The 114,268-nt window shown below is 61.5% G+C and carries 82 protein-coding genes; 51 read left to right on the top strand and 31 right to left on the bottom strand.

Going from position 1 to position 114,268, the window contains the following annotated elements:
- Nucleotides 1-136: 136 nt before the first annotated feature.
- Entirely contained in the window at nucleotides 137-1,666 is a 1,530-nt protein-coding gene (locus QO005_RS20855) for an FAD-binding domain-containing protein (protein ID WP_307159937.1), read from the bottom strand.
- Nucleotides 1,667-1,978: 312 nt separating this feature from the next.
- Here QO005_RS20855 and QO005_RS20850 point away from each other — a divergent pair, with 312 nt between their 5' ends.
- The 3 genes from QO005_RS20850 (at nucleotide 1,979) to QO005_RS20840 (ending at nucleotide 3,446) form a co-directional block, all read left to right on the top strand.
- On the top strand, nucleotides 1,979-2,140 hold the full coding sequence (locus QO005_RS20850; RefSeq protein WP_307159936.1) for a DUF2256 domain-containing protein: 162 nt from the start codon (nucleotides 1,979-1,981) through the stop codon (nucleotides 2,138-2,140).
- Nucleotides 2,140-2,562 (top strand): DUF3429 domain-containing protein, encoded by a 423-nt coding sequence (locus tag QO005_RS20845; RefSeq protein ID WP_307159935.1) that lies wholly within the window; start codon nucleotides 2,140-2,142, stop codon nucleotides 2,560-2,562. Before QO005_RS20850 ends, QO005_RS20845 begins: the two co-directional genes overlap by 1 nt.
- Nucleotides 2,563-2,747: 185 nt before the next feature.
- Complete coding sequence (locus tag QO005_RS20840; protein ID WP_307159934.1) at nucleotides 2,748-3,446, top strand: GntR family transcriptional regulator; 699 nt, start codon at nucleotides 2,748-2,750, stop codon at nucleotides 3,444-3,446.
- 161 nt (nucleotides 3,447-3,607) lie between these two features.
- On the opposite strand, the gene QO005_RS20835 is transcribed toward QO005_RS20840, so the two are convergent.
- The 5 genes from QO005_RS20835 to QO005_RS20815 form a co-directional block, all read right to left on the bottom strand.
- On the bottom strand, nucleotides 3,608-4,393 hold the full coding sequence (locus QO005_RS20835) for an SDR family oxidoreductase (RefSeq protein WP_307159933.1): 786 nt from the start codon (nucleotides 4,391-4,393) through the stop codon (nucleotides 3,608-3,610).
- Between the two features lie 22 nt (nucleotides 4,394-4,415).
- A complete protein-coding gene (locus tag QO005_RS20830) occupies nucleotides 4,416-5,369 on the bottom strand; it encodes a sugar-binding transcriptional regulator (protein WP_307159932.1) in 954 nt (317 codons plus the stop codon).
- Between the two features lie 20 nt (nucleotides 5,370-5,389).
- On the bottom strand, nucleotides 5,390-6,859 hold the full coding sequence (locus tag QO005_RS20825; protein ID WP_307159931.1) for an FGGY family carbohydrate kinase: 1,470 nt from the start codon (nucleotides 6,857-6,859) through the stop codon (nucleotides 5,390-5,392).
- A gap of 68 nt (nucleotides 6,860-6,927) precedes the next feature.
- Nucleotides 6,928-7,884 (bottom strand): transketolase family protein, encoded by a 957-nt coding sequence (locus tag QO005_RS20820; RefSeq protein WP_307159930.1) that lies wholly within the window; start codon nucleotides 7,882-7,884, stop codon nucleotides 6,928-6,930.
- Nucleotides 7,884-8,693, bottom strand: coding sequence for a transketolase (locus QO005_RS20815; RefSeq protein WP_307159929.1), 810 nt, complete (start codon nucleotides 8,691-8,693; stop codon nucleotides 7,884-7,886). The genes QO005_RS20820 and QO005_RS20815 overlap by 1 nt, the downstream gene beginning before the upstream one ends.
- Nucleotides 8,694-8,916: 223 nt before the next feature.
- Between QO005_RS20815 and QO005_RS20810 the strand changes: the two genes are divergently transcribed.
- From QO005_RS20810 to QO005_RS20795, 4 genes are all read left to right on the top strand, one after another.
- The gene (locus QO005_RS20810; RefSeq protein ID WP_307159927.1) at nucleotides 8,917-9,897 is read left to right on the top strand and encodes an ABC transporter permease; all 981 of its coding nucleotides are present in this window, start codon (nucleotides 8,917-8,919) and stop codon (nucleotides 9,895-9,897) included.
- Nucleotides 9,898-10,036: 139 nt separating this feature from the next.
- Nucleotides 10,037-10,966: a sugar ABC transporter substrate-binding protein gene (locus QO005_RS20805; protein ID WP_307159926.1), complete on the top strand. Its 930-nt coding sequence runs from the start codon at nucleotides 10,037-10,039 to the stop codon at nucleotides 10,964-10,966.
- A 90-nt stretch (nucleotides 10,967-11,056) separates the two neighbouring features.
- The gene (locus tag QO005_RS20800; RefSeq protein ID WP_307159925.1) at nucleotides 11,057-12,535 is read left to right on the top strand and encodes a sugar ABC transporter ATP-binding protein; all 1,479 of its coding nucleotides are present in this window, start codon (nucleotides 11,057-11,059) and stop codon (nucleotides 12,533-12,535) included.
- 21 nt (nucleotides 12,536-12,556) lie between these two features.
- Nucleotides 12,557-13,345, top strand: a complete 789-nt coding sequence (locus QO005_RS20795; protein WP_307159924.1) for an SDR family oxidoreductase — start codon at nucleotides 12,557-12,559, stop codon at nucleotides 13,343-13,345.
- A 132-nt stretch (nucleotides 13,346-13,477) separates the two neighbouring features.
- Here the strand turns inward: QO005_RS20795 and QO005_RS20790 are convergent, their stop codons facing one another.
- The 4 genes from QO005_RS20790 to QO005_RS20775 all read right to left on the bottom strand — a co-directional run bounded on the left by QO005_RS20790 (nucleotide 13,478) and on the right by QO005_RS20775 (nucleotide 18,016).
- Entirely contained in the window at nucleotides 13,478-14,983 is a 1,506-nt protein-coding gene (locus tag QO005_RS20790) for an AMP-binding protein (RefSeq protein WP_307159923.1), read from the bottom strand.
- A 176-nt stretch (nucleotides 14,984-15,159) separates the two neighbouring features.
- Nucleotides 15,160-15,990, bottom strand: coding sequence for a p-hydroxycinnamoyl CoA hydratase/lyase (locus QO005_RS20785; RefSeq protein WP_307159922.1), 831 nt, complete (start codon nucleotides 15,988-15,990; stop codon nucleotides 15,160-15,162).
- Nucleotides 15,991-16,025: 35 nt separating this feature from the next.
- Nucleotides 16,026-16,550: a DUF3237 domain-containing protein gene (locus tag QO005_RS20780; RefSeq protein WP_307159921.1), complete on the bottom strand. Its 525-nt coding sequence runs from the start codon at nucleotides 16,548-16,550 to the stop codon at nucleotides 16,026-16,028.
- Between the two features lie 14 nt (nucleotides 16,551-16,564).
- Nucleotides 16,565-18,016, bottom strand: coding sequence for an aldehyde dehydrogenase (locus QO005_RS20775; protein ID WP_307159920.1), 1,452 nt, complete (start codon nucleotides 18,014-18,016; stop codon nucleotides 16,565-16,567).
- Nucleotides 18,017-18,147: 131 nt separating this feature from the next.
- Between QO005_RS20775 and QO005_RS20770 the strand changes: the two genes are divergently transcribed.
- Both QO005_RS20770 and mhpT read left to right on the top strand, forming a co-directional pair.
- Entirely contained in the window at nucleotides 18,148-18,639 is a 492-nt protein-coding gene (locus QO005_RS20770; protein WP_307159919.1) for a MarR family winged helix-turn-helix transcriptional regulator, read from the top strand.
- A gap of 141 nt (nucleotides 18,640-18,780) precedes the next feature.
- Nucleotides 18,781-19,989: a 3-(3-hydroxy-phenyl)propionate transporter MhpT gene (mhpT, locus tag QO005_RS20765; protein ID WP_307159918.1), complete on the top strand. Its 1,209-nt coding sequence runs from the start codon at nucleotides 18,781-18,783 to the stop codon at nucleotides 19,987-19,989.
- A 67-nt stretch (nucleotides 19,990-20,056) separates the two neighbouring features.
- Here mhpT and pobA read toward each other — a convergent pair whose 3' ends face one another.
- Nucleotides 20,057-21,229, bottom strand: a complete 1,173-nt coding sequence (gene pobA, locus QO005_RS20760; protein ID WP_307159917.1) for a 4-hydroxybenzoate 3-monooxygenase — start codon at nucleotides 21,227-21,229, stop codon at nucleotides 20,057-20,059.
- A gap of 149 nt (nucleotides 21,230-21,378) precedes the next feature.
- On the opposite strand from pobA, the gene QO005_RS20755 reads away from it, so the two are divergent.
- Nucleotides 21,379-22,296, top strand: coding sequence for a helix-turn-helix domain-containing protein (locus QO005_RS20755; RefSeq protein WP_307159916.1), 918 nt, complete (start codon nucleotides 21,379-21,381; stop codon nucleotides 22,294-22,296).
- Here QO005_RS20755 and QO005_RS20750 read toward each other — a convergent pair whose 3' ends face one another.
- On the bottom strand, nucleotides 22,297-23,037 hold the full coding sequence (locus QO005_RS20750; protein WP_370878126.1) for an IclR family transcriptional regulator domain-containing protein: 741 nt from the start codon (nucleotides 23,035-23,037) through the stop codon (nucleotides 22,297-22,299). It abuts the gene before it with no gap.
- A 405-nt stretch (nucleotides 23,038-23,442) separates the two neighbouring features.
- On the opposite strand from QO005_RS20750, the gene QO005_RS20745 reads away from it, so the two are divergent.
- The 4 genes from QO005_RS20745 (at nucleotide 23,443) to QO005_RS20730 (ending at nucleotide 28,229) form a co-directional block, all read left to right on the top strand.
- Nucleotides 23,443-24,150, top strand: a complete 708-nt coding sequence (locus QO005_RS20745; protein WP_307159915.1) for a 3-oxoacid CoA-transferase subunit A — start codon at nucleotides 23,443-23,445, stop codon at nucleotides 24,148-24,150.
- A complete protein-coding gene (locus tag QO005_RS20740) occupies nucleotides 24,147-24,836 on the top strand; it encodes a CoA transferase subunit B (RefSeq protein ID WP_307159914.1) in 690 nt (229 codons plus the stop codon). Before QO005_RS20745 ends, QO005_RS20740 begins: the two co-directional genes overlap by 4 nt.
- Nucleotides 24,837-24,845: 9 nt before the next feature.
- Entirely contained in the window at nucleotides 24,846-26,051 is a 1,206-nt protein-coding gene (pcaF, locus tag QO005_RS20735; RefSeq protein WP_307159913.1) for a 3-oxoadipyl-CoA thiolase, read from the top strand.
- A 405-nt stretch (nucleotides 26,052-26,456) separates the two neighbouring features.
- Nucleotides 26,457-28,229, top strand: a complete 1,773-nt coding sequence (locus tag QO005_RS20730; protein ID WP_307159912.1) for a sensor domain-containing phosphodiesterase — start codon at nucleotides 26,457-26,459, stop codon at nucleotides 28,227-28,229.
- Between the two features lie 67 nt (nucleotides 28,230-28,296).
- Here the strand turns inward: QO005_RS20730 and pcaQ are convergent, their stop codons facing one another.
- Complete coding sequence (pcaQ, locus tag QO005_RS20725) at nucleotides 28,297-29,229, bottom strand: pca operon transcription factor PcaQ (protein ID WP_307159911.1); 933 nt, start codon at nucleotides 29,227-29,229, stop codon at nucleotides 28,297-28,299.
- Between the two features lie 90 nt (nucleotides 29,230-29,319).
- Between pcaQ and pcaD the strand changes: the two genes are divergently transcribed.
- From pcaD to QO005_RS20700, 5 genes are all read left to right on the top strand, one after another.
- Nucleotides 29,320-30,117 carry a 3-oxoadipate enol-lactonase gene (pcaD, locus tag QO005_RS20720; protein WP_307159910.1) on the top strand — a complete coding sequence of 266 codons (798 nt, stop codon included), beginning with the start codon at nucleotides 29,320-29,322 and terminating at the stop codon, nucleotides 30,115-30,117.
- Nucleotide 30,118: 1 nt separating this feature from the next.
- Complete coding sequence (pcaC, locus tag QO005_RS20715; protein WP_307159909.1) at nucleotides 30,119-30,517, top strand: 4-carboxymuconolactone decarboxylase; 399 nt, start codon at nucleotides 30,119-30,121, stop codon at nucleotides 30,515-30,517.
- Nucleotides 30,518-30,586: 69 nt separating this feature from the next.
- Complete coding sequence (pcaH, locus tag QO005_RS20710) at nucleotides 30,587-31,327, top strand: protocatechuate 3,4-dioxygenase subunit beta (RefSeq protein WP_370878123.1); 741 nt, start codon at nucleotides 30,587-30,589, stop codon at nucleotides 31,325-31,327.
- 1 nt (nucleotide 31,328) lies between these two features.
- The gene (pcaG, locus tag QO005_RS20705; protein WP_307159908.1) at nucleotides 31,329-31,946 is read left to right on the top strand and encodes a protocatechuate 3,4-dioxygenase subunit alpha; all 618 of its coding nucleotides are present in this window, start codon (nucleotides 31,329-31,331) and stop codon (nucleotides 31,944-31,946) included.
- 8 nt (nucleotides 31,947-31,954) lie between these two features.
- Nucleotides 31,955-33,013: a 3-carboxy-cis,cis-muconate cycloisomerase gene (locus QO005_RS20700; RefSeq protein ID WP_307159906.1), complete on the top strand. Its 1,059-nt coding sequence runs from the start codon at nucleotides 31,955-31,957 to the stop codon at nucleotides 33,011-33,013.
- A gap of 60 nt (nucleotides 33,014-33,073) precedes the next feature.
- Here the strand turns inward: QO005_RS20700 and QO005_RS20695 are convergent, their stop codons facing one another.
- From QO005_RS20695 to tauA, 3 genes are all read right to left on the bottom strand, one after another.
- Nucleotides 33,074-33,910, bottom strand: coding sequence for an ABC transporter permease subunit (locus QO005_RS20695; RefSeq protein ID WP_307159905.1), 837 nt, complete (start codon nucleotides 33,908-33,910; stop codon nucleotides 33,074-33,076).
- A complete protein-coding gene (gene tauB, locus QO005_RS20690) occupies nucleotides 33,907-34,698 on the bottom strand; it encodes a taurine ABC transporter ATP-binding subunit (protein ID WP_307159904.1) in 792 nt (263 codons plus the stop codon). Before tauB ends, QO005_RS20695 begins: the two co-directional genes overlap by 4 nt.
- A 135-nt stretch (nucleotides 34,699-34,833) precedes the next feature.
- A complete protein-coding gene (tauA, locus tag QO005_RS20685) occupies nucleotides 34,834-35,841 on the bottom strand; it encodes a taurine ABC transporter substrate-binding protein (protein ID WP_307159903.1) in 1,008 nt (335 codons plus the stop codon).
- 232 nt (nucleotides 35,842-36,073) lie between these two features.
- Here tauA and QO005_RS20680 point away from each other — a divergent pair, with 232 nt between their 5' ends.
- The 23 genes from QO005_RS20680 (at nucleotide 36,074) to QO005_RS20570 (ending at nucleotide 74,876) form a co-directional block, all read left to right on the top strand.
- Nucleotides 36,074-36,676 (top strand): amino acid synthesis family protein, encoded by a 603-nt coding sequence (locus QO005_RS20680; protein ID WP_307159902.1) that lies wholly within the window; start codon nucleotides 36,074-36,076, stop codon nucleotides 36,674-36,676.
- A gap of 9 nt (nucleotides 36,677-36,685) precedes the next feature.
- Entirely contained in the window at nucleotides 36,686-37,528 is an 843-nt protein-coding gene (locus tag QO005_RS20675) for an alpha/beta fold hydrolase (RefSeq protein ID WP_370878122.1), read from the top strand.
- A complete protein-coding gene (locus tag QO005_RS20670) occupies nucleotides 37,525-38,454 on the top strand; it encodes a flavin reductase (protein WP_307159900.1) in 930 nt (309 codons plus the stop codon). Before QO005_RS20675 ends, QO005_RS20670 begins: the two co-directional genes overlap by 4 nt.
- Nucleotides 38,455-38,457: 3 nt before the next feature.
- The gene (locus QO005_RS20665; RefSeq protein ID WP_307159899.1) at nucleotides 38,458-39,495 is read left to right on the top strand and encodes an LLM class flavin-dependent oxidoreductase; all 1,038 of its coding nucleotides are present in this window, start codon (nucleotides 38,458-38,460) and stop codon (nucleotides 39,493-39,495) included.
- 4 nt (nucleotides 39,496-39,499) lie between these two features.
- Nucleotides 39,500-40,963 (top strand): aldehyde dehydrogenase, encoded by a 1,464-nt coding sequence (locus QO005_RS20660; RefSeq protein WP_307159898.1) that lies wholly within the window; start codon nucleotides 39,500-39,502, stop codon nucleotides 40,961-40,963.
- Nucleotides 40,964-41,065: 102 nt separating this feature from the next.
- Entirely contained in the window at nucleotides 41,066-42,076 is a 1,011-nt protein-coding gene (locus QO005_RS20655) for an ABC transporter substrate-binding protein (protein WP_307159897.1), read from the top strand.
- Between the two features lie 84 nt (nucleotides 42,077-42,160).
- Complete coding sequence (locus QO005_RS20650) at nucleotides 42,161-43,018, top strand: ABC transporter permease (protein WP_370878125.1); 858 nt, start codon at nucleotides 42,161-42,163, stop codon at nucleotides 43,016-43,018.
- A 1-nt stretch (nucleotide 43,019) separates the two neighbouring features.
- A complete protein-coding gene (locus QO005_RS20645) occupies nucleotides 43,020-43,820 on the top strand; it encodes an ABC transporter permease (RefSeq protein WP_307159895.1) in 801 nt (266 codons plus the stop codon).
- A complete protein-coding gene (locus QO005_RS20640) occupies nucleotides 43,817-44,890 on the top strand; it encodes an ABC transporter ATP-binding protein (RefSeq protein WP_307159894.1) in 1,074 nt (357 codons plus the stop codon). Before QO005_RS20645 ends, QO005_RS20640 begins: the two co-directional genes overlap by 4 nt.
- Before the next feature lie 102 nt (nucleotides 44,891-44,992).
- Nucleotides 44,993-45,904: a LysR substrate-binding domain-containing protein gene (locus QO005_RS20635; RefSeq protein ID WP_307159893.1), complete on the top strand. Its 912-nt coding sequence runs from the start codon at nucleotides 44,993-44,995 to the stop codon at nucleotides 45,902-45,904.
- 332 nt (nucleotides 45,905-46,236) lie between these two features.
- Nucleotides 46,237-47,340 (top strand): ABC transporter substrate-binding protein, encoded by a 1,104-nt coding sequence (locus QO005_RS20630; protein WP_307159941.1) that lies wholly within the window; start codon nucleotides 46,237-46,239, stop codon nucleotides 47,338-47,340.
- Nucleotides 47,341-47,626: 286 nt separating this feature from the next.
- Nucleotides 47,627-48,628: an ABC transporter ATP-binding protein gene (locus QO005_RS20625; protein ID WP_307159892.1), complete on the top strand. Its 1,002-nt coding sequence runs from the start codon at nucleotides 47,627-47,629 to the stop codon at nucleotides 48,626-48,628.
- On the top strand, nucleotides 48,625-49,569 hold the full coding sequence (locus tag QO005_RS20620) for an ABC transporter permease (RefSeq protein ID WP_307159891.1): 945 nt from the start codon (nucleotides 48,625-48,627) through the stop codon (nucleotides 49,567-49,569). Before QO005_RS20625 ends, QO005_RS20620 begins: the two co-directional genes overlap by 4 nt.
- On the top strand, nucleotides 49,559-50,374 hold the full coding sequence (locus tag QO005_RS20615; RefSeq protein WP_307159890.1) for an ABC transporter permease: 816 nt from the start codon (nucleotides 49,559-49,561) through the stop codon (nucleotides 50,372-50,374). The genes QO005_RS20620 and QO005_RS20615 overlap by 11 nt, the downstream gene beginning before the upstream one ends.
- Before the next feature lie 92 nt (nucleotides 50,375-50,466).
- Nucleotides 50,467-51,894 carry a gamma-aminobutyraldehyde dehydrogenase gene (locus QO005_RS20610; RefSeq protein WP_307159889.1) on the top strand — a complete coding sequence of 476 codons (1,428 nt, stop codon included), beginning with the start codon at nucleotides 50,467-50,469 and terminating at the stop codon, nucleotides 51,892-51,894.
- A 200-nt stretch (nucleotides 51,895-52,094) separates the two neighbouring features.
- Nucleotides 52,095-53,981, top strand: coding sequence for a sigma-54-dependent Fis family transcriptional regulator (locus QO005_RS20605; RefSeq protein ID WP_307159888.1), 1,887 nt, complete (start codon nucleotides 52,095-52,097; stop codon nucleotides 53,979-53,981).
- Nucleotides 53,982-54,238: 257 nt separating this feature from the next.
- Complete coding sequence (locus tag QO005_RS20600; protein ID WP_307159887.1) at nucleotides 54,239-55,312, top strand: 2,3-butanediol dehydrogenase; 1,074 nt, start codon at nucleotides 54,239-54,241, stop codon at nucleotides 55,310-55,312.
- Between the two features lie 117 nt (nucleotides 55,313-55,429).
- Complete coding sequence (locus tag QO005_RS20595; RefSeq protein ID WP_307159886.1) at nucleotides 55,430-57,232, top strand: NAD(P)/FAD-dependent oxidoreductase; 1,803 nt, start codon at nucleotides 55,430-55,432, stop codon at nucleotides 57,230-57,232.
- Between the two features lie 671 nt (nucleotides 57,233-57,903).
- Nucleotides 57,904-59,478, top strand: a complete 1,575-nt coding sequence (locus QO005_RS20590; protein WP_307159885.1) for an amino acid adenylation domain-containing protein — start codon at nucleotides 57,904-57,906, stop codon at nucleotides 59,476-59,478.
- Nucleotides 59,479-59,557: 79 nt separating this feature from the next.
- Nucleotides 59,558-62,032, top strand: a complete 2,475-nt coding sequence (locus QO005_RS20585; protein ID WP_307159884.1) for a condensation domain-containing protein — start codon at nucleotides 59,558-59,560, stop codon at nucleotides 62,030-62,032.
- Nucleotides 62,029-63,393: a condensation domain-containing protein gene (locus QO005_RS20580; protein WP_307159883.1), complete on the top strand. Its 1,365-nt coding sequence runs from the start codon at nucleotides 62,029-62,031 to the stop codon at nucleotides 63,391-63,393. Before QO005_RS20585 ends, QO005_RS20580 begins: the two co-directional genes overlap by 4 nt.
- Nucleotides 63,394-63,396: 3 nt before the next feature.
- On the top strand, nucleotides 63,397-67,632 hold the full coding sequence (locus tag QO005_RS20575) for a non-ribosomal peptide synthetase (protein ID WP_307159882.1): 4,236 nt from the start codon (nucleotides 63,397-63,399) through the stop codon (nucleotides 67,630-67,632).
- Between the two features lie 119 nt (nucleotides 67,633-67,751).
- Complete coding sequence (locus QO005_RS20570) at nucleotides 67,752-74,876, top strand: non-ribosomal peptide synthetase (RefSeq protein WP_307159881.1); 7,125 nt, start codon at nucleotides 67,752-67,754, stop codon at nucleotides 74,874-74,876.
- Nucleotides 74,877-74,983: 107 nt separating this feature from the next.
- On the opposite strand, the gene QO005_RS20565 is transcribed toward QO005_RS20570, so the two are convergent.
- Nucleotides 74,984-75,643, bottom strand: coding sequence for a TetR/AcrR family transcriptional regulator (locus QO005_RS20565; RefSeq protein ID WP_307159880.1), 660 nt, complete (start codon nucleotides 75,641-75,643; stop codon nucleotides 74,984-74,986).
- 179 nt (nucleotides 75,644-75,822) lie between these two features.
- On the opposite strand from QO005_RS20565, the gene QO005_RS20560 reads away from it, so the two are divergent.
- The 3 genes from QO005_RS20560 to QO005_RS20550 all read left to right on the top strand — a co-directional run bounded on the left by QO005_RS20560 (nucleotide 75,823) and on the right by QO005_RS20550 (nucleotide 80,348).
- Nucleotides 75,823-77,943: a TonB-dependent siderophore receptor gene (locus tag QO005_RS20560; RefSeq protein WP_307159879.1), complete on the top strand. Its 2,121-nt coding sequence runs from the start codon at nucleotides 75,823-75,825 to the stop codon at nucleotides 77,941-77,943.
- Nucleotides 77,944-77,950: 7 nt separating this feature from the next.
- Nucleotides 77,951-79,069 carry an ABC transporter substrate-binding protein gene (locus tag QO005_RS20555; RefSeq protein WP_307159878.1) on the top strand — a complete coding sequence of 373 codons (1,119 nt, stop codon included), beginning with the start codon at nucleotides 77,951-77,953 and terminating at the stop codon, nucleotides 79,067-79,069.
- Nucleotides 79,070-79,220: 151 nt separating this feature from the next.
- Entirely contained in the window at nucleotides 79,221-80,348 is a 1,128-nt protein-coding gene (locus tag QO005_RS20550) for a siderophore-interacting protein (RefSeq protein ID WP_307159877.1), read from the top strand.
- 79 nt (nucleotides 80,349-80,427) lie between these two features.
- Here QO005_RS20550 and QO005_RS20545 read toward each other — a convergent pair whose 3' ends face one another.
- The 13 genes from QO005_RS20545 to QO005_RS20480 all read right to left on the bottom strand — a co-directional run bounded on the left by QO005_RS20545 (nucleotide 80,428) and on the right by QO005_RS20480 (nucleotide 97,214).
- Nucleotides 80,428-81,555, bottom strand: coding sequence for an isochorismate synthase (locus QO005_RS20545; RefSeq protein ID WP_307159876.1), 1,128 nt, complete (start codon nucleotides 81,553-81,555; stop codon nucleotides 80,428-80,430).
- A gap of 261 nt (nucleotides 81,556-81,816) precedes the next feature.
- Nucleotides 81,817-83,463: a (2,3-dihydroxybenzoyl)adenylate synthase gene (locus QO005_RS20540; protein WP_307159875.1), complete on the bottom strand. Its 1,647-nt coding sequence runs from the start codon at nucleotides 83,461-83,463 to the stop codon at nucleotides 81,817-81,819.
- A gap of 210 nt (nucleotides 83,464-83,673) precedes the next feature.
- On the bottom strand, nucleotides 83,674-84,537 hold the full coding sequence (locus QO005_RS20535; protein WP_307159874.1) for an alpha/beta fold hydrolase: 864 nt from the start codon (nucleotides 84,535-84,537) through the stop codon (nucleotides 83,674-83,676).
- Entirely contained in the window at nucleotides 84,534-85,892 is a 1,359-nt protein-coding gene (locus tag QO005_RS20530) for a salicylate synthase (protein WP_307159873.1), read from the bottom strand. The genes QO005_RS20535 and QO005_RS20530 overlap by 4 nt, the downstream gene beginning before the upstream one ends.
- 10 nt (nucleotides 85,893-85,902) lie before the next feature.
- The gene (locus QO005_RS20525) at nucleotides 85,903-86,148 is read right to left on the bottom strand and encodes an MbtH family protein (RefSeq protein WP_307159872.1); all 246 of its coding nucleotides are present in this window, start codon (nucleotides 86,146-86,148) and stop codon (nucleotides 85,903-85,905) included.
- 55 nt (nucleotides 86,149-86,203) lie between these two features.
- Complete coding sequence (locus QO005_RS20520; protein ID WP_307159870.1) at nucleotides 86,204-87,550, bottom strand: lysine N(6)-hydroxylase/L-ornithine N(5)-oxygenase family protein; 1,347 nt, start codon at nucleotides 87,548-87,550, stop codon at nucleotides 86,204-86,206.
- 542 nt (nucleotides 87,551-88,092) lie between these two features.
- Nucleotides 88,093-89,178: an ABC transporter ATP-binding protein gene (locus tag QO005_RS20510; protein WP_307159869.1), complete on the bottom strand. Its 1,086-nt coding sequence runs from the start codon at nucleotides 89,176-89,178 to the stop codon at nucleotides 88,093-88,095.
- A 9-nt stretch (nucleotides 89,179-89,187) separates the two neighbouring features.
- Entirely contained in the window at nucleotides 89,188-91,434 is a 2,247-nt protein-coding gene (locus QO005_RS20505; protein WP_307159868.1) for a glycoside hydrolase family 2 protein, read from the bottom strand.
- Nucleotides 91,435-91,444: 10 nt separating this feature from the next.
- A complete protein-coding gene (locus QO005_RS20500; protein ID WP_307159867.1) occupies nucleotides 91,445-92,269 on the bottom strand; it encodes a carbohydrate ABC transporter permease in 825 nt (274 codons plus the stop codon).
- Nucleotides 92,266-93,156 carry a carbohydrate ABC transporter permease gene (locus QO005_RS20495; RefSeq protein WP_307159940.1) on the bottom strand — a complete coding sequence of 297 codons (891 nt, stop codon included), beginning with the start codon at nucleotides 93,154-93,156 and terminating at the stop codon, nucleotides 92,266-92,268. Before QO005_RS20495 ends, QO005_RS20500 begins: the two co-directional genes overlap by 4 nt.
- Before the next feature lie 86 nt (nucleotides 93,157-93,242).
- Nucleotides 93,243-94,523: an ABC transporter substrate-binding protein gene (locus QO005_RS20490; RefSeq protein WP_370878124.1), complete on the bottom strand. Its 1,281-nt coding sequence runs from the start codon at nucleotides 94,521-94,523 to the stop codon at nucleotides 93,243-93,245.
- Between the two features lie 151 nt (nucleotides 94,524-94,674).
- Nucleotides 94,675-95,730, bottom strand: a complete 1,056-nt coding sequence (locus QO005_RS20485; protein WP_307159866.1) for a LacI family DNA-binding transcriptional regulator — start codon at nucleotides 95,728-95,730, stop codon at nucleotides 94,675-94,677.
- Nucleotides 95,731-95,846: 116 nt separating this feature from the next.
- Nucleotides 95,847-97,214, bottom strand: coding sequence for an alpha-glucosidase/alpha-galactosidase (locus tag QO005_RS20480; RefSeq protein ID WP_307159865.1), 1,368 nt, complete (start codon nucleotides 97,212-97,214; stop codon nucleotides 95,847-95,849).
- An 841-nt stretch (nucleotides 97,215-98,055) separates the two neighbouring features.
- Between QO005_RS20480 and QO005_RS20475 the strand changes: the two genes are divergently transcribed.
- From QO005_RS20475 to QO005_RS20455, 5 genes are read left to right on the top strand one after another with little or no spacing between them, the layout of a single operon-like run.
- Nucleotides 98,056-102,048, top strand: a complete 3,993-nt coding sequence (locus QO005_RS20475; protein ID WP_307159864.1) for a non-ribosomal peptide synthetase — start codon at nucleotides 98,056-98,058, stop codon at nucleotides 102,046-102,048.
- A gap of 16 nt (nucleotides 102,049-102,064) precedes the next feature.
- A complete protein-coding gene (locus QO005_RS20470) occupies nucleotides 102,065-103,390 on the top strand; it encodes a glycosyltransferase (protein WP_307159863.1) in 1,326 nt (441 codons plus the stop codon).
- A 3-nt stretch (nucleotides 103,391-103,393) separates the two neighbouring features.
- A complete protein-coding gene (locus QO005_RS20465; RefSeq protein WP_307159862.1) occupies nucleotides 103,394-104,536 on the top strand; it encodes an efflux RND transporter periplasmic adaptor subunit in 1,143 nt (380 codons plus the stop codon).
- Nucleotides 104,533-107,643 carry an efflux RND transporter permease subunit gene (locus QO005_RS20460; RefSeq protein ID WP_307159861.1) on the top strand — a complete coding sequence of 1,037 codons (3,111 nt, stop codon included), beginning with the start codon at nucleotides 104,533-104,535 and terminating at the stop codon, nucleotides 107,641-107,643. The genes QO005_RS20465 and QO005_RS20460 overlap by 4 nt, the downstream gene beginning before the upstream one ends.
- 50 nt (nucleotides 107,644-107,693) lie before the next feature.
- Nucleotides 107,694-110,774, top strand: coding sequence for an efflux RND transporter permease subunit (locus QO005_RS20455; protein ID WP_307159860.1), 3,081 nt, complete (start codon nucleotides 107,694-107,696; stop codon nucleotides 110,772-110,774).
- A gap of 123 nt (nucleotides 110,775-110,897) precedes the next feature.
- On the opposite strand, the gene QO005_RS20450 is transcribed toward QO005_RS20455, so the two are convergent.
- Nucleotides 110,898-112,331 (bottom strand): amino acid permease, encoded by a 1,434-nt coding sequence (locus QO005_RS20450; RefSeq protein ID WP_307159938.1) that lies wholly within the window; start codon nucleotides 112,329-112,331, stop codon nucleotides 110,898-110,900.
- A gap of 359 nt (nucleotides 112,332-112,690) precedes the next feature.
- Here QO005_RS20450 and QO005_RS20445 point away from each other — a divergent pair, with 359 nt between their 5' ends.
- On the top strand, nucleotides 112,691-114,097 hold the full coding sequence (locus QO005_RS20445) for an aspartate ammonia-lyase (RefSeq protein ID WP_307159859.1): 1,407 nt from the start codon (nucleotides 112,691-112,693) through the stop codon (nucleotides 114,095-114,097).
- The last annotated feature ends 171 nt before the right edge of the window (nucleotides 114,098-114,268 follow it).

Here is a 114,268-nt window from a genome sequence, read left to right as displayed (position 1 = left end):
CCTCACCATCCATCGCCAACCTCCAAAAGTTAGCGTTGAATCTGATTTGCGCCTCAAAGGGAATCCCAAACCATTAATTTGTCACTACAGCCTAGAGCGCTTTTCGATCCTCGTTTCACTCCGGTCGGATTATGCTCTAAAAATCAAAGCTGAGCTGGTTCTTGGACCCGCTCGCCTTAGGCTTCTTGCGCTCGCTGCTGGCCTTCAGGCCGCTGCCACGGCTGCCATGCTTTTTCTGAATGCCGTCGGCGGTCTTGCGAAAACTGTCATTGCCCCGGATGGCCCAGACTTTCTGGCGAGCCTCGCGGGCGGCCTGCACATGATCGACAATGGGCAGGGGATAGTGCCGGTCAAGAAGCGTCGATGCTTTTTCCCAGGTCCAGGGTTCATGCAGGAAGGCATCCGGCACGCTGGCCAGTTCCGGCAGCCAGCGGCGAATGAAACGGCCCTTCGCGTCATGTTCCAGCCCCTGCTTGACCGGATTATACATGCGGATGGTGTTGATGCCGGTGACGCCGGATTGCATCTGCACCTGCGACCAGTGAATGCCCGGCTCGTAATCTGTAAACATCCGCGCCAGATGCAGGCCGGGCGCACGCCAATCCAGCCAGAGATGATAGCTCGCCACCGCCATCAGCATGGCCCGCATGCGAAAATTCATCCAGCCGGTGGCATGGAGCGCCCGCATGCAGGCATCCACGAAGGGAAGGCCCGTCTCCCCCTTTTGCCAGGCGGCAAGCCGTGCGCAATCGCTGCCACGCAAACCATCATAGGCCGGATGCAGGTTGCGGAATTCGATGTTCGGCTGGTCCTCCAGCTTCTGCATGAAATGTGAACGCCAATAAAGCCTGCTGCGGAAGGACGACAGCGCCCCCTTCCAGCCGAGACTGCCTGCATCAAGCTGGTCACCCCGTTCATCGACGGATGCCATAACCTCCCTGACGGAGAGCGTGCCCAAAGCCAGATGCGGAGAAAGACGCGAGCAGGCGGCAAAGCTGCTATTGGGGCTGGACATGCCCTTGCGGTAGCCCTCGCCACGGTGGAGCAGAAAGCTTGAAAGACACTGCAAACCCGCCTGCCGCCCGCCCCTCTGCCGTTCCGGGCATGTGTCGGGCCGCAGCTCTAACGTGTCAGCGTCCGGTGCGGCACCGGGTTCGATGCCAGTCAGCGGAGAAAGTGCTGCCGGCGGCGCAATACGGGGATCCCGCAAGAAACCATCCATCCGTCCCGCCCAGCCCTGGCGCGAGGCCAGACGGCGGATGACGCCATCCTGCGGAAATTCCGTCCAGATCACACCATTTTCCCGGCACCAGCCGGCAACGGCAAGATCGCGCCGATAGGTCCAGTCATTGCCGGTTTCCTGATGCGACCAGAGACCGGCAAGGCCGAAGCGACGATGAATGGCGGCCAGCAGGGAGACGGCCTCTCCCGTGCGGATGACCAGCGGCTGCCCCAGGGCAGCGAGCGCCCTTTGCAGGTCGAGAAGACTTTCGCGCAGAAAAGCATAGTGCCGCGCCGAGACATCCTGCCCCCGCCAATAGCCCGGCTCCACCATGAAAATCGGCAGCACCGGCCCCTGGGCTGCGGCCTCCCGCAAGGGCCGGTGGTCATGGATGCGCAGGTCGCGCTTGAACCAGACGAGGTGAAGGTTAGGAATGCGGCTCATGCGCAGTTTACGAGGATCGGATGGAATTGGATCAGCCTTGTAAATCCGGAGGGCAAAAACCGGCGTATATCCGTGACTTAGAGCATGTCGCGCAAAAGTGTGCAGCGGTTTTGCGATAACGACATGCGTTAAAAGAAGAAGGTAAAGCACGTTGCATGAGGCTTGTAAGCCGCAACGGGCTTTACAGCGCCGTGCGTTTTATCAAACGCACAAAGGACGCTGTAAAACTTTAAATCTGCTGCATAATTTTATCCTTAAATCGGAATCGATTTAAGGATAAAATTATGCAGTAGCCGCCACAGATGTTGATTGATGAAGAAAAGCCATCTGCCCGCCAAGGTCTGCGTGACCTGCGACCGTCCCTTTGCCTGGCGAAAGAAATGGGCGCGGGATTGGGCAGAGGTGCGCTACTGCTCCGAGCGCTGCCGCCGCGAGAAGAATGGAAAAGACCCAGCAAAAGAGGTGAAACGTTGATGCCCATTCGCAAGCTCACCCAGGGCCTGACCTTTGCGGGTGCCCTGCCCTTTTATCTGGCGCTCTTGCCAGTGCTGGATCATGACGTTCGCCTCAAGGCCTTTTTGACTTACGGTGCTATCATTGCGGCCTTCATGGCCGGAACGCTGTGGGGTCTGGTTCAACAGATCAGCAGCGACGCTCTGAAACAGCGGCTGCTGCTGGTCAGCAATGGCGTGGCGCTTGCCATCTGGGGCAGCCTGTTGATCGAGAGCACCGGACTTGCCCTTGCCTTGCAATTGCTGGGGTTTCTGGTGCTTTTGGCGGAAGAGCGGGGCCTCGCCAGACAGGGGTCTGAGCCGCAATGGTACTGGATCATGCGGCGGCGGATCACCGCCCTGGTCTCTGCCGCCTATGTGCTGGCCTTCCTGTTTCTGGCTTAATCCTCTGGCGCTCTTGCCAGAGATGCGGGTTTTTGGCATACCATAATACCAGTGGGCAGACCGGTCCGCGCTAGAGCATTTCCAGGAAAAGTTGAATCCGGTTTTCCGTCCGGAAATGCGTAAAAACAATCAGTTAGAGCGTTTCTGTGTTTCTATGAAACATGGAAACGCTCTAAGGGGATGCCATGACAGAGACTTTGAGCGAAAACGCCATGCGGGTGGAGCGTCCTTCCAAGACCCTCAGGGAACTGGCGCTGGACAAGCTGCGGGACGCCATCCTGAGCGGCCATTTCCGCCCCGGTGACCGGCTGGTGGAGCGCGATCTTTGCACGCAGCTTGGCGTCAGCCGCACCATTGTGCGCGAAGTGCTGCGGCATCTGGAATCGGAAGGGCTGGTGACCAGCGCCGGCAGCCGTGGCCCGATGGTGGCGCGGCTGGATGCGGATGAAGCCCGGCAGATCTATGAGATCCGCGGCGCGCTGGAAGGCATGGCGGCAAGGCTGTGCGCCGAGCGCCGCGACGCACAGGATATTGCCGCACTGGAAGAGGCGCTCGCCGGTATTCGCAACGCCTATGACGGCCAGGATATGGCTGGCGTGCTGGCCAACACCACGGCGTTTTACCAGCGTCTCTTCAACAGCGTCGGCCGTCATGTGGCCTGGGGGGTCGTCAGCCTTCTCACTGTCCGCATCAACCACCTGCGGTCCATGACCATCAAGACCGAGCGGCGCAATGTCGATGGTCCGGCCCAGATGGAAAAGATCATCGATGCTATTCGCAAAGGCGACGGGGAAGCGGCGGAAAAGGCAGCCCGTGATCATGTCAAGGCCGCCTCCGCCATTGCCGAGGCGCTATTGCAAGAACCGCAGATTTCGACGTCCTGACCTGAAAGTATTTCTAAGAAAAGTAAAATACAGTCTTTGGTCTGGAAACACTAAATTCTAGAGCACGTCCGGTGAACACGGGTTCACCGGACGTGCTCTAAGCTTCTGTTTTTACGCATTTCCGGACGGAAAACCGTGACTACACTTTTCCTGAAAATGCTCTAAGACATGATCAGCCCGCCATCCACATTGATGGTCTGGCCGGTGATATAGGCGGCGTCGTCGGAGGCCAGGAACGTCACGAGACCGGCCACTTCCGCAGGCGTTCCGGCGCGGCGCATGGGTATGCCTTCCACCCATTCGGCCATCAGTTCGCCCGGGCCGTAATTGCCCAGCATGCTTCCCCAGACGCGGTCATTATAATCCCACATCTCGGTATGGATGATGCCGGGGCAGATGGCGTTGACGGTGATGCCTTCCGGCGCCAGTTCCTTGGCAAGGCTCTGGGTGAGGCCGACCACGCCGAATTTCGACGCGGCATAATGCGGCGTATAGATGAAGCCCTGACGGGCCTGACCGGAAGCGGTATTGATCATCCGGCCCTTCTTGCCGGAGGCGCGGAAGCGGTTGATCGCCTCCTGGCAGCAGAGAAATGCCCCCTTGGTGTTAACCTCGAGGTTGAAGTCCCATTCCTTCTCGGTCAGATCCTCCACGCGGGCAATGGTGATGACGCCTGCGTTCTGCACGGAAACGGAGAGCGCGCCGATGCGACCTTCAACTTCAGCATAGGCCGCCTTGACGGCTGCGGCATCGCGCACGTCAAGCGACAGGCCGAAAGTTTCCGCGCCTGTTTCCTCGGCGAGCCGCCTTGCGGCATCTGCCACATCCTTTTCAATGGCGGCAATGGCGACTTTGGCGCCTTCCTCGGCAAAACGTCTGGCGATGCCGTAGCCAATGCCCTTGTTGCCGCCAGTGATGAAGACGGATTGCCCTTCGAAACGCCGCATATGTTCCTCCCAGATATGAACGCTATGATCCCACCAACCGCTCGGCGGTAAATTTGTCCGTGACCAGCACGTCGATCACGCCGGTGCGCAGCGCCCCGGCAATGGCTTCAGTTTTCTTCGCGCCTCCTGCCAGTGCGATGACGCGATCGACATTGCCGAGATTTTCCAGCGGCAGGCCGATCACGCGCTCATCCAGCGGGGTCTTCACCGGCCTGCCCTCCTTGTCGAAGAAGCGCAGCGAAATATCGCCCACCGCCCCGGCCTGGGCGAGATCGGCCAGTTCCTTGGTAGAGAAGATATTGCCGGACCGGGCCAGCAGCTCCGAAGGCTCGACAGCGCCAATCCCCACCACGGCCAGCGTAATCGTGCCGAACAAATCCATGGTCTCGCGCACGAAGGGGTCTGCCTGCATCAGCAACCGTGCCTCGCGCGAGGTGGAAAGACCCGGCACCGCCAGCAATTTCGGCTCCGCCCCCGTGAGCCGTGCCAAGCGGGTGGTGATCTGGGTGGCGTGCGTCTGCACGGACGGATCGCCCATGCCGCCCAAAGTCTGGACGATATATTTCGCCTTGGCGCTCTTCTGCGGGTGGATGTTTTCCACCATCTTGAAAATCGTCTGGCTCCAGCTCGAGACGCCGATAATCTCGTTCTGCGCCAGCGTCACTTCCAGAAAATGCGCCGCCGCCTCGCCGATCCGCGCCATAATCGCCCCATCCCGGTCTTCCGAACAGTCCACGACAATGGCTTCCGGCAGATCGAAGCGCTCACGAAGCTGCGTTTCCAAGTCACCATAGGTGCCCGCTGGCGGGATGATGCTGGTGCGCACGATGCCCTCGGCCTCCGCCCGCTTCAGCATGCGCGATACAGTCGCCTGGGACAGGTGCAGATGTTCCGCGATCTCAGCCTGACGCTTGTGCTCGCTGAAATACATCTGCGCCACGCGGGCTATCAGTCGTAACTCGTTGATCCGGCCCATGACCACTCCATGATGAATTTTTATTCACCATTAACCGAGTTGATCTGGTACGTCGAGCGGGCCAGCGCGTCCTGCCAGACCGCAAGCTTGGCGGCGTTGTCGGTTCTGGCAGGCTCAATGCGGTTGCCGCCCGGATTAAGCCCGGCAATCGCCTGAAGATCGGGCCAGATGCCGAGCGCCAGTCCGGCCAGATAGCCAGCACCCAGCGCCGAGGCCTCCGGCGCATCCCGCTGGATGACCGGATGGGCCAGAAGATCGGCCACGCATTGCATGAGGAAACGGTTCTGGCTCGGGCCGCCATCGACGAAGAGCCGTCCAAAGCCTGCGGGTGACTGCGCCTGCATGGCGGAAAACACCGCATGAACCTGAAAGGCGATGGAATCGGTCACGGCGCGGGCCATCTGCGCCCGCGTGGTGGAAAAGTTGATCTGCGAAAACAGCGCCCGCGACTGCGTATCCCAATAGGGAGCGCCAAGGCCGACAAAGGCTGGTACAAAGCCCGGTCCGTTCGGCTCCGCCGTTGCGGCAAGCTCGACAAGGGCGGCGACATCGGGAAGGCCCAGAATCTCCGTCATCCACGGCAGGGAGGATGCCGACACCAGAATATTGCCCTCGAAGGCAAAGGTCGGCTTTCCAGCAATGCGCCAGGCGACTGTTGTGGTAATGCCGCGCTCCGGCGCGATAAAATCCGGCAGCGTCGTCATCACCGACGAGCCGGTGCCAAAGGTTACCTTGCCATCGCCGGGGTTGAAGGCACCATGGCCGAACAATGCGGCATGGCTATCGCCGATCGCTGCCATGATCGGCGTGCCGTCGGCAATGCCCGGCAGGCCAAGGGTGACGCCAAAGGAGCCGCTGCTATCGCGTACCTCCGGCAAGGCATGGATATCGATGCCGAACAGCGTGCAAAGCTCCTGGCTCCAGACCTGACGCTTGAGGTCGAAAGCCTGGCTGCGGGCGGCGTTGGCGGCGTCGCAGGCATGGGTCTTGCCGCCCGTCAGGCAATGGATCAGCCAGCTATCGATGGTGCCGAGCCGCAGCTTGCGGCCCTTGGGCGCCCGCTCCAGCAGCCACCGCATTTTCGACCCTGGAAACATCGGATCGATGGGAAGCCCGGTCAACGCCATGACCTCTGCCGAATGACCGGCGGCATTGAGCGCGGCGCAATCGGCAGCCGTGCGGCGGCATTGCCAGCTCAGCACCGGACCAAGCGCCTCACCCGTCTCGCCATCCCAGAGAGTGACCGATTCACGCTGGTTGGAAATGGCGATGCCTTCCACCTTCATCCCTTGAGGGGCGCTCTCAAGGCAGGCGGCAATGGCCTCCTTGACGGAGGCAAAGATGCGGTTCGGATCCTGCTCTACCCAGCCCGGCTCGGGAAAGGTGATCCCCACGGGGGAAGATCCTCTGGCAATGATCTCACCCTTTTCCGTGAGCAGAATGGCCTTGGAATTTGTGGTGCCCTGATCAATGGCCAGAATGGCGCGCATCTTGAAATCCTCGTCAAAAAAACGAAACGACGCAGTGTTGATACCTGCGCCGCTTCAAGAGTAAAGGCTTAACGGCGCTTGATCAGCGCTTCAGCCGCGTCGGCAATGCTGTGTGGGGCCATGCCGAATTCGTCAAGCAGCCATTCGGCGGAGCCGGTATGGGCAAAGACACCGGGAACGCCCAGGCGCTTCATCGGCACCGGCGCGTGATCCACCACCACTTCCGCCACGGCAGAGCCAAGACCGCCGAAGATGGAGTGCTCTTCCGCCGTCAGGATCGCGCCGGTTTCCTGTGCGGCCTTGATGATTGCCGCTTCATCGATGGGGCGAACCGTTGCCATATTCAGCACGCGGGCCTGAATGCCGCGCTCGGCCAGCAGTACGGCGGCCTTCATCAGGCGGTGCGTCAGCGTGCCATTGGCAATCAGCGTCACATCGCCGCCTTCGCGCAGCGTGTTGGCACGGCCAAGCTCGAAAACATGGCCCTGCGGCAGCAGATCCGGCACGCCAACGCGTGACAGGCGCAGGAAACACGGCCCCTGATACTCCGCAGCCCACTTCACCGCCGCCGCCGTCTCGATGCTGTCGCAAGGCGCAATCACCGGCAGGTTGGGCAGAACGCGGGTCCAGGCAAAATCCTCGATGGAGTGATGCGTCGGGCCGAGTTCACCATAGGCCATGCCCGAGGAAATGCCGATCAGCTTCACATTGGCGTTGGAATAGGCAAGATCCGCCTTGATCTGCTCCAGCGCCCGGCCCGTGAGGAAGCAGGATGCACCGCAGACGAAGGGAAGCTGTCCGCCATTGGCAAGACCGGCACCGACGCCAACCATGTTCTGCTCGGCAATGCCGACATTGACGAGGCGTTCGGGAAACTTCGACTTGAAGCCGCCGAGCTTGGAGGAACCGACCGAGTCATTGCAAACGGCAACGACGTTCGGATTGGCTGCCGCCAGCGCTTCCAGCGTTGCGGCAAAAGCGTCGCGGCAATCGTGGAGCTTTTCCACCGTTACATTGGCATTCATCACAGGGCCTCCGAAAGTTCGGCAACGGCGATCTCATACTGTTCCTTGCTCGGCACCTTGTGGTGCCAATCGACGCGGTCCTGCATGAAGGAAATGCCGTGGCCCTTGTTGGTATGGGCAACGATGCAATGCGGGCGGCCGCCGCGATGCTCCAGAGCGGGCACCACCTCGGCCATGGCATTGCCATTGATTTCGCTGACCTCCCAGCCGAAAGCCTCAAGCTTGGGCCGGAGCGGGGCAATGTCATTGGTATCCGAAAGCGCAGCGCCCTGTTGGAAACGATTGTGATCGATAATCAGCGTCAGATTATCGAGGCCGAACTGGGCGGCTGCCATGATGGCCTCCCAATTGGAGCCTTCCTGCATCTCGCCATCGCCGGTCACGACATAGGTGTGATAGGAGGCGCCGGAGAGCTTGGCCGCCTTGGCCATGCCCACCGCCACCGGCAGACCGTGACCGAGCGGGCCGGTATTGGTTTCCACACCCGGCACCTTGTTGCAGTTCGGGTGGCCGTTCAGGCGAGAATTGGCCTGCAGGAAGGTGGAAATCTCAGCCTCGGGAATGAAACCGCGCTTGGCCAGCGTGATGTAAAGGGCGCAGGCGGTATGGCCCTTGGACAACACGAAACGGTCGCGGCCCGGGGCCTTCGGCGCGGCCGGATCGATGTTCAGAACACGGAAATAGAGCGCGGTCAGGATATCGATCACCGACATCTCGCCGCCCACATGGCCCGCACCTGCTTCAAACACGGCTTGCACATCGCGCAAGCGGATCTGGCGCGCAAGGCGCTCAAGCTCATTGATCTGCATGGAATCCCCTTCGGATCAGGCAGTGAATATTTATACAATAGGCGATATAATTGCACATGCAGGGAAGCTGTCAAGCCTTTAAGGTAAAATCTACGGTGCTAAAAAAGAAACAGCCCCGACATGTTGAGGGGTGTTGACAAGGCTTGCAGCCGTAGCTTATGCATCTTTCACCGGCAATGAATATTTATTCTAATCGGTTTAGAATTGACGAATGGGAGGAGCTATGGTGGCGGTAGACGAGAACGGCGCAGCCCCGAAGGCACGCAATCCACTGGTTTTCCTGAGCGGCGCCACCGGGCCGCTGCTGGGCCTCATCCTCCTTTGCCTCTTCCTGACCTTTGCCAGCGATAATTTCCTGTCTCTGCGCAACGGCCTCAACATTCTCGACCAGATCACCGTGCTTGGCATCATGGCCGTGGGCATGACCTTCGTGATCCTGCTCGGCGGCATCGATCTTTCGGTCGGCTCGGTGCTGGCACTGTCGATGATGGTCATGGGCTGGACGGCCAATGTCGCGGGCCTGCCCATGGGGTTGGCAATCGCGCTGGCACTGGTGGTTTCGGCACTTTGCGGCCTGGTTGTCGGCATTCTCATCACCGGTTTCCGGGTTCCGGCCTTTATTGCCACGCTTGCCATGATGTCGGTGGCGCGCGGCCTTGCCAACATGATCACCGATGGCCAGCAGATCGTCGGTTTTCCTGACTGGTTCATGATGCTCGCCATCGATCGTCATTTCGGCGTGCTGACGGCCACCGTGCTGCTGATGCTGGTGGTGCTGTTCATCTCCTGGATTTTCCTGCGCTACCGCGCCGAAGGCCGCACGATTTATGCGGTCGGCGGCAATGCGGAAGTGGCACGGCTTGCCGGTATCAATGTTTCGCTGGTAACCATCGGCGTCTATGTAGCCTGCGCCGTTCTCGCCGGCCTGGCGGGGATCGTTCTGGCGGCCCGTCTCGACTCGGTGCAGCCCTCCAGCGGCCTCGGCTATGAACTGGATACGATTGCGGCTGTGGTCATCGGCGGAACGTCGCTCTCCGGCGGCGCGGGCGGCATTGGCGGCACCTTGATCGGCGTGCTGATCATCGGCGTGCTGCGCAACGGCCTCAACCTTCTCAATGTCTCACCCTTCCTGCAGCAGGTCATCATCGGCGTGGTCATCGTGCTCGCCGTGGGTGCCGAAACGCTCCGCCGCAAGAGGGCCTGACATCCTTACGCTTGCCGCGGGGGACTTGATCCGCGGCACCCGTGATACGCCGCCGTCCATCGGCGGCGTGAAGCAAAAGCCCGAGAGAGGGGGGAGGTCTTCCATTTCTCTGGCGCAACCAAAAACTGGAGGAAAGAACATGAAACTCGCTCGCCTTCTCATGACCTCGGCTGCCGTGCTGTCGATGACGCTCGGCTCCGTTCAGGCCGCTGAAGTCAAGAAAATCGGCCTTGCCGTTGCCAACCTGCAGGCCAACTTCTTCAACCAGATCAAGCAGGCCGTTGAAGCCGAAGCCAAGACGCGCGGCATTCAGGTCGTCACCGTCGACGCCAAGGGCGATGGCCCGACCCAGGTCAACCAGATCCAGGACCTGCTGACCCAGAATATCGACGCACTGATCTACATTCCGGCAGGTGCGGCTGCCGCCACCGTTCCGGTCAAGCTCGCCAAGGCTGCCAAGGTGCCGGTCATCAACGTTGACCGCAATGCCGACGGCGCGCCGGGCGATACTTTCCTTGCAACCGATTCCGTCGCCTCCGCCAAGGCTGTCTGCGATTACATCATCAAGCAGGCTGGCGGCTCCGGAAACATGGTCATCATCCACGGCCAGAAGGGCACGACGCCGGAAGTGGACCGCACCAAGGGCTGCATGGAATCCGTCAAGGCCAATCCGGGCGTGAAGGTGGTTGCCGAGCAGTGGTCCAACATGTGGAGCCAGGATGAAGGCTTCCAGATCATGCAGAACATGCTGCAGGCCAATCCCGACGTGAAGATCGTCTTTGCCCAGGCTGACGGCCTGGCACTGGGTGCTGCCCAGGCGATCAAGGTTGCCAATCCGTCGGGCAAGATCTTCGTCGGCGGCTTTGACGGCGACACCGCCGCTCTCGAAGCCTTGAAGAACGGCGTTTTTGACGTCACCGCCACCCAGCAGACCCAGAAGATGGGCCGCACTGCCGTGGAAATGGCCGTGAAGATCGTTGGCGGTGAAAAGGTTCCGCCGGTGCAGTTGATGGATGCAACGCTGACCACCAAGGACAATGTTGCAGGCTTCATCGCCAACCATCCCTGATGGCTCGGGCGTAAACGCGCCCCGTCTCGACCATAGCGAAAGCCGCCACCGCGGCTTTCGCTTCCACACATATGCGGGAGGTTGTCCGTCATGCGCGAACCCATTCTGTCCCTTCGCGGCATCAGCAAGAGCTACGGCCCGGTGCAGGTGCTGAAAAATGTCGATCTGGACATTCATGCCGGTGAGGTCGTGGCACTTCTGGGCGAAAACGGCGCTGGCAAATCGACCCTTTCCGGCATTATCGCCGGTTCCCGCACCCCGTCCGAAGGGTCCATGACCTGGATTGGCGCACCTTACACCCCCGCCTCCCCCCGCGAGGCCATCGACAAGGGTCTGGTGCTCATCCATCAGGAATTGAAGCTCCTGCCCGAGCTTTCCATTGCCGAAAACGTCTTCATCGGGCGCTGGCCGATGAAAAACGGCGTTGTCGACCGCCATGAGATGGTGCGCCGCGCCGAAGAGCAGTTGAAGCGGCTGAACCTGCATATTCCCGCAACGCGCAAGGTGGCGGGCCTTTCCACGGCCAATCAGCAGCTTATCGAAATTGCCAAGGCACTGGCGCTGAATGCCAAGCTGCTCATTCTCGATGAACCGACCGCAGCCCTTGGCGGTGCGGAAACCGAGGCGCTGTTCGAACAGGTGCGCAAGCTGCGCGCCGAGGGCGTGGGTATCATCTACATCTCTCACCGCATGGAAGAAATCCGCCAGATCACCGACCGCATCGTGGTGCTGCGCGATGGTGAGCGGGTCTGTGAATTTGCCGATAGCGCCACCCCGGTCCGCACCATTGTCGAGAGCATGGTAGGCCGCTCGCTGGAGCGCATGTTCCCCGCCCTGCCCGAACCGAAGGACAAGGTGGTGCTGGAGGTGGAAAACCTGACCGGCGCCAACAATGCCTTCCGCAAGGTCAGCTTCAAGGTCAATGCGGGCGAAATTCTCGGCATTGCCGGGCTGGTCGGCGCAGGCCGCACGGAGCTTGTCCGCGCCATTGCAGGCGCCGACGCCATTGCCGAGGGCCGCGTGCTCCTGGATGGCAAGCCGCTCCTTGCCAAAGGCCCGGCTGGTGCGATTGCCGAAGGCATCGTCATGGTGCCGGAAGACCGGAAATTGCAGGGTCTGGTCGTGGCCCATGAGATCGGGGAAAACCTGATCTATGCCAATCTCGACAAGCTCGGCAGCCGTTGGCTGACGCCCGGCGCCAAGCGCAAATTTGCCAAGGCCGCCATCCAGAAATTCGGCGTCAAGGGCAAGGCGGAACAACCGGCCTCCGACCTTTCCGGCGGCAATCAGCAGAAAGTGGTCATTGCCAAATGGCTGGCACGCAATCCGCGTGTCGTGGTGCTGGATGAACCGACGCGCGGCATCGATGTCGGCGCCCGTGCCGGGATCTACGATATCATTGTCGGCCTTGCCCGCGAAGGCGTGGCGGTGATCGTCGTCAGCTCCGATCTGGAGGAAGTGCTCGGCGTTTCCAACCGTATCCTGGTGCTGGCCCAGGGCAATCAGGCCGGCATCCTGTCCCGTGAGGAGGCCAATGATGTCTCCGTCATGGAACTTGCGACCATTTGATATTTTCACAGGAAGACGATCATGTCCGAAATCAAGCTCAATGCCCCGAAACTCTTCGATCTTTCCGGTCAGGTGGCCTTTGTCACGGGCGCTGGCAGCGGTATTGGCCAGCGCATCGCCATGGGTCTGGCCCAGGCCGGTGCTGACGTGGCCCTTCTCGACCGCCGCACCGATGACGGTCTGGCCCAGACGGCGGATTTCATCGCCAAGGCTGGCCGCAAGTCCATTCAGATCGCTGCGGACGTGACATCGAAGCAGTCACTGACTGAGGCCGTCGCCCGCACGGAAGCCGAACTGGGCGCGCTGTCGCTGGCCGTCAACGCCGCTGGCATCGCCAATGCCAACCCGGCTGAGGAGATGGAAGAAAGCCAGTTCCAGACGATGATGGACATCAACCTGAAGGGCGTGTTCCTCTCCTGCCAGGCGGAAGCGCAATCCATGCTGAAGCATGGGCGCGGCGCCATCGTCAACATCGCCTCCATGTCCGGCGTCATCGTCAATCGCGGGCTGATGCAGTGCCATTACAACGCCTCGAAGGCAGGCGTCATCCATATGTCGAAGTCCATGGCCATGGAATGGGTGGGCCGCGGCATTCGCGTCAACACCATTTCGCCGGGCTATACCGCAACGCCCATGAATACGCGCCCTGAAATGGTGCACCAGACCAAGCTGTTCGAAGAACAGACCCCGATGCAGCGCATGGCAAGCGTGGATGAAATGGTCGGCCCCGCCATCTTCCTGCTCTCGGACGCCGCAAGCTTCGTGACCGGCGTGGATCTGCTGGTCGATGGCGGCTTCTGCTGCTGGTAAGCTTCTTTTCCATTTGGTGAAATTGCCCCCTCCCTGCAATTTCACGAGAGCCCTTCTGCTTCTCCTTTAAAAGCAGAAGGGCTTTTTTTTGCTAACGTTTGCCGTCTGCCCGAGGGTGAGCGCCCAAAGACCTCAGGCCTTCTCCATCGCCTGCGCTTCCCGGGCCAGAATATGTTTCTGGATCTTGCCCGATGCCGTCCTCGGCAGTTTTTCCACCACACGAAATTCCTTCGGCACCTTGTATCGTGCAATCAGGGACTGGCAATGGCGGGTGAGATCGTCCGGATCGGCTGTCTGTCCAGATTTCGGAACGATGAAGGCGAGACCCACCTCGCCCCAGCGGGCATCCGCCACGCCGATGACAGCCACCTCACGCACCGCCGGATGCTGGATCAGGGCCGCCTCGATTTCCACCGGATAGACGTTTTCACCGCCGGAAATGAACATGTCCTTCAGCCGGTCGACGATGGTGATATAGCCATCTTCATCCCGCCGCCCGATATCACCCGTCTTGATCCAGCCATCGGCGGTGAAGGCGCGGCCGCGTTCTTCCGGGCGGTTCCAGTAGCCGGGCGTCACATTCTGCCCATAGACGAGGATCTGACCCGCCGTGCCATCCGGCACATCGCGCTCGTCCTCATCGACAATGCGGATCGAGGTCAGCGGACCCGGCAGACCGGCAGCGCCCGCCTTTTCATAAAGCACGTCCCGGGACAGCGGCATGCCCAGTGTCGTGCCGGTTTCGGTCATGCCATAGCCATCCACCATGCGCACACCCTGCTCCAGCCACCAGCGGATATTGCTGGCCGGGTTGGGCGCGCCGCCGGTAAACAGCGCCTTCAGCTTCGTCCATTTCTGCGGCTGGAAATTCGGAGCATAGCGCAGGGCATCGGCCATTTGCGGCACGCAGAAATAATGCGTCACGCCGAAATCCGCGCTGGCCAGACGGTCATTGGTCGCCTCCGGCTGGAAGCCGGACGAGACGATGAAAGTGCCGCCACGCAACATGGGCGGCCAGATCTGCGTGACGATGCCGATGACATGGAACATCGGGCTGTCGCACAGGAAAACGCAGCCCGTATCCACCTCACCGAGAATGTTGAAATTCACCGCTGTCGCCAGCAGGAATTGCGACGTGAGCAAAGCCCCCTTCGGCACGCCGGAGGTGCCGGAGGTATAGAGAATGATGCATGTATCATGCCCTGAATGCGGGGCACAGCGTGGCGCGGGCTCTGCCGCATGAACATCGGCCATCAAATCGGCCATCGTCTTCTGACGACATCCCGGCGGCAGTGGCGGCACGGCATCATCGGTGTAAAGCAGTGCCGGGCCGCAATCCTTCAAAAGCAGCGCCAGTTCCGACAGCGACAGACGCCAGTTGAGCGGCACGAAAATCGCGCCCAATCGCATGGCGGCCTGCTGCAGGATGATCTGATAGACCGAATTGCGGGCGAGCACGGCCACCCGCTCACCCTTGCCAATGCCTTCCGCCTGCAAGACGCTGACGGCGCGCTGGATATCGGTATCCAGTTCGCGATAGGTCCAGCGGCGGTCGGTTGCCAGATCGATACAGGCAAGGGCTGCCGGGCGAAGCCGCGCATGCAGGCCCACCGGATCGGGTGAAATAACATCCACCATGAACTTTCCTCCTCATGGCGCAACCGGGCAAAATCATCCGGCAAGGCGCAACATGTCCTTCGGACGCCGCAAAACCGGCTGGCCGCAGCGCACTCCAACTCCCAGTCCTGTCAGCCGGGAGAGCTCCCGGCTGAATTTTGAAGCGTCGGTTCCCGTGTGGGGAACACTCCAAGCGCTCAGCGCGCCTGGCGGCTCTTGTCGTAGGCCCCAAGGCCGGGCTTGTAGGATTTCTCGTCGATGAACTGACGGATACCTTCCTTGCGGCCTTCGTTATCGTAGGAATTGGCGGCTTCCTGCGCCCGGACCAGATAATCCTCCGCTTCGTCATAGGTCATGATCCCGACGCGGCGCACGGCGTCCTTGGTGGCCTTCAGCGCAACCGGATTCTTTTCCAGCAGGATCTTGGCAACCTGGGTAACGCGCTCCTTGAGGCTGGCCAGCGGCAGGGCTTCGTTTACCAGCCCCCACTCGGCAGCGGTCTTGCCGTCGATCGGCTCGCCCAGCATGGCGTGATACATGGCCTTGCGGAACGGCAGCAGTTCCACGGCAACCTTGGTGGCGCCGCCACCCGGCAGAATGCCCCAGTTGATTTCGGAGAGTCCGAATTTCGCTTCTTCTGCCGCAAAGGCCAGATCGCAGGCAAAGAGCGGACCGTAACCGCCACCGAAGCACCAGCCATTGACCATGGCGATGGTCGGCTTCTGGTACCAGCGCAGGCGGCGCCACCAGCCATAGCTCTCCCGCTGCGCCTTGCGGGTGCCCTTCAGCCCCTCCGCCTCGGTTTCGCGGAAATATTCCTTGAGGTCCATGCCCGCCGTCCAGGCCGGGCCTTCGCCCGTCAACACCAGAACGCCGACATCCTCGCGGAATTCCAGTTCGTCCAGCACCTCCATCATGGCGCGATTGAGCGTCGGGCTCATGGCATTGCGCTTGTCGGGGCGGTTGAACCGGACCCAGGCAATGCGGTCGATGATTTCATAGGCGACGGTATCGACGTCGTTGGCCATAATGCATTCCTTTCCCTGGCCGCCAGGCGGCCTGTCTATGTGACGGTATAAAAATCAACGATGACATGATCCGGCATGCGGATGGCGCGGGCGATGAACAGGCTGCGCGCCAGCCACCCATGCACCCCATCCTCCACCGTGAAGCGGGGCGTGGTGCGGAAGTAATAGTCATCCGGCCCCACGGCCTCGCCGCGATTGATGCGGTCGGTCACCACAGGAGAAGCCGACCGCACGCCTGTATTTTCAATCGAGATGACCGTGCCATCGTCAGCCTGCAACTGATAAAGCGCCCGCACCTCAGTCAACCCGTCCGGGCGGATCGACTGCCAGTCTCCGCCGCCGGGCAGAACCCGGCCGGAAAGCCTTGGGCCGTCAATGGTTCCTCCCCGGATGGGCACGAAGCGCAGCCGCAGCCCGTTCACCGTGCCCTGCTCCACCGGCTCCAGCAGTTCCACCCGCGCCGAAAACGCGAATTCCAGACCCGGCATGGGGGCGGAAGGCCCGCTGATCGTGGGCTCGACAGGTATTTGCCCCGTCGGCAGGCCTCCCGGTGTGGTCATCTCCAGCCCTCCGATCAGAGCGGGAAGTGACCGGGCTGGGTCTCCATGGTGATCCAGCGCAATTCGGTAAACTCGGCAATGCCCGCCTTGCCGCCGAAGCGGCCATAGCCGGAGGCCTTGGTGCCGCCGAAGGGCATCTGCGCCTCGTCATGCACGGTCGGACCGTTGATGTGGCAGATGCCGGAATGGATGCGGCGGGCAACAGCCAGACCCCGCGCCGTATCGCGGGTGAAGACGGCGGCGGAAAGACCATATTCGGAATCATTGGCCAGCCGCACGGCATCGTCCTCGTCGCTGGCGCGCAGGATCGCGACGACCGGCCCGAAGCTTTCCTCCGAATAGATGTGCATGTCGGAGGTAACCTTATCCACCACCTGCGCCGGCATCAGCACGCCTTCCGCAGCACCGGCGCTGGTGACGACTGCGCCCTTGGCCAGGGCATCGGCAATCAGGCCCTCGACCTTCTCCACCGTCCGGCGGTCCACCACAGCGCCGAGAGGCCCGGCGCCGCTTGCGGGATCGCCCGCCTTCAACGCCTTGGCGCGCTCGGTGAATTTCGCCACGAAGGCATCGGCTACTTCCGGGACCACGATGATCCGCTCGGTCGACATGCAGATCTGGCCCTGATTGAAGAAGGCCCCGAAGATGGCCGCCTTCACGGCCTCATCCACATCGGCATCCTTCAGCACCAAAAGCGGCGCCTTTCCGCCCAGTTCCAGCAGCACCGGCTTCAACTGCCGTGCCGCGCGCTCGGCAATCACCTTGCCGACCCGGGTCGAACCGGTGAAGTTGATCCGGCGGATCGCCGGATGATCGATCAGCGCACCAACGATATCACCGGCATCTTCCGGCGCATTGGTCACGAGGCTGAGAACACCCGCAGGCAGGCCGCCCTCGTCCAGCGCCTCGGCAATCAGCGCATGGGTGCGCGGGCAGATTTCGGAGGCCTTGAACACCACGCCATTGCCGCAGGCGAGCGGCGTTGCCAGCGCCCGCACGCCCAGAATGACCGGCGCATTCCACGGCGCAATGCCCAGAACGACGCCCGCCGGCTCGCGGATCGCCATGGACAGGCAGCCCGGCTTGTCGGAGGGAATGACTTCGCCCGCAACCTGCGTCGTCAGGGCCGCAGCCTCGCGCAGCATGGAGGAGGCCAGCATGACGTTGAAGCCCGCCCAGGCCCGCGTTGCACCGATTTCCGCCGCCATGGCGGCAATGAACTGATCCGCCTTGGCAGCCAGCGCATCGGCGGCCTTCAGCAGCACCGCACGGCGGCCATTCGGCCCCATGGCTGCCCAGGCCGGAAACGCCGCAGCACTGGCTTCGGCGGCAGCCACGGCATCGGCAACACTGGCCGCGGCAGCGGAGCTTGCAACCTCCCCCGTCACCGGATTGAGCCGCTGAAACGTCTTGCCACCCTCTGCGGCGCGCGCCTGACCGCCGATCCGCAATTGCACATCGCTCATGATGAACCTCCCATCCAAGAAGGGGACCGAACCCCTTTTTCAAAACGCTATCTCCCATAGCGATTGACTGCTATCATGCATAGCGGTATTGTGATTTCAAGAGCGGAGATGACGGGAGTAGACAAAAATCAATGCCGTTGAAGCCCAAGAGCACAGAGGACGTGCTGCAGGACAATACCTGTTCAGCGGTCGAGCCCCCGGAAAAACTTGAGGTATTGATCGGCTACCATCTGCGCCGCGCATCCATTCATGATCTCAACGGCGCCGTGGCGGCTTTGAACGATGTGAACACAAGACCGGTCCCGGCCAGTGTGTTGCTGACCATCGTGGAAAATCCGGGCGTGAGTTCGGCGGATATCTGCCGGATGCTGGGCATGCAGCGGGCGAATATCGTCTCGATCCTCAGCGAGCTGGAAGGTCGCGGCCTGTTCGTCCGTGAAACGGACCCGGCGGATCAGCGTATCCAGAAGCTCTATCCCACCCGCCACGGGCAGGAAGAAGCGAAAACCTTCATGGCCCTGCTGCAGGCGCATGAGGACACGATGCTGCAGAGACTGAGCGCTGCGGAGCGGCAGCAACTGCGAATGCTGCTGGCAAAAATCTGGCAGGACGACGGCGTGTAGCAAAAATCCTGACCGGGAATTGCGGGCGGCTGGAGGAAGAGCTGCACATTCCCTGGAAATTTTAATTGTTTTAAGCCCCCGTCGCGGGGGGCCGGATTTTCGAAACCGGGGCAGAGGTAGGGCCCCATTGGGAGGACATCAATGACAACGTCTACGGATCACCGCGCAAGCGGTGGCAAAGGGCTGAAGCTTGCCGTTCTGGCGGCAACGATTGAAGGTTTCGATCTTCAGGCGGCGGGTGTGGCCGCGCCCAAACTCATTCCCGCCTTCGCACTGAACCCCAACCAGGTCGGGCTGTTCTTTTCCTCGGCCACGGTGGGCCTCATCATCGGCGCGCTGCTCGGCGGGCGCGTGGCCGATGCCTTCGGACGGCGCACCGGCCTGGTGCTGTCGCTTCTAACCTTCGGCATCTTCTCCATCGCAACAGCCTTCGTTTCCAGCTTCGAGCAATTGCTGCTGTTCCGGCTGCTGACGGGCGTCGGTCTCGGCGGCGCGCTGCCCAATCTGGTCAACATTGCCGCCGAATCGGTGACGCCCGAGCGGCGGGGCCGGGCCGTGGCGATGATGTATGCCGGTGTGCCTGTCGGCGGCGGTATCGCCAGCATCGTGGCGATGATGGGTTTCCATGGCGGTGACTGGCAGTCCATCTTTGTCGTCGGCGGTATTCTGCCAATGCTGGTGGCGCCGATCGTGCACTGGATGCTGCCGCCCATGCGGGTGGAAAAGACCCAAGCGAAGTCGATCAATGCTGCCTTTTCCAGCATTTTTGCGCCGCAGACGCTGATGACCACCATGGCGCTGTGGATTTCTTTCTTCCTGGCGCTGCTGGTCTTCTATCTGCTGCTGAACTGGCTGCCACAGCTGTTGATCGGTCGTGGCTTCCTGCGCGATCAGGCCTCGCAGATCCAGATTGCCTTCAATGTCGGCGGCGCCATCGGCAGCCTGATCGGCGGCGGCATGCTTGACCGTGCGCGTCCGGCCTTTTCCACCTCCTTCGCCTATGCGGCAGGCGCCATCGCCCTGCTCAGCCTGTCGCTGCTCCCGGCAAACTTCATTCTCATGCTGCTGGCCGGCATGCTGCTCGGCGGCGCTTTCCTGTGCTTCCAGGGCATTCTCTACGGCGTTGCGCCGCAATGCTATGCCTATGAAGTGCGCGGCACCGGTGTCGGCCTTGCCGTGGCCGCAGGCCGCCTCGGCTCCATCGTCGGCCCTCTTCTGGCGGGCTTCCTGGTCTCGCAGGGCAAGACACCGGCGGATGTGATGCTGCTGCTGGTGCCGATCACACTCGTGGCTGGCCTGTTTACCGTGCTGCTGCTGTGGCGGCGCAGCCGTCAGGTCCAGACGGCTTGATACGAATGAATGAAAACGCCGGCCTGATTCAATTCAGGCCGGCGTTTTCATCTTCTATAATTCCTGATCAGTATGGCAGGCCGACATAATTTTCGGCAAGCGCGGTAGATGCGGCGCGCGAGGAGACCAGATAGTCCAGTTCAGCCTCCTGAATGCGCTGTCCGAAATCACCGGTGTCGGGGAAGCGATGCATCATCGTCGTCATCCACCAGGAGAAACGCACGGCTTTCCAGATGCGCGACAGCGCCCGTGCCGAATAGCCATCAAGACCCGCCTCGGATTTGTCACGGTAGAATTCGATCAGCGCCTCGCTGAGATAGTAGACGTCGCTGGCCGCGAGATTGAGGCCCTTCGCTCCCGTGGGGGGCACGATATGGGCCGCATCGCCCGCCAGGAACAGGCGGCCGAAGCGCATGGGCTCCGTGACGAACGAGCGCAGGGGCGCGATGGATTTTTCGAAGGACGGCCCCGTGACCATGGCGCTTGCCACCTCATCCGGCAGGCGGCGGCGGATTTCGTCCCAGAAGCGGTCATCGCTCCAGTCTTCCACCTTGTCGTCCAGCGGGCATTGCACATAATAGCGGCTGCGGGTGTTGGAACGCATGGAGCAGAGCGCAAAGCCGCGCGGATGGTTGGCGTAGATCAGTTCATGATCGACCGGCGGCACCTCCGCCAGAATGCCAAGCCAGCCGAAGGGATAGACACGCTCGAATTCCTTGCGCGCCCCTTCCGGCACGGATTTGCGCGAGACACCGTGGAAACCGTCGCAGCCGGCAATGAAATCGCAATCGATGCGATGGGTCACACCATCTTTTTCATAGGTCACATAGGGATTTGCCCCATCGAAATCATGGGGCTGCACATTGGCCGCTTCGTAAATGGTGGTGAGGCCCGCAGCCTCGCGGGTATCCATCAGGTCATGGGTCACCTCCGTCTGCCCATAGACCATCACCCGGCTGCCGCCGGTCAGGCCGAAGAGATCGATGCGATGCGCCCGCCCGTCGAAGGTCAGCGAAAAGCCGTCATGCGGCAGGCCTTCCCGGTGCAACCGATCTGCGGCCCCCACCTTTTCCAGAAGCTTGACCGTGCCCTCTTCCAGAACCCCGGCCCGCACGCGGCCCAGAATATAATCCTTGCTGACCCGGTCCAGAATGACCGTCTCCACCCCTGCCCCAGCCAGAAGCTGCCCCAAAAGCAGGCCGGAAGGCCCCGAACCGATAATAACGACCTGACTACGCATGGATCCTCCAATTCCTGTCCTGAAAGTGCTGCGAAAGCAGGGCCTCCACCACTTGCTTTCCGTCATCTCAGGCTGCCGTTCCAGAGCCTCTTCCTCAATGGACTTTTCGTGCAAAAAATTGGATTATCCGACCATGGCGAGGACTGGTCATGACAGGAAAATTGGTACCCACCTATGGGCTCTACGGCGAGGAAACCCCGAAACAGCCGCAATTCTGGCTGCATTGCGAGACGCTTTATGCCCGCAGCAGCGTCTACCGCTTTGAAATTGCCCTGCATCAACATGAGCAGTTTTTTCAGATCTTGTACATTTCAGACGGGTCAGGCGATGCGATCCTGGGCGAAGAAAGCCATATTTTGACGCCCCCTTCCGTGCTGATCCTGCCGCCGCAAACCAGCCACGGCTTTCGCTTTTCCCGGGATGTGCAGGGCTTGATCGTCACCGCCCTGCCTGCCGCGCTGCCCTCGGCCCTGCAACCCTTGCTGAAGCAGGTCCTGACCGCACCGCTGCTGGTGCCGCTGACAGGAGGGGCGGACCCGCTTTCCCCGCTGATGGAAGCGATTGCCCGCGAATATGACAGTGTGCGGACCGGTCGCATCCTGCTGGTGGAATCCCTGCTGACCGCCATTGTCGTGCACCTTGCCCGGCGCATCCAGCGCCCCGAAGCCCATGGGGTGGACGGGCACGAGCCACGGCTGGAGAAGCTGCAACAATTGATCGCCGCGCATTTTCGCGCCCATAAGCCTGCGGATTTCTACGCCCGGTCGCTCGGTATTTCCGCCACTCATCTCAACCGCCTGCTGCGCCAGCAGGCCGGGCTGACCTTGCAGCAGATGCTGACCCGCAAGCTGATCGACACCGCGCGGCAGGAGCTGATTTTCAGCCATGCCAGCGTCAGCGCCATTGCTGAAAGCCTCGGCTTTCAGGATGCCGCCTATTTCACCCGTTTCTTCACCCGCGAAGCAGGCGTCACCCCCCGGCAATGGCGGCAACAGGAGCGGGGCAGGCTGGAGCGCTTTCAGGAAAGCCGCGAGAATTTTACGTTCCCTGACGGCAAAACGAACTGATCATGGCAGCAGATCCCGAAGGGCCGCCTGCGCGGCGAGAAGATGCGGCAGATAACGCTCCGCCATCTCGGCAGCAGGGGCGTGGGCGGCGGGAGCGCCGATGTTGATGGCCGCCAGCACATGGCCCCGTCGATCCATCACTGGAACGGCGATGGAACAGAGGCCGAGTTCCAGTTCCTGATCGATGATTGCGTGCCCCTCGGCCCGCACCCTGGCAATCTCGCCCATCAATTCTTGCGGATCGGTCTTGGTGAAGGGTGTGTTCGCCTTGAGCGTCGAGGCGACGAGAACGGCACGGACCTCGGCATCAGACAGAGCTGCCAGCAAAACCCGGCCCATGGAGGCGCTATAGGCCGGCAGGCGCGATCCTGGCATCAAAGTGATCGACATGACCCGCCGTTGCGCGGCCCGCGCGATGTAGACGATTTCCGTTCCATCCAGCACCGAAGCGGAGGCGCTTTGCCCCACCTGCTCCGAGAGCCGGTCGAGATGCGGCTGGATCAGCACCGGCAGCGGGGCCGCTGACAACCAGCCATGGCCGAGCCGCAGGATTTTTGCCGTCAGCGAGAAGAATTTGCCGTCGTAATCGGCATAGCCCAGTTCGGACAGCGTCAGCAGGCAGCGCCGCGCCGTCGCACGGTCCAGCCCGGTCAGCGCGGAAGCCTCCGCGATGGACAGTCTGGGACGTTCGGCACTGAATGCCTCCAGCACGGAAATCCCCTTGGCGAAACCGCCCATCATATCTTTGTCGCTGATTGCCAAGCCCGCCTCCGAAAGTTCGATAATCGAACAAAAATCGTATATCGCACAAATAACTTGCCGTCCAGCGGCAAGAGGCCTAATCCTACTGCCGGAGGCGGCCTAGGGTGTGTGGACATTCGGCTTTGGGCGTGGCGAAAACGGGGATTTTCGAGAACTGGAGCGGAGTGTACTTGAGTACATGAGCCTAGGTAAGCGCAGGAAATTGCCGTTTGCAGCCCGCTCAAGGGCGAATGTCCACACACCCTAGAACGGCCAAAAGCATCGTCCGGAGAGAAGTGTCATCACGGTTTTCCGTCCGGAAATGCGTGAAAACAAAAGCTTGGAGCATGTCCGTGAACTCTGGTTCACCGGATGCAAGTCCAAGACAAGACGGGAGGTCCCGAGATGGACAAGACAATTGCGAGCGCGGCAGACGCCGTCTCGGAAATCGGTGACGGCGCCACCGTGATGATCGGTGGTTTCGGCGGCTCCGGCGCGCCGATCGAGCTCATTCACGCGCTGATCGACAAAGGCCCGAAAAACCTGACGGTGATCAACAACAATGCCGGCAATGGCCGTATTGGCATTGCCGCGATGATCGATGCCGGGCTGGTGAAGAAGATGATCTGCTCCTTCCCGCGCTCGTCTGATCCGCGCGCCTTTACCGACCGCTACCTGGCGGGTCAGATCGAGCTGGAACTGGTGCCGCAGGGCACGCTGGCCGAGCGCATCCGCGCCGGTGGCGCGGGCATTCCGGCCTTTTACACGCCCACCGGCTTTGGCACGGAGCTGGCGGAAGGCAAGGTGATTGCCGAATTCGATGGCCGCTCCTACGTGCAGGAGCGCTGGTTGAAGGCGGATTTCGCCATCGTCAAGGCGCATCTGGCCGACCGTCACGGCAACCTCACCTACCGCAAGGCGGGCCGCAACTTCAATCCGCTGATGTGCATGGCCGCAAGCCGCACCATCGTGCAGGCCTCCGAGATCGTCGAGCCCGGCGAGATCGATCCCGAACTGGTGGTGACCCCCGGCATTTTCGTGGACCGGGTGGTGAAGATCGCCAATCCGCAGCAGGAAGAAGAGCTCATTCGGGCCGGGGTGGTGTACGTATGACCGTCGATACTCGCGAAGACATCAAGCTTTCCAACGCCCAGATCGCCTGGCGCGCCGCACAGGACATTGCCGACGGCGCTTACGTCAATCTCGGCATCGGCTTTCCGGAAATGGTGGCGCGCTACCAGCCGCCGGGCCGTGAAGCGATCTTCCATACGGAAAACGGCATTCTGAACTTCGGCGAGGCACCGCCCGCCGGTGAGGAAGACTGGGACCTGATCAATGCCGGCAAGAAGGCCGTGACGCTGAAGCCCGGCGCCTCCTTCTTCCACCATGCCGACAGCTTCGCCATGGTGCGCGGCGGCCATCTGGATGTCGCCATTCTCGGCGCCTATCAGGTGGCGGAAACCGGCGATCTCGCCAATTGGCGCGTCGGCTCCAAGGGTGTCCCCGCCGTCGGCGGCGCCATGGACCTCGTGCATGGCGCAAAGCAGGTCTGCGTGATCACCGAACACGTCACCAAGACCGGCGAGCCGAAGCTGGTGGAACGCTGCACGTTCCCGCTGACCGGCGTGGGCTGCATCACCCGTGTTTATACCAGCCATGCCGTGGTGGACATCGTCAAGGGCCGCTTTGTGCTGCGGGAAAAGCTTGCCGCCATGACGCTCGAGGAATTGCAGGCCATGACCGGTGCGAAACTGCATGTCGAAGGCCCGGTGGCCGATCTCGTCGTTCCGGCACTGTGAGGATGTCCCATGACTGAAGCCTTTATCTGCGATTATATCCGCACGCCCATCGGCCGCTTCGGCGGTGCGCTGTCCTCGGTTCGCGCCGATGACCTTGGCGCCATTCCGCTCAAGGCGCTGATGGGCAAGCATGCCGGCCTCGACTGGCAGGCGGTGGATGATGTCATCTATGGCTGCGCCAACCAGGCCGGGGAAGACAACCGCAACGTTGCCCGCATGTCACTGCTGCTGGCGGGCCTGCCGGAAAGCGTTACCGGCACCACCATCAACCGGCTCTGCGGCTCCGGCATGGATGCGCTGATCACGGCGGCCCGCGCCATCAAGTCCGGCGAAGCCGAGCTGATGATTGCCGGTGGCGTGGAAAGCATGAGCCGCGCGCCCTTCGTAATGCCAAAGGCCGAAAGCGCCTTCTCGCGTGCGGCGGAAATTCACGACACCACCATAGGCTGGCGCTTCATCAACCCGTTGATGAAGAAGCAATATGGCGTGGATTCCATGCCGGAAACCGGCGAAAACGTTGCCGCCGATTTCAACATTTCCCGTGAGGACCAGGACGCCTTTGCCGTGCGCAGCCAAAACAAGGCGGCAGAGGCCCAGGCCAATGGCCGTCTGGCGAAGGAAATCACGCCCGTCACCATTCCCCAGCGCAAGGGCGATCCGGTCATCGTGGAGAAGGACGAGCATCCCCGCGCCACCACCATCGAGACTTTGGCCAAGCTTGCCACGCCCTTCAAAAAGGAAGGCGGCACCGTGACAGCAGGCAATGCCTCGGGCGTCAATGACGGCGCAGCCGCGCTGATCATCGCCTCCGAAGCGGCGGCCAGAAAGCATGGCCTCACCCCGATTGCCCGCATTCTTGGCGGCGCAACGGCGGGCGTGCCGCCGCGCATCATGGGCATTGGCCCGGCACCAGCCAGCCAGAAGTTGCTGGACCGGCTCGGCCTCACCCAGAGCCAGCTCGACGTGATCGAGTTGAACGAGGCCTTTGCCTCGCAGGGGCTTGCCACGCTGCGCCAACTCGGCATTGCCGATGACGATCCGCGCGTCAACCGCAATGGCGGCGCCATTGCCCTTGGCCATCCGCTGGGCATGTCCGGTGCACGCATTTCCGGCACGGCGGCACTGGAACTGCAACTGTCCGGCGGCCGCTATGCGCTGGCCACCATGTGCATCGGCGTCGGTCAGGGCATTGCAGTTGCGCTTGAACGGGTGTGACGGCTTCTCAACTTTAGACTATTTATGGCTGCCTGTTCCCTTCGGAACAGGCAGTTTTTTATTCCCGAAATCCAATAGGAATTCCTGGACCTCTACCTGGAAGAGCAGTTTCCGCCGTAATTTCATGAATTATTAGTTATGCCGAAATTGATTTACGGCAAATCATGGCACAGGGCTATCCAATATCGGATTTGCGACACATATCCTTCAATGACAGCGGATGTCACTCCGTCAGGCGTGACGCAAAGAGAGTAGAACGGGTTGCGGCAAGGCGTTTTGCCCCCCAATCAGCTCCTCTTTTGCGACATACCATCACAACGGCAGCGGGTCATTGCAATGGCTTCTGCCGCGCATGACATCCAGACACACAGTCTCTTGAAGCGGCACGATATAAGGATAAAAATCATGGGCGGACACAACGAGGTCGCAAGACTGGCATCCTTGAAAAATCTAAGGCTGCTCGACACACTTCCCAGCGAGAGCTTCGACCGCATCACCCGGCTGGTCGCACATTTCTTCGATCTGCCCATCGCCGCCGTTTCGCTGACCGATATAGACCGGCAGTGGTTCAAGTCGAGTGTCGGCGTCGAGCATAATCAGATCCCGCGTGAGAAGGCACCCTGCGCCCAGGTGGCGGAAAGCTGCAAGCCTTTAGTGATCCACGATTTCCAGGAGGATGAGTTCTACCGCGACAGCACGCTCGGCAATGCCGGCATTCGCTTTTACGCCGGTACGCCCCTGATAACCCCGGATGGACACGGGCTGGGCGCGTTGTGCGTTCTCGGCACCGAACCCCGCAGCATCACGGAAAGCGAACTGAAGACGCTGACCGATCTGGCAGCCATGGTGATGGACCAGATCGAGCTTCAACACGCGGTTGGCCGCATCGAAGCGTCCAGCGGCCTGCCGAACCGTTTCCAGTTGATCAACGATCTCTCCGACCTGCATCTGCAATCCGATGGCACACCCCGCCTGATGGGCCTGCTTGATCTGGCGCATACCGCCCAGTTTGATCGCCTCTCCCGCGCGCTGACGCCGGGCCACCTGGACGGCATTATCCAGAGCGTGGTGCGCATTCTGAACGAGCATGTCGGCGCAGCCACGACCCCCTATCACATCGGGCCCACTCAATTCGCCTTCTTCGCTCCGAATGAGGGGGCCGTCGAGGAATACAGCGCGGAAATTTCCCGCATTCTCCGCGAAATCGAACGCAGCCGCGAATTCCCGATGACCATTACGCCCTCGGTCGGAATCCTGAACTTCAACCCGGCGGAGATGGAGCCGGAAGACGTGTTTCGCTCTCTCCAGAGCGCCGTTCAGGATGCCCGCGACAGCCATACCGGGATCGCGCTGTTTTCCACCCTGACGGATCAGCGCCATCGCCGCAATTTCACGCTGCTGCAGGATTTTCCCCGCGCGCTCGAGGCCGACGACCAGCTCTATCTCGTCTTCCAGCCGCGCATGGATGTCACCTCCGGCGAGGTCAGGGCGGCAGAAGCCCTGCTGCGCTGGAAACATCCGACGCTGGGCAATATCTCGCCCGCCGAATTCATTCCTTTGGTGGAGGCCTCGACCTTTGCCCGCGAGTTGACGGATTGGGTGATCGATCAGTCGCTGAAGGTCATGGGCCAGTGGCGACGGCAGGGCCATGCTTTGCAGCTTTCCATCAACCTGTCCGCCGCCAATCTCGAAGAACCGGATTTTCTGGAACGCTTTCTGGCCGCCCTTGATCGCCATCATGCCAAGCCGGGCGATATCGAGCTTGAACTGACGGAAAGCGCGATGATGAAGGAAGCCGATCGCGCACTCGATCTTCTGGAGCGCCTTTCGGAGGCCGGCGCGAAGTTGGCGATCGACGATTTCGGCACCGGCTATAGCAGCCTGTCCTACATGCAGAAACTGCCCGCCGATGTGGTCAAGATCGACCGGTCCTTCATTGCCGATCTGGTGAACGGCAACCGCGAACGGGTTCTGGTCCGCTCCATGATCGACCTGTCCCACAGCCTTGGCTACCGTGTGGTGGCGGAAGGCGTGGAAACGCTGGAAATGAGCGACATGCTCGAAGCCATGGGCTGTGATGAGATCCAGGGCTTCTGGCTCTCACGCCCCCTGTCTGGCGACATGCTGATCGACTGGATCAGGTTCAAGGCATCGAGCCTGCGGCAGATGCGCGCCTAAAATGTTGTACTGAGAAAAGCGAGAACCGGTTTTCTATCCGGACGGGCGGCGGAAACGCCGCCCCTTGTTATCGACCAGGAATTGTCGAGGCCTGGGCGGCATTGCGGATCGCCTGCATCAACAGCGTCAGCGGCAGGGACGGCAGCACGTCGGCCCGCATGGTCAGCCCCACCGGGCCGCTTGTGCCGGACATGTCAAGCGGCAAGGTCGCCAACGCACCTTCCTGGATGTCACCGGCCACCACGCCCTCGGAAATTACCCAGACGGCGTCCGTTCCCCGAACAAACGCGCGGCCGAAACTGTCGGACACCGTTTCGATCTGCACCGGCAGGGACGCCACGCCATTGGCGATCAGATATTGCTCCACCACAGGACGAATGATCGACGTGCGGGTCGGCATCAGCACCGGGAAATGCGCCAGATGCTCGAAAATTGGCCCCGGACGCCCGAGGATCGGATGTCCTGCCCTGACGGCAAACACCACCCGCTCGGAATAAAGGTGCTCGAAGGAGAAGCCCACCATCTTTTCCGGCGCCGCCAGGCGCCCAACGACGAGATCGAGATCGCCGAGCCTGAGCTGCTCCAGCAAGACGGCATTGTCGCCGGTAACGATCTTGATCAGGCTGCCGGTCTCCTCCCTCAGAAACGTCTGCATGGCGGATGGCATGATCCGCGCCGACACGGTCGGCAAGGCGCCGATACGCAGAGGCGGCGCGGCATTGGCCACCTCCCGCGAAACCGAATCCACCGCCTGCCGGAGCGCCGTCACCGTTGCCCCGGCATGGCGCAAAAAAACCTCGCCATAGCGGGTCAGCCGGATACCGCGGCCATCGCGCTCGAAGAGATCGATGCCGAGCACCTCTTCCAGTTCGCGCACCGTCTTGGTCACCGCCGGCTGGCTGACATGCAGGTTTTCCGCCGCGCGGATCACGCTCTTCTGCCGGGCGACCTCCAGAAAGGTATGGAGATGACGAAACTTGATGCGCGGATCAATGGGCAATTCATAATCCTGTAGTTATCAAAAAGGCCATAAAAGTAATTTTACTTAACTTTCTGTCTGGTGCAAGATCGCTTTCAACAGGAGGACATCATGGATTTCGCGAGGATCAACGGCGTGACGCTGCACTATCGCAGTGTTGGAAACGACAGCCACCGTCCGCTCATCGTCTTCATCAATTCGCTGGGCACGGATTTCCGCATCTGGGATCCGGTCATTGCGGAACTGGGCGAGGACTATGCCTATCTTCTCCATGACAAGCGCGGCCATGGACTTTCGGATCTGGGAGAGGCGCCCTATTCCATCGACGACCATGTTGACGACCTGATCGGCCTTCTGGAAAAGGTCGCAACGCGGCCCGTCATCCTCTGGGGTCTTTCCGTGGGCGGATTGATCGCCCAGGGCCTCTATGCCAAGCGCCCCGATCTGGTGCGGGCCATCGTGCTCAGCAACACCGCCCACCGCATCGGCACAGCGGAGATGTGGAACACCCGCATCGCCAAGATCGAGGCGGACGGGCTCGCTTCGCTTCTGGAGCCGATCATGGAGCGCTGGTTCACGCCCGCCTTCCGGAGAGTGGACAACCCTGTCTATGCCGGCTGCTGCACGATGTTGCTGCGGCAATCGGCAGCCGGTTACAACGGCACCTGCGCGGCCATTCGTGACGCGGATTTCACAGAGGCCGCCCGGCGCATTGCCGTACCCGTTCTCTGCGTGGCAGGCGATGGCGACGGGTCAACGCCGGTGGAACTGGTGAAGAGCACAGCCGATCTCATCCCGGGGAGCCAGTTCGCCGTGATCGAGGCCTGCGCCCATATTCCCTGTATCGAACAGCCCGCCGCCTATGCCGCCCGGGTGCGAACCTTCCTCAAAACCCTGCCGGAGACCTGACATGGCCGACACGCCAGCATCCGACACCTTCACCACGGGCATGAAAACCCGCCGCTCCGTTCTGGGCAATGCGCATGTGGACCGCGCCGAGTCCAACAAGACACCGTTCGACGAGCCCTTCCAGACGCTGATCACCGAAGCGGCCTGGGGCCGGGTATGGACCGGCACGCACTGGACAAAGCGTGAGCGCAGCATGGTCACCATCGCTTTGCTGGCAGCCCTTGGCCATTATGACGAAGTGGCCATGCATATCCGCGCCACCGCCAATACCGGCGCCACCGCCGAGGATATCCGCGAGGCCCTCATGCATGTGGCCATTTATGCCGGTGTGCCGGCGGCCAACCACGCCTTCAAGATCGCCAAGGCTACCCTTGCCGAGATGGAAACCGCAAAACCCTGATTCACTGACACCGCGCCGGGACCGGGCTTCCCGTTCAGGAAGGCACCGGAGGCTTTACGGAGGAGAGCCATGACCAACAGACCACCCGAGACCGGGCCTTTCTTTGCCCGCGATCGCGATATGCACCCCCTGCCCTATGCGCCCTGGTACAAGACCTCGGTGCTGCGCGCCCCGCAGCGGGCGCTGATTTCGCTGGAGGGCACGAAAAGCGAAATCACCGGTCCCGTCTTCGGCCATAACATGCTGAACGAGCTGGATAACGACCTCATCGTCAACTATGCCCGCCCGGGTGAAATGGCCATCGGGCCACGCATCCTGGTGCATGGCCGGGTTCTGGATGAACGCGGCGTCGGTGTCGGCGGCGCCCTGGTGGAATTCTGGCAGGCCAATGCCGGTGGGCGTTATCGCCACAAAAAGGAAACCTATCTGGCGGCCATCGATCCGAATTTCGGTGGCTTTGGCCGTACGATCACCGATGAGAACGGCTATTACTGGTTCAAGACCATTCAGCCCGGCCCCTATCCCTGGCCGAACGGGGTGAATGACTGGCGGCCCGCCCATATTCACTTCTCGATCTTCGGCCACGGCTTTGCCCAGCGCCTGATCACCCAGATGTATTTCGAAGGCGATCCGCTGATCTGGAAATGTCCGATCGTCAAGACCATTCCCGATGAAGAGGCGATCAAGCGGCTGGTCGCACCGCTGGATCTCAGCGCCACCATTCCGATGGACATGCGCGCCTTCAAGTTCGACATCGTGCTGCGTGGACGCCGTTCGACATTGTTTGAAAACCGCAAGGAGGGCAACTGATATGGTTCAGCCTCTGGGATATCTGAAGGAAAGCCCCTCGCAGACCGCCGGACCTTACGTGCATATCGGCCTGACGCCGAATTTCTGCGGCATCGAAGGCGTGTTCGAAAAGGATCTCGGCGCAGGTCCGCTCTATAACGAGAAGACGAAGGGCGAGCGCATCACCGTGCGCGGCTTCGTCATCGATGGCGGCGGCAATACGCTGAAGGATGCGCTGGTGGAAATCTGGCAGGCCGATGCCGACGGGCTTTATAACAGCCCCTCGGAAACCCGCGGCAGCGCCGATCCGAATTTTCTCGGCTGGGGCCGCTGCCCCGGTGACATGGCGACCGGCGAATTCGTGTTCGAGACCATCAAGCCCGGCCCCGTGCCCTTTGCGGGCGGCAAGCTGATGGCGCCGCATATCACCTTCTGGGTGGTGGCGCGCGGCATCAATATCGGCCTGCAAACGCGCATGTATTTCCCGGAGGAAGAGGCCGCCAACGCTGCCGATCCGGTGCTGGCGCGCATCGAGCACAAGAACCGCATTCCCACCCTGATTGCGAAGAAGGAAGGCAGCACCTATACCTTCGACATTCGCCTCCAGGGGGAGGGTGAAACGGTGTTTTTCGATATCTGATGGATCCCATGCATTTTCTGGCCTTCGATCACGCCTTCCTCTCCGGCCTTCTGGGCGATGAGGATATTGCCGCCCTCTTCACCGCCGAGGCCGATATTGCGGCCATGCTCGCCTTCGAACGGGCGCTGGCACAAGCGGAAGCGGCCCATGGGGTGATTACGCCCGAGGATGCGGACGCCATTCTGGCGGGGCTGGCACAGGCCAGCCCCGACCTCGATGCCCTGAAACAGGGCACAGCTCAGGACGGGGTTGTGATCCCGGCCTTCGTCAAGCAGTTGCGTCAGGCCGTGGGCGGCAAGGCGGCGGAAAAGGTGCATTTCGGCGCAACCAGCCAGGATGTGATCGACACCAGCCTGATGCTGCGGCTCAAGCAATTGGTCACGCTTGTCGATCAACGGCTTGATACGATTTCCGAGAGGTTACAGGCGCTTTCCGACCGGCAGGGAGGCAAGCGGCTAATGGGCCATACCCGCATGCAGGCGGCCATTCCCATTACCGTGGCGGCCCGTATCGCCTCCTGGCGGCAACCGCTTGATCTTTACCGTCTTGAAGCCGCCGATCTTCTGGCCCACGGGTTTGCGCTGCAATTCGGAGGTGCCGCAGGCACGCTGGAAAAGCTGGGCGACAAGGCCGGGGCCGTTCGCGCCGATCTCGCCAGACGCCTCGAACTCGAAGATGTGCCGCAATGGCAGAGCCAGCGCAGCCGCCTCGTCAAGATCGGCGATCTTTTGGCTCGTATCAGCGGCAGCCTTGGCAAAATGGGTCAGGACGTGGCGCTGCTGGCCGAGATGGGCGGTGAGATCAAGCTCTCCGGCGGCGGCGGTTCCTCGGCCATGCCGCACAAGCAGAACCCGGTTGCGGCAGAAGTGCTGGTCTCGCTCGCCCGCTTCAACGCCCTTCAGATTGGCGGGCTTTATCAATCCCTCGTGCATGAGCAGGAACGCTCGGGCGCAGCCTGGACGCTGGAATGGCTGCTGCTGCCGCAAATGGCCGTGGCCACGGGCGCAGCACTGCGATTGGCAGCGGAGCTTGTGACCTCTATCCAGAGCCTTGGGCAAGAAAGCTAGAGCGCATTGTCCCGAGAAAAGTGGGAACCGGTTTTCCGCCCGGAAATGCGTAAAAACAATTTAGATTTTCCCTTTCCAGGGCACCAGTTTACGCTCCAGCCAGCGCATGCCCCATTCCATCAGCGCGGCAAAACCGCCGATGACGAAGATGCCCATAACGACCACGTCCGTGCGCAGGAAATTCGAGGCATTGAGCACCATCTGACCGATGCCGGTGGAGGCGGCCACCATTTCGGCGGCCACCAGCGTGGTCCAGCCAACCCCCATGCCGATCCGCAGGCCGACGAGAATATCCGGGAGCGCCGCAGGCAAAATGACCCGGTGCAGCAATTGCGAAGGGGTCGCGCCCAAGGCCCGAGCCGCATTGATCTGGTCCTGGCTTGCCGACCGCACCCCGGCCCGCGCCGAAAGCACCACCGGCGCAAGACAGGCGAGGAAGATCAGCAGGATTTTCGCCGTCTCGCCAATGCCGAACCAGATGACCACCAGCGGCAGATAGGAAAGAGGCGGCAGCGGGCGGTAGAATTCCAGCACCGGATCGCACACCGCCCTGATGGCCCGATGAAGACCCATGGCAAGGCCGAGCGGGACGCCAATCAACCCGGCCAGAAGAAAAGCCAGCACGACGCGGAACAGGCTCATGGCGACATGATCGGCAAGCGGCGCACCGTCGAGCCGACCGGCCACGGCATCGGCAAAGGCCGCAAATACCGCTTGCGGCGATGGCAGGAACAGCGGACTGACCAGCGCCAGCGACGAGGCAACTATCCAGATGAGCAGAAGCACCGCCACCGTTGCCAGCCCCAGCCAGCCATAACCCGGACGAAAGCGCCGCAAGACTGGTGCTTCTGCCTTGTTGCGATCTGCGGCAGTGAGGACGAGATCGATCTTGCTCATGCCACCCTCCGTCCAGAAACACCGCGTTTTCCGTGGATCTCCGCCAGCACCTCTTCCCGCACGGCGATGAAATCGGGCGAGGACTTGATGACGCGGCTGTCACGGCTTTCCCGATAGCGACGGCTGAAATCCAGCGAAAGACTGCGGGAAATCCGACCCGGACGCGGCGAGAGGATCAACAGCCGCGTGGCGAGAAATACCGCCTCCTCGACATCATGGGTGATGAAAAACACCGTCTTTTCCGTCTCGGCCCAGAGATCGAGAATGAGTTCCTGCATCTGCTCGCGGGTAAAGGCATCCAGCGCGCCGAAGGGCTCATCCATCAACAGCATGCGCGGATCGGCAGCCAGCGCCCGGGCAATGCCCACGCGCTGCTGCATGCCGCCCGACAGTTCATAGATCTTCTTTTCGCCCAATCCGGCGAGGCCGACCTTTTCCAGCAGGCTTTCAGCCCGCCGCAGACGCTCCGCCTTCGCCATGCCCCTTAGCGTCAGGCCAAAGGCGACATTCTCGGCCACGTTCAGCCAGGGCATCAGGGCATGGCGCTGAAATACCACGCCCCGGTCCGCGCCGGGCGCGGTGATGGGACTACCCTCCAGCCTGATTTCACCCTCGCTGATCGGCAGAAATCCGGCGATGGCGGAAAGCAGGCTGGTCTTGCCGCAACCGGATTCTCCGAGCGCCACCACGACTTCGCCCCTGCCAATCTCCAGATCCACATGCGACAGGGCCAGCACGGAGGCTGCCCCTTCACCGTAGCGCAGACTGACATTTTTCAGTGACAGCATGGAGGGATGATCCGATATCTTTTTGTTTTTACGTATTTCCGGACGGAAAACCGGCTTCCACTTTTCCTGGAAATACTTTTTCTCTTTACGTATTTCCGGACGGAAAATCGGCTTCCACTTTTCCTGGAAATACTTTTAATTGCTCAGGGCGGCCTTGACGTAATCCGCCGTGACGAAGCGGCTGTAATCCGGCGCCAGCGCCTGAACCCGGCCCTGATCCTTCAGAAATTCCGCCGTGGATTTCAGCGCCCCGGCAGCACCGCCGCCCAGCCAATCCTTCGAGGCCTGCTGGTTGAGATCGAGGAAGCGATAGGCGGCGATGCCAGCCGGCACATCCTCGGGCTTGGCGCCGGTCCACTTGGCCACCGCCTTCACCTCGGCAGAGTCGGGCGTCCATTTTGCGGCATTGCGGCGGTAATCGGCATCGGCTTCGGAGAGAAGCTTGACGAAGGTCACCAGAAAATCGCGGTTCTCTGCGGCAAAGCTATCCGTCACGACGATACCGTCAAAGGTCGCTTTGCCCTTGGCAGCGAAATCACCGGCACTGGCAATGACCTTGCCCGTCTTCTTGGCGATATCCAGCGTCGGCGCCCAGACAAATGTCGCGTCGATATCTCCCCGCTCCCAGGCAGCGGCAATTTCCTGCGGGCGCAGGTTGACGAGCTTCACATCCTGCGGCGAAAGCCCGGCTTCCTTCAGCGCGAACATCAGCTGGTAATGCGAGGTGGAGACGAAGGGTGTTGCCACCGTCTTGCCCTTCAGGTCGGCGATGCTGTTGATACCGCTGCCATTGCGGGCAACGAGCTGTTCGGCATTGGCAATATCGTCCAGAATCCAGAAGAGTTTGATCGGCAGGCCCTGCGATGCAGCGGCAGCAATGGGCGAAGACCCGGCCTCGCCCACATCGACGCCGCCAGACGCCAGCGCCCGGATCACATCGCCGCCGCCGCCGAATTTCACCCACTTGATCTCAGTATGCGTTTCCTGCTCCAGCTTGCCGCTTTCCATCAGCACCCGAATGGGGGTCATCATATCCTGATAGGCGAAAGTGACCGTCTTTTCCGCCGCGAATGCCTGATTTGCACCGCCAAGAATTGCTGCTACCGCCGCCAGCGAGGCAATAGTGGTTAAAAAGCCGCGCATATACTTCATCCTCAAATCCGTTTGACCACCGCCCGTCGGCCAGCCCCACACCAAGCATGAACAGACGCTGCCGGGATAACAAGCAAGCCTGTTCCGGGCCTGACGCCGAATACGGAACAAAATCACTCGAAAAACTCGGAAATAGAAAATGCAGATGAGGTGAAAAGGCGGATTGACTCCGAAATATTATGGCATACCATAATATCAATAATGAAAATGGAAGGGGTCCATCATGAGCCTGCACATCCGCAAAACGCTGCTGCAGATCGAAACCACGCTGATTGAGGGCGGCAAGCAGGCGCCCCGTCCGCTGAAGCTGTTTTCGGCCTTCGCCGTTATCAAGAACCCCTGGGCCGGTCGCGGTTTCGTGGAAGACCTGAAGCCGGAAATTCACGCCCACGCCCCCGTTCTCGGCGAATTGCTGACCGGCATAATCCTTGATGCCGTCGGCTCCGGCGAGGCGGTGGAGGGCTATGGCAAGACGGCGGTCGTGGGCCTTGATGGTGAAATCGAGCACGCCTCGGCCCTTATCCACACGCTGCGCTTCGGCAATCACTATCGCACGGCTGTGGGCGCCAAATCCTATCTTGCCTTCTGCAATACGCGCGGCCCGGCGAATGCGCCCATTATGATCCCGCTGATGGACAAGAATGACGAGGGTCGCCGGTCGCATTACCTCACCATCCAGACCTCGATTCCCGATGCGCCCGCCGCCGATGAAATCGTCATCGGTCTCGGCGCCTCCGTCGGTGGGCGGCCGCATCACCGCATCGGCGACCGCTACCAGGATCTGAAGGATCTCGGCCAGGACGTTCAAAACCCGGCTGGCGTCTGAGGCGGGACAATGGAGATGGCAGACCTTGATGTTTCCGCCGCTCCAGCCGCTCAACTTCACGAGTATCAGCGGCTGAACACCGCCTCCGGCACCGCTTATGTCGAGCGGGGCAGCGGCGAAGTTTTGATTTTGATCCACGGCGTCGGCATGCGGCTCGACGCCTGGAGACCGCAGATCGAGGCGCTCTCCTCCTCGCATCGGGTGATTGCCGTGGATATGCCGGGCCATGGCCAAAGCAGCCCATTGCCCAAGGGCAGCCTGCTGCCGGATTTCGTGGCCTGGCTGGCAGGCTTTCTCGATGACATGCAGCTGGAGCGCGTCAATCTGGCCGGCCATTCCATGGGTGCGCTGATTGCCGGCGGTGCAGCCGCAACCTTTCCGCAAAGGCTGCGCCGCGTGGCGCTGCTGAACGGCGTCTATCGCCGCGACGAGGCGGCCAAGGCTGCCGTTCTCGCCCGTGCCCGGTCCATCGCCACTGAGGGCATTGATGTGGAAGGCCCGGTCAGCCGCTGGTTCGGCACGGATGAAGGGGGTGAAATCGCCCGCCGCCTCACCCGCGACTGGCTGACCCGCATGGACAAGGACGCCTACGAAACGGCCTATGCCGCCTTTGCCGAAGGGGACAGCACCTATGCGGATGCCTGGCCCGCCTGCCCCTGTCCCGCGCTGTTCCTGACGGGCGCGGATGATCCGAACTCCACCGCCGCCATGGCCGAGACCATGGCATCTCTTGCCCCCCACGGCCTTGCACGGGTGATTGCCGCGCATCGCCACATGGTCAATCTCACCGCCCCGGAAGAGGTGAACCGCCTGCTTCTGGAATGGCTGAACCTGCCGGAGACTGAAGCATGACGGCTGCCATCGACCCCCGCGCCCTGCGCGATGCCTTCGGCGCCTTTGCAACAGGCGTAACCGTGGTTACGGCCACCGGCCCGGATGGCAAGCCGATCGGCTTCACCGCCAATTCCTTCACCTCCGTCTCGCTCGATCCGCCGCTTCTTCTGATCTGCCTTGCCAAAACCTCGCGCAATTTCGCGGTGATGACCGAGGCGAAAGGCTTTGCCGTCAACATTCTGGCGGATGACCAGCGGGAAATATCCAACACCTTCGCCCGCCCGGTGGAAGACCGTTTCGCCTCCGTCGACTGGCGGCCCGGCGAACAGGGCGGCGCTCTTCTGGACAATGTCGCGGCCTGGTTTGATTGCGCCATGGAACAGGTGATCGAGGCGGGCGATCACGTCATCCTTCTCGGGCGCGTTCATGCCTTCGGCAATAGCGGCAGAAACGGCCTTGGCTATGCGCGGGGCGGCTATTTCGTTCCCGCGCTGGAAGCCAGGGCCGTTTCCACCGCCGCGGAAGGCGAACTCTCCTTGAGCGCCCTGGTGGAGCGCGGCGACGATGTGCTTTTGGTGGAAGCCCAGGGCAAATGGGCGCTGCCCGGCTGCACGCCTGAAGGCGGCGAACCGCTGGAGGCGCTGAAGCAGGCCATCGAGACCGAAACCGGACTTTCCGTGACGCTCGGCTTTCTCTATTCCGTCTATGAAACTGCGGACGGCAAGCACCAGCATCTTGTTTACCGCGCCTTTGCCGAGGGTGACACACCGAAAAAGGGCCGCTTCGTCAAGATCGAGACGCTCCCGGCCCTGGACAACATCGATGGCGCGCCGACGCGCGACATTCTCACCCGTTTTGCCAATGAACATCCGCTCGGCAATTTCTCGCTCTATGTGGGCGGAGAAAAGGCCGGCCGCGTCCACCCGATTGCCAGGAAGGCATGAGCCATGAAGTTCTCCCTTTTCGTTCACATGGAAAGGCTGGATGCCAGCCAGACACACCAAAGCCTCTATGAGGAATTCATCCAGCTCTGCGAGATTGCCGACCGGGGCGGCATGCATGCCATCTGGACCGGCGAGCATCACGGCATGGATTTCACCATTGCCCCCAATCCCTTCGTGTCCATTGCCGATCTTGCCAATCGCACGAAGACTGTGCGGCTCGGCACCGGCACGGTGATCGCGCCCTTCTGGCACCCGATCAAGCTGGCCGGTGAAGCGGCCATGACCGATATCATCACCGGCGGGCGGCTGGATCTCGGCATTGCACGCGGCGCCTATTCCTTCGAATATGAACGCATTCTGCCCGGTCTCGACGCCTGGGGGGCAGGCCAGCGCATGCGCGAGCTGATCCCCGCCGTCAAGGGCATCTGGGCGGGCGACTATGCGCATCAGGGGGAATTCTGGTCCTTCCCCTCCACCACTTCGGCACCGAAGCCGCTTCAATCTCCCGTGCCGATCTGGGTTGCGGCGCGTGATCCCAATTCCCATGAATTCGCCGTGGCCAATGGCTGCAATGTACAGGTGACGCCGCTCTGGAATGGCGATAGCGAAATCGAAGCCCTGATGGGCCGCTTCAACGCCGCCTGCGAAAAGGCCCCCAATGTGGCGCGTCCGAAAATCATGCTGCTGCAGCACGCCTATGTCGGTTCGGACGCGGAGGATGTGGCGCAAGCGGCCCACGAACTCAGCGTCTACTACAATTACTTCTTCGCCTGGTTCAAGAATGAGCGTCCTATTCAGCAGGGACTGATCGAGCGGCTGAGCGAGGAAGACATCGCCGCCAATGCCAACCTCTCAGCCGAGGTCATGCAGACCAATCTGCCCGTGGGCACCGCCGACACCGTCATCCAGCGGCTTAAACGTTTCGAAGCGCTGGGCTATGACGAATATTCCTTCTGGGTGGATAGCGGCATGAGTTTCGAGCGCAAGAAAGCGTCTCTGGAACGCTTCATCCGCGATGTCATGCCAGCCTTTGCGGAGTGAGGTCATGCGCTCTTTCCAGCTCTATATCGACGGCGTTTTCCAGGACGGGTCCGCCCGCTTCGAAAGCCTCGATCCGGCCACCGGCAAGCCCTGGGCGCTGATGCCGGAAGCCCGGGAAGACGAGGTGGACCGCGCCGTCAATGCCGCGGAACGCGCCCTTCATGACGGCCCCTGGGCGAAGATGACCGCCACGCAACGTGGGCAGCTGCTCTCCAAACTGGCGGATCTGGTGGCAGCCAAGGCCGCCGAACTGGCAGAACTTGAAACCCGCGACACCGGCAAGATCATCCGCGAAACCTCCTCGCAGATCGCCTATGTGGCGAATTACTATCGCTATTATGCGGGGCTTGCCGACAAGATCGAAGGCTCGGTGCTCCCGATCGACAAGCCGGACATGGAGGTGTGGCTGAGGCGCGAGCCGGTCGGCGTGGTGGCCATGGTCGTGCCGTGGAACAGCCAGCTTTTCCTCTCTGCCGTCAAGATCGGCCCGGCACTGGCCGCTGGCTGCACGCTGGTGTTGAAGGCGTCTGAAGACGGCCCTGCACCGCTTCTGGAATTTGCGAAACTCGTGCACGAGGCAGGGTTTCCGCCCGGTGTCGTCAATATCATCACCGGCTTCGGCCCCGCCTGCGGTGCGGCCCTCACCCGCCATCCCAAGGTGGCGCATGTGGCCTTTACCGGCGGACCGGAGGCCGCCCGGCATGTGGTGCGTAATTCGGCGGAAAACCTCGCCTCCACCTCGCTGGAACTGGGGGGCAAATCTCCCTTCGTGGTCTTTGCCGATGCCAATCTGGAAAGTGCCGCGAATGCGCAGGTGGCAGGCATTTTTGCCGCCACCGGCCAGAGCTGTGTCGCCGGTTCGCGCCTGATCGTCGAAGCCTCCGTCAAGGACATGTTTCTCGCGCGCCTCACGGAAAAGGCAGAGGCCATTCGCATCGGTTCGCCGCTCGACATGGCCACCGAAGTCGGGCCGCTCGCCACAAGGCGGCAGCAGGACCATGTGGATCGGCTGGTCCAGGCGTCTGTCGCGGCTGGCGCGCGGCTCGTCACCGGCGGGGTGCGACCGGAAGGAGACGGCAATTACTATCCGCCCACCATTCTCGATTGCGACGGCGTGAATTCACCCTCGATGGAACAGGAATTTTTTGGTCCTGTCCTCTCCGTCCGTTCCTTCCGCACGGAAGACGAGGCGGTACAGCTGGCCAATGAGACGCGCTATGGCCTGGCCTCCGGCGTCTTCACGCAAAATCTAGGCCGCGCCCATCGCATGGTGAAGGCAATCCGGGCGGGCGTGGTGTGGATCAATACCTACCGCGCCGTCTCGCCGATTGCGCCCTTTGGCGGCTTTGGCCTTTCCGGCCACGGGCGCGAAGGCGGCATGGCGGCTGTCATGGATTATACGCGCACAAAAACCGTTTGGCTCAAGACATCGGACGATCCCTTCCCGGACCCGTTTGTGATGCGCTGAGCAGGACTACGGCGGGAAGGACCCCGCCATGGCCGACCGTCAAAGGGCTCGAAGAAGCACCGGGATCGGCAGCATGAAGCCAACAAGAAGGAACTGGGAACAATGAAGATTACCACTGCAATCGCATCGCTGACCGTCCTTGCAGGACTGACAGGCCAGCTTCACGCCGCCGACATGGTGTTTACCAGTTGGGGCGGCACCACACAGGACGTGCAGAAATCCGCCTGGGCGGACAAGTTCACCGCCAAGGAAAAGATCAACGTCCTTCAGGACGGTCCAACCGATTACGGCAAGCTGAAAGCCATGGTGGAGGCCAAGGGCGTGACCTGGGATGTCGTGGACGTGGAAGGCGATTATGCCATCCAGGCCGGTCAGAAGGGCTTGCTGGAGAAGCTTGATTTCAGCGTGATCGACAAGGCGTCGCTCGATCCGCGCTTCGTCACCGATTACTCGGTCGGCAGCTTCTATTATTCCTTCGTCATCGGCTGCAACAAGGATGCGGTGAAAGCCTGCCCGAAAACCTGGGCAGACCTGTTCGACACCAAAAAATTCCCCGGCAAGCGCACCTTCTATAAATGGTCGGCGCCGGGCGTGATCGAGGCCGCCCTTTTGGCCGATGGCGTGAAGCCGGACAAGCTCTACCCGCTCGATCTCGACCGCGCCTTCAAGAAGCTCGACACGATCAAGGCGGACATCGTCTGGTGGTCGGGCGGCGCGCAGTCGCAGCAATTGCTGGCGTCTGCCGAAGCGCCCTTCGGCTCGTTCTGGAATGGCCGCCTGACGGCGCTGGCCGCCACCGGCGTTACGGTTGAAACCTCCTGGGACCAGAACATCACCGCCGCCGATGCGCTCGTCGTGCCGAAGGGCACGAAGAACAAGGAGGCCGCGATGAAGTTCATCGCCTTTGCGACCTCACCGGAAGCCCAGGCCGAAATGGCTGCCGGCACCGGCTATGCGCCGATCAACACCAAGTCTCCGGCGCTGATGGATGCCGCCATTGCCAAGACCCTGCCGGACAAGCAGACTGGCTCGCAGATCAATGCCGATATGGGCTATTGGGCCAGCCACCGCGATGAAATCGCCGATCGCTGGTATGCCTGGCAGTCGAAATAAGCATCGTGCTCGCCGGGTAGCCCCCTACCCGGCCATTTTGACAGAAGGATAGCCAGGGTGTCGGTCATGGCAAATTACGGCGAAGTGGCATCTCAGGCTGAAAAGCCTGCAAGGCCCGCTTCGATCACGGGAAATTTTTCCGCGACGCTTCCCGCGCTCGTGTTGATCCTGATCTTCTTCGTCCTGCCGGTGGCGGCGCTTCTGACGCGCAGCGTCACCGAGCCGGCGTTGGGACTTGGCAATTATGCGGAGCTTCTGGGCAGCAGCACCTATCTCAGGATCTTCACCAATACCTTTCTGGTCTCCGGCCTCGTCACGGTGATTTCGCTGATCATCGGCTTTCCCGTGGCCTGGGCGCTGGCGATCATGCCGGAGCGGCTGGCGAAATTCATCTTCGCCATCGTGCTTTTGTCGATGTGGACCAACCTGCTCGCCCGTACCTATGCCTGGATGGTGCTGTTGCAGCGCACCGGCGTCATCAACAAGACGCTGATGGGGCTCGGGCTGATCGACCAGCCGCTGACCATGGTCAACAATCTCGTCGGTGTCACCATCGGCATGACCTATATCATGCTGCCCTTTATCATCATTCCGCTTTACGGCGTCATCCGCAAGATCGATCCGGCCATTCTGCAGGCGGCGGCGCTGTGTGGCGCCACGCGCTTTCAATCCCTCATCCATGTGCTGCTGCCGCTGGCAATGCCGGGCATGATGTCCGGCGGGCTGATGGTCTTCGTCATGTCGCTCGGCTATTTCGTCACACCCTCGCTCCTGGGTGGCACGGCCAATATGATGCTGGCGGAACTGATCGCGCAATTCGTGCAATCGCTGGTCAACTGGGGCATGGGCGGTGCAGCAGCCCTGGTGCTGCTGGTGGTGACGCTCAGCCTCTATGCCCTGCAACTCAAGTGGTTCGGCACTGCCGGCCAGGGAGGCCGCTGACATGCTGTTGAGCTATCAAAGTCTTGGAAGCTGGAAATGGGTGTTGCTCGCCATCACCTTCCTCACCGCTGCTTTCCTGCTTCTGCCCATCCTGTTTATCGCAGCGCTTTCCTTCGGCTCCTCGCAATGGCTGATCTTTCCGCCCCCTGCCTGGACGCTGAAATGGTACCAGATGCTGTTTGCCGATCCCCGCTGGCTGGAGGCGGCCTTTACCAGCCTGAAAATCGCGCTGATCGTCACCCTGCTGTCGGTGCTGATCGGGCTTTGCGCCTCCTTCGGGCTGGTGCGGGGCCGCTTTGTCGGGCGCAATGGCCTGCGCGCCCTGTTCATGACGCCGATGATCCTGCCTGTCGTGGTGCTGGCGGTGGCGCTTTACGCCTTTTTCCTGCGCATCGGGCTGAACGGCACGCTGACAGGCTTCGTCATCGCACATCTGGTGGTGGCGCTGCCCTTTTCCATTCTCGCGCTCACCAATGCGCTGGAGGGCTTCGACAAATCCATCGAGGATGCCGCCGTGCTCTGCGGGGCCTCGCCCTTGAAGGCCAAGCTGCTCATTACCCTGCCCTGCATCAGCCATGGACTGTTTTCAGCGGCGATCTTCTCCTTCCTCACCTCCTGGGATGAGGTGGTGCTGGCGATCTTCATGGCGAGCCCGACCCTGCAAACCCTGCCGGTGAAGATCTGGGCGACGCTCCGGCAGGATCTGACGCCGGTGATCGCGGCGGCCTCCACCCTTCTCGTTCTCGTTACAGCCCTGCTGATGATTGCAGCCGCGCTGATCCGCAAAGGACTGAAAGCATGACCGGCTTCCTGCAAATTCGCGGCATTCGCAAGCAATATGGCCCGGTCGTGGCCGTTCAGGATGTCAATCTGGACGTGGCGCATGGCGAGTTTCTCACCTTTCTCGGCCCCTCCGGTTCGGGCAAGAGCACGACGCTTTACATCCTGGCCGGTTTCGAACAGCCCACCAAGGGCGACATGCTGCTGAAAGGCAAATCCATTCTCGGCACGCCATCGCATCAGCGCAATATCGGCATGGTCTTCCAGCGCTACACGCTGTTTCCGCATCTGACTGTCGGTGACAACATCGCCTTTCCGCTGAAGGTGCGCGGCTGGTCGAAGGCGGCGATGACCGAACGGGTGCGGCAGATGCTGACGCTGGTGCGGCTGGAAGGCTTCGAGGACCGCAAACCGGCTGAGATGTCCGGTGGCCAGCAGCAGCGCGTGGCGCTGGCCCGCGCACTTGCCTATGATCCGCCGGTGCTGCTGATGGATGAACCGCTTTCGGCGCTGGACAAGAAGCTGCGTGAAGAAATTCAATATGAAATCCGCCGTATTCACCAGCAGACGGAAGTGACGATTCTCTACGTGACCCACGACCAGGAGGAGGCGCTTCGCCTTTCCGACCGCATCGCCGTCTTCTCCAGGGGCGTCATCGACCAAATCGGTACGGGAGAAGAGCTTTACGCCAACCCGGCCACCCGCTTCGTGGCGGAATTTATCGGCGACAGCGATTTCCTGCCCTGCCAGGTGACGAAACAGCAGGGCGGCCGGGCCGAAATCACCTTGCCCGGTGGATTGTCCATCGAGGGCATTCCGCTGCATGGAGTGGTGAACAATCAGGCGAGCCCGCATCTGATGCTGCGGCCCGAGCGGCTGTCGCTCTCCACGGAAAGCCGGGAAAAGGCTATCGCAGCCAACGTGGAAGACATCACCTTCCTCGGCAACACCATCCATGTGGCAACGCGCACGCTGGATGGAAATCCGCTCTCCGTGCGGCTGCCCTTCGGCCATCCGGCCATGGCGGGCGTGCCGAAAGGCTCGAAAGTGTGGCTGAGCTTTGAGCCAGAAGCGGCCCATGTCTTTGCGTGAAGACTGCAAACGCACTTCGTACCGAACCTTGATGTAACGCCGGACCGCTGGCACAAGGGGTGCCATCCACCGACGATGGATGCGGTGATGAGGGGTTAGGTCTTGGCCTTTACGTTGAGGCAATTGCAGTATTTCGTCGCGGTCGCGGAACAGGGAACGGTCTCGGGCGCCGCCCATGCCATGTCCATCTCCCAATCCTCGATCACCGAGGCGGTGAAGGATCTGGAGCATGATCTCGGCGTGGTGCTGTTCGAGCGGCACCCGCGCGGCCTTGCCATCACCCAGCAGGGGCACCAGTTCCTGCGGCATGCCACGAAAATCCTGGCGGATGTCTCGGAAGCGCGGCGGGTGATCAGGGAAACCGGCGATCAAACCTCCGGCGGCAGGCTGCAACTCGGCGTCACCTCGCTGGTGGCCGGTTACGTGCTGTCGGACCTTCTGGCGCGCTATCGCCGCGCCTTCCCCGCCATCGAAGTCAGTACGCTGGAGGATGACGGCCCCTATCTCGAACACCTGTTGATCGGCGGCGAAATCGATGTTGCCGTCATGCTGCTCAACAATCTCCGGGACCGGCAGGCGCTGCAATCGGAAACGCTGGACCTTTCCCCCTTCAGCCTCTGGCTGCCCGCCGGGCATGATCTCGTGACCCGGGAGGCCATCGCCATGGAAGATGTGGTGGGCCTGCCGCTGATCATGCTGACAACGGATGAAATCGAGGAGGCGACGCGCAAGCTTCTCGATGCCTTCGGCGCACGCCCCAAAGTGGCCTTCCGCACCCGCTCCGTGGAGGCCGTGCGCAGCCTGGTGGCAACGGGTGCGGGTGTCGCGATCCTGCCGGATATGGTCTACCGGCCCTGGTCGCTGGAAGGCGACCGGATCGAAGCGCGCGACGTCTCGGCCTCGCTGCCCGCCATTCAGGTGGGGTTGGTCTGGCGCCGGGGCCTGATGGTGTCCGAGCCTTTGCGGAATTTCATCACGCTGGCACAGACCCAACGCTCTCCGCGTTTACGCTAGCATGTCGCGCAAAAGTGTGCAGCGGTTTTGCGATAACGACATGCGTTCAAACAAGGACGTAAAGCACGTTGCATGAGGCTGATAAGCCGCAACGGGCTTTAATGCTCCCCGGTTTCGGTTTTTCCGATATCGGCGTTCTGACAAAAGAAATTGCGAAACCCGGCATCGCCGATATCCTCCCTTGATAGCAAAGCATCTCCAGGAAAAGTGGAAACCGGTTTTCCCTCCGGACATGCGAAAAAATAAAGAATTATAGCGCTCATCAAAAGGGGAACGACATGAAGCAGCACGTGGGCCTGATAACAGCACTCGCCTTTGCATGCAGCACTGTCATGCCAGCCTTTGCGGCTGAGATGAAAACCTCCATCGGCGCGGGCGAAGGCAGCGTCGATATCGTTGCCTGGGCCGGCTATATCGAGCGGGGCGAAACCGACAAGAATTACGACTGGGTCAGCAGTTTCGAAAAGGAAACCGGCTGCAAGGTCAGCGTCAAGACCGCAGCAACCTCGGATGAAATGGTGACCCTGATGAACCAGGGCGGTTTCGATCTTGTCACGGCATCCGGCGATGCCTCGCTGCGTCTGGTGGCAGGCAAGAAGGTGCAACCGATCAATGTCGGCCTGATCAAGAACTGGTCGACCGTCGATCCACGCCTGCAAAATGCCCCCTGGCACACGGTGGATGGCGTCCATTACGGCGTTCCCTATCAGTGGGGGCCGAATGTGCTGATGTATAATACCAAGGCCTTTGGCGACAAGGCGCCCGAGAGCTGGGACGTGGTGTTCAAGGAAATGACCCTGCCGGACGGCAAGTCCAACAAGGGGCGCGTCCAGGCCTATGACGGCCCGATCTATATTGCCGATGCCGCCCTTTACCTGAAATCCGCCAAGCCCGAATTGAAGATCGACAGCCCCTATGAGCTGAACGAGGAACAATATAAAGCGGCGATCGCGCTGCTGAAGGAGCAGCGCAAACTGGTAGGCCGCTATTGGCACGATGCCACGGTGCAGACCGACGACTTCAAGAACGAAGGTGTCGTGGCCTCAAGCTCCTGGCCCTATCAGGTCAATCTGCTGCAGGCAGACAAGCAGCCCATCGCGTCTGTCTTCCCCAAGGAAGGGGCAACCGGCTGGGCCGATACTACGATGATGCATGTGCAGGCCGCCCACCCGAATTGCGCCTATATGTGGCTGAACCATTCGCTGGAGGCGAAGACGCAAGGGGATGTGGCGGCGTGGTTCGGCTCGAATCCGGCAGTACCCGCCGCCTGCAAGGGCAATGCGCTGCTGGGTGAAAATGGCTGCGCAACCAACGGCTTCGACAATTTCGAAAAGATCTCCTTCTGGAAAACCCCTGTTGCCAAGTGCAAGGCAGGCAACTGCATTCCTTACAGCCGCTGGGTCAGCGATTACATCGCGGTGATGGGCGGCCAATAGAACCATTCCGGGGCCGGGAGACCCGGCCCCTGCGCGGCTCAAGCAAACCACACTTGCACCTTGCATCAGCCCTTATACGAAAAGTCATTGAAAATGGCAGTTCGTATTCCCCTTTCGAGGCGAGGATGCGTGAGCATCTTTGAGCCTTGGTATTACTGCGGCATGAGCAATTCTTTGCATGGTGGTATCTTCCAGCCGGCTTTCAGCAGCATCCGTTTTTATACATGCAAGGACGGACAGACGCTTGTTGTCTATCCTGATCATGCTCTCGGGAGTTCATCGAACCATGGCCTCTGCCTTGCGTTTTTCATCCGTCTCGCGCCATTACGGCGAGGTGCGCGCCGTCGCCGGGATTGATCTCGATGTGGCGGAAGGGGAGTTTTTCGCCATGCTCGGCCCTTCGGGATCGGGCAAGACCACCTGCCTGCGGCTGGCCGCCGGTTTCGAACAGCCGACAGAAGGCGAGATCTTCATTCTCGGCCAGCGTGCCGATGGCGTGCCGCCCTGGCGGCGCGCGATCAATACGGTGTTTCAGGATTACGCGCTTTTCCCCCATATGAGCATTCTGGACAATGTCGCCTATGGCCTGATGGTCAAGGGCGTCGACAAGCCCACCCGCATCCGGGCGGCCATGCAGGCGCTGGAACTGGTCAAGCTTGGCGGGTATGGTGACCGCAAGACCGCGCAGCTCTCAGGCGGCCAGCGCCAGCGCGTGGCGCTGGCCCGCGCGCTTGTCAACAAGCCAAGCGTGCTGCTGCTGGACGAGCCGCTTGGCGCGCTGGACCTGAAACTCCGGGAAGCCATGCAGGAGGAGTTGAAAGCCCTGCAGAAGGAGCTTGGCATTACCTTCGTGCTCGTCACCCATGACCAGAGCGAAGCGCTGTCCATGGCGGATCGCGTGGCGGTGTTCAATGCTGGCCAGATCGTACAGATCGGCGCGCCGGAGGATCTCTACCGGCAACCGAAAACCCGCTTCGTCGCCGATTTTGTCGGCTCCGCCAATCTTCTGCCGCCCATGCTGACGGAGCAGTTGAACGGGCAGCGGCGATGGGCAAGCCTGCGCCCGGAGCAGATTTCACTGGGCGAACAGGACGGCAAGCTCTCGCTTGCTGCTACCCTGTCCAGCGCCAGCTTTCTCGGCGCGATGCGGCGAATTGCTGTTCGTGTCGGGAATGACGTGCTGCTGCATGCGGACCTGCCCGCCGCCATCAGCCTGCCGCCGCAAGGCTCCACGGTCACGCTCTCCTTCGATCCGCAGGTGCTCAACATGCTGGAGGACGCGGTGTGAGCCCGGTTGCGTCTCCTTCCCTTGGCAGGCAAGCCCTCGGCTCACGACTGTCGAGCCTCTTCTGGCGGCATCCACGGCTGTTCACGCTGCTCCTTCTGCTGCCACCCCTCGTCTGGCTGGGGGTGGTCTATGTCGGCTCGCTCTTTGCCCTGCTGCTGCAAAGCTTCTTTTCCATTGATGAGTTCAGCGGTCTGATCAATCAGGAGTTCACGCTCTCGACCTATGCGGAACTGCTGCGCGCCTCCAATCTGGACATCATCATCCGCACGGTGGTCATGGCGGCAGCGGTGACGCTGGCCTCCGCCCTCCTTGGTTTTCCCATCGCCTATTATGGCGCCCGCTACGCCAGAGGTCGCTGGAAAGCGTTCTTCTATGTCGGCGTCATGCTGCCGCTCTGGTCGAGCTATCTGGTCAAGATCTACGCGTGGAAGATGATCCTTTCGAAGGAGGGCATTCTGAGCTGGCTGGCGGCAAAATTGCATGTGAGCGGCGTGCTCGATGCCTGGCTGTCGCTGCCGGTGGTGGGCGGCAATTCGCTCTCCGTCAGCGCCACGGGCACCTTCCTCGTCTTCGTCTATATCTGGCTGCCCTATATGATTTTGCCGATCCAGGCGGCCCTCGAAAGGGTCCCGGGCAATCTTATCGAAGCCTCCTACGATCTGGGCGCAGACCCGTCGAAAACCTTTCGGCATGTGCTGCTTCCGCTGGCCATGCCGGGCGTGGCCGCAGGCTCGATCTTCACCTTCTCGCTGACGCTCGGCGATTACATCATTCCCGGCATCATCGGCACGTCGCGGCTGTTTATCGGGCAGGCTGTCTATACCCAGCAGGGCACGGCCGGAAACATACCGCTTGCCGCCGCCTTTTCGGTGGTGCCCATCCTGATCATGTCTGTCTATCTCTGGGCTGCCGGGAAAAAGGGAGCCTTCGATGCGCTCTGATCGCACCATATCCGCGCCGCTGCCGCTGAAAGTCGCAGCCTTTGGCGGCCTCCTCTTCCTGCATCTGCCGATCCTCCTGATCTTCGTCTATGCATTTACGACGGAGGACAAGAGTTTCCAGTGGCCGCCACCGGGCCTCACCACCCGCTGGCTGGCCGCAGCATGGCAAAGGCCGGATGTCTGGGCGGCTCTTGGCCTTTCGCTCAAGGTCGCGGCCATCGCCACGCTGCTCGCCCTCATTATCGGCACGCTCTGCGCGGCGGCTCTCTCCCGCTCGCGCTTCTTCGGGCGCGATGGCATCACCCTTCTGGTCATTCTGCCGATTGCCCTGCCCGGCATCGTCACCGGCATTGCCTTGCGCTCGGCCTTCGGCCTTCTGGAAATCCCGTTTTCCTTCTGGACGATCATTCTCGGCCACGCCACCTTCTGCATCGTCGTCGTCTATAACAATGCCGTGGCCCGGTTTCGCAGGCTTTCCTCCTCACTGGTGGAGGCCTCCTACGATCTTGGCGCGGATGGTTTCCAGACTTTTCGCCATGTGGTGCTGCCGAATATCGCAACGGCCCTGCTGGCAGGCGGCATGCTGGCCTTCGCCCTGTCCTTCGATGAAGTCATTGTCACCACCTTCACGGCAGGACAGCAACAGACCCTGCCGATCTGGATGCTGGAGCAACTGATCCGCCCGCGTGAACGGCCGGTGACAAATGTGGTGGCGATGATTGTCGTGCTGGTGACACTTTTCCCCATCCTCGCGGCCTATTACTGGACGGCGGGTGGCGACGAGACGGCTGGCAGCGGCAAGTGAACGGCATTCGGGGATCTTGTTTTCATGCATATCCAAGGGGAAACGGCAACTGCGTTTGTCCTGGACATGCCCAAAAAGAAAGGTGGAACGTCATGCAAACGCAAATGCTCATCGCCGGCGCGATGATGGCCGGTGAGGACCAGGAAGAGCGGATCCTCAATCCACGGACGGGCGAACTCATTCTCAACCTGCCGGAAGCCTCGACCGGACAGATCGAGGCCGCGGTTTCCGCCGCACGCCGGGCCTTTTCCGGCTGGTCGGCCACGACACCGGGCGAACGCTCCGGCTACCTTCTAAAGATCGCCGATGCCATCGAGGCGGATGCGCCAGCCTTTGCAACCCTTGAAGCGCTGAATTGCGGCAAGCCGATCAATGCCGTGCTGAATGATGAATTGCCGGCGATTGTCGATTGCTACCGCTTCTTTGCCGCCGCGGTCCGCAGCCAGCATGGCTCGATTGCCGGCGAATATCTGCCGGGCTTCACATCGATGATCCGCCGCGACGCCGTAGGCGTGATCGGTTCGATAGCACCGTGGAACTATCCGCTGATGATGATGGCCTGGAAACTGGCGCCCGCCCTTGCCGGCGGCAACACCGTCGTCTTCAAACCCTCGGAACAGACCCCGCTCACCGCCCTGAAGATGGCGGGGCTTCTGGCGGAGATCCTGCCGGAAGGTGTGGTCAACATCATTCTCGGACGCGGCGAAAGCGTCGGCAATGCCCTGATCAACCATCCCGATATCGACATGGTCTCGATCACCGGGGACATTGCCACCGGCAAGAAAGTCTTGCAGGCGGCCTCGAAGACTGTCAAACGCACGCATCTGGAACTGGGCGGCAAGGCCCCGGTCATCGTCTATGGCGATGCCGATCTGGAGGCGGCGATCAACGGCATCCGCACTTTCGGCTTTTACAATGCCGGACAGGATTGCACGGCGGCAAGCCGCATCTATGCCCATGCCAGCATTTACGACCGTTTCGTCGCCGATCTGTCGTCGGCAGTCTCCTCCATCCGCTTCGGCGAGGCCGATGACAGCCTGAACGAAATCGGGCCGCTGATTTCCCAGCGCCAGCGCGACCGGGTCGCAAGCTTCGTCCAGCGCGCCAACGATGCCCGCCACGTCGAAATCACCACCGGCGGCGCGCTGCCGGAGAGCCCCGGCTTCTACTATCAGCCGACCGTTGTCGCCGGTGCCCTGCAAGAGGATGAAATTGTCCGCCGCGAAGTGTTCGGCCCCGTCGTTTCCGTCACCCGGTTCGGTGATGACGACGACATTATCGGCTGGGCGAACAACTCCGATTACGGGCTCGCTTCCTCGGTCTGGACCAAGGATATCGGCAAAGCAATGAAGGCGGCCGCCAGCCTGCGCTATGGCTGCACCTGGATCAACACACATTTCATGCTGGCCAATGAAATGCCGCATGGCGGGCTGAAGCAATCGGGCTATGGCAAGGATCTCTCGGCTTATGCGCTCGAAGACTATACCGTGGTCCGGCATGTGATGATCAATCACCAGTGACCCATCCTGCCGTCGCATCGCAGGCGAGAGCGACGGCAGCGTTCTTTCTGACAAAAGTGTTTCCAAAAGACCGGTTCCCCCTTTTCCTCGATCTGCTCCAGAAACAGGCACGGCCCCGACAGGTTTTGGACACGCACGGCAATTGCGGCTATCATCTCCTGGAGGATCACGGGAGGCGGCCCTCAAAAGCCGGTGATTTCATGGGTCTTGTCGATCATATCGAGGAAATCGAGCGTGTCGGCCTGGGCAGCAATACGGGACGCGACACCATTGTCGTGGAATCCTGGCGGCGATGCCTGGAAACCTATCAACTCGATCCGGCGCAAGCGCGGGAAGCGGTGATCGTCTCGGAAACCCGGTTGCGCGAACACCGCCAGCAGGCGGAAGATCTGGTTCACATCGCCCGCTCCGGTCTGGAGAAGCTCTACCGGCAGGTGGCGGAACAGAATTATGTCCTGCTGCTTTCGGATCGGCAGGGCGTCACCGTGGAATTTCTCGGGGATCCGTCCTTCAACAACAATCTGCGCAAGGCCGGTCTCTATCTCGGCTCCGAATGGTCCGAGCCTCGCGCCGGCACCTGCGCCGTGGGGGCCTGCATTGCCACCGGCGAAGCGCTGACCATTCATCAGACCGATCACTTCGACATCACCCATACCCCGCTTTCCTGCACCGCCGCGCCGATTTACGACACACAGGGAGCATTGACGGCGGTTCTGGATGTGTCCCTGCTCAGTTCGCCGATCCTGAAGGCCAGCCAGAACATGGCACGGCATCTGGTTTCCGCCACGGTGCGGCGCATCGAGCTTGCCAACCTCATGGCCAGCAGCAGGCATGATCTGGTTCTGCGTTTCGCCAGCGCGCCGGAATTCCTGGATGTCGATCCGGAGGCGGCAATTTCCGTGGACGGCTCCGGCCATATCACCGGCATGACCCATGGTGGCGCACGGCTGCTGGCCGCCTCGCGCGGGCTGGACTGGCGCAGGCCGGAGCTGCTGATCGGTAAGCCGGTCACTGCGTTTTTTGACGCAGGATTGACCGAACTGGCATCCCTGACCCGCGCCAGCCTGCCCCAGGACCGGCAGATTTCCGTGCGGGACGGATCGATCCTCTTTGCCCACGCCATAGAGCCGCAGCAGAAAAGGGTTGGCGTGCGCCAGCCCCGCACCGCCTCGCCGCTTCCGGCGCTCGGCACGCTCGGCGGTGACGTGCCGGTCATCGACAACCTCAAGCGCAGGGTGGCAAAGCTCGCGCCCAGCAGATTGCCGATCCTGCTGCAGGGAGAGACCGGCACGGGCAAGGAATATCTGGCCCGCATCATTCACAGCCTTAGCGGGGTCTCGGGACAGTTCGTGGCGGTCAATTGCGCCGCCATCCCCGAACAGCTGATCGAGAGCGAATTGTTCGGCTATGCGCCCGGCGCCTTTACCGGCGCTCTTGCCAAGGGGCGGAAAGGCCTGGTGGAGGAAGCGCAGGGAGGAACGCTTTTTCTCGACGAAATCGGCGACATGCCTTTTGCCGCGCAAAGCCGGTTGCTCAGGGTGCTGGCAGAGGGCGAGGTTCAGCCCGTCGGCGGCATCGTGCCGCGAAAAGTGGATTTCCGTATCGTTTCCGCTTCGCATCGCAGCCTGGCCGATATGGTTGCTGCCGGCATGTTTCGCGCCGATCTCTACTACCGGCTGAATACCGCGGTGCTGACCCTGCCGTCGCTTGCGGAGCGCAACGACCTGTCGTGGCTTATCGACCGGCTTCTCGCAAAGCATGAAATAGCGGGACATGCGCTCCGGCTGTCAGAGGCGGCCAGAGCCCGGCTCCTCGCTTCTTCCTGGCCCGGCAATATCCGCGAACTGGACAATGCCATCGCCTTTGCCGCGGCCCTTTGCGAAAACGGGCTGATCGACGTGGCAGACCTTCCGGACCATCTCACCCAAACGCCCATGGCGCTGAGCGGGGATCGGCGGGAAAACGGGATCACCGACATGCTGGCTGCCTGCAAGGGCAATGTCTCGGAAGCTGCCCGCAGGCTTGGCATCGATCGCACCACCATGCATCGCCGCATGAAACGGCTCGGCATAGACCGTTCCCATTAAGGCAACCGCCACAGCTGTTGCGCCACACCCGCCACAGCTGAGACCGGATTCAAGACAGCAAACCTGGAATGTTTCGGTGTTTTCCGAGCGCACCGAAACGCTCCAGGTTTTTGTTTTTACACGTTTTTGGGCGGCAAGGCGGTTCTGCCTTTTCCTGGAAACACTCTCATCCTTCCAGTGGGGCAGGCCGAAACACCTCCCTGGCACGCGCATTGCTCCTTCCTTGGCGTCATAACCATATCAATGAGGGAGAAACCATGCGTGCACTGAGATTTCACGCAGCCAGGGATTTGCGGATCGACACCATTGCGGAGCCGAAGCAGCCTGGTCCCGGACAGGTTCTTGTCCGCAATCGCTTCGTCGGCATCTGCGGAACGGACCTTCATGAATACAGCTACGGCCCGATTTTCATCCCGACCGAGCCGCATCCTTTTACCGGCGCCCATGGCCCCCAGGTTCTCGGCCACGAGTTCGGCGGCGTCGTCGAGGCCATCGGCGAGGGCGTCACCTCTGTGGCGGTGGGCGATCGCGTTTCGATCCAGCCACTGATCATGCCGCGATCCGGCGATTACTTTTCCGATCGCGGCCTCTTCCATCTCAGCCCCGATCTCGCCCTTGTCGGACTGAGCTGGGAGGGCGGCGGCATGGCGGAAGCAGCCCTTGTCAACGACTATAATGTGCAGAAAATCCCGGCGGAGATGACGGATGAGGAGGCCGCGCTCGTCGAACCCACGGCGGTTGCAGTCTATGCCTGCGATCGTGGCGGTGTCAGCGCCGGCAGCAGCGTGCTGGTGACAGGGGCCGGTCCCATCGGCATGCTGACCTTGCTGGCCGCGCGTGCCGCCGGTGCCGCACAGCTTTTCGTATCCGATCTCAACGATGCCAGACTGGAACTGGCCCGGACCGTCCTGCCGGACGTGATCACCATCAACCCGAAACGCGAGGCCGTCGGCGATGTTGTGCGCGCGAACACGGAAGGCCATGTCGGCTCAGATGTCGCCATTGAATGCGTCGGCAACGAACATGCCCTGAAGGCCTGTGTGGATGCCGTGCGCAAGCAGGGCGTCGTCGTTCAGACGGGATTGCACCCGCATGAAAATCCGCTCGACTGGTTTCAGGTGACGTTCCGTGACCTCGAGATCAAAGGCTCATGGGCCTATCCAACGCATTACTGGCCGCGCGTCATCCGGCTGATCGCCTCCGGGCTGCTGCCGGCAAAGAAAATCGTCACGAAGCGCGTCACGCTGGACACCGCCGTGAAGGAGGGGTTCGACGTGCTGCTCGACCCGGCGGGCACACAGCTGAAGATCCTGATTGACCTCTCAAAATAGAGTTTACCAGGAAAAGTGGAATCCGCCGTTCCGTCCACAGACAAGGGAAAACAAAAGCTTAAGACACCCATAACGACATTTCGCCCTGAAAATCCAAGCACGTATGGAGGAGATAACATGCTTGATATCAGCCCCGGCACCAAAATTGATCAGGTTCTGGCCAAGCTCGAAAAGGCCCTGACGAGCGGCGACATCGACGCCGCCGTCAACCTGTTTCAGACCGATTGCTACTGGCGCGATCTGGTGACATTCACCTGGAATCTCAAGACACTGGAGGGCAGAGAGCAAATCCGCGACATGCTTTCAAACCAGCTTGCGGCGACCGCTCCCGCCAATTTCCTGCAGGATACGAAGGAGGCTGCATCGGAGGCGGGCGGCGTGACGGAAGGCTGGTTCGAATTCGAAACCGGCGTTGCCCGCGGCTATGGCCATATCCGCCTGAAGGACGGCTTGATCTGGACATTGCTGACCACCATGAGTGAACTCAAGGGGCATGAGGAACCGAAAGGCACCCGCCGCCCGATGGGGGCAGAGCATGGCCATGATCGCAACCGCAAGACCTGGAAGGAAAAGCGCGAAAACGAGGCGGCAGAGCTCGGCTATTCGGTTCAGCCCTATGTCGTCATCATCGGCGGCGGCCAGGGTGGCATTGCGCTCGGTGCGCGTCTGCGCCAGCTTGGGGTGCCCGCGATCATCATCGAGAAGAACGAAAGGCCCGGCGATAGCTGGCGCAAGCGCTACAAGTCGCTCTGCCTGCACGATCCCGTCTGGTACGATCACCTTCCCTATATTCCCTTCCCGGAAAACTGGCCTGTCTTTACGCCAAAGGACAAGGTGGGAGACTGGCTGGAAATGTACACCAAGGTCATGGAGCTCAACTATTGGGGCTCCACCACCTGCACATCGGCGCACTATGACGAGACGGCCGGAGAATGGTCGGTGGTCGTCAATCGCGCCGGTCAGGATCTGGTGCTGAGACCGAAGCAGCTGGTTCTGGCAACCGGCATGTCCGGCAAGCCCAACCTGCCGAAATTTCCGGGGCAGGATGTTTTCAAGGGCGAACAGCAGCATTCCTCCCAGCATCCGGGACCGGATGCCTATGCCGGCAAAAAGGTGGTGGTGATCGGCTCGAACAACTCCGCCCATGATATCTGCGCGGCGCTGTGGGAGGCGGGCGCGGATGTCACCATGGTTCAGCGCTCGTCCACGCATATCGTGAAATCGGACTCGCTGATGGAGATCGGGCTTGGCGATCTTTATTCCGAGCGGGCCGTCCAGAGCGGCATGACAACACGCAAGGCCGATCTCATCTTCGCCTCACTGCCCTACAGGATCATGCATGAGTTCCAGATCCCGATCTACGACCGCATCCGCGAACAGGACGCCGATTTTTATGCCGCTCTTGAGAAGGCTGGCTTCCTGCTGGATTTCGGTGACGACGGGTCCGGCCTCTTCATGAAATATCTTCGTCGCGGGTCCGGCTATTACATCGATGTCGGCGCTTGCGATCTGGTTATCGATGGCTCGATCAAGCTGAAGTCCGGCGTCGATGTCTCCCATCTGACAGAAGATGCCGTGGCGCTGAAGGACGGCACGAAGCTTCCTGCCGATCTCGTGGTCTATGCCACGGGCTATGGCTCCATGAACGGCTGGGCTGCGGATCTCATTTCGAAGGAGGTGGCGGACAAGGTCGGCAAGTGCTGGGGGCTCGGCTCCAATACCACCAAGGATCCCGGTCCCTGGGAAGGCGAGCAGCGCAACATGTGGAAGCCGACGCAGCAACAGGCGCTGTGGTTCCACGGCGGCAATCTGCATCAGTCGCGGCACTATTCTCAATATCTCTCGCTGCAGTTGAAAGCCCGCCAGGTGGGCATTGCAACGCCTGTCTATGGGCTGACCAAACCGCACCACCTGTCTTGAAGCAGGTTTAGAGGATTGTCCCGATAAAAAACGGAAACACTCCAAAGCGGTGCGCGCCCTGTATGCGCGCACCGCTGCAGGGGCACGGGATGGCCAGCGAGACGGCAGAACGCACCCCTTGTGTTCGCCGTCCAAAAATATGATTATAAAACTCAAGAATGAGTAGACGGGACCGTCCCGTTTGGTTATAACCACGCCCAAGCCGGAGTTGCAGACGGCTTGCGGGACATGCCGCGCGTAAGCGCGTTGGTGTGTACTGAGGGAGTTAAGAGCGTTCGGCGCGCGCAGCTTTAAGCGTGAGCGGAATCACTCAATAAATTGAGATATTTGGGGCATTTTCGCATTTCCCTGACGGGCGGAGCATTGCGTAGGCCCTTGGAGGTCGGTGCGCATGACATCCGAACGTGGAGGCCCATTCGGAATGCCCAGGCAAACATAAGGATGCAGGAGCAGATGGATCAGGCTTGGTTTTATCAGATCCGCGATCCAGCCTTATCACCATAACCCGATGACCAACCGAAACCTGACACAACGGGAGGGCTAAGGCCCGCTTCGTGACGGCATTCCCGTGCCGTCATTTGGGAAGCCGTGATAGCGGACGAGAGCATTTCCAGGGAAAGCTGAAAGGCTCTTGCTGCACCACCCTTGCCCCATTCCGCCAGGAGATGCGCATGAGCACGATTGCCGAGATTTTTACTGACCGCGCCCGCCTTCACCCCGAGGCGATTGCCGTCAGTTTCAAGGACGAGACACTGACCTATGGCGAGCTGGACAAACGCTCCAACCGCCTCGCCCGGCAGTTGATTGCAAGAGGGGCCGGTCCAGAGCGCATCGTCGGCGTTTCCATGACACGCTGCATCGATCTGGTTGTCGCGCTGCTGGCGGTCATGAAGTCGGGCGCGGCCTATCTGCCGCTCGATCCGGCCTATCCGGCGGCCCGGCTTGCCTATCTTGTCAAGGATGCGCGGCCGCTTGCCATCATCACCGCGCCGGGCCTCGACCCGCTCGATCCGGATGTCGAGCAAATTCCGATCAGCGCGGCACAGGGCAATGAAGAGGATGCAGCGGCCATCGGCAAGCGGGCCGAGGCAGGCCATCCGGCCTATGTCATCTACACGTCCGGTTCCACCGGCCTGCCGAAGGGCGTGATGGTCACCCATGGCAATTTCCTTGCCCTTCTGGAGGCGACGCAGGCGCGCTTCGACCTCAACCATGGCGATGTCTGGACGGTCTTCCACTCCTATGCCTTCGATTTCTCCGTGTGGGAAATCTGGGCACCGCTGCTGACTGGCGGCAAAACCGTCGTCGTTCCGGCGGAAGCAACGTGGTCGGCAGAGGATTTCCTGGATTTGCTGGAAAAGGAAAAGGTCACGGTGCTGAACCAGACGCCGTCCTCCTTTGCCTCGCTCGACCGGGCCGACGCGCGGCGCGCGCGCGCACTCGATGCCCTGCGGCTGGTCATCTTCGGCGGCGAGGCTCTGGATCCGGCACGGCTTCAGGACTGGTTCAAGCGCCGGGGACGGGCGGCCCGTATGGTCAACATGTATGGCATTACCGAAACCACCGTGCACGTCACCGCCATCGAGATTGAGCCGGACGCCTGCGAAGGCGTGATGGAAAGCCCGATCGGCCTGCCTGTCAGCGGTTTTCGCTGGCAGGTGCTGGATGCCGGTCTGCAACCGGTTCCGGAAGGGGTGGTTGGCGAACTTTACGTCGGCGGACCGCAGGTTTCGCGCGGCTATCTCGGCCGCCCCGGCCTGAATGCCGTGCGCTTCGTGGCCGACCCGAAAGGCAATGGGGAGCGTCTCTATCGCACCGGCGATCTCGTGCGGCAATTTGCCGATGGGCTCGCCTTTATCGGCCGGGCCGACACGCAATTGTCGCTGCGCGGCTTCCGCATCGAACCGGGTGAAATCGAAGCCGCGCTCGATGCCTTCGAAGGTGTGAGCGCCAGCGCCGTTGCCGTGAAACCGGACCCGGACGGCGCCGATGGCGATGAATGCCTGGCCGCCTATGTCGTCACCACATCGGGCACGCTGGATGAGCGCGGCCTTCGCGGCCATCTGGCCCGCACCCTGCCCGCCCATCTGGTGCCGAGCCATATCGTGGTTTTGGCCGCCCTGCCGCTGACGCCGAACCGCAAGCTCGATCGCGGCGCATTGCCGCCGCCCCCCAGCCGCCAGAAGACCAAGGCTAGCCTGCGCGACGAGCTGCTCAGGCAGCGGCGCAGCGCCAAGAGCGCGTGAACCGACTTTTAAACATGTCTCTGGCGCTCTCCGGCCTTAAGCGTTCGCCGGATCTGCGCCTGCTTGGAAGGATATATCGATGACGAAAGACAGCACCCTGTGGCTGCGCGATGCCGTAGCGGACATTCTTGGCGAAGATCTCTCCACGGTGAAAGACGGCGACAATCTGTTTGAGGCGGGCCTCGATTCCGTCGGTCTTCTGCGGCTCGTCAACCGGTTGAGACGGGAAGGCCATAAAGTGAATTTCGCCGATCTGGCGCAGGAGCCGAAGCTTGCCGCCTGGGCGGTACTGGTGGAAAACCAGCAGGCCCCCGCACCGGCAAAGACCGAGGCGCCTGTCACGGTGGCCACCGCCCAGCCGGTCAGCCAGGGAGAAAGCGAACCCGCACCGCTCGGCGTCATGCAGCACGCCTATTGGGCAGGCCGTGATTCCGGCCAGAGGCTGAGCGGCGTTGCAGCCCATCTCTATGTTGAATTCGACCAGCAGCCGACCGGCGGCACCCCGGCGCTGGACCCCGCGCGCGTTCAAGCCGCAATGGCAAAACTGGTGGAGCGCCATGAGACGCTGCGCACGCGCATCACCCGCGAAGGCCAGCAGGTCGTCATGGCCGGGCATAGCGCAAAGGTTCAGGTTTTCGATCTCACCGAGGCCAGCCCTGACAAGGTGGCGGGACATCTGGCTGATCTGCGCGAGCGTTTTTCCCACCAGATGCTCGATATCGAAGCCGGGGAGATGCTGGCCGTGGCGCTGACGCTTCTGCCGGATGGCGCAACCCGCCTGCATCTCGACGTGGACATGGTGGCCGCCGATGCCGTCAGCTACCGGGTGCTGCTTGCCGATTTCACCCACTTCTACACCACGCCGGATATGCCGCTGGAGCCGCTCGCCCTTACCTACCGCGATTACCTCGCCACCACGGAAGCCGACAAGCAACAAAGGGCCGAAACCGCCCGCAAGGCCTGGCACACGCGGCTGGACAGCCTGCCGGGCGCACCGCTTCTGCCGGAAGTGGTGGAAAAGCTTGCCGATGGCGCAAAGCCGAAGGTCACGCGCCGGCATCTCTGGCTCTCTCCCGAGGACAAGCGGCAATTGACCGAAACAGCGCGCCAGCATGGCGTGACCGTTGCCATGACGGTGGCCGCCATCCTGTCGGAAGTGGTGGGCCAGTGGAGCGATACCCAGCATTTCCTCCTCAATGTGCCGATGTTCGACCGGCAGGCCAGCCATCCGCAGATCGACAAGGTCGTCGGTGATTTTTCCAGTTCGGTGATGCTGGAGGTCGATCTCCGCAGCAAGCTCTCCTTCGTGGAGCGTGTCCGCGCCCTGCAAACCCGCATGCATGCCGATGCCGCCCATGCCGCCTATACCGGGCTCGACCTTTTGCGCGATCTCAGCCGCCAGCGCGGCCAGACCGTGCTGGCGCCGGTGGTCTTTACCAGCGCCATCGGCCTTGGCGCGCTATTTTCCTCAGGCGTTGCCTCCCTCGTCGGCAAGCCGGTCTGGATCATTTCGCAGGGACCGCAGGTGCTGCTCGACGCGCAGATCACCGAGCTTGACGATGGACTGCTGGTGAACTGGGATACCCGCGAAGAGGCGCTGGCCAAGGGCGTGTTCGCCGCCATGTTCATTGCCTTCAAGCAGGCGCTGGAACGGGTGATCAAGCGCCCCGAGGCCTGGAGCGAGCCGCTTCCCGCCCTGCCCGGCCATGCCGCCTCGCGGCTTCTCGATGGCAGAAACGTTCGCATCGTCGATCATCTCGGCCGCGACCGTCCCGACCATGTCCCGGGCAAGGTGATGTTCGACGCGGATGCAGCCGACGCCGATCCGCTCTGGGGTGTGGCCGATGCCCAGGGCCATGTGACCCTGCTGGGCCGCGAAAGCGAAAAGCTCGACCTTGCGGGCGCACCCGTCTGGCCGGCGCAGGTGGAAGCCGCGCTCCGCACCGATCCCCGGCTGCGCGATGTGGCGGTCATCCGGCAGGATGAGCGTCTGATCGCAGCCGTCGTCTTTGATGAAAGGCTGGAAAACGCTCCCGGCGGCAAGGCGCTTCGCGCCGAGCTCACCCGCATCTTCCCCACCCATCTTCTGCCCGCCGAGATCGTCGTTCGTCCCGGCCTGCCCCGTAACGCCGATGGCAGCCTGGACAGCGCCGCCCTGCTGCAAAGCCTGGAGGGTGAGGGAACGGCGCATCAGCCGATTGCCCCGCAAACCGATCTGGAACGGGTCATTGCCGGTGTCTGGGAAGATGTTCTGGGCCTCGATACGGTTGGCGTGAACGAAGAGTTCATTGCGCTTGGCGGCGATTCCCTGCTGGCGGCCCGGGTGGTGGCGCGTCTGCGGGAGGAGCTGGATACCAATGCCGTGACGCTCCGCATGCTGTTCCGCGCGCCGACCATTGCCGAATTTGCCGAGCAGTTGAAGAAGGAAGACGATCCGGCGCGCCTCGATGAAGTCGCAGCCATCGTTCTCGAAATTCGCGGCATGTCGGATGAGGAAGTGGCGGCCCTGCTGGAGGGTGGCAAGGGCGGCTTCACCCATGAGGCGGCGGAATGAAGGTCGCGGATCGCCACGCCCTTCTCAAACAAAGGCTGGCGTCGGCGGGGCTGGAAAGCGCCGCCACGGCCCCTACCCTGCCGCGCCGCCGGGAGCCCGGCCGGGCAGGCCTGTCCTTCGCGCAAAGCCATGCCTGGCGCTACCAGCTTGCGCATCCGAAGAGCGTTTCCAACAATCTCGGCCTGATGCTCACCTTTACCGGTGCAGTGAAGGAGGAGGAGCTGGCAAAGGCCTTTGCCCGGATCGTTGCCCGGCATGAGATTTTCCGCACCACCTATCATCAGGATGCGGACGGAACCGCTTATCAGACCATTCATCCCAGTCTCGATTTCCCCTGCCGGATCGCCACAGGCACGCTGGAAGAGGCAAAGGCGGAGGCGGAAGCCGATCTTGCGCGCCCCTTCGATCTTTCGAAGGATTGCCCGCTTCGCCTCCATATCGTCCGGATCGCGGCGGATCAGGTGGTGCTGACCATGATCTTCCAGCACATTCTCTGGGACGGCGCGACCTTCCCGCTTCTTTCGCGCGAACTGGAAGCCGCCTATGGCGGTCAGCCCTTGACCGAACCGGCGCTGCAATATGCGGATTTCGCCGAATGGGAACAAAGCCGTCTTGCCGAGATCGAAAGCCGGGAGCTTGCCTACTGGAAAAATCGCCTCGCCGCACCACTGCCTCAGCGGACGCTGCTTGCCGGGCGCAGCCTGGACCGGGGCCTGACGGAAAAGGCCGGGCGGCTGGATCACCGGCTTGCGTCCTCACAGGCGCTGATGGCGCTGGCGGCCCGCCACCGGGTAACGCCCTTCATTGCCTTCATGGCCTGCTGGGCGCGGGTTCTGGGCGCTGAACAGCAAGACGAGGTGACGATCGGCACCACCGTGCTGACCCGCGACGCGCCGGGCACGGATGGGCTCATCGGCAATTTTGCCAATCACATCGTGCTGCGCCTGCCCTCTGGCCGCGAAAGCTCTTCCGGGCAAGCGATCGCGGCAACATCCGCCGAATTCGACAACGGTTTTTCCCACCGCCATCTGCCTTACGAACGGCTGGCGGACCTGCTTACAGGCCAGGACCCGGCGGAGGCGACAAAGCTTTTCGACAGCCTCGTCGTCTTCATTCCAAGCGGCACCGAGGGGCCATCCCTGCCCGGCTGCAGCACGCGCTGGCAGCGGCTGCACAATGGCGCCACGCAATTTCCGCTAGTGCCGCTGGGGCTGGAAATCTTCGTGCGCGGACGGGGTGAAAACGCGACCCTCGATGTCGAGGCAACGTACGCGCATGACCTTTTCCGGCAGGAGGAGGTCACCGGGCTTCTCGCCCGGCTGGACGCCACCATTCATGATGCTTTCCGCGAGGTCTGGTAACCCATGAATCTTCGACTTCAACTGCTGCGCCAACGCCTGGGCGAACCGGCCCATGGACGGACAAGCCTGCCGAAGCGCCCGGATGCCGAAACCGCACCGCTTTCGGCCGCCCAAAGCCGCATGTGGCTGCACCAGAACCTCAACCCCGCAAGCAGCGCCTATAATGTCTGCATCCGCATGGATCTGACGGGCGCGCTTGAGGAGGATAAGCTGATTGCCGCTCTTCAAGCCGTTGTCGCCCGCCATGAGGTGCTGCGGACGACCTATCCGGCAGGCCCGGACGGCAAACCTTATCAGCGCATTCACCAGGCCCTGCCGCCCTCCATCGCGGTGCTGGACGAAGGAGAGCCGCAGGAGATTGCCCGCCGTCTGGCGCGCCAGCCTTTCGATCTTGCACAGTCCGGTCCGCTTCGCGCTGCCATTCTGCGCCCGAAGTGCCCGACGGGTCGTTCCGCCACACCGCAGACATGGGTGCTGACCATTTCGGTGCATCATATTGTCTGGGACGGCGGCTGCTTCGGCATTTTCAGCCGCGATCTCAGCCTCGCCTATCAGGGTCTTGCCGCCTCGCCGCTTGAGGTGCAGGTTGCGGATATCGCTTTTCAGGAACAGCAGCAGGAGATCAAGGCCTCCGCCAATCTGACCGCGCAGCTTGACTACTGGCGCAAGGCGCTTTCGCCGCTGCCGCCCGTGCTGCCGCTGCCGATGCAGCACCTGCCCGGGCCCCAAACCGATGAGCATGCCGAACGGCTGGACCGGGTGATGCCACCCGCCTGCGCCACGGGCCTGCGCGCCGCCGCAACCGCGCTGCGCAGCACGCCCTTTGCCGTGTTCATGGCAGCCTATGCGCTCTTGCTCAACCGCTGGACGGGCGTGTCGGACATTACCATCGGCACCATGGTCGCCAACCGGCATGTGCCGGGCAGCGGCGATCTGATCGGCAATTTCGGCAATACCGTCCTGCTTCGGCTTGATCTGAGCAACAAGGCGAATTTCCGCGCCCTTGTCGCCCATGCCACCGAGGTGATTTCCGGAGCGCTCAGCCATGGCGAGATTTCCTTCGAGGCGCTGGTCAGCGACCTGCAGCCGCCGCGTGAGGCAGGCCACGGCTTCTTCACCGATACGCTCGGCCTGTTTCTCGACCGCGACATTCAAGGTCCGCAGCTGCCCGGGACGAACGTCACCTGGGAAAACATCTTCAACCATGCCTCGCCCTTCGCGCTGACCTTCCAGGGCTTCCTGACCGGCGAGAAGCTGCAAGTGGAGGCCACCTACAAGACCGCGCTGTTTTCCAGCGCCGTCATCGACAGCATGTTGCAGCATCTGGAAGCCATCCTGATGCGCGCTATTGAACAGCCGGAGGCGGCTCTTGCCGCCGTAGCGCGCCTGCCTGCGAACCAGAGCGACCGGCTGGCAACGCTTTCCGCCGGCGCGGAGGTCGATCTATCGGGTTTGCTCGTGCTGGAGCGCTGGCGTCATCACGTTGCAGGGCGCGGCAGCGATGTGGCCTTGGTGCATAACGGCCAGACCTTCACCTACGGCACCCTTGAGGCAAGGATCAACCGGCTGGCCGCCAGCATGATGGAGCGGGGGCTGAAGCCGCAGGATGTGGTGGCGGTCTCGGTCACGCGCAGCCCTGTCACGCTGATTGCACCGCTGGCCATCTGGAAATGCGGCGCGATCTTCCTGCCACTCGATCCCACCCATCCTGAAACCCGTCGCGACGGGCTGATGCGCGAGGCGGGCGCAAGGCTGCTGATTGCCGATGCACCGCTATCGGATAACACCATTGCGACCGTCCTCACGAGCGAGATCCTCGCCGGTGATGGCACGGAACATCCCGATAGCGGACACCGGCCCGCGCCTCTGGAGACAGCCTATATCGGCTTCACCTCCGGTTCGACCGGGCGGCCAAAGGCGGTCTGCATTTCGCACCTTGCCTTGCAGGGACGTACGGTCTGGGCACCTGCCGTCTTTCCGGGCGGCAAGGGCGGAAAGCGATTGGCAAAGACCGCGCCGACGGCCATCGATGCGATTGCCGAGGTTTGCGAAGCCATCGTGACCGGCGAGGCCCTCGTTCTGGCAACCGATGCCGAGGCGCGTGACGCCGTGGCCCTGGCCGGGCTTTTGAAAACCCATGGCATCGGCCATATGATGGCCGTCCCCGGGCTGATCGAGGCCGCCGCCATTGCCGCGCCGGACAGTCTCAGCCAAGCTGACAGGATCATTTCCACCGGCGAGCCGCTGCTTCCCGGCACGGCCACCGCCGTTTACCGGGCAGCGGCGGGCGTGCCGCTGCACAATTCCTATGGCTGCACCGAAACCACCGGCGATGTCGCCTTTGGCCCGGTGAGCGTGGCCGATGTCGAACAGGGCACGGCACCGATCGGCACACCGCTGCCGGGCTCGCGCTGCCATATTCTGGGGGCCGATCTTCAACCCATGCCACCGGGAGCCCTGGGCGAGCTTTATGTGGAGAGCCCGCAACTCACCACCGGCTATCTCAACCAGACGGGGCTCACCGCCTCCCGCTTCATCGCCAATCCCTTTGGAGAGGGCAGCCGTCTCTACCGCACCGGGGATCTTGCCCGCTGGCGGCAGGATGGACGGCTGGAACTGGCCGGACGGGCGGATGACCAGGTCAATATTCGTGGCCATCGGGTCGAGCCGGGGGAAGTGGTCAAGCACTTGCTGTCGCTTCCCGCCGTGCGGGAGGCGGCGGTGGTGGCCCGGACGGCAGGCTCCAGCACAGAGCTTATCGCCTATGTTTCCGGTGACGGATTGGGCGAAGCGGATGGTGTGAGCCTGCGGGAGACACTGGCGCAATCGCTGCCGGGGCCGCTCGTTCCGGCGGAGGTGGTGGTGCTGGCCGCCCTGCCGCGTCTGCCCGGCGGCAAGATCGACAAGCAGAGGCTGCAGAAGGAGTACGGGGCGAAAGATCAAGGAGCGAAAATCGCCACCGCAAAACGTGCGCCCGCCAGCGAACAGGAAAGGGTGCTGACCGCCCTTCTGGGCGAATTGCTGCGGCGGGACGATATCGGCCCGGAGGATAACTTCTTTGCCCTGGGCGGCGATTCCCTGCTGGCCGTCTCCTTCGCGGCCCGTGCCCATGCAGCAGGCGTGAGCTTTCCGGCAGCAGGTATCTTCCAGCATCCGACCATTGCGCAGATTGCCGCTCGCTGGCCAGCGAAGGCGGCGGAGCCCGCAAAAGCCGAGGCAACCAGGACCGAACCGACAAGGACGGCGCAGCTCAGCCCGCAGGTTCACCGTTTCCGCCTGTCCAATCTCAACCCGACCAGTTTCGTGACCTGGCAGGTGCTGGGGAAGCGGATGGAAGCCGCCGCGCTGCAAAAGGCGCTTGCCGAGACCGTGGACAGGACAGCCTCGCTTCAGTTGGCGCTCTCCATGCGGGGCCGGTTGTGGCGCGCCGAACAGGCCAGCGCAAAGCCGGAGGTGTTGACGGTGGAAACCGACGATCTGGCGGAGCTGCTGGCAAAGGCGCAGACCGGGCTCGATCTCACCAAGGGACGCGGTATCGTAGGCGTTATCACCCCGGCGCGCACACTGCTGGTGGCGCATGCGGCCTTGATCGACGGACTGTCGCTGCAGCGGCTGGGCAGGCTGATCGAAGGAAAAGCGCCCATCGATCCGCAGGCACCCCATACTGACACCACGCAGGCGCTGGATTGGCAGACGCTGCTCGATCAGGGCGCCGAAAGCCCCTGGTGGATTGGCCCCGATCACGCCTTGCAGGCTGGCCCGGTCACAAGGCTGACACTGCGAATGAAGAAGAACCTTCCCGCAGAGGGTGTTGTCCAGCGGGTCACGCGGTCCGCGCTTGCGGCACTGGCTCGCTTTGGTGAGCGGGATTTCATCATCGCGGATGTGGAGGTGGAGCCGGAAACGCCGGGGCCGCTGGTTTCCATGCCCATGGCCTTGCGCGCCAGTCAGCCGCTGATCTGGCCCGACCCGTCACACTATCTCGCCTTCCTTACCCAGCGCAGGCCCGTAGCCGGTGGGCCGGGCGTGCTGCTGCGTCGCAGTCTCGCCGATGGCGAAGCGGATGCTGCCCTCTCAAGCGGGACGGAACCGCCGCGGGGCGCCGATCGGCTCTACCATCTGGTTCTCGGCTGGCAGGCGGAAGACGGCACGGTGCGTCTGGAAGCGCGCTCTGCCGATGCCGCCCTTGCGGAGGCCGCCTTGACCGCGTGGCGTGAGGAAATTTCCTATTTGATTTGAAGACAGGATTGTCGTGCCCGTCCCCAACGGGCGCGACATCAACAGTTGAAGCAGGGCGCGACTTCAGCCGCGCATGACAGGCGCGGGTTTTGCAGCCCTTGATGTGCAGGAGAAGACAGATGAATTTCTCGGACCGCAAGCAGCAGCTTTTGCAGCAGAGACTGGCCGGGGCAGGCCTTGCCCAGACGGAGGTCTCTGCGGCTTTGGCGCGGCCCACCCGGATCGATCAGGATGGACCGTCCGTGCTCTCCTCGGCGCAGCGGCGTATGTGGTATCAGGCACAGCTTTCCGAACAGTCGGCGGCCTATAACTTCTGCATCATCCTGCGGGCGGAAGACGGGGCCAGCCTGTCTCAAGCCGCTCTCACCGCCGCGCTGGACAAGGTCGTGGCGCGGCATGCCATTTTGCGCACCCGCTATCGCAGCGGCCCGAACGGAGCGCCTCTGCAGGTGGTGGAGCCTCAGCTTCCGCCGCGCTTTCAAAAAGTGACCGTAACATCCGCCGCCTTGGACGAGGAACTCGACGCGCTGGCCTGCAAGGCGCGCGACGAGGCTTTCGACCTTGAAACGGATTCGCCGCTACGGGTGCTGGTCGTCGAGGCGGAGGACCGCGTCAACGCCGTCATTCTGACGCTCCCCCATATTGCAGGCGACGGCGGCTCCTTCGGGATTGTGCTTGCCGATCTTGAGCGCGCCTATGGCCAACAGGGCAATGTCACCAGGCTGGCGCCGCCCTCGGCCATTCGCTATACCGATTATGCGCTATGGGAGCAGAAGCGTCTGGGCGACGCTTCGCAGGCCTCCAGCCTGCAAGCCCGCCAGCTTTCCTTCTGGCGCAAGCAGCTGGCAAACCTGCCAGCGGAAATTCCCCTGCCCTTCGACAGGGAGCGCCCGGCGGCGCCGACCTTCGAGGGCCGTCAGATCCGCCGCTGGCTGGGCCATGGCCTTTCCACTGCGCTGCGCGAGACGGTGAAAACCCAGGGCGGCACGCCGCTCACCGCCTTCCAGGCCGCCGTTGCGGTGGCGCTGAACCGGGTCGGCGCGGGCCATGACATTCCGCTCGGCACGCCGGTGGATATGCGCCAGGATTCGGCGCTGGATCAGCTCGTCGGCTTTTTCAGCAATACAGTGGTGGTGCGGATCGACCTGCAGGGCGATCCGGAATTTTCCGGCCTGCTGCGCCGCGTGCAGGATACAAGCCTTGCGGCGCTCGATCACCGCGACGTGCCTTTCGAAAATGTGGTGGAAGAGCTCAACCCTCCCCGTCTTGCCGCGAGAAACCCGCTGTTTACGGTGATGGTGACGGCGGCAAAGCCTTGGCCGCGCCTGCATCTCGGTGACACCGCGATCATTGCCAGCGAACCCACGCAGACCCAGGCGAAGTTCGATCTGACCTTCGTCTTGCTCGATGAGGGTCAGGGCGGACGCATCGGCCTTTCGCTGCTCTATGCCTCGGATCTCTTCGATGAAGACACGGCCACCGACCTGCTGGAACTGGTGACGGGCATTCTCGGCCAGGGCATGCATCATCCACGCCTGCGGCTGTCGCAACTGGCGGAATTCGATCACCGCCGCCTTGATGCCTCCGCATCGGCGCTTGCCGGTCTTCTCGCACAGCGGAACGTAGCCAAGACAGACAGCCGCCGCCGGATTGCCCTGAAGGAGGGCATTGGCGAAGCACAGATCGTTGCGGCACTTTCCAACCTTCTCGAGCGTCACGATGCGCTTCGTCTGCGTCAGGATCCAAAGACCGGGCAATGGCAGTTGGCCGAGACGGCGGCGCTGTGGGAGCGGCCTTTGCTTGTGCCCTCGGCTTCGGACATCGAAGAGAACGGCTTCGGTGCGGTGCTTCTGGAGAATAGCGCGGATGACAAGGGCAAGCCCCGCCGCATGCTGGACATTCACGCTCCCGGCCTCTGGATGGATGACGTCTCCTGGACCTCTTTCCTCAGCGATCTTGCGGACCTCAACGCCGAACAGGCGGGCGAAACCGCACCCATGGCCCGCTCCTATGCCGATTGGCTGGCGCGCACCGCAGCGCTTGGGGCCGATGCGCGCATCCCCGACGACGCCGAACGCTGGCTGGATATGCTGGATACCGCCGCAGAGACCGTAGCACCGCTTCCTGCTGATCAGGGCGCGGAAGTGACCGTATCAACGGTCATCGATCTCTCCACCGTTGCGGTCACGCCTGATCCGGTTGCTCTGCGCAACGGCGCGCTCGCGGCCTTGGCCTGGGCGCGGCAGATGCCGAAAGAGCCGCTCTTCATCCATATCGAAGAACCCGATCGCGACCGGTTGAGCGGCAGTGGACAGGAAAGCCTTGTCGGCTGGTGCCGCCGTGATTTTCCGCTGCTGCTGACAGCCCCCCAGGAAAGGGAGGAAAGCCCCACCGCAGAGGCGCTGCGCAACCGCCTGCCGCAGGCTGCGGCCTTCCCGGGCTTCGAGACGGTGCGTGGGGACCTCGCCGCAAGCTTCATGCTGGCGCGCGATGTCAATGCCGAGGTGGCCGGTGCCTTCGATGGCGTGGCGCTGCCGGACATCGGCCTGTCGCTGACGCTTGGCGGTGGTGTGGAAGCAGAGACCGCAGCCCGGTTTGATGAAGGTCTGCGGGAAATCTGGTGCCTCGACATCGACGTCCAGCGCCGCCGGGCGCTGCTGACGCTTCGCGCCAGCCGCACGCAGGATGATCTGCAGACAGTCGCTGCACGCTTCGCGGATGCCTTGCCGGTCAGCCTTGCGCTGGTGGCAGAGGCGGCTCAGCCGGATGAGCATCAGCCACTGCCGGACAGCGAAGACAGCCTGATTGCCCTCACCCGCTGGGACCTGCGCCGCCTGCAACAGGCCACCGGTCCGGTACGCGAGGTTCTGCCGCTGTCGCCCTTGCAGGAGGGCTTGCGTTTCCATGCCATGGGTCTCTCCGGCGATGCCGAGGATGTCTATGTGTCGCAGACCTCCCTCGACCTCTTCGGCCAGATCGATGCAGACCGCTTTGAGGAGGCCGTCAAGACCGCCATCCGGCTCAACCCGACGCTCTCCGCCGGCTTTACCGAAATCGGCAATGCCATGGTGCAATTTGTGCCGCTGGATGTCGACATTCCCTGGCGCTACGCCGAAGTGGCCGATGAGGCGGAGGCCGAGGCGATTGCCGATCAGGATTATCATGCCGGGTTCGACACGGCGCGGCCACCGCTCATCCGGTTTGCGCTGGCGCGGATCGGCGCGGCGGGAGCCGAGGCGCATTACCGCCTGCTGCTAACCGCCCATCATATTCTGCTCGACGGCTGGTCGATCCGGCTCCTGCTGCGGCTGGTGCTGCAACTCTATGCCGAGCCGCATCGCAAGATTGCCGCCCCCTCCTTCCGCCGCTATCTGCAATGGCTGGCCGGTCAGGACGGTGCAGAGGCCGAGCGGGTCTGGCGCGAGGTGCTGGCCGGCAGCGAACCGACCCTGCTCTACCCCGCCGCCCGTGGCCTGGAGGCAAGCGCCGAAAGAAGCGGCGAGATTTCCACGACGGTCGATCACCGTCTGGCCGACGCCTTGACGACGCTGGCGCGCTCGGCCTCCACCACCATCAGTACGGTTCTGGAACTGGCCTGGGCAACGCTTCTGATGCGGCTTGGCGGCTCCTCCCATGTCGTCTTTGGCAATGTCGTGTCTGGCCGTCCCGCCGAGATCGACAATGTCGGCGAGATCATCGGCCTGCTCTTCAACACCGTGCCGGTGCGGGTCGAGGCGGAAGCCAAGCAGACCGTCAGGATGGCGCTGGCGGCGCTGCACGCCCAGAAATCGGTGTCGCTGCGCTATGCCCATGTGCAATTGACGCGGCTGCAACAGCTTGCAGGGCATTCGCCGCTGTTCGACACGCTGTTTTCGGTCCAGAACCTGCCGCCCTTCGATCCGTCCAGTTCCGGCGACCTCAGGCCCGGCAAGGCCGGGGTGCGGGATGCGACCCACTATCCGCTCAGCATGTCGGTGACACCCACCACGGACAGGATCGATCTGCGCCTGATGTTCCGCACCGATATCGTGCCGGAAGCCCAGGCCGAAGCCATCCTCGAGGCCTATGCCGGTATTCTCGCGGCCTTTTTGGAGAATGCCGATCTGCCGCTTATGGCGGTGGACGGTCTGCCGCCGGAAAGTGCCCTGCTACCCAAAATGATTTCCGGCAAGGAGATGGAAATCAGCGCGCTTTCCGTTGCCGATCTTCTGGTCAGGCAGGCGGAAAAGACCCCGGACCTCAACGCTGTCACGGCGGGGGAGACGCGCCTTTCCTTCCAAGACCTTGCGACCTCCGCCCACCAGCTTGCGCATCTGATGATCGGCCGGGGCGTGGCGCCGGAGCATAAGGTGGCGCTGCTTCTGCCGCGCTCGCATCTGATGGTGGTGGCGCTGTTTGGCGTTTTTGCCGCCCACGCCGCCTATGTGCCGATCGACCCGCAGACACCGGCCAACCGCATCGGCTCCATGCTCGACCAGTCGCAGCCGACGGTCATTCTGACGACCCGCGAGCTTGCCGGGCAATTGCCGGAAGGCTACGCGACAGATCCGCGCGTGGTGCTGATGGATGATGACGGGATCATCGCCGAGCTTCAGCGCCAAAGCGGCGCGCTGCCCGATATTCCGCGCTCGGCAGGGCTCGATCATCTCGCCTATATCATCTTCACCTCGGGCTCCACGGGAACGCCGAAGGGCGTGGCGGTTCCCTATCGCGGGCTGACCAACATGTTCATCAACCACCAGCGGGAAATTTTCGCCCCCGTACTGGCGGCGCAGGGCGGACGGCGGCTGAAGATCGCCCACACCACGTCCTTTGCCTTCGATGCCTCCTGGGAACAGCTGTTGTGGCTGCTCTCCGGCCATGAGGTCTATGTGATCGACGATGATCTGCGCCGTGACCCGGAACGGCTTTTGCCGCTCTTCGACCGCGAGGATATCGATGCCTTCGACGTCACGCCGACCTATGGCTCCTATCTGGTCGAACACGGCCTGCTGGACCGTGACCGGCCCCAGGGCAGACCGGGCACCGGGCTCGTCTTCATGTCGCTGGGCGGCGAGGCCGTGGGGGATGCGCTTTGGACGCGCATGCGCGAAGCACCGGGTCTCGGCGGCTACAATCTCTACGGACCGACGGAATATACCATCAACGCGCTCGGCGCCGATCTTGCAGATAGCGCCCAGCCCAGCGTGGGCCGCCCGATTGCCAACACCACGGCCCATATTCTTGGACCGGGCCTGCAACCCATGCCGGTCGGCAGTGTCGGAGAGCTTTATCTGAGCGGGGTGGGGCTGGCGCGCGGCTATGTCAACCGTGCCGCCGGGACGGCGGAACGCTTCGTGGCCAACCCCTTCGGCAAGCCGGGCGAGCGGTTCTACCGCACCGGCGACCTTGCCCGCTGGCGGCCCGATGGCAGCATCGACTATCTCGGTCGCTCCGACAATCAGCTGAAAATTCGCGGCTATCGCATCGAACCCGCCGAGATCGAAAATATCCTGGTCGAGCAGGAAGGCGTAAAGCGCGCCGCCGTTGTTGCCCGGCCGGATCAGAACGGCGCGCCTCGCCTGATCGGCTATCTGGTCTGCGATGGACGCCAGGCCGATGAGGAAAAGCTGAAGGATGCACTGCGCCAGCAATTGCCCGCCTATATGATCCCGGCGGCGCTGGTGGTGGTGGCGGATCTGCCCCGCACCATCAACGGCAAGCTGGATGTGCAGGCGCTGCCCGATCCCGCCCCCTCCGAAGAACGGGTGGCGCTGCCGGTCAATGCCACGGAAGAGCGGGTTTGCGAGGCATTTTCCAGCGTCCTGGGCCGCGCCACCATCGGCCGCTTCGATGATTTCTTCGAGGCCGGCGGGCATTCGCTGCTGACGGTGCGGTTGGCGGGCCTGCTGCGCGAGAGCCTCGGCCAGCGCGTCAGCGTCCGGGATATCTATGACAACCCGACGCCCGCCGCCCTTGCCAAACTGCTGGGGCCGCTGGAGGACGAAACCGCACCGGAGGAGGCCGCAACGCAGGAAGAGGACGCGCTCAAGGCGCGCATGCTGAAGGATATCGAGCTGCCGGCCAACCTCCTGGCGCTTGCGCCCTCAAGCGGCCTTGCCAATCCCTCCCTGGCAGGGGTGCAGGATATTCTGCTCACCGGCGCGGCGGGCTTCCTCGGCAGCTTTGTTCTGGCCGAACTGCTGGAGAAAACCAAGGCCCGCATTCATTGCCTTGTCCGTGCGGAAAACGATGCCGCCGCCCTGCAACGGGTGGGCCGGGCGCTTTCTGCCTATGGCCTGTGGCGGGATGACGTGCAGGAAAGACTGATTGGCGTGGCGGGCGATCTTGGCCTGTCCGGTTTCGGTCTGGATGAGGAAAGATGGAACGGGCTTGCCGGGCGGATCGAGGTCATCATCCATAATGGCGGTGCCACCAATGAGTTCGATGATTATGGCCGCCTTGCGCCTATCAATGTCGGCGGTTCGCGAGAAATCCTGCGGCTTGCCGCAAGCGGAAAAGGGTTCATTCCCGTTCACTTCGTCTCGACCGCCTCGGTGGTGGCGCGCAAGGGTGATAATCCCGCTCTTATTCCGGAAACAACCCGGCTGACCATCGAGGAGATCGAAGAGACGGGCTACGTGCAGAGCAAATGGGTGGCTGAAGAAATGATGCATGCGGCAGCCGCGCGCGGCCTGCCGGTCATGGTGCATCGGCCCGGCCGGGTCAGCGGCCACAGCCGGACAGGTGCCTGCAATACCGGCGCCGGTTTCTGGCACTTCATCCGGGCCATGCTGGTGCTGGAGGCCGTGCCGATCCTTCGCCAATCGCGTCTCACACTGGCCCCGGTCGATTACGTGGCGAAAGCGATGGTGGGGCTGATCGAGCACGGCAAGCCCGGCGAGACCTATCACCTGACCAATCGCAGCCAGACCAGCATCGAGGCCATTGCCGAGGCAGCGCGGCGCGCAGGCTACCGTCTGGAAAGCCTGCCGTTCAAGGCCTGGCGCGAAAGGTTGGCCGAGAAGGCCGAGCAACGGGCCGTCAAGGGAGATGATGTTCTTTCATCGACCCTGATGCTGGCCGAACATCTGGAAAAATATGACGGCGCCCAGGCGGAGTCTGCACTGGGGCAGGAAAATGTCATCAACGCGCTGAAAACCTCAGGCATTGCACCACCCACCGTCACGCCGGAGATGCTGGATTGCTACACCCGCTATTTCCAGAAGCAGAATTTCTTTCCGCCGATCGGACAGAATGAATAAGGGCAAGGATCAAAACGCCGTATGCTGACAGCATACGGCGTTCTGACAAACCCACCGCTCACGCGTTACTGCATAATCTTGATCGTCCTCGTTTGACGCCGGTCCGATTATGCTCTCGTGCGTGGCGCAACCCCGTTGAGAAGCAGGTTCCAGCTTTGCTGGAAATGCGCCTCGATGCGGGCAGGATCATCAAAGGCCGCACTGCCCGTCATCGCCGCTGTGGTGGGCAGTGCGACAAGACAGTGAATGAGATGGGTGGCAAGCTCCACCGGATCTGCCGCAACAAGATCGCCCGCCGCCTGGGCATCGCGCACGGCGGCGACAAGCCTCTCCATGATCGGGTCCGGCTGCGGCGGAATGGGCTGATCCCGTTCGAAAACGATGGTTTCGCTGAAGGTGATGCGCTTCAGAGAAATCAGGTCCGGCTCCATGTTGACAATCAGAAGTTCGCGCAGCAGCAGCCGAAGCTTTTCCAGCGGCGTACCGTCCGTCACCGGCATTTTTTCAAGGCGCGCCACCGCCCGGCGATGGGCATGGGCGACAACGGCTTCAAACAGCACGATCTTCGAGGGAAAGCGGCGATAGATCGTATCCTTGCCCGCTCCGCAGCTTTGGGCCACCTGCTCCATGGAGGTGCCGGCAAAGCCACGGCTGGCGAACAGGCTGGCCGCCATGGCAATGATCTTGTCGCTCATTCCGTCCTGCACCGCTTTGGACGGGCGGCCCGGGCGGAGCATGGCAGGACTTTTCTGGTCGGCCATCATCATCTCCAGTTCTTCTCTCTGGTTGCCTTCACACAACTTCTGCGCGCCGTGTAAAACTTGATAAAAACCGTCACATTATCTGGACAGAACGCTCCCGTTTGATTATAGGCGATAACACTCTTTTTGAAAGATAGCGATGGGGGCGCCTCGTGAGAACGGGCTTATACATAAGAACTCTCTTGTTGACTTCGACGATTCTGGCCGGAGGGGTATCGGTCAGGGCTGAGGAGAATGTTACCAATCTTCCGACCATTGTGGTGAAAGGCTCAGGCAAGAGCGAAACGGACACATCGAAGAGCGTGCTTCTGAAGAAGACGACTTCGGCCACAAAGACCAGCACCTCGGTGATGGAAACGCCGCAATCGGTCACCACCGTGACGCGCAAGCAGATCGACGATCAGAACCCGCAAACCGTCAGCGAAGCGCTGCGCTATACGGCGGGCGTTCTCTCCGATCGCGATACCAATTCCCGTTACGACTCGGTCTTCCTGCGCGGCTTCGGCGCCTTCGGCACCTCAACGAACTACGTCAGCTATCTGGACGGTTTGAAATTGCAGCGCGGCCAAGCCTTTGCAACGCCGTCGATCGACCCTTTCCTTCTGGATCATGTGGATGTGCTCAAAGGCCCGGCCGCTCTTCTCTACGGCCAGGTGAACCCCGGTGGAACTGTCAATCAGGTCAGCCGCGACACGTCGGACGTACAGTCGAATGAAGCCCGTATAGAGTTCGGTAGCCATGGCAGGGTGCAGGGTGGGCTTTACTCCACCGGGCCGCTGTCTTCCGATGGTGATGTTCAGTATGGTATTGGCCTTGTAGGCCGATCTTCCGGCACGCGCTATGACGATGTTGATGAAAAGCGTTTTGGCGTCATGCCCTCACTCAAGTGGCAACCGGACGCAGATACAACTCTGGTGGTGTCCGGTTATTACCAGCGCGACCCGGAGGGCGGATATTTCAACTCGCTTTATCCCAAGTTTCTGGCGCCCGCCGGTTATGCCCGTTACCTGAGTCGCGATCTCAATGTTGGCGATCCCAACTATGATTCTTTCGAACGCACCCAGTACGGCATCGGTTATCGTTTCGAGCACAGCTTCGATGAGCAACTGACGGTCCGCTCCAATTTCCGCTACTCCGGCGTGGATAGTGACATGCAGTCGCTTCAGATGAACGGAGCGCTAACATCGACAGGTCTCATTCCACGGTGGGCCGTGCATTCGATTGAGGATGTAAAAGGCTTTTCCCTGGATAACCAAGTGGAATACAAGTTCGACACCGGAGCAGTCCAGCATACGCTCCTGGCCGGTCTTGATGTTCAACGCAGTGACAGCAGCTGGGAATATCTGCTTGGAGCTGCAACGTCTCTCGATGTCACGAATCCGGTGTATGGCGGAACGGTCGGCCCGTTTGTCACCGCGTTCAACTCCGACCAGACGCTTCGCCAGACAGGCATCTACCTTCAGGACCAGATAGAGCTCGGCGGACTCCGCGGTACATTTGGTGTAAGGCATGACTGGGCGGATCAGGATACCCAGAACCACCTTACCGGCACGTCTCCGGAGCGCTCGGATGAGGCAACCAGCTATCGCGCCGGACTGCTCTATCTGTTCGACAACGGCATCGCGCCCTATGCCAGCTATTCGACCTCTTTCGAGCCCTCGACCAGTCTGGCAGCCGATGGCAGCCCCTTCAAGCCGACGGACGCACAGCAATATGAAGTGGGCGTCAAATATCAGCCTCCGGGCTGGGATGCCGTCTTCACTTTCTCGGCGTTCGATATCCGCCAGCAGAATGTCGTTTATTACAATGCTGCAACCGGCTTCAATGAACAGCAGGGCGGAATCCGCTCGCGTGGACTGGAATTCGAGGCCAGGGGCAATGTGACCAGCAATCTCGAACTGATTGCCGCCGTGTCCTTCCTGGATACGGAAGTCTCCAAATCGGATATCGCGTCGATTGTCGGCAACAGACCGCAAGCCGTTCCGAATTATTATGGCTCGCTCTGGGCGAACTACACCTTCGACAGCGGTGTTCTGGAGGGGCTTTCGATCGGGAGCGGCCTGCGTTTCGTCGGTTCCAGCTATGCGGATGATGCCAACACCATCAAGGCGGACGGCTATACGCTGGTGGATGCCGGGTTGAAATATGATTTCGGCGTGAAATCACCGAAGTTGAAGGGATTGCAGGGCACACTGAACGTGACCAACCTGTTCGACAAGGAATATTACTCCAGTTGCAGCAGCAGTTACTATTGCCAATACGGCAATGGACGTACCGTTCTTGCCGGCCTCCGCTTCAAGTGGTGAGACAAACGTGAACCTTACGCGGCGTCATATGTGCGCGAGCCTTGCGGCGGCAGGGGTCTTCCTGACCCTGCCGCCAGCCGGGGCCGAACAACCCATCAAGCTGACGGATATGGCAGGCCGGGAGGTAACCCTCCCGGCGCTGCCGAAACGCATTATTCTGCTTGAAGCTCATGACCTTTTCACCATGTCGCTTCTGCATCCCGATCCGGCATCCTTGGTGGCCGGATGGGCGGCGGTGGACCGGATGGACAGCGATTTTCTGGTCAAGCACCTCTCCAACGGCCATGACATCCCTGTGGTGGGCAAGCAATCGCCCGATACTGTCTCGGTGGAAGCGCTGATCAGCCTCGCCCCCGACCTTGTCGTGACCACCGCCTTCATGACGCCGCCCGAGATGGAAGATGGCCTTCTGGCGGGGCTGAAGAAGCTCGGCGTGCCGGTGGTCTTTTCCGACATCTCCAGCAATTCCGGCAATGGCGCCAGCAATCCGCTGAACGATCTCAAGACCTCCATGACCATGTGGGGCCGCATTCTCGGCGCCAGTGACAAGGCCACGGCCTTCACCGCCTTCTTCGAGCAGGAACTGGCGGCCATTGCCAAAAGGCTTGCCGGGGCGGCACCGGTGACCACCTATCTCGAAGTTCAATCCACCCCGGACGACTGCTGCTGGGCTGCCGGACGCAAGATCTGGGGCACGCTGCTGGAAATGGCGGGCGGGCAGGTGCTGCCGGAGGTCAAATCTCCCTGGTTTGAAAAGCTTTCCACCGAATATCTGCTCTCAACGCCGCAGGATGTCTATATTGCCACCGGCGGCGGCTGGGCGGCCAGCGGCAGGCCGGAGATCGCGCCGGGACTGGATGAGGCAAAGGCGCGGCAAAGCCTGCAAAAACTGGTCGATGCGCGCCCGCTCTTCGCCAGCCTGCCCAGCGTGAAGAACAACCGCGTCTACGGCATCTGGAGCGGGCTGATCACCAATCTGCCGCTCAATCTTCTGTTCGTGGCGCAAACGGCGAAGTGGCTGCATCCCGAGCGCTGTGCGGATCTTCAACCGCAGGCGCTGCTGGACAGGATCAATGCCGACTTCGCCACGATCCAGATCAAGGGGCCGCTCTGGGTTTCGCTATAGGACGTGGTGAAAAAAATAATAGAGCATTTCCAGGAAAAGTGGAATCCGGTTTTCTGTTCAGAAATTTGTAAACACAAAGAGTTAGAGCGCCGATCTGATTCCATCAGATCGGCGCTCTAAACGAGAATATTGTCAGGTCAGGGAGTGAAAGATGCCGTCGCTGTCTTCAATGCCGTTCAAGGCCAGCGCAACCGTGCCGTTTGAGAAGCTCGATGATTATCTCGAGCCTTTCATCGAATCGCTTTCCACGCACGACATGACGATCTGCAAGGGCGACGGCGTCTATGACATCGCCTCCCCCTTCGGCAAGGCAAGCTTCCGGCCCGGAGAGGGCGAATTCCGCCTGACGGCGGAAGCCGCCGATCCGGCCAATCTGAACCGGCTGAAGCATGCGCTGGTCGGCCCCATCGGTTTTATCGCCGCGCGTGAAAATCCGGTGATCGAATGGGAGGGCGACAAGGCCGCCCCTGCCCTGCCCGATGATCTGCGCATCCTCAGGGTGGCACGCGTCTCGGATCTGACACCCAATATGCGCAGGCTGGTGTTTTCCGGAGAAAACCTGCAACGCTATGATCGCCCGGATCAACTGCATTGCCGGCTGATTTTTCAGCCACGGGATATGGTGAAGCCCTCCTGGCCGATGCTGGACGATCGCGGCCATGTGGTCTGGCCGGATGGCGGTGCGGTGCCAACGCGGGTTTACACGATCCGCAAGATCGACGGCACCCGCCAGGAAATCACCGTGGACTTTGCCCTGCATGAAAATCCCGGCCCTGCGACCCGCTGGGCCATGGATGCGCGCCCCGGCGATATTGCTGGCATTCTGGGTCCGGCGGCAGATGGTCCGAAGGACGCGGATTTCCATGTGCTGATCGGCGATGAGACAGCATTGCCCGGCATCGCCCGCATCCTGGAGGAGATGCCGCAGGCCGCCATCGGTCATGCGATCATCGAGGTCGCCAATCCGCAGGAGGAACTGCCATTGGTTCATCCGAAGGGCGTGACACTCACATGGCTGCATCGGCAGGACGCCGCCCCCGGCACCACCGAACTGCTCTTCGATGCGCTGCAGACGGTGGCATGGCCGGATGATCTTTCGCGCGCCTTTCTATGGGGCGGCTCGGAGCACAAGATTTTCAGCAGGATCTATCGCCACCTGAAAAACGAAATCAAACTGCCGCGCGACCGCTTCACGCTCCATTCGCACTGGCACCGCCGCTTGAGCGAAGAAGAGATCATCGCCAAAGGCGGTGAAGCCTATCTGCCGTCGGACCATTGAAAGGCAGACGCTTTTGAAAGAAGGAGCAAGGGCTTGATCCCAAGGCTCGAGGATGCATGAGCATCCTCGAGCCTTGGTATTACAGCGCGTTGATGAAGGTCTTCAGCTTGGTTGCCGTCTCGGCATGTTCCTTTTCCGGCGTCGATCCGGCGACGATGCCAGCCCCTGCATAGGCCGTGGCCCGGCAACCCTTGATGAAACCGCAGCGCAGCGTCAGCGCCCAATCGGCATTGCCATCCGCATCCATCCAGCCGATCAACCCCGCGTAAAAGCCGCGATCGAAATCTTCCAGACGGGCAATGGCCTCCTGTGCGGGGCGCTGCGGCCAGCCACTGACGGCAGGTGTGGGATGCAGGGCATAGGCAAGCGTCAGCGGGCAAACCCCTTCCCGCAGCACGCCGGACACATGGCTGCCGAGATGCCAGATCACCGGCGTTTCCACCAGATCCGGTTGCTCCGGCACCACCACGTCGCGCGCATAGCGGTGGAAAACCTCGCCGATGGCCTGAACCACCAAAGCATGCTCGGCCTGGTCCTTGGCGGATTGCAGCAGCGAATGCCGGGCGGCCTCGTCAGCCGCCTGATCGGCCAGACGTGGGGTGGAGCCGGCCAGCGGCTTGCTGCTGACCCGTCCGCGACGGCAACCGACAACGAGTTCGGGACTTGCGCCCAGCAGAATAGCGCCGGCATTATCGCCAAAGGCGGCATCCTCCGGCACATCCGCCTGGAAGACATAGGCGCTCGGATTACGCGCGCAAAGCCGCGCATAGACCCGGTCCGTATCCACCGGCTTGTCGAACCGCACCTCGACCCGCCGGGCCAGCACCGCCTTTTCCAGCGCGCCTTGTTCGATGTCTTCCAGAAGACGCGCAACGCCTTCGCGATAGGCCGGAGAATCGGCATGATCGACGGCAAGCGGGACCGGCTGTAACGCCGCAGCTTCCACACCGCCCAAAGCGGCGGGTTCGGCGTTCCACTCCACCTCTTCAGGCACGTAGAGCAAGGCCGGAGCGTTCGTATCGAAGGGGATCATGCCGACCACCACCGGGGAGGCGGTGCGGTTACTGCCCTCCTTCCGCCTTGCCTGCAAGGCGGCATGAACGGACGCAGCGACCGAAGGACCATCCCATCTCGAAGGAGTGATCATCTCGGCAATGCCTCTTGTCCGCAAATGATAGTCCGGCGTTTTCAGGTTAAAGGACGCCATCGTTATGTCTCCATGACGAGAACATTTCAGTGTTTCGCGGAAACACCGCAATGCTCTAACTCTTTGTTTTTAAGCATTTCCGGACGGAAAACCGCTGCGCAGTTTTCTCGGGACAATGCTTTGGGAAGCAGGCGTGCGACAGCGCGGCGCGCAACGCCGTGGGGCGTACGTCTGCTCGTACTCCGTTGAAAATTTTCACTGTTTGTCAGGAGACCAAGACGTCGAAAATGCTCACAACATCTTGGCCATTGTCTTCAATGCTCAGGAGGGCACCGGTTCATCCGCGAGCAAGGCCAGCCGCTTGCGGTCGATCTTGCCGAAGCGCGTGAGCGGAATGTCATCGACAATGCGCAGCCGGTCCGGCAGCTTGTAGGTCGCCACCCCGCGCTGGCGCAGGAAGTCCTTCAACTCCCTCAGGCTGGGCGGCGTCTCCACGGGATGCACGAAGGCAAGCGAAGCCTGCCCGAGATCCGCATCCGGCACGCCCAGCACGGCAATTTCCTTGACGGCAGGATGATCGATCAGATGATTTTCGATCTCCACCGCCGAGAATTTCTCACCGCCGCGATTGATCTGGTCGCCGCTGCGGCCTGCCACCACCAGATGGCCGCTTGGCAGGCGCCGCACCATATCGCCCGTGCGATAGAAACCGTCGGGAGTGAAGCTGCGGGCATTGATTTCAGGCCCGGCCAGATAGGAGCGGATGGTATAGGGGCCGCGCGTCCACAATTCGCCGACCGCACCGTCGGCGACCGGCTGGCCTTCCTCATCGACGATGACGATCTCATCATCGGGCGAAAGCGGGCGGCCTTGAGTGGTTTCGACAATGTCGATCGGATCCTCGGCGCGGGTATAATTCAGCAAACCTTCCGCCATGCCGAAGACCTGCTGCACGCGCACGCCCGGCCATTCGTGAATGCGCCGCGCCACAGACTCCGCCAGTTTGGCACCACCGACCTGCAACAATTTCAGGCTGGAAATATCGGTCTCGTCAAACTCGCGCGCTTCCAGCCACAGCGACACCAGCGTCGGTACGGCCGCAGTCACCGTGACCTTGTGCTTTTCGATCAGCGAGAACACGGAATCCGGGCTCGGCTCGCGGGCCAGCACCACCGTGCCGCCAACGCTGAAAGTGCCGAGCAGGCCAGGGCAGGCCAGCGGGAAATTATGGGCGGCGGAAAGCGCTGCGAGATAAACGGTATTTTCATCGAAACCGCAAGCCTCGGCGCTGGCCCGGGCATTGTAATCATAATCATTATGCGTGCGTGGAATAAGCTTCGGCAGGCCGCCCGTGCCGCCGGAATGGAGGAGCAACGCCACCGCATGCGCATCGACGGGCGGGCGATCAACCGGCGGGCCTGCCATGGCCATCAGGCGATCATAGCTGATGACGCCGTCATCTTCGCCGGGCTCGCCAACCACCACCACCTTGCCGATACCGGGCACGGCGTCGCGCACCCGCCGCATCAGGCCGCGAAAATCATAGCTTGCCTGCCGGTCGGCAATAGCACAGGCAACCGCCCCGGAACCCTTGGCAAGATGGATCACCTCCTGCTCGCGGTGGGTGGGCAGCACCATCACGGGAATGATACCGGCCCTGACCGAACCGAGCAAAAGGCATACCAGTTCCAGCAGATTGGGCAGTTGCAGGATGAAGCGATCACCCGGCGCAAGGCCCCATTGCTGCAAGGCAGAGGCCACCTGGTCGGCAGTCCGGTCCAATTCGGCATAGGTCAGCAAGCGGCCAACGGAATCGATCAGCGCCGGTTTATCCGGATGGCTTGCCGCATAATGGCGAACGGGGGCGGTCAATTCCTCACCGCGCCAATAACCAAGTTCGCGATAACGCCTGGCCACATCGTCAGGCCAGCGGGGAGCGGACAGGGCAGAAACGATAGGATCGGGCATTTTTCCCTCACAAAACAGGCAACAGAAGACCGCTTCCCGCAGAGACGTGAACAATACGTCCGGGATGGCCTAGAGCGTTTCATTGTTTCTACGCATTTCCGGAGGGAAAACCGGTTTCCACTTTTCTCCGGACAATGCTCTAAAATCATTCATGACATCAAACAATGATCGCCATGCTGTCGCAGGACGATCAAAGGGCTTACGACCGGCTCACCGCAGGGTGGCCGAAGCGCGAGGCGCGGCAGCAGACCGTGACGCCGGGAAAACCTCCTGCAAATAGGCAAGAAGCTGCCTGTTCACCGCCTCCGGCTGTTCCAGATAGCCGTAATGGCCGGTCTCCGGCACTTCGAGGTAACGGGCGCCGGGCACGATTCCGGCCAGTTCGCGGCTGAGATAGGCCGGTATGGCCGCATCATCGCGGAACGCCATGATCATCATTGGCACGCTGATGCCGCGATAGGCATCGCTTCGATCCACCAATTGCTCGGAAATCTGCAATTGCGCCTTATGGCCCTTGCTGATCCGGCCATCATCGAAGGCCATGATATCCAGCCAGTCCTGAGCCTGCCCCTCGTTCCGCAGTGTGGCGGGCGACAGATATTGCAGGGCCATGACGGCAGCCCGGTAATCCGGAGGAAGAAGATAGCTTTGCTCGGAAAGCGCAATCTCGCCCCGCGTCATCGCCTGCTGCACCGGATCAAGCCGCGCATGGGCGGCCATGCCGATGACGCAAGCCACCAGATCGGGCCGGGCCAGCGCCGTTTCGGTCACGATCCGCGCGCCGAGCGAGGTTCCGATCAAGGCCACGGAAGACAAGCCCAGATGCTCGATCAGCCCCACGACATCGCCGACCATGTCCTCCATGGTGAAGCCTTCGGGGCATTCATCGCTGGGGGGAATGCCACGATTGGTCATGGTGACCGTGCGATAACCAGCCGCTTTCAGTGCCGGAACCTGATGGATGTCCCAGACCCGGCCAGGGCTGCCCGTTCCCATCACCAGCAGCACTGCAGGGCCTTCGCCGCCGCTGTCGTCGAAAGCGAGATGAATGCCGTTGATGCGCGCCGTCGTCATGCTGTTTTCCCGGCGCGCGGCACGAGGAAGCGGCTGACGCTGCGCAATTTTTCGCAGGTCTCTTCCAGCTCCCGTTCGGGCGTGGATTGGAGGATCAGACCCGCCCCGGCGCGAAGCCAGGTCTGCCCGTTCTTCTGGTAGACCGAGCGCAGCACCAGCGCTGCATCCAGCTCTCCGCTACGCTCCAGCATGATGACCGCACCGCTGTAAAGACCGCGCGGCGTGGCTTCCTTGCTGGCAATCACCGCGCAGGCCTCCCGCTTGGGGATGCCGGAACTGGTGACGGCAGGAAAGACGCTGGCAAAAGCATCCCAGCAGGAACGCTCCTCCGCCATCTGCCCACGAACACCGGAGGCCATATGCTGCACGCTGCCGCGCGCCACGATCTGCATGAAGTTTTCCACGAAAACCGTGCCCGGTGCGCTGACGCTTTCAATCTCGTCCTGCGCCAGCTTTACCGAAAGCGCATGCTCGTAGATTTCCTTGGGGTCCGCCATCATGTCTTCGCGACGGCGGCGATCCTCCTCCGGTTCACCCGTGCGGGCGCAGGTTCCGGCCAGCGGCTGGGTGCGGATAGCGCCGGAGGACGACACCTCTACCACCGCCTGCGGGCTGACACCGGCGGCAGCGATGCCGCCGAGATTGAGCAGGAAGGAGCGGGCGGGCGTATTATTGATCCGCAGGCATTCATAGCTGCGCACCAGGTCGATCTCCTCACTCACCGGCACATGGCGCGAAAGAATGACCTTGCTCAACTTCTTGCCGTCTATGGCGCGGATGGCTTCTGCCGCCCTCAGTTCGAAACCGGTTTCGTCCTGGCGCTCATCCACCGGCACGCGCCGGTTCTGGGTGCCGGGTCTGGCCTGCCGCAGCGCTTCTTCCCAGACATCCGAAAGGGCGGCGTCATCCAGCTGAAGCTCGACACCCTCCGGCCCGATCCGGGCCTCATGGCGCGGCGCCGAGAGATAGAGCAACGGCTCGTCATGGGAGGGGAGCGGAAGCCCCTGCAGGAGATAGGAAAATTCGAAGGCGGCCCAGCCGAACAGGCGGCTGCAATCCGGCGCCTCGCCCAGCAGGTGCTTCACCAGGGCGTTCAGTTGCACCAGCGGCTGCGGTCCCAGAGGCTCGGACACGGAGCCTGCCGGGGTCTTCAGATGAAACCCATTCCGGTTGAGAACCAGTTCCGCGACAGAGCCCGCACCGAAGAAGAAGGTCCCGGCCTTTTCATAGAGGATATAGGGCTGCTCGCCAGCCTGAGCCTCGACCACATCCGCCAAAGCGCAGGCCTTGACGACGTGATCGAACACGGACACCTCGCCCCGTTCATGCCCCGCGTGAACCGCAACAGCAGACATGACCCTCTCCTCAGGCGACATCGAAGGCAGCAGTGGCAACCTGCGCGCCACCACGCACCGAGCGCGGCCGGATATCCGTCCAGACCTTGTCGACCCAGGCCAGAACCTCATCCCGCGGCAGGCCATGGGGCGCGCCATAGGCAATGCGCCAACCCGCCGGAACGGCCTGGAAGGTTGGCCAAAGGGAATATTGCTCCTCGTCATTGACGAGAGCAAAGAAGGAGCCCTTGGGATCGTCGAAAGGATTTATCGTCATGATCTACTCCTGACTTATAAATGAATGAAGCACGCCACCGGTTGTCTCAGCCTTCTCAGGCGGTCAGCTTTCGCGGTTGGCTGCTTTCTATGTCGCGCGCATCGGTGACGGCCTGAAGAATTTCCGCCGCGCGGATGGCGATATTGGAGAGCAGCGTGGAGGTGAGCCCGTGGCTGTGTTCGACACTGCCATTGAGGAAAAACCCGCCGGAAACGTGCTGAAGATCGAGCGAGTAATCCCGATTGACCAGTGGCTGGCCGTTTTCAAACCCACCCCTGCTCTCAAGACCGGGGCCAAACAGGCTGCCGATATCGAAGGGCTTGAAGCCTGTAGCGAAGACAACGGCATCTACCGTCAAAGCCTTGCGATGGCGGTTGCCGAGATCGCGCAACACCACGCGCACGCCATCCGCACCATCCTCGATCTCTTCGATTTCCGTGGTCCGGTGAACGTGGAGCCGCCTTTGCCCGGTCAGCGTCTCGTTATATTCGCGCCGATACAGGTCTTCGATCAGATCCGCATCGACAGCCGCGTAATTGGTCGGCCAGTGATAGGCGAGCAGACGCTCCTTGAGATCGGCGGGCGCACTGTAGAATTCATCGACGGAGGCCGGATCGAAGATGCGGTTGACGAACGGCGTATCATCGGATGGGGAATAGCCAAACCGCCGCAGAGAACTGTGCACCTCAGCATCCGGATAGGTTTCGTGCAGGTAGGCGACCACTTCCGCCGCACTCTGGCCTGCCCCCACCACCAGGAAGGACTTGTTCTGGCGGGCGGGAACCTGCGAGAGATTGGATAGCAGCTTCTGATTATGGAAAATCCGAGCGCTGACCTTTATCCCCTCCGGCAGCACCGGCTGATAACCCATGCCCAGAACGACATTGCGCGCCTGAAAGACCTGTTCTTCCGCGCCGTTCGACGCCGTCACCACGAAATTGCGGCCATTCCAGTCAATCTGTCTTGCCTGCACGCCATAGGACACCGCAGCATCCACGCGATTGGCCGCCCAGAGGAGATAGTCATAAAACTCTGCGCGCGAGGGAAAGAATGTCTTGAGATTGATAAAATCGGACAGCCGTTGACGTTCGTGAAGATAATTCAAAAAGGAATAGGAACTGGTGGGAGATCTCAGCGAAACGAGATCCTTCAGAAAACTGATCTGCATCGTGGTATTGGGCAGCAACATTCCGTTGTGCCAACCAAAGGAGGCTTTTGCTTCCAGAAACCGTGCGCTCAACCGATCGGTCGGAGGCAATTGCTGGTTCCGTTCTTCCATGGCGATGGCGAGGCCCAGATTGGCCGGGCCGAAGCCGATACCCAACACATCCAGCAAACCCTGCTCTCCCATTTCCTGGCTTGATGCCCTGTCACCTCGGCGGCCCTGCGGCGTCGTTGACATAAGTTGGCTCTCCTATCGTGAAGCCTCGATTTTTCAGCAGCCAGCCAAATGGCCAAGCGGGATCACGTCCCGAAGCAGTGCTTCAGGATGAGATACGACAGCGATGAGCACAGGAACTCCGTGACGCCGGGAACCCGCCTTCCGGTTGTTTGACGGCTTGCGGCGTGGTTATAGCCAAACAGGACGGTCTCGTCCAGACATTCATGACTAAAAAAATCATGTTTTAGAGTGTTCCAGGAAAAGTGGGAACCGGCTTTCCGTTAGGAAACGCGGAAACACTCTGGAATTCGGGGCGAGTGTGGCCTTCCAGACCATGTCATTTTGAATGGGAGGAGGTCAGGCCAGTGAGCCATTCTAGAAAAAACGAAACCCGCACGGCCTTTTCAGATGACCTGCGGGTTTTGAAGCCTTTCAGTGTTTCCCGGAAACACTGTTAGAGCGCCTTTCGATCTGATTGAATCAGATCGGCGCTCTAACCTTTTCTTTTTGAAGCATAATCTTATTCGTCCTCGTTTCACTCCGGTCGGATTATGCTATAAACCCTAGCGAATTCGCAGACCGCGATCATCGAAGAGCAGGCTGCGCGCCGCTTCGAAACCGAGGGCAAGACGGTCGCCGCTTGCAATCTTCCGCCGGTCCCGCTGCTCGGCAACGATCTCTGCGCCGTTCACCTGCGCATAGACGAAGGCAGTCGACCCGAGATTTTCGGCGGCGATAACGGATACGTTCAGGGACGCATCGCCGGTGCCTGCCGTGTTGATATGTTCAGGGCGAATGCCGAGTTTCACCGCATCGCCGATCTTCACACCCTCCGCCTTCACAGGCAGCGTGATTGCCGCCCCTTCGGCGCCGTCAATGATGATCCTCACGCCATCAGCATCCCTGGACGCAACGCGGGCGGGCAGGAAATTCATTTTCGGAGAGCCGATGAAGCCCGCGACGAACATATTGTCCGGATCGTCATAAAGTGTCATGGGCGAACCCACCTGCTCCACCACACCGGCACGCAGCACGACAATCTTGTCGGCCAGCGTCATGGCTTCCACCTGATCGTGGGTGACATAGATCACCGTGGTTTTCAGCTGTTTGTGCAACTGCGCGATTTCAAGGCGCATATGCACGCGCAGTTCCGCATCGAGATTGGAGAGCGGCTCGTCGAACAGAAACACCTGCGGTTCGCGGACGATGGCCCGGCCGATGGCAACGCGCTGGCGCTGGCCGCCGGAAAGCGCGCCCGGCTTGCGGTCCATCAGGGCATCCAGCTTGAGGCTGGCGGCAGCAGCATTGACGCGGCGATCAATCTCCGTCTTGTCCATGCCGGCAAACCTGAGGGCAAAGCCCATATTCTCCCGCACCGTCATATGCGGATAGAGCGCATAGGACTGGAACACCATGGCAATGCCGCGCTTGGAGGGATCGACATCGTTCATCTCCGCGCCGCCGATCTTCAGCGAGCCGGAAGAAATATCCTCCAGCCCGGCGATCATCCGCAGCAAGGTCGATTTTCCGCAACCGGAAGGGCCGACGAAGACCACGAATTCCCCGGTCTGGATGGAGAGATCGACGCCCTTGATGACCTCGACCGCGCCATAGCTTTTGCGGATATCGGTGAGCGAAACATCGGCCATGGGTGATCCTCAAGCAACCGTCAGCGTGATCGTCTGCTCGCCGAAGGGGCGGCAACGCGCCTTCAGCGTCAATTTGCCAGCCTCATTGCCAGCCTCGATATAGAGGCCGGTGGTGCCGCCCTTGAAGCTGGACAGCGTCGGCCCGATGATGCGGCCCGGACCTTCGAGCGACAGCTCGACCGGATCATCGAAGAAGGGCAGGATATTGCCGCACTGGTCAAGCGCCCGAAGGATGACGCGCACCGTATCCTTCTCGCCAGCCTTCAGCTCACTATCATCCGCCTCGATCTGCAGGGCGCCGGGCACGGGATCGCCCGCCAGTTCCACCGTCTTCACCGGCTTGCCATCGACATAGCCGGTGATCACGCCGCCGCGCCACTGGAGGCCCCAGGTGCCGAACTCGGCAGGCGTGACATTCCGCTCATCCAGAACCACCGGCGGATGCGGCAGATGCGGATAGTTCTGGCGGTCGGGATCGATCCGCTTCGGCGGCAGATCGCCGAACTTCACCTCGACATAATCGCAATTGGTGAGGATGATCAGCGGCAGGATGCCGCCGATATTGCGCTCGCCGCGCGCCCAGTAGGTTACCGGCTTCAGCACCACGCCGCCCTCAGGGTCGCCTTGCGAGGCATAGGCATAGGCCGCGAATTTCGGCTCGCGATACATGTCCATCACACCGTGATAGCAGATGCGGTCACCGGCGCCGAAATCCTTGTGGGTGTTGTAATCGAACATGCACCAGCCGGTGCAGCCGGAAATGTTTTCGTCGCCCGCCGCCGCATTCAGCACCAGAAGGTGACGCGTGACATGTTCGGCCTGCCGCTGTTCCTGATCGAAACGCTTGGTGGGATACATATGGCCGTTATACTCGGTAATCATATACGGCACTTTTTCGCTCTTGCCGGTGATTTCCGACTGACTGCGCAGCACGACCCGGCCGCGATTATTGCCCGGCTGCTCTTCAAGCCCGAGAATGAAATCGTTCTGGGTGTGCACATCCTCCAGCAATTCGCTATCGGTAATGAAGCGCACGCCGCCGGTCTGGCGGGTAGTGTCCAGTTCGCGGGCGACGCGGTTGGTTTCCAGGTAGAAATCGTGATTGTCCTGGGATTCGTTGATGCGCACACCCCAGATGATGATGGAGGGATGGTTCCAGTCGCGCTCGATCATGCGGCGGACATTTTCAACCGATTCCTGCTGCCATGCCTTGTCGCCGATATGCTGCCAGCCGGGAATTTCCTCAAACACCAGAAGACCGATCTCGTCGCAGCGATCCAGGAACCACTTGGACTGCGGATAGTGCGATGTGCGCACCACATTGCAGCGCAAGTCGAACTTCATCTGGTCGGCGTCCTTTTCCTGGCCGCGGCGGCCCATGGCATAGCCAAGATGAGGCCAGGCCTGATGGCGGTTGAGCCCACGCAGCTTGACGTTCCGGCCATTGAGGAAGAAGCCGTCGATGCGATATTCTGCGGTGCGGAAGCCGAAGCGGCTGGAATAGCTGTCCTTGCCCGTTGGCGTTTCAAGCTCGGCCGTCAGGGTGTAAAGCACCGGATTGTCCAGATCCCAAAGCTCCGCGCCCTCGATACCCTCCAGCCGCAGCGTCAGATCATCGCTGGAAACCTCGGCCTTTGTGGAGGCCATAACCTTTCCGCTCTTGTCGGTGATCGTCACGGTGACCGCGCCGGACAGCGGCTGCGACTGCGGATTTGCAAGGAAGATACGGGCCGTGACCGTCTTCTTTTCGGCCAGAGCTTCCGGCGTTTCAATCTTCACATTGCGGATGGAAACCGGCGTCGTCACCTTCAGCCATGCATCGCGATAGATACCGGCATAGGTGAGGTAGTCTATCTGGCCGCCAAAGGGCGGAATGGCAGGGTTTTCGGAGCCATCCACCTTGACTGTCAGCAGGTTTTTGCCCGCTTTCAGCTTCGGCGTCAGGCGCGCCTCGAAGGGGGTATAGCCATCCTTGTGAGCAAGAATTTCCTCGCCATTCAGATAGACGACGTTATCGGCCATGGCGCCATCAAAGACCACCGAAACCTCGCGACCTTCGAAGCCCGCCTCCCAGACGATTTCCTTCTGGTAGGTGAAGGCGCGCTGATAGCATTTTTCGTCAAAATAGTTGAAGGGCAGCTCCACAGCCGTGTGCGGCAGTTGAATGACCTCACCGGCAAGCAGTTCACCGGCGCGCGCGGCGGAAAAGCCTTCCGTAAAGGTCCAGCCCTTGTTGAAGCTTTCATAACGACGCATATCAATATTCCTATTTAATGGAGCCGAGCATGCCCTGCACGAACTGGCGCTGCATGGCGAAGAAGACGAAAAGGGTGGGCAGGGTGGCGAGGATCGTGCCGATCATCACCGTGCCGTATTCGGGGTAATAGGCCGAGGCGAGCGAGGAGACGACCAGCGTGATGGTCTTCGTCTCGTTGGATTGCAGCACGATTAGCGGCCAGAGATAGTTGTTCCAGTTCATCATGAAGACGATGACGAAGGCCGCCGCAAAGGTGGAGCGCATCACTGGCAGATAGATGTAGAAGAAGATCTGCCATTCCTTCAGACCATCCACCTTGGCGGCATCGCGCAGCTCTCCGGGAAAGGCTTTCGTTGCCTGACGGAAGTAGAAGATGATGAAGGCGGAGGCGAGCGTCGGCAGGATGATCGCCACATGGGTGTTGATGAGCCCGGCCTGTGACATCAGCAGGAAGAGCGGGATCATCAGCGCCGCAAAGGGCACCATCAGCGTCAGCAGCACCACGGCATAAAGGCGGTCGCGCAGCCTGGATCGGAACATTTCGAAGCCATAGCCCGCCATGGACGAGATCAGCACCGTGAGCGCGGTGCCGAAAATGGCGATCTTGATCGAGTTCCAGAACACCAGCGGCACATCCACCTTGGTGAAGAAATCCGCGATATTGGCGAACAGCGCCGTGCCGAAGGAGACCCTGCCGCGCACGATGTCGGCCGTGGTATTGGTTGCGCCGATCACCATCCAGAAGAAGGGAAAGATCGACAGGAAAGCCGCAAAGCCCAGCAGCAGATATTGGACCAGTGAGCCCAGACGGCGTTTCGTGCTGTAGCTGGTCATTGTTTTTCCCTCGCGGCATAGAACTGGAAGAGGGACAACAGCGCCACCAGCACCACGATGACGTAGGAGACGGTTGCCGCATAGCCAAAGCTCGGCATGTAGCGGAAGGTAAGGTTGTAGATATAAAGCGACAGCGTCAGCGTGGAATTGGCCGGGCCGCCGATTCCTGCCGTCAGGTTATAGACCTCATCGAAGAGCTGTAGCGTGCCGATGGTGGAGGTAATGGTGGTGAACAGGATCACCGGCTTCAGCATCGGCACCGTCAGGTGCAGGAAGCGCCGCCAGGACGGCACGCCATCCACAGTGGCCGCTTCATAGATGGAGCGGTCGATATTCTGCATGGCAGCGAGATAGAAGATCATGTTGTAACCGGTCCAGCGCCAGGTAATGGCGATGATGATCAGCACCTTGGCCCAGAACGGGTCCGTCAGCCAGCCGATCGGCTCGGCCATCAGGCCAAGCGACATCAGCGTGTTGTTGACCACGCCATCGACGGAAAACATGCTCTTGAACAGCACCGAATAGGCAACCAGCGAGGAGACGCAGGGCAGGAAGATCGCGGTGCGGAAAAAGCCCACGAAGCGCAAGCGCGGATTGTTCAGCGCCGCTGCCAGCAGAATGGCAAGCGTGATCATGATCGGCACCTGGACGATGAAGAAAATCATCGTATTGCCCAGCGCCTTCAGAAAGACGGGATCGTTGCTCAGCCGGAGGATGTTATCCGCCCCGGCAAATTTCTGCATCATGCCCCGGCCCGAATAGAAGGACAGGACGAGCGAACGGATGATCGGATAGACCAAAAAGATCCCGATCAACAGCAGGGCGGGCGCGGTAAACAGCCAGCCGCTCATCTGGTATTGACGGGCAAGTCCACCCCGGCGTGCCATCGCAGCCATTGGCGCCTCCAGATCGATGAGGGGCAACCGCGGATCACCCGATCCGCAGTCGCAAGCTCGTATGTGATTATGTGCCGTTACTGGATCAGGCCCTCAGCCTGTTCCTCGATGCCCTTCAGCACCTGGTCGATCGGCTGGCCCTTGGTCAGATCGGCAAGATGCGCGGTGACCGCCGTATCCAGCTCGTTGGTAAAGACGCCGTAATTGACGGACGGCACCTTGGCGAGCCAGTCGGAGAAGCTCTGCCAGACCTTTTCACCCCCGAAGAAGGCATCCGGCGCGCCATAGGCAGAGCCGGTGCGCGCACCCAGCATGGTGCCCATGGCGCCGCGCTCGGTCAGGATCTTCTGGTAGAAATCATTGTCCTTGCCATAGATTTCATTGAGAAAATCGATGGCCTCATCCTTTTCCTTGGAATTTTCCAGCACATACCAGCTGGAGCCGCCAAGGTTGGAGGCATTGACCGCGCCCGGCACATTCGGCTTCGGCGTGGCGGCAACGCCCCACTTGCCGAACTGATCCTTCTGCGCCTTGATAGTGCCGGTAAACCATACGCCGGTCAGCACGCCCGCGACATTGCCGGAAACGGCATTCTGCGCGTAATCGGTCCAGCCGGTGGACAGCTTGGCCAGACCGTCCTTGATCAGCTTGGACTGTATTTCCAGCGAGGCCTTCAACGGCGCGTTATTGGTAATCGAGAGCTTGCCATCCTTGTCGAAATACCAGCCGCCGCCAGCCTGCATGATGATGCGCGTCATGCCGCCGTCATTGGCGTCGAGCGGGATCAGCTGTTTGCCGGTCTTTTCCTTGACCTGCTTGCCGATTTCGAGGAATCGGTCCCAGGTCAGGTTCTGCATGTCTTCCGGCTTGAAGCCTGCGGCTTCGATAATGTCCTTGCGGTAAAACAGCGCCGTGGTGCCGGTATCGAAGGGCATGCCATAGGTCTTGCCCTCAAGCGTCATCAGTTCGACCTTGTAGGGTGCGAAATTCTTGTAATCCACCTTGCCACTCATCGGCGCGAAGGCGCCGGGGAAGGATTGCAGATATTTCTGGGCGCCGTAATCCTCGATCAGCACGATATCCGGCAGCGTATCGGTGGCGCCGGAGGCAAGGCCGGTCTGGAGCTTCTGCTCGACATCCGCCTTGGCGAAATCCACCACCTTGACCGTGGTGCCGGGGTGCTTGGCGCTATAGCGTGCACCCGCTTCCTTCATGATCGCCACGTTGAAATTCGGGTCCCAGCACCAGACGGTAATTTCACCGGCAGCAGCAGCGGCAGCAGAGACCAGCAAGGAACTGGCCATCAGGCCCGCCAGCATGGCCGCCTTTCCGGATCTCTGTTTGGCGCGCGACGTGATCCTGTCATTCTTCATCGACTTCCTCCCCTGTTTTAAACTGGCCATTGCGGTCCGGCCCGGCTCCTCCGGTCAGCGGACTATTTCCCGCTCCCCTTTTTGAAGCAAGAAAATATTTAGTAAATTTTTTTCGCAACTGCGAAAGATAACAACTTTAAGGATGCAGGGAGCTGTCGCGCCAGAACATGCGCGTCGGGATGGTGACATGCTTGGAATAGCTGCGCCCCTCCAGGCGCTCGAGCAGCAGATCCACGGCCGCTTCGCCGATACTGTCGCCGGGAATGTGCATGGTCGACAAGGTCGGGTTGAGAAACTGCGTCACCGGTATATCGTTGAAGGAGGCAAGCGCCACATCGGCCGGGATCGTCAACCCCTCCTCCTGAATGGCGCGATAGGCACCAATCGCCATATTATCATTGGCCGCCAGGATGGCATCAGGCCGCTCAGGCAGAGCGAGCAGCCGCCGCGCCTGTTCATACCCCACCTCCAGACGCAGATTATGCCCCCATTTGCGTCCCTCGCCCAGCGCCAGCAAAGTTGGATCGAACAGGTGTTTCGAGCGCATCCAGTCGAGATAGGCCCGGCAACGCAGTTCCGTGTAGGGCTCCGTATTGCCATCCATCAACTCGTTGCAGCCGATGAAACCGATGCGGCGATACCCGGCCTGCCAAAGCCCGTCGAGAATCTCCAGCGTGGCTTTCCCAAGATCGGCGGTGACGAAATCATGATCGGCCAGACGCGGATTGACATCGGCGAACACCACCTGCGGACAGCTTGCGGTAAGGGCTGCGATTTCTTCCGCTGCGTGCCGGCCAATGACGATCGCACCGGGCATGGTGCCGTGATCCTTGGCATTCCAGGGGGAAAAGGGCGTAAAAACGCGGCCGATCTCCAAACCCTTTTCCGCACAGCGCCGCTCAATCCCAAGCCGGACGCCGACATAATAGGGATCGAACAGCTCCTGCTCGGAGGTGAGGAAATGCAAAACGGCAATACGCGCGCGCAGGGGCGAGCGTGGGGCGGCGTGCCCAGCCGCCTTGCCATTGCGATAACGCTTGCGCGGCGTGGCATAGTCAAGCGCCACTGCCGCTTCAAGAATGGCCTGCCGCTTGGCTTCGGTGATCGAAAGCGTATCGTCGTCATTCAATACGCGAGACACGGTTCCGGAGGAAACCCCGGCAATCCTTGCGATCTCGCGTATTGTCGCCATGCTGCACCCTTATTCCCGTCGCGAAGGTAAAACCTTCGATTTTGTCTAGTAAATATTTACTAGACGAGTTCTACGCTGACGGGAAGCCTCTTTGCAACGGCAGCATGGCAAGTGCATCAGGCCGCTTTCGTCTCTCTGATGCGCGCCCATTCCGGCAACCAGTTGCCATGGGCGACCAGAAGCTCATCCACCAGCGACCAGATCTGGTCGAGATCAAGTTCGGCGGCGGTATGGGGGTCCATCATCGCGGCGTGGTAGATGTGCTCGCGGTTCTCGGTCATCAGCGCCTTCACCGTCAGTTCCTGGACATTGATGTTGGTGCGCATCAGGGCCGTCAGTTGCGGCGGCAATTCGCCGATGAAGGTGGGCTGGATGCCTGACGCGTCGACCAGGCAGGGCACTTCCGCTGCACAGGCCGCCGGCAGCGACGTGATACAGCCGTTATTGCGCACATTGCCGTAGATCACGGCGGGCTCGCCGGTCCAGACGGAGTTCATGATGGTCGAGGCATATTCATGCGAGGGCTTCACCTCGATCCGGTCCGCCGTGCGATAGGCTTCCGCCTGATCCTTCCACCGCTCTACCTGTTCGATGCAGCGCTTCGGATATTCATCGAGCGGAATGCCGTATTTCTCGATCAGGTCCTCGCGGCCCCGCTTGATGAAATAGGGCGTGTATTCGGCAAAATGCTCTGAGCTTTCGGTGACGAAATAGCCAAGACGGGTCAACATCTCATACCGCACCTTGTTCGGGCAGCGCGGGTTCCAGCCGGGCTTCGGCGCACGGCCTTCGCGATAGCAGCGAACGAGATCCGGATAGAGATCGCGATAGGATCCGTCCGGCTGGCGATGCTCGAAGGTGAGATAGAAGGCCATATGGTTGATACCGGCCGCGCGGTAACGGATCTCCTCATAGGGAAGATCGAGATCATGCGCCAGTTCATGCGCCGTGCCTTGAACGGAATGGCAAAGCCCCACCTGACGGATCTGCGGATATTTCTCGGCAATCGCCCAGGTGTTGATCGCCATCGGATTTACATATTGCAGCATGATGGCATTGGGGCAGACGGCCAGCATGTCCTCGCAGATCTTCCACAGATGCGGCACGGTCCGCAGCCCGCGCATAATGCCGCCCACGCCCAGCGTATCAGCGATGGTCTGGCGCAGACCGTATTTTTTCGGCACCTCGAAATCGGTCACCGTGCAAGGCTCGTAACCACCGATCTGGAAGGCGACGACGACGAAATCGGCCCCGTCGAGCGCGGCGCGCTGGTCGGTAAAGGTCTCAGCCGTTGCGCCCACGCCAAGGGTGGCAATCAGCTTGTTGGCCACCAGCGCGCTTTCCTCAAGGCGGCCCTTGTCTATATCCATCAAGGCAATGCGCGCGCCCGACAAGGCAGGACGCTGCAGCACGTCGCCGATGATGTTCTTCATGAAAACGGTGGAGCCTGCACCGATAAAGGTGATCTTGGGGTGTCTTGTCATCCTGCGCCTCTGGGATTTTGATCGCTGCCGTCCGGCGGCATGCCGGGTAAAACCTGCGGATCAAGCTCTTGATTGCCGAAAGCTTAGGAGGGAATCCATGCTCCGACTAGGGAAGGATTATGCTTTTACGGGTAATTTTGTGCTGGAAAATCGAATCACGGATGGCATCCGCCTCGGCAGGGCTTCGATCCGGCACGACCGTAATAATCGGCCGGGGCCAATCGATTGAGGGTTGTACGCTCTTGTCAGGAGACCGCCCGGCCATTCCCTGCACGTTCGTACAAAAAGCAGGCGGAAGAGCGCCAAAACCCCGGCGCTACGGCCCTCGCGAGGGGCGCGCGAAACGGGAATTGGATCAATTTCCTCAACCCTATGTTTTTGGGCAAAACGGCATCCGATGAAAATGTCTCACGAAAGACCCTAAATTTTTATGGGCATGTCTTGGAATGAGCCAGGAAGAAATAGCCTCCCGCGAACGAATGCCCCGCAACATCGCGGGTTCCGCCCCATTCCCATCAGGAAACATTTTTTTTCTTTAAATGTCATGAGCTTGCAAGAGATTTCGTTTAAGACCTCATTAAGCGCACGATTCTGTTGTTGCGCCATTCGATTGCATCGCACAATATGCTTGCTGTACAAAAGCTCTCGAAGCGACCGAATGCTCGGCAAGGTTGGGCTCAAGGCAGTACATATTATATTTTTCTAATTAATATTTTGAATATGCACCCTGTTGGTGCTGGAAGACACATAGAAACGGCAGGAACGATCGGACGCGCGAAATCCATTCGCACGATTGGAGCAGTGTGTTTGTTTTCTATATTTTTTAAAGGATGTGGATTTCATGATGGAGAAGATTTTGCCGGTGACCCCGGCCCAGGCTGGCATGTGGATCAGTGAAAAAGTTGGTGCATCCGGTGTCGTCTTTAATCTTGCCGAGTTCATGGAGATCCATGGCCCGGTCAATCCGCAGAATTTCTGCCAGGCGCTTCGGCAATTGACGGAAGAGATCGAGGCCACCCGGATCCGCATTCGTGAAATCGAGGGTGAGCCGCATCAGGTGGTGCTGAACGCTTACCCTGAAGAGTTCCGGGTTCTCGATTTTTCAGCCGCCGCCGACCCGATGAAGGATGCCTATGACTGGATGATGGCGGACATCAAGGCGCCGCTCGATCTTGCCGATGGCCTGCTCTGGACCAGCGCCCTCGTCAAACTCTCCGATACCCGCTGGCTCTGGTATCACCGCGTTCATCACATTGCCTTTGACGGTTTTACCGGCGGCATGGCCACACGGCGCATGGCGGAACTCTACAACGCCCTGGAAGAGGGCCGCGAGCCGGTGCCTTGCGATTTCGGTACGCTGGAAGATCTTCTGGAACTGGAAGCCTCCTACCGCACCTCGCCGCATTTCGAGCGTGACCGCAGCTACTGGATGGAGCAGTTGCAGCAATTGCCGCCACCCGTCACGCTGGCCAAGAAGCGAACCGCACCCATCGGCGGCATGATCCGGCACAGCAGCTATCTCGCACCTGCGAAATCCCAGGAAATCGGCGAGGTCAGCAAAGCGCTCGGCGTCAGCGTGCCGCAGGCGCTGATTGCCCTGATCGCCGCCTATTATGCCCGCGCCACCGATGTCGAGGATCTGTGCATCGTCACCATGGTGACGGCCCGCATCAATGCCGCCGCCCGGCGCCTTCCCTGCATGATGGCCAATGCGGTGCCGCTGCGCTTCAAGCTGTCGCGGGAAACCAGCCTTCAGGATCTGGTCAAGCAGGTGTCGCAGCAGATGATGCGCGCACTGCGTTACCAGCGCTATCGCTATGAAGACATGCGCCGCGATATCGGCCTGATCCGCCAGGACGAACAGATCGCCTTTATCGGCGTCAATATCGAGCCTTTCGACTACGACCTGCGCTTCGGTGGCAACGAGACCACCATGCACAATCTGTCGAACGGCACCATGAACGATATCACCATCTTCGCCTATGACCGCGGCGACGGCAGCGAAATCCGCATGGATTTCGACGCCAATCCCGGCCTTTATTCCGAGGATGAACTGAAGGCGCACGAGGCGCGCTTCACCCGGATGATGAACGAATTGCTGCTCGATCCGGCAAAGCCGCTTGCTGATTTCAGCCTGCTCTCCGACGCCGAAAAGACCCAGATTCTGGTTGACTGGAACGACACCGCGCGTCCCTTGCCGGACCTCACCTGGCCGGATCTGTTCCGCAACCAGGCCAAGGCAAGCCCGGAGCGGGTGGCCGTACGGTTTGCCGACCGGCATCTGACCTATGCCGAACTCGATGCCGCCTCCGACGGGCTGGCCGCCAAGCTGCAGGAAAGCGGTATCGGTCCGGGCCGTCTGGTCGCCGTCGCCGTGCCGCGTTCGGAGCAGATGGTCATCGCCCTGCTGGGCGTGCTGAAGACCGGGGCGGCCTATCTGCCGCTCGATCCCGCCGATCCGCCAGCGCGTATCGGCATCATTCTGGAAGATGCAAAACCCGGCGCGGTCATCACCACCAGCGAAGCCGCTGGCACGCTGAAACTCGATGGCATCAACACGCTGTTGCTGGACAAGCTGGCGGATGGGCTTGCCGGATCCGCCGCCGCCTTCACGCCCAGGAAAATCCGTGGGGATGACACGGCTTATGTGATTTTCACCTCCGGCTCCACCGGTCGTCCGAAGGGCGTGCAGATCCCGCACCAGGCCCTGGTGAACTTCCTGCTGTCCATGCAGGACCTGCTGAAACTCGACACGGAAGACCGGATTCTGGCGGTCACCACCATCGCCTTCGACATTGCCACGCTCGAGCTTTACCTGCCCCTGCTGGTCGGTGCTCAGACGGTTATCGCCACCCGTGATACGGTGCGCGATCCGGCAGCGCTTGCCAAACTGCTGAAACAGTCGGGTGCGACCATCATGCAGGCCACACCGTCGCTCTGGCGCGCCCTTCTGGAAGACCATGCGAAGGATGTAAAGGGGCTGCGCTCCCTGGTGGGCGGCGAGGCGCTTCCCGCAGATCTCGCCCATCGCATGGCAGCGCTCGGCCATCCGGTCCTGAATGTCTACGGCCCGACGGAAACCACGGTCTGGTCCACCGCCATGCCACTGACCGGCGCGGATCTGGACACCACCCCGATCGGCAAGCCGATCTGGAATACGAGGCTTTACGTGCTGGACCGCAGCGGCCAGCCGGTTCCGCCCGGCGTCGCCGGCGAGCTTTACATTGGCGGCACCGGCGTCGCCAAGGGCTATCTGGACCGGCCAGACCTGACCGCGGAAAAATTCATGCCCGATCCCTTCGTGGGCAAGGGAGCCCGCATGTACCGCACTGGCGACATGGCCTGCTGGCGCAATGACGGCGTGCTGGAATATCTTGGCCGCAACGACCACCAGATCAAGATCCGCGGTTTCCGCGTCGAACCCGGTGAAATCGAAGCCGCGCTGATTGCCCAGCCGAACATCCGTCAGGCTGTGGTCATCCTGCGCGAGGATCCGGGTCAGGGCAAGCGGCTGGTGGCCTATCTGGTGCTATCGGAGGCTGGCGAGATCGACGGACCGGATCTGTCGGCACGGCTTGCGGCATCGCTGCCCAGCCATATGATCCCCGCTGCCTATGTGGTGATGGATGCCATCCCGCTGAACGTTAACGGCAAGATCGACCGTCATGCCTTGCCTGCGCCGCAGTGGAAGGCGGAAGAAGGCTTCGTGCCGCCGCGCAACGAAACCGAAAAAATGATCGCCGCCATCTGGTGCGATATTCTCGGCCTTCAGGAAGTCGGCGTTCACGACAGCTTCTTCAACCTCGGTGGCGATTCGCTCGCCGCCGCCCGGATGATTGCCGCGATCCGCAGCAAGATGAAGGGGGAACTCGCCATCGCCGCCGTCTTCGAAGCGCCGACGATTGCCACGCTCGCAAGCATGGTCGCGACACCGGCCTCCCGCACCAATTTCCTCGATACGGTGCTGCCGATCCGCGACAAGGGCAATTCGGCACCGCTGTTCTGCATTCATCCGGTGCTGGGCATGGGCTGGGGCTTCTATTCGCTGCTCGGCCATGTCTCCGAAGACACGCCGATCTATGCGCTGCAATCGGAAGGCCTGCGCGATCTTTCTTCCCTGCCGCAATCGGTGGAGGAGATGGCCGAACGCTATGTGGAGCGGATCCGGAGCATCCAGCCGCATGGCCCCTATCACCTGCTTGGCTGGTCCTTCGGTGGTCTGGTGGCCCATGAAATGGCGCGTCAGTTGAAGGAACAGGGCGAAGCCGTCTCCTTCCTCGGCCTGCTCGACAGCTATCCCTACCATCAGAATGCCGATGCGGCATCGCTGGATGATGCAACACTGGCACAGGCGGCACTGGGCTTCCTGGGCTTCGATGTGGACCCGGCGGAACTGGATCTCAACAAGCCGCTCTTCTCGGTGCTCAACGATTACCTGTTCCGCCAGTATAAGCTGGACGACCATCCGCTTGTGGAAGAGGTGCGGACCTATGAGCCGCTGATCCTGGAAAAGGCGCGGGCCGTCGTCATTCACCATCTCGGTCTTGCCCAGAAGTTCAAGCCGGGCTTTGTCGATGCGGACATGCACTTCTTCTCCGCCAATCGCGGCAGCGACAACAAGGCCATCGGCCATGTGATCAATCATCAGGCCGAGGCCTGGGTCGAGCATGTGGGCGGCAAACTCGTCGGCCATGGACTGGATTGCTCGCATCAGGACATGCTGGACCCCGGTCCGGCATCCGAGATCGGTGCGGTGATCCAGGCGGAAATCCTCCGCGAAATTCTGGTGCTGCGCAGCCGCGCAACCCAGGAAAACGATGCCATGACGGCCTGATCGCGAGCCCATCATCATGCGGATCGCCATCTTCACGATTGGCACGGAGGGCGATGTGCGCCCTCTGCTTGCCCTCGGCCTTGGGCTGAAACAGGCGGGGCACGATGTGCTCATCGCCACCGATCAAAGCTGTGCCGGGTTGGTCACCGGGCACGGCATTCGCTATGAGCCACTCTGCGGGGATTTTCTGGCCTGGATGCGCAGCGATCAGGCCACCCTGAAAAATGGCCTGGGCATGCTGGCGGTCCTGAAGGAGGCCAAACGCCGGCTGAAAACCATGGCCGGCCAGTGGGCCGAACAGGGCCTTGCGGCAGCAAACGGCGCAGAGCTGATCATCGGCAATGGCATGGTCTATTATCTGGCGGAATCCATCGGCAAGAAGCTCGGCATTCCCGTGGTGGAAACCCAGTTGATGCCGACCTTGCCCAGCGAGACCCCGCCACCGCTGGCCCTGCCCCGCTGGATGCAGAACCTGCCGCCCTTCGCCAACAGGGCGATTGGCTGGATCAGCCGGTTGATGGTGTGGAACACCGTCCGTCCGACCTATAATGACATCGTGCGTCCGGCGCTCGGACTGCCCGCCTATCCGGCGCTGGCCTGCTTCCAGCGCCGTTTCATCGAGCATCCAAGGCTTTTCGGTTTCAGTCCCAACCTTATTCCCGCCGGAAAACAGTGGCCCGCGCAAACCGCCGTGACAGGTGCGTGGTTTCTGGACCAGAAGAGCTGGGAGCCGGGCCCGCAGCTTCAGCATTTTCTAGAGCAGGGTCCGCCTCCGGTCTATATCGGTTTCGGCAGCATGGTGCATTACGATGCCGAAGGCTTTACGGCCATGGTGCTGGAGGCCGCTGCCCAAACCGGCGAGCGGGTGATCCTGGCAACGGGCTGGGGTGGTCTCAATGCCGTTCAGCCGGGAAATGACCGGATCTTCGTGATCGACCGCGCCCCGCATGACTGGCTGTTTCCGCGTGTTTCCATGGCTGTCCATCATGGCGGCGCGGGCACGACATCGGCAGCCGCCCGGGCGGGGATTCCGTCAATCTTCGTGCCGGTCTTCGGCGATCAGCCCTTTTGGGCCGCGAGGCTGGAGGCGCTCGGTGCGGCACCGCCCGCCCTGCCGCGCGAAACCCTGACCGCAGCGACGCTGGCCGAGGCCATCCGCACGGCAAAATCCGTCAGCATGCGCAGCCGCGCCCATAGTCTCGGGGAAAAAGTCCGCGCCGAAAATGGCGTGGCGGCCGCCATCTCCGCCCTACACCGGTGGGGATTGCTGCACCCGGTTCCGACCAAGACGGCCTATGCCGCCGATCCGAAACAGCCGCTTGCGGCTTCATCCTCGCTGTGACCCATGACCTTCCGATATTTGCCCCATATCATCATTGCCTCGGTCACGCTCGGCGCGGGCTTCTACTTTTTGACCCTGAAAAGCGAAGCCAATTCCTCGCGTCCGGTTGACGTCACCCCCACCGCCATTGCCGTGAAGACGGCCAAGGTTCTGCGCCAGGACATGCCGATCTACATGACCGGCATCGGCACCGTGCAGCCCTATGAAAGCGTTCAGGTCAAAAGCCAGGTGACCGGCCAGATCGTCGAACTGCATTTCCAGGAAGGCCAGGACGTGAAGGCCGGAGACGTGCTTGCCGTCATCGACCAGCGCAGCCTTCAGGCGCAATTGCGCCAAGCCATCGCCACGCGCGACAGCACGGCGGCCCAGCTGGCCGATGCCAAGGTGCTGCTGGCACGGCGGGTGGCGCTGAAGGATTTCGCCAGCCAGGAAACCGTGACCACCCAGCAGGCGCAGGTTCAGAAGCTGGAGGCGCAACTCGCCGCCGACAATGCCAATATCGATGCGGCCCAGACAAGCCTCGACCAGACCGTGATCCGCTCGCCCATCGATGGACGCGCCGGTATCCGTCAGATCGATAACGGCAATATCGTGCATGCGACCGACACCACGCCCATCGTGACCATCAATCAGCTGAAGCCGGTTTCAGTCAGCTTCACCTTGCAGGCCGACGATCTGCCCGCCGTACTGGAAGGCCAGGTCAAGGCCGCGCTGCCGGTAACAGCCTTCGACCGTGGCAACCGGCGCGAACTCGTTTCCGGCACGCTGTCGACCATCGATAACCAGATCGATACCGCCACCGGCACCGTCAAGCTGAAGGCAACCTTTACCAACGATCCGCTGACGCTCTGGCCCGGCCAGTTCGTCAATGTCCGGCTGCAGGCGGGCAGCCACAAGGGCGGTCTGGTGGTGCCGGAAGCCGCCGTACAACAGGGGCCGCAGGGCCTGTTCGTCTGGGTGGTGGATGGCGACGGCAAGGCCCATAACCGGCAGATCACCGTCATTGACCGGCTGAAGGATCTGGCGAGCGTCAGCGGCCAGATTGCCGAAGGCGACAGCGTCGTGATCGACGGCGCCTATAACCTGCGGGAGGGAAGCCTCGTCAAAACCGCGCCCGAGCCCAAATCCACGGCCCCGATCTCATGAGCTTTTCCACTCCCTTCATCCTGCGGCCCGTCGCAACCACGTTGCTGACGGCTGCGCTGATCCTGCTTGGCGTTCTGGGCTACCGGCTGCTGCCGGTCACGGCCCTGCCGGTCGTGGATTTCCCCACCATCCAGGTCACCTCCCGCCTGCCTGGGGCCAGCCCCGCCACCATGGAAGCGCTGGTCACCACGCCGCTGGAAAGTCAGCTCGGCCAGATCAGCGGGCTTTCCAGCATGCATTCGGCCAGCACCACCGGCATCAGCCGCATCACGCTGGAATTCGACCTGTCGCGCAATATCGAAAGCGCTTCGCTGGACGTGCAGGCCGCCATCAATGCCGCCGCCAGCCTGCTGCCGCTCTCGCAGATGCCGAGCCGTCCGACCTATGCCAAGATCAACCCCGCCGATGCGCCGGTGATGATCCTGGCCATGACCTCGGCCACGCTGCCGCTGGAAAAGCTCAACGAATATGCCGATACCACCGTGCGCCAGCGGCTGTCGCGCGTGGAAGGCGTCGGCCTCGTCTCCATCGAAGGCGGGCAGAAATCGGCAATTCGCATTGCCGCAAATCCCGTTGCCATCGCCTCGCTGGGATTGTCGCTGGACGATGTCCGTCAGTCCATCGTCGCCGCCACGCCGAACCTGCCGAAAGGCTCGCTGGATGGCCCCCGCCAATCCTACCAGATCGACGCCGATGATCAGCTGGTGGCCCCGCCCGCCTATCTCAACCAGATCGTCGCCTACAGCAATGGCGCGCCGGTCCGGCTGCAGGATGTGGCAAGCGTCAAGGTCGGGCTGGAAAACGAGGATCAGGCCGCCTGGTTCAACGGCAAGCGCGGCGTGATCCTCAACATCCAGCGCCAGCCGGATGCCAATACCATCCGCGTGGTGGACGCCATCCGCACGCAATTGCAGGATCTGAAAACCACCCTGCCGCAATCGGTGGACCTGGAGGTGCTGACCGACCGCACGGGCACCATCCGCGCCTCGGTGGAAGAGGTGGAGTTCACGCTGGTGCTGACCATCGGCCTGGTGGTGCTGGTGATCTTCCTGTTCCTGCGCTCTCTGTGGGCGACGGTCATCCCCAGCGTGGTGCTGCCGGTATCGCTGATCGCCACCTTCGGGGCGATGGCGGTGGCGGGCTTTACGCTGAACAACATGACGCTGATGGCGCTCACCATTTCGGCAGGCTTTGTCGTGGATGACGCCATCGTCATGATCGAAAACATTGTCCGCCACATCGAGGCGGGCGAAAAGCCGCTGGATGCCGCCATAAAGGGGGCAAGACAGATCGGCTTTACTGTCATCTCGCTCAGCGTGTCGCTGATCGCCGTCTTCATTCCCCTGCTATTGATGAATGGCGTGGTCGGCAGGCTGTTCAGAGAGTTTTCGGTTACGCTTTCGCTCGCCGTGCTGTTTTCGGCGCTGGTATCGCTAACGCTGACGCCAATGATGTGCGCCCGCCTGCTCAAGGCCGGCAAGGGCGGTCATCATGAGGCGAGCCGCGAGGAAGATCTTGGCGCTTTCAACCGTTTCTACGCCCGGGGATTGCGCTGGGTGCTGAACCATCCGCGCCTGATGCTGCTGGTGACGCTGCTGACGGTGGCCGGAACGGTGCATCTCTACACCGTGGTGCCGAAGGGCTTCCTGCCACAGCAGGATACCGGCCTGTTGATCGGTGTGACCGAAGCCTCGCCGGATACCTCGATTGCCGCCCTCGCTGCCCGCCAGCAGGCGCTGGTGGAACGGCTGCTGCAGGACCCGGATGTCGAAGGCATTGGCGCGTTCGTAGGCGCGGGCACCAGCAATCCCACTGCCAATGTCGGGCGTCTCTATATCAACCTGAAGCCGCGTGCGGACCGCAGCGCCACGGCTGACGCCATCATGCATCGCCTGCAATCTGCCGCCGATGTGCCGGGGCTCGGGCTGCAATTGCAATCGGTGCAGGAGGTGCAGATCGGCAGCACCTCCTCCCGTACGCCCTACCAATATAATCTCCAGGCCGCCACGGCGGCGGATATCGAAAGCTGGCTGCCGCCGCTCTCGGCGGAACTCGCCCGCCAGCCGGAATTGCGCGATGTGGTGTGGAATGAACGCGCGCGCGGGCAGCAGCTCTTCGTGGATATCGACCGCGACCTTGCAGCCCGTCTCGGCCTCAGCGCCCAGACCATTTCCGATGCGCTCTACAACGCCTTCGGCCAGCGCCAGATCGCCACGATCTACGCCCAGGCCAGCCAATACAGGGTGATCCTGGAAGTCGGGCCGGAATTCCGTGACGATCCGGAGGTGCTGAAGCAGATCTATGTCCGTTCCAGCGATGACAGCATGGTGTCTCTGGCCGCCTTCGCCACGCTGAAGCGGCAGCAGGCGCCGCTCTCGGTCACCCATCTCGGACAGTTTCCGGCAGCCACCATCTCCTTCGACCTCACCCCCGGCACCTCGCTGGAACAGGGGATTGCGGCCATCCACAGGGCAGAACGGGCGATTGCGCTGCCGGATCTGTTTTCCACCGGCTATAGCGGCTCGGCGGCGGAATTCCAGCGCACGCTTCAGGGTCAGTGGCTGCTGATCCTCGCGGCCCTCGTTACCGTCTATATCGTGCTGGGCGTGCTTTACGAAAGCTTCATCCACCCCATCACCATTCTCTCCACCCTGCCGTCTGCCGGGATCGGCGCGCTGCTGGCGCTGATGATGGCCGGGCGGGAACTGGATGTGATGTCCTTCATCGGCATCATCCTGCTGATCGGCATCGTCAAGAAGAATGCGATCATGATGATCGACTTTGCGCTCTCGGCGGAGCGTGAGCACGGCATGACGCCGCGTGACGCGATCTATCAGGCCTGCCTCCTGCGCTTCCGGCCCATCATGATGACCACCTGGGCCGCGCTGCTTGGCGCCCTGCCGCTGGCCTTCGGCACCGGCATCGGGGCGGAATATCGCCAGCCGCTCGGCATTGCCATCGTCGGCGGGCTGATCCTCAGCCAGATCGTCAGCCTCTATACCACGCCAGTGATCTATCTGGCCTTCGACGCACTGCAAACACGGCTGCGGCGGCTGTTCCGGCGTGTGCGCCCTGCCGAGCCCGGCCCCGTCGAGGCGCACTCATGACTGCGCCCCAACTGAACGCCCGCCGCCTAAACGCCCCCCGCCTGAATGCAATGAGTTTTTTCATTGAAAGGCCGGTGGCGACCACGCTGATCGCCATCGGCATCGTCGTGCTCGGCTGCCTGGCCTATGTGCGCCTGCCGGTCGCAGCCCTGCCGACCGTCGACCTGCCCACCATCGTGGTGCGTGCCACCCTGCCCGGCGCAAGCCCGGAAACCATGGCCTCCACGGTGGCAACACCGCTGGAGCGGCAGCTCGGCACCATTGCCGGGCTGACGGAACTGACCTCCGTCAACGCCCAGGGTTCGTCCACCATCGTCGCCCAGTTCAGCCTGGATCGCGACGTCGATGGTGCCGCCCAGGACGTGCAGGCAGCGATCAGCGCCGCCGAGGCGGACCTTCCGACGGAGATGCCGCAGGCGCCGATCTATATCAAGGCCAATCCCAACGTCTATCCGGTGCTGATCCTGGCGCTGACCAGCGATACCATGTCGGTGAGCGACATCTACGACCATGCCGAGACGGTGCTGCGGCAGAGGCTGTCACGCATCGACGGCGTTGGCCGGGTGGAACTGAGCGGCAGCGCCAAGCCTGCGGTGCGCGTCAATCTCGATCCGGCGCAGATGGCGGCGCGCGGGCTTTCGGCGGAAGATGTGCGCAAGGCGCTGGTGGCGGCCACCGTCAATCAGCCGCTGGGACGCCTCGACACGGCGGGGCAAAGCTTCATCATCTCCGCCGATACGCAGGTGATGGGCGCGGAGGCCTATCGCCATCTGATTATCGCCGAACGTGACGGCGCGCCCGTCAGGCTAAGCGATATTGCCGATGTGGCCGATAGCGTCACCGATAGCCGCCAGGCCTCCTGGTGGAAGGACAAGCCTGCCGTTCTCGTGGAAATCCTCAAGCGGCCCGGCGCCAATATCACCGCCACCGTTGCCGATATCCGGCAGGCGCTGCAACAGACGCAGCGCTGGCTGCCGGCCTCCATCGACGTCCACATCGCCTCCGACCAGACGCGGTTCATCGAAGCCGGTCTTGCCGAAATGCAGACGACGCTGCTGTTGACCGCAGCACTGGTCATCGGCGTGGTGGGCATTTTCCTGCGCCGCTTCTGGGCAACGGCTATCCCGACGCTCACCATTCCGGTGACGCTGGGGGGCACGCTGGCGCTGATGTATCCGGCGGGCTTCGGCCTGGACAACCTGTCGATCATGGCCCTGATCGTCGCCGTCAGCTTCATCGTCGACGATACGATCGTGATGATCGAAAACATCGTGCGGCTGATCGATGAGGGCAAGACGCCGCTGGAGGCGGCCCATCAGGGGCTGTCGGAGATGATGTTCACCATCGTCTCGCTGACGGCGGCCCTGCTCTCGGCGCTGATCCCCGTTCTCTTCATGCCGGATGTGGTGGGCCGGTTCTTTCAGGAATTCGGGGCGACGCTGGCCTTTGCCATCGTGCTGTCAGCTATCGTCTCCATGACCATGACGCCCATGCTCTGCGCACGCTTCCTGCCCGCCTCGCCGCCGCAGGAGAAGGCGCCGGGCCTTTTCGAGCGCAGCCTTGGCCTACTCACCCGTGCCTATGGCCGCAGCCTGTCGCTGGCGCTTCAGCGTCCGCGCCTGACACTGCTGACCCTGCTTTTGCTGCTGATCGGCTCGCTCTTCATGTTCTCGGCCATTCCCAAGGGCCTGCTGCCCACGCAGGATACCGGCGTCATCCGGGGCATCACGGCGGCTCCGGCGGATGTCTCCTTCGAGGCCATGCGCCAGCGTCAGCAGGCGGTGGCCAAGGTCATCCTTGCCGATCCGGATGTGAACGCGCTGACCTCCTCCGTCGGCATCGGCCTTTTGAACGCGCTGAACACCGGCACGCTGCGCATCGACCTGAAGCCGCTCGGCGAGCGCAAGGTGCCGACCTCTACCGTCATCGACCGGCTGCGGCCAAAACTTCAGGCGGTGGGCGGCATGGAAACCTTCCTGTCGCAGGTGGACACGGTGGCCGTTGGCGGGCGTGTCGGGCGAGGGCGCTACCAATATACGCTGCAAGGGGCGGATTTCAGCAAGCTCCTGCACTGGGCGGAAGTGATGCGGGCACGGCTCGATACCATGCCACAACTGGTCAATATCGGCTCCGATCAGGACGATAGCGGGCTCACCGCAATGCTCGGCATCGACCGTTCCTCGGCGGCACGGCTCGGGGTCTCGGTCTCGGCCATCGACCAGACGCTCTACGACGCCTTCGGCCAGCGGCAGATCACGACGCTCTACACCGCATCCAATCAATATAAGCTGGTGCTGGGCCTCGACCCGCAAAAGGGCCAGACACCGGAGGTTTTCCGTGATCTTTACGTGCCGGGCAGCGATGGCGTTCCCGTGCGTTTAAGCTCGGTGACGGAAACACGGCCCGGTACAAGTCCGGTACAGGTCAGCCATCAATCGCAGGTTCCGGCCATCACGCTGTCCTTCGATACCAAGGCGGGCGTCTCCATCGAACAGGCAATGGATCTGATCGAAGCCTCCGCCCGTGACGCGCAATTGCCGCCGGATATTCGCGGCGTCTTTGCCGGGAGCGCCAAGACCAGCCAGGAATCGATTGCCAAGCAAAGCTGGCTGCTGCTCGGCGCAATCCTGGCAATCTATGGCCTTCTGGGCGTGCTTTATGAAAGCTTTGCCCATCCGCTGACCATTCTCTCCACCATTCCCTCCGCCGCCATCGGCGCCATTGCCACCCTGCTCGTCACCGGCACGGAATTCAGCTTCGTTGCCGTGATCGGCATGATGCTGCTGATCGGGATCGTGATGAAGAACGCCATCCTTATGGTGGATGTGGCGCTGACGGCCATGCGCGAACAGGGCGTGAGCGCGCGTGAGGCCATGGAGGAAGCAGCAGTCCTGCGCTTCCGGCCGATCCTGATGACCACGCTGGCTGCCATTCTGGGTGCCGTGCCGCTGGCCATTGGCGGGCGGATCGGATCGGAACTCTACGAGCCACTCGGCCTTTCGATTGTCGGCGGGCTTCTGGTGTCACAGCTCGTGACCATCTACACCACACCCACCGTGTTTCTCGCCATCGACAGTCTCAGCCGGAGGCTGCGGGGCCGACGGCAGGTTCTGGCGGCGGCGGAGTCATAGAGCATTGTCCTGAGGAAAGTGGCGTCCGGTTTTCCGTCTGGAAATGCGTCGATTCAGGTTTCAAAGAGAAGCCCGCCGATGGGAGCTCCATCGGCGGGCTTTTCCTACGGTTAAAGGCAGGCGTCATTCCCCGGCGGCAAGACCCTGGGCGCGCTCCTCGGCAATGCGGCGGATGCGGTGACGCAGCAGATACCAGCCGATGATCAGGGCGGGCACGATGAGGATCAGCGAAGCCACCGTCAAGCTTCCCACCGGATAATCCAGCGCCATGAGCACCACGACACCCAACAGGAAGAGCAGGGTGAGGATGCCGGTGTAAGGTGCGCCGAACATGCGGAAATCCGGACGTTCCAGCTCACCGGCCCGCGATTTTTGCCAGAGCTTCAACTGGCAAAGGATAATCACGCCCCAGGCGGCGATGATGCCGAGCGCCGAGATGTTGATAGCGATTTCGAAGGCCTCTGCCGGAACCACGGCATTCAGCGCCACGCCGATCACCGTCACCGCCGCCGTCACGGCGATGCCGCCATAGGGCACGCCGGCCTTGTTCATCTTGGCCAGCGCCGCAGGAGCCGAGCCGGAGACCGCCATGGAATGCAGGATGCGGCCGGTGGAATAAAGACCGGCATTCAGCGAGGACAGAACAGCCGTCAGCACCACGAGGTTCATGACGATATCCGCGCCCTGGATGCCGATGGTGCCGAAGAAGGTGACGAAGGGGCTCTCGCCGGACTTGTAGGCCGTGTAAGGCAAAAGCAGAGACAGAAGCAGCACCGAGCCGACATAGAAGATCAGCAGGCGGGCCACCACCGTCTTGATGGCGCGCGGCATAACCTTGCGCGGATCTTCCGTTTCACCCGCCGTGGTGCCGATCAGTTCGATGGAGGCATAGGCAAACACCACGCCCTGAATGATGACGAAGGCTGGCAGGATGCCATTGGGGAAAAAACCGCCATTGTCGGTGATCAGGCTGAAGCCCGCCGGATGTCCCTCGATTGGCGTGCCGAAGGCGAGGAAATAGACGCCGGCGCAGAGGAAGGCCACGAGCGCCAGAACCTTGATGAGGCTGAACCAGAATTCCAGCTCACCGAACACCTTGACCGACAGCATGTTCATGGCCAGCACCACCACCAGGGCGATGAGGGCGAAGACCCATTGATCGATACCGGCAAGCCAGGGCAGGTAATGCTTGAAGAAATTCATGTAGAGCGCCACGGCGGTCACATCGGCCACCGAGGTCATCGCCCAGTTCAGCCAATACATCCAGCCGACGGCAAAGGCCATTTTCTCCCCGTAGAACTCCCGGGCGTAGGACACGAAGGAGCCCGAGGACGGGCGATACATGATCAGTTCGCCCAGCGCCCGCAGCACCAGAAAGGCGAAAAAGCCGCAAAGCGCATAGACGAAGATCAGCGCCGGGCCAGCCGTGGCAAGCCGCCCGCCCGCGCCGAGGAAGAGGCCCGTGCCGATGGCTCCGCCAATGGCGATCATCTGGATCTGCCGTGGCGTCAGCGCCTTGTGATAGCCAAGGTCCTCCTGACGCTCCATTTCACTCATCTGTTTGGTTTTCAAGGTGAAGTCTCCTCCCGCAGGTCTTCTTTGCCGTCATGCCGGAGCTTGGCGGATACCTCTGCATCCCGCCCGGCGCGGATGAAATACCAGAGCACCGAAATCAAGCTCTGGAAGAATGTACAAAGCCATCTGCCGTTCCCTCCGAAAACCGGCGGGCAGGCTGGCCAGCAAGAATCAAATCGAAGTAAAGCCAATGCTGTATTGCTGTCTGACAGATACGGCTCTCTTAAAACCAGCCGGGCCCTACCGTCAAGCCGGTCTTTCCACATTGACGATCCTCCTCGCCAAGGCTATTCATATCTTAAATCTGTCAGACAGCAAGACAGATTTTTGAGGAGGATTTGATGGACACGCAGCGTATCGAGCGGGATCTGCTCGGGGAAAAATCCATTCCGGCCCATGTTTACTGGGGCGTGCACACGGCACGCGCACTGGACAATTTCCAGATTACCGGCACGACGATCGGTCATTACACATGGCTGATCCGGGGCCTGACCTTCGTGAAGGAGGCGGCTGCCATTGCCAATCATCAGCTCGGTTTGCTGGATGAGACGCGACTTGGCGCCATTCGTCAGGCCTGCCGGGAAATCCGCGAGGGCGCGCTGCACGACCAGTTCGTCGTGGATGCCATTCAGGGTGGCGCGGGCACCTCGACCAACATGAACGCCAATGAGGTGATCGCCAACCGCGCCCTGGAAATCCTGGGGCACGCCAAGGGCGATTATGCTGCCCTGCATCCTAATGACCATGTCAATCTCAGCCAGTCGACCAATGATGCCTATCCGACGGCGGTCAACATCGCCCTCATCGAAGCCATTGACGATCTGGTCGCCTCCATGGCGGTGCTGGAGCAGGCCTTTGCCGCCAAGGCGGACGAGTTTCACGATGTTCTCAAGGTTGGCCGGACGCAGTTGCAGGATGCCGTGCCGATGACACTCGGCCAGGAATTCCGGGCCTTTGCGATCATGCTTGGCGAAGACCGCGCCCGCCTTATCGAATCGGCGGCCCTGTTGCATGAGATCAATCTTGGCGCCACCGCCATCGGCACCGGGCTGAATGCACCGCCCGGCTATGCCGAACGGGCCTGCGCCGCCCTGGTCGAACTGACGGGCCGCCCGCTGGTGACCGCCGCCAACCTGATCGAGGCCACCCAGGATCCCGGCGCTTTCGTGCATCTTTCCGGCGTGCTCAAGCGGGTGGCGGTGAAGCTCTCCAAGACCTGCAACGACCTGCGGCTGCTTTCCTCCGGCCCACGCGCGGGCATCGGGGAAATCTCGCTTCCGCCGATGCAGGCCGGCTCCTCGATCATGCCGGGCAAGGTCAATCCGGTTATTCCGGAAGTGGTCAATCAGGTAGCCTTCAGCGTCATCGGCAATGATATTGCCGTCACCATGGCGGCGGAAGCCGGGCAATTGCAGCTCAACGCCTTCGAGCCGCTGATCATCCGCGCGCTCTCAGATAGTATCAGCCACATGAGCGCCGCCTGCAAAACGCTGGCGGAACGCTGCGTCAGCGGCATTACCGCCAATCGCGAGGTCATGGCCCGGCGGGTGGAAGAGTCAATCGGCCTTGCCACGGCACTCAATCCGCTGATCGGCTATTATGCCGCGACCCAGATTGCCCAGGAAGCGCTGGCAACGGGCCGCAGCGTTGCCGAGGTGGTGCTGACAAAAGGGCATTTGAGCGAAGAACAATTGCGCGCCGCCCTCAGCCCGAGCCTGCTGGCGAATTTAGACCGCTTTTCGATCTGATTGAATCAGATCGGCGCTCTAAAGGTTTATTTTTGCAGCATAATCTTATCGATCCTCGTTTCACTCCGGTCGGATTATGCTCTAGGGTCAAAACTCAATCAGGATGGGTGTTCTGCAAGGCGTATTTTGTGTCTGAGTAGGAGGAAAGGTGCAGGAAATGCCGATCATTTT

This window comes from Allorhizobium paknamense (assembly GCF_030815125.1).
Classification (GTDB): Bacteria; Pseudomonadota; Alphaproteobacteria; order Rhizobiales; family Rhizobiaceae; genus Allorhizobium; species Allorhizobium paknamense.
The sequence above is the reverse complement of the archived record's forward strand: the minus strand, read 5'-3'. Positions and strand labels throughout refer to the sequence as shown.

What these genes read in the sequence shown, in the direction of transcription:
- QO005_RS20525 (WP_307159872.1), bottom strand. Translation starts at nt 86,148, where the DNA reads ATGACGATAAATCCTTTCGACGATCCCAAGGGCTCCTTCTTTGCTCTC.
- QO005_RS20840 (WP_307159934.1), top strand. Translation starts at nt 2,748, where the DNA reads ATGACAGAGACTTTGAGCGAAAACGCCATGCGGGTGGAGCGTCCTTCC.
- QO005_RS20645 (WP_307159895.1), top strand. Translation starts at nt 43,020, where the DNA reads ATGCTGTTGAGCTATCAAAGTCTTGGAAGCTGGAAATGGGTGTTGCTC.
- QO005_RS20855 (WP_307159937.1), bottom strand. Translation starts at nt 1,666, where the DNA reads ATGAGCCGCATTCCTAACCTTCACCTCGTCTGGTTCAAGCGCGACCTG.
- QO005_RS20570 (WP_307159881.1), top strand. Translation starts at nt 67,752, where the DNA reads ATGAATTTCTCGGACCGCAAGCAGCAGCTTTTGCAGCAGAGACTGGCC.
- QO005_RS20785 (WP_307159922.1), bottom strand. Translation starts at nt 15,990, where the DNA reads ATGGCCAACGACGTCGATACCGTCGCCTATGAAATCATCGACCGCATT.
- QO005_RS20445 (WP_307159859.1), top strand. Translation starts at nt 112,691, where the DNA reads ATGGACACGCAGCGTATCGAGCGGGATCTGCTCGGGGAAAAATCCATT.
- tauA (WP_307159903.1), bottom strand. Translation starts at nt 35,841, where the DNA reads ATGCGCGGCTTTTTAACCACTATTGCCTCGCTGGCGGCGGTAGCAGCA.
- QO005_RS20695 (WP_307159905.1), bottom strand. Translation starts at nt 33,910, where the DNA reads ATGAGCAAGATCGATCTCGTCCTCACTGCCGCAGATCGCAACAAGGCA.
- QO005_RS20730 (WP_307159912.1), top strand. Translation starts at nt 26,457, where the DNA reads ATGGGCGGACACAACGAGGTCGCAAGACTGGCATCCTTGAAAAATCTA.
- pcaF (WP_307159913.1), top strand. Translation starts at nt 24,846, where the DNA reads ATGACTGAAGCCTTTATCTGCGATTATATCCGCACGCCCATCGGCCGC.
- QO005_RS20550 (WP_307159877.1), top strand. Translation starts at nt 79,221, where the DNA reads ATGCCGTCGCTGTCTTCAATGCCGTTCAAGGCCAGCGCAACCGTGCCG.
- QO005_RS20655 (WP_307159897.1), top strand. Translation starts at nt 41,066, where the DNA reads ATGAAGATTACCACTGCAATCGCATCGCTGACCGTCCTTGCAGGACTG.
- QO005_RS20755 (WP_307159916.1), top strand. Translation starts at nt 21,379, where the DNA reads ATGACAGGAAAATTGGTACCCACCTATGGGCTCTACGGCGAGGAAACC.
- QO005_RS20600 (WP_307159887.1), top strand. Translation starts at nt 54,239, where the DNA reads ATGCGTGCACTGAGATTTCACGCAGCCAGGGATTTGCGGATCGACACC.
- QO005_RS20530 (WP_307159873.1), bottom strand. Translation starts at nt 85,892, where the DNA reads ATGTCTGCTGTTGCGGTTCACGCGGGGCATGAACGGGGCGAGGTGTCC.
- QO005_RS20480 (WP_307159865.1), bottom strand. Translation starts at nt 97,214, where the DNA reads ATGACAAGACACCCCAAGATCACCTTTATCGGTGCAGGCTCCACCGTT.
- QO005_RS20790 (WP_307159923.1), bottom strand. Translation starts at nt 14,983, where the DNA reads ATGGTGGATGTTATTTCACCCGATCCGGTGGGCCTGCATGCGCGGCTT.
- QO005_RS20845 (WP_307159935.1), top strand. Translation starts at nt 2,140, where the DNA reads ATGCCCATTCGCAAGCTCACCCAGGGCCTGACCTTTGCGGGTGCCCTG.
- QO005_RS20665 (WP_307159899.1), top strand. Translation starts at nt 38,458, where the DNA reads ATGAAGTTCTCCCTTTTCGTTCACATGGAAAGGCTGGATGCCAGCCAG.
- QO005_RS20580 (WP_307159883.1), top strand. Translation starts at nt 62,029, where the DNA reads ATGAAGGTCGCGGATCGCCACGCCCTTCTCAAACAAAGGCTGGCGTCG.
- QO005_RS20850 (WP_307159936.1), top strand. Translation starts at nt 1,979, where the DNA reads ATGAAGAAAAGCCATCTGCCCGCCAAGGTCTGCGTGACCTGCGACCGT.
- QO005_RS20780 (WP_307159921.1), bottom strand. Translation starts at nt 16,550, where the DNA reads ATGACCACACCGGGAGGCCTGCCGACGGGGCAAATACCTGTCGAGCCC.
- QO005_RS20505 (WP_307159868.1), bottom strand. Translation starts at nt 91,434, where the DNA reads ATGCGTCGTTATGAAAGCTTCAACAAGGGCTGGACCTTTACGGAAGGC.
- tauB (WP_307159904.1), bottom strand. Translation starts at nt 34,698, where the DNA reads ATGCTGTCACTGAAAAATGTCAGTCTGCGCTACGGTGAAGGGGCAGCC.
- QO005_RS20535 (WP_307159874.1), bottom strand. Translation starts at nt 84,537, where the DNA reads ATGACGACGGCGCGCATCAACGGCATTCATCTCGCTTTCGACGACAGC.
- QO005_RS20595 (WP_307159886.1), top strand. Translation starts at nt 55,430, where the DNA reads ATGCTTGATATCAGCCCCGGCACCAAAATTGATCAGGTTCTGGCCAAG.
- QO005_RS20540 (WP_307159875.1), bottom strand. Translation starts at nt 83,463, where the DNA reads ATGCCCGATCCTATCGTTTCTGCCCTGTCCGCTCCCCGCTGGCCTGAC.
- QO005_RS20455 (WP_307159860.1), top strand. Translation starts at nt 107,694, where the DNA reads ATGAGTTTTTTCATTGAAAGGCCGGTGGCGACCACGCTGATCGCCATC.
- QO005_RS20795 (WP_307159924.1), top strand. Translation starts at nt 12,557, where the DNA reads ATGTCCGAAATCAAGCTCAATGCCCCGAAACTCTTCGATCTTTCCGGT.
- QO005_RS20745 (WP_307159915.1), top strand. Translation starts at nt 23,443, where the DNA reads ATGGACAAGACAATTGCGAGCGCGGCAGACGCCGTCTCGGAAATCGGT.
- QO005_RS20510 (WP_307159869.1), bottom strand. Translation starts at nt 89,178, where the DNA reads ATGGCCGATGTTTCGCTCACCGATATCCGCAAAAGCTATGGCGCGGTC.
- QO005_RS20770 (WP_307159919.1), top strand. Translation starts at nt 18,148, where the DNA reads ATGCCGTTGAAGCCCAAGAGCACAGAGGACGTGCTGCAGGACAATACC.
- QO005_RS20615 (WP_307159890.1), top strand. Translation starts at nt 49,559, where the DNA reads ATGCGCTCTGATCGCACCATATCCGCGCCGCTGCCGCTGAAAGTCGCA.
- QO005_RS20630 (WP_307159941.1), top strand. Translation starts at nt 46,237, where the DNA reads ATGCCAGCCTTTGCGGCTGAGATGAAAACCTCCATCGGCGCGGGCGAA.
- QO005_RS20470 (WP_307159863.1), top strand. Translation starts at nt 102,065, where the DNA reads ATGCGGATCGCCATCTTCACGATTGGCACGGAGGGCGATGTGCGCCCT.
- QO005_RS20830 (WP_307159932.1), bottom strand. Translation starts at nt 5,369, where the DNA reads ATGGGCCGGATCAACGAGTTACGACTGATAGCCCGCGTGGCGCAGATG.
- QO005_RS20815 (WP_307159929.1), bottom strand. Translation starts at nt 8,693, where the DNA reads ATGCAGATCAATGAGCTTGAGCGCCTTGCGCGCCAGATCCGCTTGCGC.
- QO005_RS20670 (WP_307159900.1), top strand. Translation starts at nt 37,525, where the DNA reads ATGACGGCTGCCATCGACCCCCGCGCCCTGCGCGATGCCTTCGGCGCC.
- QO005_RS20675 (WP_370878122.1), top strand. Translation starts at nt 36,686, where the DNA reads ATGGAGATGGCAGACCTTGATGTTTCCGCCGCTCCAGCCGCTCAACTT.
- QO005_RS20565 (WP_307159880.1), bottom strand. Translation starts at nt 75,643, where the DNA reads ATGATGATGGCCGACCAGAAAAGTCCTGCCATGCTCCGCCCGGGCCGC.
- QO005_RS20590 (WP_307159885.1), top strand. Translation starts at nt 57,904, where the DNA reads ATGAGCACGATTGCCGAGATTTTTACTGACCGCGCCCGCCTTCACCCC.
- QO005_RS20450 (WP_307159938.1), bottom strand. Translation starts at nt 112,331, where the DNA reads ATGAGTGAAATGGAGCGTCAGGAGGACCTTGGCTATCACAAGGCGCTG.
- pobA (WP_307159917.1), bottom strand. Translation starts at nt 21,229, where the DNA reads ATGCGTAGTCAGGTCGTTATTATCGGTTCGGGGCCTTCCGGCCTGCTT.
- QO005_RS20810 (WP_307159927.1), top strand. Translation starts at nt 8,917, where the DNA reads ATGGTGGCGGTAGACGAGAACGGCGCAGCCCCGAAGGCACGCAATCCA.
- QO005_RS20825 (WP_307159931.1), bottom strand. Translation starts at nt 6,859, where the DNA reads ATGCGCGCCATTCTGGCCATTGATCAGGGCACCACAAATTCCAAGGCC.
- QO005_RS20660 (WP_307159898.1), top strand. Translation starts at nt 39,500, where the DNA reads ATGCGCTCTTTCCAGCTCTATATCGACGGCGTTTTCCAGGACGGGTCC.
- QO005_RS20495 (WP_307159940.1), bottom strand. Translation starts at nt 93,156, where the DNA reads ATGGCACGCCGGGGTGGACTTGCCCGTCAATACCAGATGAGCGGCTGG.
- QO005_RS20805 (WP_307159926.1), top strand. Translation starts at nt 10,037, where the DNA reads ATGAAACTCGCTCGCCTTCTCATGACCTCGGCTGCCGTGCTGTCGATG.
- QO005_RS20575 (WP_307159882.1), top strand. Translation starts at nt 63,397, where the DNA reads ATGAATCTTCGACTTCAACTGCTGCGCCAACGCCTGGGCGAACCGGCC.
- QO005_RS20640 (WP_307159894.1), top strand. Translation starts at nt 43,817, where the DNA reads ATGACCGGCTTCCTGCAAATTCGCGGCATTCGCAAGCAATATGGCCCG.
- QO005_RS20625 (WP_307159892.1), top strand. Translation starts at nt 47,627, where the DNA reads ATGGCCTCTGCCTTGCGTTTTTCATCCGTCTCGCGCCATTACGGCGAG.
- pcaH (WP_370878123.1), top strand. Translation starts at nt 30,587, where the DNA reads ATGACCAACAGACCACCCGAGACCGGGCCTTTCTTTGCCCGCGATCGC.
- QO005_RS20820 (WP_307159930.1), bottom strand. Translation starts at nt 7,884, where the DNA reads ATGAATGCCAATGTAACGGTGGAAAAGCTCCACGATTGCCGCGACGCT.
- QO005_RS20775 (WP_307159920.1), bottom strand. Translation starts at nt 18,016, where the DNA reads ATGAGCGATGTGCAATTGCGGATCGGCGGTCAGGCGCGCGCCGCAGAG.
- QO005_RS20750 (WP_370878126.1), bottom strand. Translation starts at nt 23,037, where the DNA reads ATGATGGGCGGTTTCGCCAAGGGGATTTCCGTGCTGGAGGCATTCAGT.
- QO005_RS20465 (WP_307159862.1), top strand. Translation starts at nt 103,394, where the DNA reads ATGACCTTCCGATATTTGCCCCATATCATCATTGCCTCGGTCACGCTC.
- QO005_RS20610 (WP_307159889.1), top strand. Translation starts at nt 50,467, where the DNA reads ATGCAAACGCAAATGCTCATCGCCGGCGCGATGATGGCCGGTGAGGAC.
- pcaG (WP_307159908.1), top strand. Translation starts at nt 31,329, where the DNA reads ATGGTTCAGCCTCTGGGATATCTGAAGGAAAGCCCCTCGCAGACCGCC.
- pcaC (WP_307159909.1), top strand. Translation starts at nt 30,119, where the DNA reads ATGGCCGACACGCCAGCATCCGACACCTTCACCACGGGCATGAAAACC.
- QO005_RS20460 (WP_307159861.1), top strand. Translation starts at nt 104,533, where the DNA reads ATGAGCTTTTCCACTCCCTTCATCCTGCGGCCCGTCGCAACCACGTTG.
- QO005_RS20700 (WP_307159906.1), top strand. Translation starts at nt 31,955, where the DNA reads ATGCATTTTCTGGCCTTCGATCACGCCTTCCTCTCCGGCCTTCTGGGC.
- QO005_RS20835 (WP_307159933.1), bottom strand. Translation starts at nt 4,393, where the DNA reads ATGCGGCGTTTCGAAGGGCAATCCGTCTTCATCACTGGCGGCAACAAG.
- QO005_RS20800 (WP_307159925.1), top strand. Translation starts at nt 11,057, where the DNA reads ATGCGCGAACCCATTCTGTCCCTTCGCGGCATCAGCAAGAGCTACGGC.
- QO005_RS20545 (WP_307159876.1), bottom strand. Translation starts at nt 81,555, where the DNA reads ATGGCGTCCTTTAACCTGAAAACGCCGGACTATCATTTGCGGACAAGA.
- QO005_RS20585 (WP_307159884.1), top strand. Translation starts at nt 59,558, where the DNA reads ATGACGAAAGACAGCACCCTGTGGCTGCGCGATGCCGTAGCGGACATT.
- mhpT (WP_307159918.1), top strand. Translation starts at nt 18,781, where the DNA reads ATGACAACGTCTACGGATCACCGCGCAAGCGGTGGCAAAGGGCTGAAG.
- QO005_RS20520 (WP_307159870.1), bottom strand. Translation starts at nt 87,550, where the DNA reads ATGTCAACGACGCCGCAGGGCCGCCGAGGTGACAGGGCATCAAGCCAG.
- pcaD (WP_307159910.1), top strand. Translation starts at nt 29,320, where the DNA reads ATGGATTTCGCGAGGATCAACGGCGTGACGCTGCACTATCGCAGTGTT.
- QO005_RS20605 (WP_307159888.1), top strand. Translation starts at nt 52,095, where the DNA reads ATGGGTCTTGTCGATCATATCGAGGAAATCGAGCGTGTCGGCCTGGGC.
- QO005_RS20475 (WP_307159864.1), top strand. Translation starts at nt 98,056, where the DNA reads ATGATGGAGAAGATTTTGCCGGTGACCCCGGCCCAGGCTGGCATGTGG.
- QO005_RS20680 (WP_307159902.1), top strand. Translation starts at nt 36,074, where the DNA reads ATGAGCCTGCACATCCGCAAAACGCTGCTGCAGATCGAAACCACGCTG.
- QO005_RS20485 (WP_307159866.1), bottom strand. Translation starts at nt 95,730, where the DNA reads ATGGCGACAATACGCGAGATCGCAAGGATTGCCGGGGTTTCCTCCGGA.
- QO005_RS20500 (WP_307159867.1), bottom strand. Translation starts at nt 92,269, where the DNA reads ATGACCAGCTACAGCACGAAACGCCGTCTGGGCTCACTGGTCCAATAT.
- QO005_RS20740 (WP_307159914.1), top strand. Translation starts at nt 24,147, where the DNA reads ATGACCGTCGATACTCGCGAAGACATCAAGCTTTCCAACGCCCAGATC.